This window comes from Xanthomarina spongicola, assembly GCF_003148645.1.
Lineage (GTDB): Bacteria > Bacteroidota > Bacteroidia > Flavobacteriales > Flavobacteriaceae > Xanthomarina > Xanthomarina spongicola.
Genome location: NZ_QGGP01000003.1, coordinates 1 through 115343, shown reverse-complemented (window position 1 = coordinate 115343; position 115343 = coordinate 1). Strand labels below are relative to the sequence as shown.

Sequence of the window (115343 nt, the reverse complement as noted above, 5' to 3'; positions counted from 1 at the left end):
TCCTAATATAGCTTGTTGTAACTTTTTAGTCATTTTCTTCCCTTTCTAATTGAATGGATTCAGAATTTACACAATATCTCAAACCACTTGGTTCTGGACCATCTGGAAATATATGTCCTAAATGTGCGTCACATGTACTACACATTATTTCAACTCTTACCATACCAAAAGCAGTATCTTTTTCGTACTTAATAACATTCGGTTTTACAGGTTGAGTAAAGCTTGGCCAGCCAGAACTAGAATCAAATTTTATGGTTGAATCAAATAATGGCGCATTGCAACAAATACAATTGTACTTGCCTGTATCATGAGTACTGCAAAGAGCACCACTATGTGGTCGTTCAGTTCCTTTCTGTCTTGTAATTCTATATTGCTCAGGAGTTAATAGAGCTCGCCATTCAGCTTCAGATTTCTCAACACGTTTATCAGGTGTTGGATTTCCATTAACTGAAAAATTAATAACATCTTTCCAAGTTAGCATAGTATATTCCTTCCATTAATTTATTCGTAAAAAGTCTTTCAATTTTAATAATAGTCGCTAAATATATTATTTAATTACAACACAAAAATATTGAATTAACAAGTATTATTGTAATTAGATTACACATTATTAGAATGATAATCGAACAAAAAAGTATCTTTATCGAATTAATTATTCTATCTTTTTATATCATTTTATAATTCTTTATCTTTTCAATTAGCTATTAATCTAATTTACTTATTTACATTGTCTTATGATATATTTTAAGAGTCTTAACATTAAGAATCTCTCCCTATTTTTATTCATGCTTCTATTCTTTTTTCCATTAGAAAATTCTTTATTCAGTCAAACGTGGACGCTTAAAGATGAAGATGAGAATTACACGGCAAGACACGAATGTGGATTTATTCAAGTTGGCGATAAATTCATACTAATAGGTGGTAGAGAAACTCAGGTAGTAGATATATATGACTATGCGAGTGATACTTGGACAGCAGGCACAGCTTCACCAATATTATTGCACCATTTTCAATCTATTGAATATGAAGGTCTAGTCTGGATAATTGGAGCTTTAATTGATAATAATGACCCAAATGAAGCACCTGCAGAACATGTGTTTATGTATAATCCTTTAAGTGACCAATGGACTGAAGGAATAGAAATTCCAGCATCTAGAAGACGAGGTGCAGGAGGATCTGCCATATATAACAATAAAATCTATTTGGTTGGAGGAAATACAGGTGGTCATAATGGAAATTATAAATCTTGGTTTGATGAATATGATCCTAAAACTGGTGTGTGGACTCAACTACCTGATGCACCTCACGAAAGAGACCATTTTAAAGTAGCCGTGTATGGTGACAATTTATATCTCTTAGGAGGAAGACAATCTGGTGGGCCTGGAGGAGCAAGATTTCCTTTGGTACCAGAGATTGATATTTATAATTTTACTACTCAAACATGGACAACATTAAATCCATCTAAAAACCTCCCAACCCCAAGATCTGGTGTTGCTGTAGCTGTCTATCAAGATGAAATTTATGTCATAGCTGGAGAGGTTGAAGGAACTTTTAACGATGTTGAAGCTTTGGATCCAATTACTAATACTTGGACAACAAAAAACTCAACAAGAAAATTCAGAGATGGTACAGAAGCTATAGTCTCAGGAAATGGTATTTTTGTTGTAGCTGGGAAAGGAGGTTTTCCGTTTAAAGAAATGGAATATTATAATGAAGATAATCCAGTAGGAACTCCAAATGTACTTTCAACATTTGAAGCCGATGAATATGTAAAGTCTTTTATTTATTCAGAAACTGATGGTAGTGTTGTTTTACAAATCACTCTTTCAAATGTTTTAGGAACAACTGGAACCTTTATAGATTCTATAGAATTGACAGGAGGTGATTATAGTCTATCTCAAACTTATAATGATATTTTTCTTGGCTCAAATTCAGATTTAATCATTGAAGTTACCCTTAATAATACCACTCTACCAGAAAATAATGGATTGGTTACAGTAACTTATAATAATAGTTCTTCATTTAACATTTCTTTAGAAGGCGACTTGGACAGCACCTTAGGAATTGAAAATATTAACAACAAAATTGAGAATATAATCTTATACCCTAATCCTACAAGCAATTCCTTTTCAATAAATAAAGATGTAAGTCAATTACAAATTTTTGATATTACTGGAAAACTCATTAAAGTGTTTAAAGGCAATTCGGAAAAAGGCACTTTATTTGATATTTCAAACTTACCTCAAAGCATGTATTTTGTAAAAGTAGAAAACTTAGATGGCGATACGCATACTTGCAAACTAATAAAGCAATAATAAACTTTTAACAAATTTATAAAAAAAGCTTCAACATAATGTTGAAGCTTTTTGCTTATTTCGTGCGGGTGGGGAGACTCGAACTCCCACACCTCGCGGCACCAGATCCTAAGTCTGGCGTGTCTACCAATTCCACCACACCCGCAATAAGGAGTGCAAATATAAAAATTAGTTTTAATATACATACCTATCTTTTGATAAAAAATTCTTTATGATTTTGTATTTTTGATAAAATTCAAAAAATTTATGAAAAACATATCCACTTATGTAAATCAACATAGAGATCGCTTTCTAAACGAACTTATCGATTTGCTTAAAATTCCATCCATAAGCGCTGATTCAGCATATAAAAAAGATGTTGAACAAACTGCCGAAGTTGTTAAAACTCGATTAGAAGAAGCTGGTTGCGACCATGTAGAAATATGCGAAACAGATGGCTACCCAATTGTCTATGGAGAAAAAATAATTGACAAAAAGTTACCTACGGTTTTAGTTTATGGTCATTATGATGTTCAGCCACCAGATCCATTAAATTTATGGAATTCACCTCCTTTTGAGCCTATTATAAAAAAAACAGAGTTACATCCTGAAGGAGCAATTTTTGCTCGTGGTGCTTGCGATGATAAAGGACAAATGTACATGCATGTGAAGGCCATGGAGTTTATGACCAAAACCAATCAGTTGCCTTGTAATGTGAAATTTATGATTGAAGGCGAAGAAGAGGTTGGCAGTTCTAATCTGGCCATTTTTGTTAAAAAGAATCAGGAGAAATTAAAGAACGATGTGATTTTAATTTCAGACACAGGCATGATTGCTAAAGATGTTCCTTCAATTACAACTGGTTTGCGTGGCTTGAGTTATGTAGAAGTTGAAGTTACTGGTCCAAATAGAGATCTGCACTCTGGCTTATATGGTGGCGCAGTTGCAAATCCTATAAATGTTTTAACAAAAATGATTGCATCATTGCATGATGAAAACAATCATATTACTATTCCTGGTTTTTATGATAAGGTTGAAAATCTTTCAAAAGAAGAACGAGCTGAAATGGCTAAAGCACCTTTTTCATTAGAAGCTTATAAAAAATCTTTAGATATAGACGCTGTTTATGGTGAAGCAGGTTATACAACCAACGAGAGAAATTCCATTCGTCCAACACTAGATGTCAACGGAATTTGGGGAGGTTATACTGGAGAAGGAGCTAAAACAGTTATTGCCAGTAAAGCTTTTGCTAAAATATCAATGAGATTAGTACCACATCAAGATTGGGAAGAAATTACACAATTATTTAAAACCCATTTTGAGAGTATTGCTCCAAAAGGTGTTACTGTAAAAGTAAAACCTCATCATGGAGGCCAAGGTTATGTGACTCCAATAGATAGTATAGGTTACCAAGCAGCAAGTAAAGCTTATTTTGATACTTTTGGCAAGACACCTATTCCACAACGTAGTGGAGGAAGTATTCCTATTGTAGCTTTATTTGAACAAGAATTGAAAAGCAAAACTATTCTTATGGGATTTGGTTTAGATAGTGATGCTATACACTCGCCTAATGAACATTATGGATTGTTTAATTACTATAAAGGCATTGAAACAATTCCTTTATTTTATAAGTATTTTACAGAACTTTCTAAATAATATTTTTAGATAAAAAAATCCGTTCAGTTTTAAATTGAACGGATTTTTATTTTTTCAATAAAATATTACTACTCTTTTATAATTTTAAATGTCTTAGAGGTATTATTCATTTTAATTTTTAAAAAATATGTACCAACTGAGAGTGAAGATACATCTATTGCCGTTTCAATATTATTTAAAGGCTTATCTAATGTTAATTTACCTGAAATATTAAATAATTGAACTGAAAAAGATTCTTTTAAATTCGTCTGAATTCTTAAAATATTAGTTACTGGATTAGGAGAAATATGAAAATCATCTGAAGCAAATTCTTCTGTATTTAATGTGTTAAATGAGATACAATCACTTTTTTCCATACATGATCCTACTGTAACTTCTACAGCATAAGTTCCATTTTCAGTTGGAACAAAAGATTGATTCGTTTCATCTGTCAACAATGTATTTGTGTCACAATCTATCCATTGATAACTTGCACCATTTTGATTTGCACTTATAAATGTTATAGACGTAGTAACTGTATTATCAATTGCTAGTAAACCTCCCTTAGTTGCCATATAAGCAGTAACTAATTTTGTTAATTCTTTAAAGTAAGGTAAATCTAAAGTACTTAATCTATCAGCTGAAGAATGATAATAAATTGATTCATCATTTGTTTCCCAAGATTCTCCTACTAAAACTGCAGGATAACCTTTACTCCAAAAAGAAGCATGATCGCTTGCTATAGTTCCTGGATCCACAACTATAGGGTTTAGGTTAAAAGTATAGGTGTTTAATAAAGCTAACAAATCGTCTTTAATTGATAATGAACCATGCAAATCTCTAACGTCAATGTCAAAATCGTTATCTCCAGGTTGTCCTGGCAAATCACCATCGTAACCAATCATATCCATATTTATAACACCAAGAATATTTAAATTATTTGTTTCAGCATAGTTTGCATAAAAATTAGATCCTCTCAATCCAATTTCTTCTTCGTCCCAAAGTGCATAAACTATCGTATTTTCTAGACATTGTGTTGAAAGAATTTTAGCTACTTCAAGAACAGCAGCAGTTCCAGTGGCATTATCATCTGCACAATAATTTGCTACAGAATCATAATGAGCACAAACTAAATAAATATCATTAGGGTTTGTTTTGCCTGTTTGTGTAGCAATTATGTTTTTTCCATTAAAATTAAATTCTTGTTCTGTAACTACTAAATTATCTAACAGCTGAAACTTTTCTTTAATATACTGTGCTGCTAAATCGTTATTAGCTTGCTGTCTATTTAAAATAGTAACCTCATTTCCATTAACAAGTGTTGGTTGTTCACCAGAAAATTCGCTAACAGTTAATTCCAATCTATTAATATCTACTTTATCTATTAAATTTTGTACTGTTTGCCCAAAAGAGCTTACAGAAAGTAATACCAACGCAACAATAACAAGTCTTTTCATCTAAATTTTAGAGCCTTTAATTTAGGGTCAAAGATACCTTTTTAAAAATAAATGCTGAAAATATTTTGATTATTAAATTATTGTTCTACATTTGTAGAGAACATTCTAATATTGTAGAGCTATGCAAGCCTTATCGAAAACCGAAGAAGATTTAATGAACCATTTATGGAAACTTGAGAAAGCTTTTATGAAAGACTTGCTAGAAGCATATCCAGAACCAAAACCTGCTACAACAACTGTAGCTACTTTATTAAAACGAATGGCTGATAAAGGTTTTATAGATTATAAATTATACGGGAAATCTAGAGAATATTTTCCATTGGTTAAAAAGAAAGATTATTTCTCAAAGCACGTAAATGGTTTAATAAAAAACTTTTTTAACGATAGTGCTTCTCAATTTGCTTCCTTTTTTACTAAAGAAACCAATCTGACCAAAGAAGAATTGGAAGACTTAAAAAAACTCATCGATAACGAAATTAAAAACAAGTAATCATGTTAGTATACATTATAAAATCCAGTGCTTGTCTAGCCGTTTTCTTACTTATCTACAAATTACTTTTAGAAAAAGAAAACATGCATGTATTTAAACGGTTTTACTTATTGGTTTGCCTTTTAATTTCTTTTGGAATTCCATTTATTACATTCACACATTATATTGAAGTTCCACTAAACTTAAACAATACAGTAATAAGTAATACAACATTAACACCTTTAAATCCACAAGAAGCATCTGTAAACTATTTACCATACATTCTTTGGAGCATTTACTTAATAGGCGTACTTATTTTTAGTTTGAAATTCATTTTTAATTTAAGTAGCATCATACTCAAAATAAACCAAAACCCGAAGTTGAAAACTAATAAATCAACCAATGTTTTATTAGAAGAGTTGATAGTCCCTCATACATTTTTAAGTTATATCTTTTTAAACAAAACTCGTTTTGAAACTCAGCAGATACCGGAAGAAGTATTGATTCACGAAGAAGTACATGCTGTTCAAAAACATTCGTTAGACATTTTATTTATTGAATTATTTCAAATCATACTTTGGTTTAACCCACTTATTTATATGCTTAAAAAAACGGTGAAATTAAACCATGAGTTTATTGCAGACCTTGAAGTAATAAAGCAAGGTGTTACACTATCAAAATATCAACAAATATTATTGGCATTCTCATCAAATGCTTTAGAACCACAATTGGCAACAGCCATTAATTATTCATTCATCAAAAAACGATTTACAGTTATGAAAACACACACATCAAAAACAACAATTTGGTTGAGAAGCTTTGTGCTTCTCCCAGTATTAGCCCTTTTAATTTACAGCTTTAGTACAAAAAAAGTTATTGAGAAAGAGATTGAAAGTAAGAATGAAATAGTTAAAGAAATACAACAAGAAACCATTGTAACCATAAATGGTATTCAATGTGAAGGTTGTAAAGTAAAACTATCTAAAGAAGCTACTGAAAAATTAATTTTAGGAACTAATACAGGTGAAGAAATAAGCAGTTTTTTAATTAAATTTATAGGTAAACCAACAGTTTCAATAACTGGTAACAAACTAAATAAAGAAGCCATAGGCTTTTTAAACGAGAATGAATCTGATAAAATCATTCAAATTTTTAATATAAAAACCACAAATTCAAACATAAAAATGCCTATATTAATTCAATTGGCAGATAGAAATGATGAAAACTATTCAAATTCCCCTGTTGTAAAAAAAGGTGAAAAAAGTGACATTCCACCTCCTCCACCTCCTCCACCTCCAGCAAACCCAGATTCTCCTTCAAATTTTGTAAGTGCCTATGAAAAAAAAGGTGCATCATTCTATTATGAAGACGAGCAAATCTCATCAACTAAAGCTTCTAACTTATTAAAAGAAAATAAGTCTTTGAATGTTTTAGTTAAAGGTTCATACACATCTAAACCAAAAGTTTACTTAAGCAAAGAACCAATATCAATAGATGAAAACATTAAGAACGTTGAAGAAATAATTCCTCCACCTCCACCAAAAGCTCCAGAGATGAAAATGGCTCACGACTTACCTCCACCTCCTCCAATTCCTGCTGATGCTACACCTGAGGAAAAAGCAAAATATCAGAAGACTATAGATAAATACAATCAGATGCGTTCAATGGTTAAAAAAGGAGAAGAATCTAACATTCCTCCACCACCACCTCCTCCTCCACCTCCAAAAGCGCCTTTAGATTTTGTTATTGAGATGGCTAAAAAAGATGCTACTTTTTATTTTGAAGGAAAGCAAATAACTTCAGATCAAGCAATAAACATGTTAAAGAAAAATAAGTCTTTGAATATCTCTGCTAAAGAATCATCTTCTAAAAACCCAAAAGTTTACATAAGTAAGGAACCAATAACAATAGATTAGTAATTCTAAAACATATATAAAATATTAAGCCTTGAAATTTCAAGGCTTTTTTTGTAACAAATAACCATAATTTGCGTTCTAATAGTCTATCAATCAAAATCAATCAAATCATGTTAAAAAAATTCTTCATCCTTTGTTCTGGATCAGATTCAGACATTTTAGACACTTGTTCCAATGGTGAACAAAATAAATATGCTGGTATTGGAGCAACTGTTTTCTTTACAGCAGTTATGGCTTTTATTGCTTCTAGCTATGCACTTTATACTGTTTTCGATAATCCTTTTATTGCCATAGGTTTCGGCCTAATTTGGGGTTTACTTATATTTAATTTAGATCGGTTTATTGTTTCAACTATTAAAAAACGAAATCAAGTTTTAGATGAATTCATCCAAGCTTTTCCAAGAATTATTTTAGCAATTATTATTGCAATAGTTATTTCTAAACCACTTGAATTAAAAATCTTTGAAAAAGAAATCAATCAAGTTTTACTTGAACAAAAAAACGAACTAACCTTAGCTAATAAGGAACAAATTGCTAAACAATATAATCCAAATATCAATAATCTAAGTAATGAGATTACTGCATTACAACAACAAATAACTACAAAAGAAGCTGAAGTAAATGCACTTTACAATATATATATAACTGAAGCAGAGGGAACTGCTGGAACTAAGTTATTAGGCAAAGGACCTGTTTATCAAGAAAAAAGAGATAAGCATGATGCTTCATTAACAGAGTTAGAACAATTAAAAATAGATAATAAGGCTAAAATTGCTACTCTTGAAGCTCAAATAGCTGAATTAGGAACCAATTTAAATTCTAAGATTGAAGCATCGCAACCTATAATTGATGGTTTTGATGGATTAATGGCTAGAGTAAATGCATTAAATAAACTGCCTTTGTTGCCTTCACTTTTTATCTTTTTATTGTTTTTAGCTATTGAAACTTCACCAATTTTTGCAAAAATACTTTCACCAAAAAGTGAATACGATTTTAAACTTGAAGACTCCGAAAGCGCTTTAAATACTTGGGTTGATAGAAATGTAAAAGAAAGAAATGCTTTATTACAAACAGACATTAACCTTAATAATAAGATTTATAACGATATTGCAGAAGAAGAAGAAGAATTGTACAACTATAAACGTAAAAAAGCAAGAGAACTGATGCAGTTACAAGCAGATGCTTTTTTCGAAAAACAACAAAAAATACTTAAATAATTTGCTGTCAATCGGGTACTTTCCCCTTGTATTTTAAACTTTATGTTTATTTTTACATAAACCTATTTCACTTATAGATTTATGAGTAGTCATCCCTTCCATAAAATTGCCATTTTACCTAAATTAATTAAAAAAGGTAGGATTAAATATGTTTGGAATGTATTTTTAAATAGGTTGTACTCCAAAGAAATAGCTTTCGGTTTTAAACGGGATTTAAGTGTCCCCTTTAAAAAGCCCAGAACGCTTAAACCCATAACTATTCGTGAGTTTATTGAAGAAGATGAGCCATATTTTATAGACAACCCAAACAACGGCTTGATTCTTAATTTTAAAACCTGTTATATTGGTGTTACCAAGGAAAATATTCCATGTGCTAGAGTTTGGTTAATTGATTCTACAGAGAACAAAAAACTAAAATCCATTTGGGGAAATAGGTTTCCTCAACTTAAGTCAGATGAGGTTTTACTTGAGAATGTGTTTACAATTCCAAAATTTAGAGGTATGGGAATCATTCCTTCTTTCTTATATGATGTATCTGAAAAGAGCAAAGTCTTAGGCGCTAAATCTGCCATAACCTTTGGCGAAGTAAAAAACATTAACACATCAAGATCTTATAATTATGCTGGTTTTAGCCCTTATGTGGTAAGAACTGTATCATGTTTTTTATTTATAAAATCTATAAAATTTGAAGAAGTTTCAAACGAATATTTAGTGCTTTATAATAAGTCCATAAATAAAATAGTGGTTTCTTAATATTATACTATTTAATTTTTTTTCCAGTAGCACTTACCTTTAATGCCTTTTCAAAAACAACTTTTTGTGGCATCTTATAAATTGCCAATTTTTTAGAACAAATATGCAGTATTTTCTCTTTTAATTGTTCTTCATCAAAAGAGCCATTTACTACTATGGTTGCTTGTATTGCTTCACCAAATAAATCGTCGTCGTAACCAGAAATTGTACAATCCATGACTTCTTCAACTGAAAGGATGACTTCTTCAATTTCTTTTGGACTTACTCTTTTTCCTGCTACTTTTAATATTTCTTTTTTTCTGGCCTTCAAATAATAATAGCCGTCTTCATCAACTATGGCGACATCTCCTGTATAAAGCCAACCATTTTTAATGGTATTTTGGGTTTCTTCTTCCTCTTTATAGTAACCCAGCATAATGTTTTTACCTTTGGCTAATAATTCGCCTTCTTGGTTAACTCCAGTGGTCTCACCCTTATCATCTACAATTTTAAACTTGACATTAGGGATAGGTTTTCCAATGGAATTCATTTTTTTATGAATCATTTTTGGATCTAAGTAAGACAATCTGGCTGTAGCCTCGGTTTGTCCATACATCACGTAAAATTCTATCTTTGGGAAAGCTTTTACAAATTCATCAATAAAAACCGAATGTAATTTTCCACCTGCTTGAGTTACATATCTTAAATCTGGAAATGATGTAGTTTTAAAAGTTTTTGATTTTTTCAACAAGATTTGAAAATGACTTGGAACACCAGCAAAACCAGTACATCTATAGTCTTTTAAATCGTTTAAAACAGCTCCTAAAAACATAAAACTATTGTTTAAAATAATAGAACCACCAACTCTTAAATGTGTGTGTAAAAGTGATAATCCATAGCAATAAAAGAAAGGTAATACCACACACATAATATCTTTAGACGTTAGGTTTAAATAAGATATAATTGAATTAGTGTTAGCAATAATATTTTCATGACTTATCATGACACCTTTTGGAATCCCTGTTGATCCTGAAGTGAAAATAATTTCTGCCAACTGATTTTTCTTAACCTCAACATAATAATCCTCAATAGATTGATTGTCGATAATTTGTTCTAAATCCTTTTCCTCAATAACATGAATGTATGACGGAATGGTATATTTTGATCTGACACTTTTTGCAATGAAAATGGTGTCACATTCTGTTGTATTGATTATAAAATCTAGATTTTCTTGTTCTATAGCGAAATTTAATGGAACGCAAACATTCCCAGATTTTAATATGCCCAAATAAGTAGTTATAAAGAATTTTGAGTTCGGGCTTATTAAAATAATGTTCTTTTCTGCTCCAATGTATCTATTTAAAAACGCAGCTATTTTTAAACTGTTGGAATAGAGTTTATTAAATGAAATTGTTTCCTTTGAACCCAATAAAAAGTCCTTTTCAAGGTTTTGTGTAGATTTAAAAAAGTAATCAAAAACATTCATGTATTCTAATTTAAAATATAGGTCGCATCCTTAAATACTCGGTTGTTTTTCTTTTTCTTTCAAAGCTTTTATAGATATTTTCAATCTCTTTGGTTGTTTTGCCCATTACTTTTCCAACCTCATCTGCTGGATAGTTATTTTCCCAACCATACCAGATTAAATCCATGGATGCAAAAGGCATTTGATAGAAGAAATCTTCTTGAGACTGCTCTGCTGTATAGGTATCTGTAGTTGGTGTTCTGTCTATAATTTCTTGTGGCACTCCTAAATGTTTTGCTATTTGATACACTTGCGTTTTGTAAAAATGCCCAATTGGCATAACATCTGCTCCTCCATCTCCATGTTTTACAAAAAACCCTTGCTCAACTTCGTGTTTATTAGGCGTTCCAATAACTGCATAATGCATACGTTCTGCATGATAATACAGCATAGACATCCTACTACGTTGTTTAAAATTTGTTGAAGCTACAATCTGCAAATATTCTCTTGCTGGTAAAAGTTTACTTACCACGTCTCCATTAGGTTTAATAACAGTTATAGAGAAAATTGCTGGAATATTTTCAGCTATATTTTGTTTGATTTCAATTTTAGCTTTATCTACTTTTTTGTCGAAATCTGGAATCACACGTAAAATGGCTTCGTCTCTTCTTTCGTAACAACCAAAACCATCTAATGCTTTTGTGATGTCTTCAACTAACGTGCTTACACCATAGGTAGCAGCTAATTTTTCGGCTAATTGTCGACTATCATCACTAGAATCCTTTTCTGGAAGCATGATACCCAACACGTTTTTTGAACCAAAAGCTTTTGCAGATAAAGCCAAACAAACCGACGAATCGATTCCTCCACTTATACCAACAATGGCTCCACGACGTTGTAAATTTTTGGTCACATCGATTTTAAGTTTGGCTATAATTTTATTACAAACTTGGTCAATATTTTCTATATGAATAATCTCCTTTGAAAATGGTCTACGTGCTTCTTTCATGGTTTTAATGGTTTTATTCAATAATTATTTTATCTAGTGTGATTAAATCAGATTCAGTTAGGTTTGGAATGGTTCTTTTTACAAATAAATCGTATAAAATCTGAATGGATAAAATAGCAGTTATAGCCATATTATCTATTTCTGATACGCCTTTATTTGTTGTTATCTTGGCGTGTAAGGTTTTCACATGCTCTACATTAAAAATACCAAATTCTGCAATGCAATCTTCTGAAAGCATGGTTTTTAAATATTCGGGCAATTCTTCAGAAACAAAAAGGCTTCTAATTGGAGCTCGATAGGCTTGTTTGGATCTGTTTAATATTTCTTCTGGCAATCTACCTGCCATCATTTTTTTAAGAAGATATTTTTCGTTTAATCCATGAAGTTTTAAATCTGGATGTAATGTCATACAAAATTCAATAACGCGATGGTCTAAAAACGGATAGCGACCTTCAATAGAATTTGCCATTCCCATTCTATCTCCTTGCGAAGACAATAAGTAACCAGACATAAATAAATGAATTTCCAACCATTGTGCTTTTGTAAGATAATCGTAGCCATTTAATTTAGATTCCAGTTGGTTTTCTAAATCTTCAATTGGAGTATAATCTTTAATATTTTCTTTAATTGTTTCAGAAAAATAGTTCTTAATTCTGCTGGTATTATGCCATCTTAACAAATGCGAATAAATTGGAGATTCGGTTTCATTTAGCTTATATCCAAAAAACATTTTTAGCATGTTACTGCTAGAATTGCTAATCTGTGGTAAATATGGATACAGTCTTTTTAACAATAAAGGTCTGTATTTAGATTGTGGATCTTTTGCCCAAAAGTGCTTGATTTTAGTTTCCTTAAAAATATTATAACCTCCTAAAAGTTCGTCGGCACCTTCGCCAGTAATAACCACTTTTATATTCTGGTCTCTAACACTTTTAGAAAGCAAGCACATTGGTGTTGGAGCTGTTCGTAAAAGTGGCGCTTCGGTAAACCAAACAACTTCTTTAAAGTGATTCGAAATATCTTTTTCGCTACAAGTAACACTAGAATGTTCTGTGCTAAAATAGGAAGCTGCTATGTTTTGATAAGCAGATTCATCGAAATCTTTTTCAGTAAAACCAATAGAAAAGGTTCTCAATTTTTCTGGAGAAACCTGCTTAATAAAAGATGTTGTAATACTCGAATCTATACCTCCACTTAAGTAAGCTGCTACTGGTACATCTGCTCGAAGTCTCAATTTAATAGAATCTAAAAAAATATCTTCAAAAGCTTTTGCAGCTTCTTCAATATTTGTATAACTGTATTCGCCTGGCTTTACAATAGGTAACTCCCAATAATTTTTGCTTGTAATTTTTTCAGAATTAATTAGCATATAAGTTCCTGGAGGCACTTCAAAAACATCTTCAAAAACTGTATTTGGTGAAAGAGCCGTCCAAAAAGTCACATATTCTGAAAGGGCTTTACCTGAAAACTGAAGATTGATTTCTGGATATTCTAAAAAGGATTTTATTTCTGAAGCAAATACGAACGTATCGTTAACATTTGTGTAAAACAAAGGTCTTATACCTACACGATCTCTAGCTAAAAACAATTCTTCTTTATTTTTATCCCAAATGGCAATGGCAAATTGTCCGTTTAATTTTTTGAGACATTCTGGACCATATTCTTCGAATAGATGAAGAATAACTTCGGTATCGCTATGGGTTTTAAAGACGTGTTTTTTTTGAATTAGGTCTTCCTTAAGTTCTATATAGTTAAATATTTCTCCATTAAACACAATCCATAAGCTATCGTCTTGATTGGAAATTGGCATAGTACCTGAACTAAGGTCAATAACGCTAAGCCTAACACTACCTATACCTACTTTGCTAGAAACATAAACACCACTTTGGTCTGGACCACGATGTTTGATTCTAGTAAGCATGCGTTGTAATGTAGGAAGAGATTGCTCTTTGTTTATATTACCATAAAAGCCAGCTATGCCACACATGTTAAATTAGTTGTTGTTTGCTGAAGAACTTAAACTTTTACAGATAGTTTGTTGGATACGAAAGAGACAATATTATTAATGGATTCGAAATTTTTTGGATTTAATTCTTCATCACTTACCTCAACCTGAAAGGATTCACCTAAAAATTCAATAAGAAACAATAATCCCATAGAATCCAATAAGCCATTTTCAAAAATCAAGGCATCGTCTTCCACATCTTTCACATCAGACAAAGATGCTTCTAAAATGTATTTTTTAATGTTGGCTTTTAATTCGTTTGTACTTTTCATTTGATATATAACATTTAATAACTTAATTCATTCCAATTTATATTAGAAATCAATCTGTTTTACTATTAAAATGTTTCGGGAGAAATTAAATAGTTTAAGATAACAGCAAGTTAATGAGACTAATTTATCCTTTTTTAGCAAACAAAAAAACAGCCGATTAAATTTTTCGTTAAAATCATAATAATATCAGATTAAAGTTGCTTTATAATCTATCTATTAATTATGTGAAATGTAATTTTTTGTTAGTATATTTAAACATGAAAAAATTGTTTTTATTCCTTTGCATTCTTGGCTCAATAGCTTGCAATGCACAAACTGGTGTTAATAATGATAAAGAAGCTATTTTAGCCGTTATGAATTTACAAGAAATAGCTTGGAACAATCATGACATGGAAGGATTCATGAAAGGTTACTGGAAAAATGATTCTCTTAAATTTTATGGTGGAGGCGGTTTAACAAAAGGCTGGGAAAATACCTTAAATAATTACAAAAAAGGTTATCCAACTAAAGCCGAAAGTGGTATTTTAGAATTTGTTATTAACGATGTTTCCAAAATTGAAGATAATACCTATTGGGTTATGGGCGAATATCATTTAACTAGAGATGTAGGCAATGCTAATGGCGTTTTTATAATTATCTTTAAAAAAATTAATGGTGAATGGAAAATAATAGCAGATATGTCTTGTTAATTATGCAGCATCATGAGATTTAAAATGATCGTATAAATCCTTACAACCAAAACCAATAATAGATAATTGTTTTTTTAATACAATAGATTCGTTGTGCAGTTTTGCTAAAGCATTTACACCATCCTTATCAATACTTTGTAAACCCTCAATACTTATAGTTATAGATTGATTTCTTTCAAAAACATCTTGAAATTCTTTTAGAAACACACCAACAGATTGTCTGTTTAAAATGCCTGTAACTTTAAAGAAATTGTTGTAGTGAGTAATTGTTAGATTCATAATAACATAAAATTAAATTAGTCAATCTGTTTATGCTATTAATCAGGTTTGATGATATAAATATATAATGAAAAGAGGATTGGGAATAATAAAATCGACAAAAAACATAAGTACTAGACAAACGAAAAAATCGTGCCTATTTATTCGATAAACTAACAAGATTTTTATTCATTTAATCTACAACAACTTGATAATAAAGGCATTACTTGTTATGTTTTCTTTACGTATTTGGTTATAATAACAATATTCTGACCATCGACTTTACCTTCTATATACTCTGCATTTTCATGATCTAAACGAATATTTCTTACTGCTGTTCCTTGTTTAGCGATCATACTTGATCCTTTTACTTTTAAATCTTTTATTAAAACAACCGAATCGCCATTTTCTAAAATAACGCCATTTAAATCTCTGTGTATTATTTTACTGGCTTCGTCTTCATGTTCTCCAGTAGCTCTAGCTAAAGCCATGGCTTCATCGTCTAAATACATCATGTCCAACAAATCTTTTGGCCAACCTTCTCCACGAAGTCTTTGAAGCATTCTCCAAGACAAAATTTGTACTGCTACATGTTCGTTCCACATGCAATCATTTAAACATCTCCAATGGTTTACATCCATATCTGAATTGCCCTCAATTTGGTCTAAACAGGTTTTGCAAACCAAGACACTATTATCTACATTTTCATTTAACGATGGCGGCAAGGTATATTGCATTAAACCTTCTGTAGATGCACATAATTCGCATGTATGATTGCTTCTTTCTTGTAATGTTTGTAATACGCTCATTGGAATATTGTTTGTTTGTTTTTGGAATAAAATTCTACTTTGCAAACATACTATTTTATTGAAGAGATTCTCGCATTTTTTTGGTCATGCCTTTTACAATCATTTCATAGGAATGATCAATAAGTTCCAAGATAAATTTAGTCTGTAATTCGCCACGATGAATATAAACACTATTCCATAATTGCTTGTTCATATGGTAGCCTGGTTTTATACTTTGATAAGTTTCTCTTAACTCAATGGCATATTCTGGATCGCATTTTAAGTTAATATATCCATCGCCACTTTCCCATTGTTTTAATGATGCTAGTGCAAACATTTTGTTCAACACTTTAAACACCAGCACATCATTGTCAAAAGGAAAATGCTCTGTTGTTGCCTTTTTGCTTAAACAGTAATTACGGAATTGTTCTATGTTCATAATCTCTTTTAAAACTTTTACTCTATTATTTCGTATAAAACAGGCTTACTAGGTGTAGCATCATTTTCAAAAGGTGCAATTTGTAAATTGAGAAAGTGTGTTCCATCTATAACTGTATTTGGCACAAAAATAAATTCTGTTATTGTAGCATCAAACCTTGTCCTGCCAGCAGTATTCCAAAATGCATTATGTGCCAATAATTCGCCATCGTCTTGTTCTTTATCAATACTTGGCAAATCAATTAATAAATGCTTTACTCCTTTTTCTCGCAAATAAATAGCTGCTTCAGATAATAAATAAGGTGGATTTGTATGAGAATATTGTTTAGATAATTTTTCTTTTGTGTTTGGAATGGTTCTAATTACAACTGCATCACGTTTTTTATTTCCTAATGCAAACTGGATCTGCTTTTTAGAAATCACAAAGTCTTCTCCTTTTTTTTCTGGTGCTACAGTTATGACTTCTGCTAAGAAGAAAAATTGTTTTAAATTCTGATTTATAGAATGCGATTTTTCAGTTATATGTCCAACACATTCTGTATGTGTTCCATGTGCATGTGGATTAAACCAAATATTATTAAAATTAACATCTGCTCCTTCTGCCACACTTGCAGTCCATTCGCCATCTTTTACAGGTTCGATTTTTGGCTCTTCTAAATACCATGCATTTACATTGTTTTTCGATGCTCTTAATGGTATAGAAATATCTAAAGGTTTCGATAAATCTATTTGAAGTTTTTTTGAATTATATTGAATGGTTGCAATCACAATTATAATATTTTAAATGATAAATAACTTATGAATTCTCGGTATAAACCAGTTATTACTACAAAAATTAGAAGTATAGCTATTGTTTTAAGAAACGCTATAATATATCTGCTTTTATAAACCTCTTTAATGGCAAAAAATAAATATATAAAATTAGTAAGTATAATAAAAGCCTGAACAGCTCGATTCCCAAATTTATGAACTGAAATAGCCAAGAGACAGCTTAAAAAAAAGAATGACAAGTAATGCATGGCAAAAATTAAATGCATACCAAATAAAAATCTTGTTTGATAAAACAAGACCCAAAAAGCTATTGCTAAAACTGGTACAATTAAAACAACAGCAGATTTTGAAATATTTGTTGAGACTCTATCATAAGATTGAACAAGTTCTGTTTCAGTAGAACCTGTTGCTACCATTTTTTTTTCAATGTTTAAATTCTTCCCACTATTAAAATAATACTTTGCTGGAATTCTTAAAATATCTGCTTGAGTTAAAAGTAAAAAAAACAATACGTTGGCAATTAAAAACACTTGAATAGGTTTCATAAAAGGTTTCCGGATTCCTTCTATATATCTTATTGTTAATATTCCTGGTTTAAATAATAAATGTATAAAAGTTTTATAGACCTTAGAATCTATATTAAACACACCATCCACGAACTGATGAAGTAAAGTTTTTAACGAAAAATCCGTTTTCTCAACTACTTTTTCTCCACAATTATGGCAAAACTTACCTACTAATTGTACGCTACAATTTTTACAAGATTCATTATTCATTTTAATTCAACTTAAACAAATCTGAAGCAATTCCATCGCTTAAAAATTTACCTTCTTTTGTGATTAGTAATTTGTCTTGATTAATATACAATAATTGCTGATTAATATGTTTTTGAGATTGTTCAATAAGGTACGCTTTGTATACTTCTCCGAAATCTTGTTGCACTTTTTCTAAAGAAACTCCCCAAATAGTTCTTAATCCTGTCATCACATATTCGTTATATTGTTCTTGAATGGTTAGAATTTCTTTAGTATTTGGCAAACTGTTTTCATTTATGCTTTTAATGTATTTGGTATTGTTAGACACATTCCAACTTCGCGTATTTCCATGAAATGAATGAGCCGAAGGTCCAATTCCAATATAGGGTTTTCCTTGCCAATAACTTGTATTGTGTTTCGAAAAGTAATTTGGTTTTCCAAAATTCGAAATCTCATAATGCACAAAGCCTTGTTTTGCTGTTTCTGAAATTAAATGATTAAAATGAAGCTGCGCCAACGCATCATCCATTGGTGGATATTGTCCTTTTTTAATAAAGGTATCCAAAGCTGTTTTCGGTTCGACTGTTAAAGCATAGCTAGAAATATGATTCACTCCAAAACCGAATGCTATTTGTAAATTTTCGTTCCATTTTTCCAAGCTCATATTTGGAATGCCGTAAATTAAATCGATGGTAATATTATTGAAGTGGCTAGTTGCCTCAGACAAACAATTATTTGCTTCTTTAGAAGAATGTGCGCGATTCATAGATTTTAAATCGTCTTCAAAAAAAGATTGAATACCAATACTTAATCGATTAATAGGACTTTTAGAAAGTTCGAATATTCGCCTATTAGTTAAGTCGTCTGGATTGGCTTCCAGAGTAATTTCTGGATTTGTAACTACTTGATAATTTTTATAAACTGAATCTATTAGAGACTGCAATTCTTGATTAGTCAATAAACTTGGTGTTCCTCCTCCAAAATAAATGGTTTCAACCGTTTGATTTTTAAATTCGTCTTTACGCAGTTCTAGTTCACTTACTAAAGCGCCAACTAATTCGTCTTTCTTTTTTAATGAGGTAGTGAAGTGAAAGTCGCAATAAAAACAAGCTTGCTTGCAAAATGGTATGTGAATGTAAATTCCTGCCATTACAAAGTTTTCAACCAGACAATAAGAAATGAAATTCCATATCCAAATATCATGTAAAAAAATATCGAGAATAAAAACACAAATACAGTTTTAAGAATCGTTAATACTTTATTCTTTTTAAACAAAGAAGTTAGAACGTAAATCATGTAGAAAAACAAGATTATAAATGGCACCATTCTATACTGTGCCCCAGCATATTGTAAACCAAACATTAAAATAGTTGTTATAATTATATAAAACCCAATAACGTAAAACGAAACAGCAAGATATTCAGCAAATGTGTACTTTTTATAAAAGAACAATTTGACGAAAATGGCAAAAGAAAAAACAAAAGTAAAAATAATATTATTTATATTTTTTGCCATAAATATTCCAGCATTATTAATCAAGCTTTGATCCATACTCTCATTTCCTACAACTACCATATTCTCCATTGGATCATAATCCAATAATACTCTTATAAGTACAAATACAATCGTTGTTAATATGAAAAAGGGAACTGGTCTATAGTAAGTTTTTCGTTTACCGTTTAAATATTCATTAAATAATTTCCCAGGGTTTATTACTAATAATTTTAGTGTTAGAAATAGAGGTGAATTTATCGAAAATACAACATCCATAAAATCTTGAAAAGTCTCTTTAAATGTTACTTTATGAATTGTTGTTCGTTGACCACAGCTAGAACAATAACTACCAGAAATTTCTGAGTTACAGTTTTTACAAATTGATTTATTTTCCATGATACTATTTCTTTACGCGATCTTCATTCTGCTTTACAAAAGCACTCCAACCAGAATAGCTTTTACCAATTTCAATTCTACCTTCATTATAAAAATGACATACTGCTGCACCTAAACCATCCATGGAATCTAGGTTCTTTGGAAGCTTTTTTATTCCCAACAAACTTTGAAGCATTTTAGCCACTTGCTCTTTACTAGCATTTCCGTTTCCAGTAATAGCCATTTTTATTTTTTTTGGCGAATATTCAGTAATAGGAATTTCTCTACTTAGGCCTGCTGCCATTGCTACACCTTGAGCTCTACCTAATTTAAGCATGCTTTGAACATTTTTTCCAAAAAAAGGAGCTTCAATAGCAATTTCGTCTGGATGATGTGTTTCAATTAGCTCTATGGTTCGTTCAAAAATGAGTTTTAACTTTAAATAATGGTCGTCGTACTTTTTTAAATCCAATTCATTTAACTGCATAAACTTCATGGTTTTTCCAACCACTTTTATAAGACCAAATCCCATAATGGTCGTTCCTGGATCTATACCTAATATAATTTTTTCTTTGCTCATTAATCACAATAATAACAACCACTTAAAGAGTACGACACACCAATAGTTGCAGTTAATAAATTTCCGTTAAAAGATCCATAGCCATCAAAAACAGGATCGAAATCGCTACTAAATCCATAAATATAAGAGGTGTCTAAATAAACGGTTAATAGTTGTGTAATACTATAATGCAATTCAATACCAGCCATCACGTTTAAAAAAGATGTTTTGTTCTCTGTATATATTCCTAAAGGCTTAATAATACTAAATCCTGGTCCAGCATGTGCAACAATTCCAAAACCTACTGGTAAAAATGTCATAACTGGAGTTGGGTCGTAAACAAATTGTGCATTGATTCTAGAATAATTCACTTTAAATTCTAATGAGTTAACTTCATTTGAAAACCTATTGTATCCAAAATCTAATTTGGCTCCAAATTGCCTTTTAAACATGTGTTGAAGCCCTAAATTTATGGTAGGAAAATTTATGCCTTTTGCATAATATCCATCAACAAATCCTTCTGAAAAAGGATGATTTACACCAATAGCAAACTGTGCTTTCCATTTACTTGTTTCTGCTTGACTAAAACCTGAAAGTGAAATAAAAATAACACTTATAAAAACGAATGTTTGTTTGAAATTTATAAAAAATGTGTTCATAAAACTATATTGTTTAATTTGCGGCAAATAAAATAGTTATTCTATAAATGTATAGAGCCTTACCATACAAAACTAAACAATTCTTTTTTGTGCTTCTTAAATTAAGCATCGTTGTTGGTGCATTTTATTTTATTTATAATAAACTAACTACAAACAACCAATTAGATTTTGAAGTTTTTAGCACTTTTTTGATTAAAACTGATTCTGTTTCAGTAAAAAATGTGCTTTTTTTAATGCTTTTTAGCATTTTTAACTGGTTTTTAGAAATTTTAAAATGGCGAGATTTAGTATCAATTTTTACAAAGATTTCATTTAAAAATGCGCTTCAACAAAGTTTAGGCTCTTTAACTGTATCTCTATTCACTCCAAACCGTATTGGAGAATATGGCGCAAAAGCTATTTTTTATACGTCAGAATTTAGAAAGAAAATTGTCTTGTTAAATTTTCTTGGTAATGTAATGCAAATGTTAGTTACTATTCTATTTGGTGTTTTTGGTTTATACTTTTTTATTACGAAATATCCAGTAGATATTAGCTATCATAGTTCTGCTAGATTTTTAGCTATTTTAATACTTATTTCAAGTATAACCTTTTTTGGGTTAAAGAAAAAGGAAGTAACTATTAAGGGTGTCTCCATTGAAAAAGTATTACTTTTTTTCAAAAACATCCCTTTTAAACATTATTTGTTTTGCATGATTTTTAGTGTGCTTCGTTATTTTATTTTTTCATTTCAATTTTATTTTTTACTTCACTTATTTGGTGTAGAAGTTTCATATATAAACGCTATGATTGTAATTACGTCTATGTATTTATTAGCATCTATTATTCCTTCAATTTTTATTTTCGATGTTATAATTAAAGGAAGTGTGGCAGTTTATTTATTTTCCATTGTTGGTGTTAACGAATTAACTACTTTAAGTATTGTTACTTGTATGTGGCTACTCAATTTTGTGTTTCCAAGCATTCTTGGGAGTGTATTTGTTTTAAAGTTTAAACTTCCAAAAAGTGTTAAGTCATGATGACAATTATTGTTTGCATCACGTTTTTATATGTGCTTTTAATAGGAAGTTTCATCTATGGGTTCGAAAGAGTTGAAGATTTTTATTTTGAAGATAGTAAAAATAAATCCACGTTTTCTGTAATTATTCCTTTTCGTAATGAAGCTGAAAATCTTTCCGAATTATTAAAATCCATTTTAAAACTTAAATATCCAACTTCAAACTTTGAAATTATTTTTGTTAATGATGCTTCTGAAGACACTTCAGTTAAAATAATACGAAAACACCTTGAAGGCACTAACATTAATTTCCAAATTATTCAGAATCAAAGAATCTCTAATTCTCCCAAAAAAGATGCCATTACAATGGCAATTGAACTTGCCAAAAACGAATGGATAGTAAGCACAGATGCAGATTGTTTAGCACCCGAATTTTGGCTTAATTGTTTTAGCAACTTTATAAATAAAACCCATTGCAGCATGATTGCTGCTCCAGTTACATATTACAATATGCAAACTTTTTTAGATAGATTTCAAACTCTTGATTTCTTAAGTTTAGTTGGAGCGACAATTGGAGGGTTTGGAATAAAAATGCCCTTTCTATGCAATGGCGCAAATTTAGCATACAAAAAAGATTTCTTCAAAATACTAAATGGTTTTGAAGGCAACAAGGAAATTGCAAGTGGAGACGATGTGTTTTTATTGCAAAAAGCCATAGAAAAACACCCTTATAAAGTTCGTTTTATAAAAGCAAAGCAAGCAATTGTACTAACCAAACCTCAACCTAATTTTAAGAGTTTAAAATCGCAACGAGTACGTTGGGCTTCTAAAACAACACATTATAAAAATAGTTTTGGGAAGCTAACTGGTTTACTAGTTTTACTTATGAATGCTACCATTATCTCTTCATTATTATTAACTGCTATTGGCTATTTAAATTTCAACTTTTTATTATTTATTTTTCTTGTAAAATTGTTAATTGACTTCATTCTACTAGCAAAAACAGCAACTTTTTTTAATCAAAAACAGCTTCTAAAAAGCTATCTATTTTGTGCTTTAATATATCCGTTTTTTTGTGTTTATATTGCTATTATATCTGTTTTTTCAAGCTATAAATGGAAAGATAGAAGGCATAGAAAATAGTGTATAAATCAATTATTTTTGTTAGATTTACAAGAATTGAAATCCTAAATCTAATGAAAAAGCTAGTCTTTATTTTGTGTTTATTATTGAGTTTTATGTCTCTAAAAGCTCAAGAAACTTATACTGTAGATGGTGAAACCCTTCAACTTAAAACAGAAGTGGATGGTAATTTAGATTTACTTTGGAATATTATAGATGGACAATACAGATATTTTGTTAGAACAGAAAATGGTTCGATTCAAGAATTAGTGAATACTAAAAACCCAGACACTAAAAAATATCAAGAGCAATATAAAACTACTTTAAATCAATTAACTAAAGATTATGGCCTTTCTGCTGAAAAAGTTAATTTAACACTAGCAAGCTTAAAAGATTATATCAATATGTATAATTCTACAAGCGATTTAAATTATAGCTATGAACCACGAGCCAAGTTAAAATCACGTTTAGGTGTTTTTGGTGGTGTTACAAACCAACCTTTTGTTAATAATCCAAATAATACATCTGTCCCGTTTTTTGGAGCAGAATTCGAAATTTATGGTGATTCTCGTTTTAAACGTCATGCTGGATATTTTAATTTAAGAACAGCATTAGAAGCTGATGATTTTAAATATGCATCTACAGAATTAGGTTTAGGTTACAGATTTCGTTTTATTAATAAAAGCAACTTTAGTATTTATGGCAATTTAACTTTTGTTACTTATACTTTTTACAATCAAACCACAACCTATGAAGATTCAACAAATCCTGGTTCTTATATTACCGAAGATCAATCTGGTTCTAATTTAGAAGCGCCTTTTATTTTTGGTTTAGGAAGTGATATAAAAATTACTAAAAACGGTTACTTAACACTTGCATATAATAACCTATTTGCCTTATTTATTGAAAATCAAGGGAATTTCCCAATTGATTTTGCTCTTGGTTTTAAGTTTAATTTATAATTGATGCGCTTAGACAAAACTTCTAACCCTGCATTTAACGATTATTTCTGGGAGAACGATAAGATTTCTTCTAAAAAAATGAGTGTTCGTGGAATTATTTTAAAATCACTTTTTTCAATTTTAATTATTGCCTCTATAACAGTTTATGTCTGGCAATTATATTCTAAAGGAACAAATATAAAGTGGTTTGTAACAGGAGGTATGGTTTCTGCTATTGTAATTAGTATTGTCATTTCAGTTAGAAAAGAATGGGCAAAATATCTAGTACCACTCTATGCAATAGCTAAAGGGTTTTTTCTTGGTGGCATAAGTAGTTATGCACATGCTAAATTTCCTAATCTTCCTTTTCAAGCTATTGGAGTTACAATCATTACTTTTTTTGTCATGTTAATGCTTTATCAGACTCGAATAATTGTAGTTACAAAAAAACTTAGAAGTGTAATTATTACAGCATGTGCTAGTATCTTTTTAGTTTATTTAATTTCATGGATTTTAAGTTTTTTTGGCATAAAAACCTTTATTTGGGGAACATCTTGGGTAGCTATTGTTATTAATGTACTAGCTGCTATTTTCGCATCATTAGCTTTACTTTTGGATTTCGATTATATTGAAAAACATAAAAATAGAGCTCCTAAAGATAGAGAATGGTTGGCAACTTGGGGACTTTTAGTTACTCTTATATGGTTGTATGTTGAAATATTAAGGTTGATGAAGAAAATGGCCATTAGGTTTTAATCAATTTATTCTGCACTAAACAAGACACTTCTTCAAGCTTCGTGTAACAACTTTAATTTACTTGAATAATTACAGGTAAAGTAAAAGCTGTTTTTACTTGTTGTCCTCGTTTAATGGCTGGATAAATTTCTGGCAACGAATCTAAACTACTTGCAATAAGTTGATCGATATTTGGAATTTCTTTTTGAGTTACAGAATCTACTTTGGCTTCCAACAAGGACAAGGTTCCAGTTTCGGAAATTTGAAATTTAATATAAATGGTATCCTTAACATCTTGTGAAACTACTATGGTGTCTCTTTGAATTTTATTGGCAATAATGGCTGTTAAGGAATTTTGAAAACAACGTTTTTTTTCCTCTTTGGAGACTTCGTCATTACAAGATGCAAAAGAAGGATATTCGTCTACTTCACTCCAATTAAATGTTTTTAATTCTTCATTTAAAATGGCGTCTGATGTTGTTTTCTTGACATCAAAATAATTGCAAGAAACCAACAACAATAAACCAAATAAAAGGTACAAATGTTTCATACACAGATTTGAAATGGAAAAGTACAATTTTTTTGATAATCCTACATAAATGAAACAATTTAAACATAAAAAAAACCGAAGTTAAGTCTTCGGTTTTTTTATGTTTTATAACACTTATTCTTTAATTTCAAATTTAATAGGCAAGTAATAAGGTACGTTTACTGCCTTTCCTCCATGCATTCCTGGTGTCATTTTTGGTAGCATATTGACAACGCGAACAGCTTCTACTTCCAGTTCTGGTTTTGGAGCTCTTGCTTTGGCTTCAATAATATTACCTTGGTTATCTATTTTAAAGAAAACAGATATTTTAATAGACCCTTTTAAATCTAATGTTTTAGCTAAATCTGCATTGAAGTTTTTAGCAACAAAATTACTTATTCCCTCATTAAAACAAACTTTTTTTCCAGCTTCATCTGCCTGTGAGTTGCAACCTGGAAAAACAGGGACTTGACTAATTACTGAAAACGGTACTTCGGATTTTCCTTCATACTCTGATGAATTTAATGAAGATCCTTGTGTTATTGTTATTAGTTTTTTTATTGCGAAAATCTCTTCATCTGTTATACTTCCTTCTGTTGGAAGTGACTTAAACAAGTATGTTATTTTTTTATGAATTTCATTCTTATTTTCTGCTTCATTATATTCATCTACTTTATCGAGGAAATCTTGGTTTATATTAAAAGTTGTTCTTCCTAATAATAAAAACAAGCCTTTTTCTCCTTCTTGTGTAACTTCTCCTTGTATTTCAATTTCCTTTTTAATTGCTTCAATCTGTTCTAATATTGAAAGTTCTTTTATTGAATTTTCTTCCATTAGATCTTCTCGTTTTTGATTTTCATCTGAACACGATGAATAAATTAACATTCCAATTACCATGGGAATTAATAAGGCATACCTTAATAATTGTACTTGTTTTGATTTTGATTTTTGTAACATAACGATTCGTTTTTTGATTAATGATTCTTTAAAAAATGGATTGATGAATGATACCTGCTTGGCATGAAACACTTGCGATAACAGGTTTTGATAATATTGTGTTTTATTGTGCTTTACAGCTTCGGCATCTGCAATAAATTCGTGTACTACAGAAATCCGGTTTTGATACATATAAATAAGTGGATTGAACCAAAAAAAAACCCGAAGAATTTCGAAAAACAACATATCGAACGTGTGTTTTTGCTTTACATGCACTAACTCATGTTTTATAATAGTTTCTCGTTCTTCACTTTCTAATTGCTTCCCTATAAAAATGTAATTGAAGAATGAAAAGGCATCACGACTGTTTTCTAAATTCACAATCTGTAAATTTTGTTCTTCTTGTTTTGGATTACTGTAAATCAGTCGGATAATATTAATCAGTTTGTAAGCAAAAATTGAAAAAGCGATAGCAGAACCAAAATAAAATAGATACATCCAAGACCACGAAAAGCTGGATGCTTGATTAGCGCCTTCAATGAAAACTTCGTCTAAAACTATTGGGTTTTGTTTCCCAATAACAACCTCAGGAAGCGTTATAATATATTGCTGTGGAACGATGTTTTTAAACATCTCAATCTTAATAAATGGCAAAACAAATGATAAAATTGCTGTTATTAAAAGATAGGCTCTATTCCAATTAAAGAAGGTTTCTTTTTTTAAAAACACATCGTAAACTATTAAAAAAAATAGTTGAAATGCAATTGCCTGAATGATATATTGTGCCATAATTAGTCTTCTTTATTAATATCTTTTAAAACGGATTCTAGTTCTTTTAAGCTGATGTCGTTTTTCTTAACAAAGAAAGAAACCATGCTTTTAAACGAGCCTTGAAAGTAGTTGTCTACCAAAGAATTTATACTTTGGTTGCTATAATCTTGCTTTTTCATAACTGGGAAATAGATATGTCCTTTCCCAAGTTTTTCGTAATCTACAAAGCCCTTACTTTCTAGAATTCTTACAATAGTAGATACTGTATTATAAGCTGGTTTAGGTTCAGGTAATACATCTATAATTTGTTTTACGTTACCTTTTTCAAGCTGCCATAACACTTGCATGATTTCTTCTTCGGCTTTGGTGAGTTGTTTCATATTTATTTCCCAACTCGATTGGGAATCTTATTAATTATACTTTTAAACAGTTATCTATTTGTTATTCTCTCATTAGAATCTAAAACAAGTTCAGAATGACTATTTTATTAAAACTAAAAACTTAGTTGAATACAAATATAACTAAATATTTAGTTTGAACTAATTATTTAGTTAAAAACTTTTGTAACAATCATTTTATATCTTCGTCTTATAAATAAAAATATATGGATATCTTATTAACTTTTATTGGTTTTTTATTTATGCTCGTTGGTATTTTAGGTAGCTTTTTACCTGTTTTACCTGGACCTCCTTTAAGTTGGATTGGTTTACTTCTGCTCTATTTAACTAATGCAGTTCCAAACAATTGGTTATTTTTAGGGATTACGTTAGCCATAGCTCTAATGGTTTTTACACTAGACTACATTATTCCTGCACTTGGCACTAAAAAATTTGGTGGTAGTAAATATGGTGTTATTGGTACAACTCTTGGATTATTGGTTGCTATTTTCTTTCCAATTCTTGGAATTTTTGGCATTATAATTTGGCCTTTTGTTGGTGCTATTGTTGGAGAATTATTAAATAAAACAGATTCAAAGACAGCAGTAAAAGCTGCTTTTGGTTCTTTTCTTGGATTTCTAACAGGTACTTTTATAAAGTTTATTGTAGCAATAATTTATTTTGGTTTTTTTATTATGAAAGCTTGGGAATATAAAAGCACCATCTTTACATTCTAAAAAGAAGAAACCTCATGACTTTTATTAAGAAATAAAAATCACGAGGTTAGTGTAAATGCTATTATCAACGAAATATCTTTTGAGGGATTAACTAATTGTTGTTGATACTTCAAATATAAATGGAACTTTTAACTTTTTGTTACGGTTTATCCACAAAATAATTACGGTAAAACCGTAATACTAAACAAATACAATGTATTTGGAAGGTTTTAAAAGTGTAAAAAATTAAGATTTTAACACTTTTTGTTTAAAAATATTATACAAATCCTTTTTTTCTAGCTTCATTTAATAGTGTTTCATCATTACTATCATTTACCATAAATAGTTCTTTTAAGTGCCTTTTTCTTTTTTCAATAGCACTCATAGATAAATCTATATGATCTGTTAGACTCTTTGTTTTGATTCCTTGAGATAATAAATGAAGAATTTTTCTATTTACTTCATCTATAACAATATCGTTAGAAATAGTTTTTCTAATAATACTATTAACTGTTCCACTATAAAATGGTGGGTTATTAATTACTGCCTGAAATGCACTTGCCAATTCTCTGGAAGTTAAATCGCTTTTAATTAAAAAGCCTTCAGGATTTATTGTTTTTACAATGTTATGTATTCTATACGATTCATTAAACATGGTAAGAATAACAATTTTTGCTTTTGGCATAATTTTTCTAGCATAAAGAGCTAGGTCTTCGCCTGATGTAAATTTTCCATCTGTGGATGGAGGCAAGCTGATGTCCATAAATAGAATATCGTATGGATTTTCTAACGATATGGCTTTATTCATATACTTAATAGACTCATCGCAACTATTTGCTATATCAATTTTTAAATCTTGAGATTCTTTTTTAGTAGCTATTAATGTATTTTGATATCCTTCAATAATCATCGGATGATCGTCTGTCATTAATATGCGAATGGTTTCTTGCATTAGGTTTAATTTTTAAATTGGGGCTTTAATAATTAGTTCTGTTCCAGAATTGATAGTTGATTTAATTTCTAGTTCTCCATTAATTTCTTTTACTCTTGAGTTGATGTTTTTTAACCCAATGCCTTTTCTAACTTTGTTGACATCGAAACCAGAACCATTGTCTGAAATAGATAAGCAAATTACATTATTTTTTTGTTTAAAACTAATATGAACTTCTGTAGCATTGGCATGCTTGTATATATTTTGAAGTGTTTCTTGGATTATTCTATAATAATGAATTTTGGTTTTGTTAGATATGCTATCCCAATCAATATTATCATCGTTTCTTAAAGTGTAACTAAGCTTATAAGCTTTAGTTTGTGTTTCTAAAAGTGATTTAATAATGCTAATATAATTAGACCCAGAAACAAAATCTGTGTTAAGTTCATGAGACACTTTTCTTATGTCTTGTTCAATCTCTTTAAGATCTCCTAAATATTTTTCTCGATTTTCTATAGCTTCTGGTTTTGAACTCATGTTCAAGCTATCCAAACTCAATCTAATTCCAAACAAACGACCTAAAATGCCATCATGTAATTCTTCAGAAATTCTCTTTTTTTCAATAACTCTAGCTTCATCAATTTTATCCTGTTGAGAAAGCATTAAGTTATAAATTTCTTCGTTGGTTTCCTGTTGTTGCTGATTAAATTTTAATTCCTTGTTCTTTGACCTTTGAGTTATTATAATATAAAGTAATAATAATGTAAAAATTAATCCAATGGATAAAATTAACAACCATAATCTTTCTTTAGCTATTTGTTTACTTCTCTCAACAATTTGATCTGTTTCAAATTCTATTCTGGCAAATTTGTTTCTTATGGCTCGTTCTTTATTTTGAAGGCTATCGCTTAAATGTATATATTCTGTTAAATAGGTTTTTGCCTTTGCCTCATCTTCTATTTTAGATTTAAGCATCAGTGATTTTAAAATCACATCGTTAGTTTTGGTTTCTTTACTAAGATTATAAGCTCTATTTGCAAAGAACAGCGCAGAGTCCTTATTTTCTATGTCCTTATAAAATTCAGAAGCATTTAAACTTACAGACATAATACTATAAGCATCTCTTATACTATCACTAATTTTATATGCTTCCGAGAGCATGTTTGCAATATCATCTTCCTTAAAATTTTTTGTGAGATGTTTAATATACGCATAGTCACCTAATATGAGAGTGTAATTATTTGGTTCTTCAAGGAGAATCTCTTTGTTTTGAAATAAGTCTTCATAGATTTTTAAAGCTTTATCATACTGTTTTAATTCTTTATAAATTAAAGCAATGTTGCTATTAGAATATAATGTGTAAATAAAATTATTGCTTATCTTATCACTAAAAGTTAATGCCTTTGCATGATATTCAATAGCTTTATCAAATAATTCCAATTCATCAGACGCAATAGCAATTAAATTGTGTAATGCCCATAAGTAATCTAATGTTTCTTCAGTTTCAGGAAGGCTTTGATATAATCTAATAGAAGCTACGGCATTTTGTTCACAACCAATATAATCCCGTTGATCAAATTGAATATTTGACATATTATACAATGTGAAAGCCTCATTTTCAACATCATGAATCTTTTTAAATGCTTTAGAAGCTTTATAATAGTAGTAATAAGAGCTATCAATTTGAGCTTTTTGCCCATGATACCAGCCTAAAACATTCGTTATGTTAGCAATAGCAATAGAATCTTGCAACTTGTTTGCAAGTTTTAAATTTTCATGATTTAAGTCAAATAAAGAATTGACATCTCTTTCTCTTAAGTAGAGTGTTGAAAGTAAACGTTTACTTTTTAAAATAGTAGAATCTTGTTTGGTTGCTTCAGATAATTTTATAGCATATTTGGCATATTGAATTCTATCTTTAGTATTTAAAGATTTTTCTGCTAAATCTCTGTAATAGTATATACTATCTAATTGCCTATTAAAAGCCGTGTTTTGGGCATTTAATGGTAAGAAAAAAAATAATGTGAGTATGAATATTATTTTTTGATACAATACATTTTTATTTCAAAGTCATTCAAATTTAAAATATTTTATGACATGAGTCTAATGTATTGAATATATTGATTAAATAATAATCAACATAAAGTAAAGATAAACACACCTTTTAATTTTGAAAAGGTGTGTTTATCTTAAAATACTTTTTTAAATTATCCGTTTGAAGGAACTGAAGATCCTCCTTTTCTTACATGTCTATTAACTCCAAAATCATATTCAAAGTTATCGACAGTTGAAATGCTGTTTTCTTTACTAATTTTTGTTGGTTCAGTATCTTTAAGGTTAACTCCAGATACGGTTACACAAAATAATGCTACTAATAGTGTAATTGTTAGGGATTTCATAGGTGCTCAATTTATAGTTATACAAATAATTAATGTTTAACAAGCCTTGCTTTTTGCAAAACTTTAATTGAGGGAATAAATGGATAATTAAATTTTAAAATATGCGCATAAATAAATTACTAACATATTTTAACAACATGAGGGAATAGACAAAAAATGTCTAGAATGGAATAATTAACCTTTTAAGCTGATTTCTCGATTTAGGGACTTAAGAAGGACTGCTAATATAAATCAATCTTGTGTCTGAATTAACATTTAATCGATGAAATGTAATTTATGTTCGATGAAATGCGTTTTTTGATAAATTTTTATAAAGAATAAAGTTATTTGAAATTAAATTAACATTTTGTTATCTATTGAAAAAGATGTGTTTACACAGAATTAAATACAGTTACAATCCCCTAAAACAAAAAAGCCTGTCTGCCGACAGGCAGGCATCCCAATCTTCTAAAGAGAAAAAAGGAAAGCTTCCATTGGTTTAACTACTTAAACCTATTGACAGACTACTACATCTGTCAAAACAACACGTGTATTACACTGTTATTCATAATTTTATGTTTTTAAGTTGCTAATTGATTTTTTAAAAGGTGCGCATTTTAGAGAAGTGAATTGACACCGAATTGGACACCTTTTAAGGTGTAGAAACTTGATAAATTGACTACTTAGAAATAGCCCTAAAACAAAAAAGCATCCCAATCTTCTATACAGAAAAAAGGAAAGCTTTCCATTGGTTTAACTACTTAAACCTATTGACAGACTACTACATCTGTCAAAACAACACAACTAAATTTTATTGCTAAAAAAAGCTCCAACTTCTTGGAGCTTTAGCAATTTTAGCGGTCTGGACGGGACTCGAACCCGCGACCTTCGCCGTGACAGGGCGACATTCTAACCAACTGAACTACCAGACCGTTGCTTTATTGCGAGGGCAAATATACATTGCAATTTTAACTTCACAAATATTTTTTGAGGTTTTTTTCGTTTTTTTCCTTTAACCAAACTTTTGTCTCTCTATCATATAGGTTGTCAAGATATTATCAAATTTTTTTGTTATATCTGCTTCTACATATTTTATCCTGTATTGAGCACATTTCAGTTTAATGATTTCAAAATAATCACTAACAGCTATTTTATAAGTGTCTTTTATGTTTTCTGCATACAAATTTATATGCTCACCAGTTTCAACATCTACATAACGTTTTGGCGTGTTATCAAAATCAAACAACAATTCTTTTTCTTTATCGAATACATGAAATAGAATAACTTCGTGTTTGTTATGTTTTAAATGCCTTAATGCATCAAATAATTTATCTTGATCAACAGACGTTTGTAACATATCTGTAAAGAAAAATATTAAAGAGCGTCTTTTTATTTTTTCTGCAATTTGATGTAAATACGTATAGGTTTTTGTTTGCTTATTTTCTGGTTTCGAAAGTACAAGATTATTTAATTGATGTAAAAGCATTTGATGATGTCTTTCACTTCCTTTCTCAGGTGAATAAAAATCGTAAGAATCGCTATAAACACTTAACCCAACAGCATCTCTCTGCTTTTTTAAAATATGCATTAATGAAGCTGATGCTAAGGCAGAAAAGGCTATTTTATTTAGACTATCTATTGAATAAGACTTTAATTCTGGATAGTGCATAGAGCTACTATTGTCAATAATTAAATGACACCTTAGATTGGTTTCTTCATCGTATCTTTTCGTATAGAGTCTATCTGTTTTAGCATATAGCTTCCAATCTATATGTTTAGTACTTTCTCCTTGATTATAGATTTTATGTTCTGCAAATTCTGCTGAAAACCCATGAAACGGACTTTTATGCATGCCAGCAATAAACCCTTCTACTACTTGCTTAGCAAGTAAGTCTAAGTTCTTAAATCCTCCAGCTTTATTAAGTTCTTGTAGTAAATCCATTATCCCAACTGTCGCAAGCGACATCTTCCCAAAGAGAAGAATTCAATATTTCTATAAATAAATTAATGTTCTAAACTAAAAAAGGTTTGCCGTTAAAGCAAACCTTTTATCTTTTCTTTTAGAAAGTATTTTACAAAAGCGAATCGATAGCTTCAGTATAAGCACTTTTCTGTGCTACACCAACTTGTCTACCAACAACTTCTCCGTTTTGGAATACTAAAACGGTTGGTATATTACGTACACCATATTTTGCAGCAAATTCTTGATTAGCATCTACATCTACTTTTCCTACAACAGCTTTCCCATCGTATTCTTTACTTATTTCATCTATGATTGGCCCTACCATTCTACATGGTCCACACCAAGCTGCCCAAAAATCTACCATTACTGGTTTATCACTTTTTAATACTGTTTCTTCAAACGTTGCATCTGTTATTTCTAATGCCATAATCTATAATTTAATATGTTCTACTTCTGTTTATTATGCAATATTAGTCAAAAATTTTGCCAAAGCTTACAAGCTGACAATTTGTTTTTCTTATAAAGTTATTGAGTCCGGTTATATCTACTTATTTTCAGATCTATCTAGTTCAAAATACCCATAAATTAAACTAGCTCCACAAACTAAAGTTATGATTTGATTTATAAATGCTTCGCCTTGAAATAAGTTATACACTATAGCCGCTATTGCTAAAAGCCCAATAACTAACAATACATATTTTGATGCTTTCATAATAATATATCTTACTTATCTGTATATGATAATAAAAAAAGTTACAACAAAATATTAATTCAATTTATAAAAAACATCATTCAATTCTAATTCATCCAACAGCTCTTGAGATATTTTTACTTTTTGTTTTCTGCTTGGCATGTTAATTTTAATCTGCTCTTCGTTATCGTAAATAACAAAATTAAGCATATGGCTCCCAGCATGCATGGTAAACAATTCTTTAAGCTTTGAAATACGAGTATCTTCTAAATCAGATATATTTAATTGAATTGATAATTTCTTAGCATAAGTATCCATGACATCATGCAATAATTGGAAATTATTAAATTGAATTCTTGGATCACTCTTTTTTCCAGTGTCTCTATTTAGCCAACCTTCTCGAACAAATAATTTTACATAGATAAAAGAATTCTTTAATAAGAAATGTCTAAATTTTAAATATTCTTCCCCAAAAATTCTAAATTCGAAACTATCTGTATAGTCTTCTACTGTAAATAATGCCCAACCTTTACCTTGCTTACTTACACGATGTTGCACATCTGTTACTACACCTCCAAAGGTCAATTCTCTATTAATAAAAGTCTCCAAATCTCTTAATAATGCCAAACTGGCATTGCAAAAGGTTTTCATTTCTATTTTAAAATCGTCTAGAGGATGACCAGAAATATAAATACCTACTACTTCTTTTTCTCGTGCTAATTTTTCCATAGTTCCCCATTCCTCGCATGGAGGCACTAATGGTTCTGCAATCTGTACATTACTAGCTTCACCAAACAAACTTACCTGAGCCGAATTTTCGTTTTCCTGATGTTTGGCTCCATATTTAATTGCCTTTTCCAAAAAGGTGATGCCATCTCCATCATCATGAAAATATTGCGCTCTATGTGTATCATCAAAACAATCAAAACCTCCAGCCAAAGCTAAATTCTCAAAAGCCTTTTTATTTGCAGCTCTTAAATCAATACGTTTTGCAAAATCGAAAATTGATTTATAATGTCCATCTTCTTTTCTATTCTTAACAATTGTTTTTACAGCTCCATGTCCAACACCTTTTATGGCTCCCATTCCAAAACGAACTGCATTATCTTGATTTACAGAAAATTTATAGTAAGATTCGTTAATATCTGGACCAAGCACATTTAATTTCATGCGTTTACATTCCTCCATAAAGAAAGTAACTTGCTTGATATCATTCATGTTATTGGATAATACAGCTGCCATATATTCAGCAGGATAATGTGCTTTTAAATAGGCTGTTTGATAAGCAATCCAAGCATAACAAGTTGAATGCGATTTGTTAAATGCATAACTTGCAAAGGCTTCCCAATCTTTCCAGATTTTTTCAAGCTTCTCTTTATCATGTCCTTTCTCTCCTGCTTGCTCAATAAATTGAGGTTTCATTTTATCTAGAACCGCAATCTGTTTTTTACCCATGGCTTTTCTAAGAACATCTGCCTCACCTTTGGTAAAGCCTGCTAATTTTTGAGATAAAAGCATTACTTGCTCTTGGTAAACAGTAATTCCGTAGGTCTCTTTAAGATATTCTTCCATAGCAGGAAGGTCGTAATCAATCTCTTCATCGCCATGTTTACGTCTCGTAAAACTTGGAATGTATTCCATTGGACCTGGACGATACAAGGCATTCATTGCAATTAAATCTTCAAAAACTGTTGGTTTTAGTTCTTTAAGATGCTTTTGCATACCTGGAGATTCATATTGAAAAACACCAACTGTTTCTCCCTTTTGAAAAAGCTCATAGGTTTTTTCATCATCTAAAGGGAAAGTATCTGGATCGAGATCGATGTTGTGTTTGGCTTTTACAATTTTTACCGTGTCTTTTATTAAAGTCAAGGTTTTCAAACCCAAGAAATCCATCTTTAACAAGCCTGCATCTTCCACAACTGAGTTATCAAATTGGGTAACGTATAAATCGGAATCTTTGGCAGTTGCAACTGGGACGAACTTGGTAATATCGTCTGGTGTAATAATAACACCACAAGCATGAATTCCAGTATTTCTAACAGAACCTTCAAGCATTCTTGCAAGGTTTACTGTTTCTGCTTCCAGATCTTCACCATCTGAAATATTTAAAAGCTGATTCACTTTTTCTAAATCCTCAGTTCTAAACATATTCTTTAATGCCTTCTCGTCTGCTCCAAATATTTTATGAAGCTTAGACATGGTAGGAATTAACTTTGCAATTCTATCTGCGTCAAAAAGTGGTAAATCGAGCACTCTAGCTGTATCACGAATGGAAGATTTTGCAGCCATTGTACCATAGGTAATAATCTGCGCTACCTGATTACTTCCATATTTTTCAATAACATAATCCATAACTCGACTTCTACCTTCATCATCGAAATCGATATCGATATCTGGCATGCTAATACGATCTGGATTTAAAAAACGCTCAAAAAGCAAATTATATTTAAGTGGATCTATATTCGTTATTTTTAAGCAATAGGCAACAACAGATCCAGCTGCCGAACCACGACCTGGACCAACCGAAACATCCATTTTTCTGGCTTCACGAATAAAATCTTCAACAATTAAAAAGTAACCTGGATAACCTGTGTTTTTAATAACATCTAACTCGAAATCTATACGTTCCTTTATTTCGTCTGTTAAGTCTTCATAACGATTTTTAGCACCTTCATAAGTTAAATGTCTTAAATAATCATCTTCATTTTTAAATTCTGAAGGTATATCGAATTTAGGCAGTAAAACTTCTCTTGCTAGTTGATAGTTTTCAATTTTATCAACAACTTCTTGAATGTTTGAAATGGCTTCAGGAATCTCTTTAAAAAGATTTTTCATCTCTTCAGAAGACTTAAAATAATATTCTTTATTTGGCATTCCGTAACGATAACCACGACCTCTACCTATAGGTGTCGCTTGTTTCTCTCCTTCTTTTACACATAATAAAATATCATGTGCATTGGCATCATCTTGTTTGCAGTAATAGGTGTTATTAGTTGCTACAAGTTTAATCTGATGTTTTTTAGAGAACTCTATAAGTACTGGATTTACTCGGTTCTCATCTTCTTGATTGTGACGCATTAACTCGATATACAAATCTGTGCCAAATTCCTGTTTCCACCAAAGTAAAGCTTCTTCTGCTTGGTTTTCACCAATATTTAATATTTTGCTTGGTACTTCACCATATAGATTACCTGTTAGTACTATTAGGTCTTCTTTGTATTGTTGGATGAGTTTTTTATCTATTCTTGGCACATAATAAAACCCGTCTGTATATGCATGAGATGATAGTTTTGCTAGATTATGATAGCCTTTTTTTGTTTTGGCAAGTAATACAATTTGATAGCCATTATCTTTTCTAGATTTGTCTAAATGATCTTCACAAACAAAAAATTCACAACCTAAAATGGGTTTTATTTCTTTTAACAATGGAGTTTCTCCTCTTGCTTCAGCTTCCTTATTTTTAGCCTGAATTCCTTTATTATGATTGGTTACTACTTTTACAAAATGAAAAGCTCCCATCATATTCGCATGATCTGTCAATGCAACGGCTGACATGTTTTGTTCTGCTGTTGATGCAACTAAGTCTGGAATACTAATAGTTGATTGTAAAACTGAAAATTGAGAATGATTATGAAGATGAACAAACTCAACTTCAGCTAATTCTGAGATATTTTCTTTTAATTCAGCTTCTGAAACGTCACTGGTTTGAGCTTGTTGTAAGCGTTGATTAATCTTAGCACTTTCCTTTTTCAGATTTATGTGCTTTAAACCAATTAACTGAATTTCTTTAGGATTGGCTTCAGAAAAATTCTTAAAGTAATCTGGCTGAACGTCTAACTCTTCTTTGGTGTATTCTTGACGACGAATTAATTCCAGAAAGCAACGTGTGGTTGCTTCCACATCGGCTGTGGCATTATGAGCTTCAGCAAAAGGTTTGTTAAATAGAAATTGGTGTAACTCGGTTAAAGTAGGAAGTTTGAATTTTCCATAACGTCCACCTGGAAGCTGGCAAAGTGTAGCTGTATGTTCTGTACAGGTATCTAAAACTGGTAGCTCTTGCAATTGGTTAGCTATATCTTCCCTAACAAATTCAGCTCCCATAATATTGAGGTCGAATTTGACATTTTGTCCAACTACAAATTTTGTTTTACTTAAGGCTTCATTAAATTTCTCTAATACTTCTGCTAAAGGAGCTCCTTGCTCATGCGCTAATTCGGTAGAAATACCATGAATTTTTTCTGCATCGTAAGGAATATTAAATCCTTCTGGCTGGATTAAATAATCTTGATGATCGATACAGTTTCCCATATCGTCATGCAATTGCCAGGCAATTTGAATACATCTTGGCCAATTATCAGTATCTGTAATTGGTGCATCCCAACGTTTTGGTAATCCAGTGGTTTCAGTATCGAAAATTAAATACATCTGTTCTTTAATTGTTTGCTGTTTAGTCGTTAAGTTGATTGTTCTTTACGAGTATGTATGATTAAAACCCTAAAAATATGGCTGATTTTCTTTATAAGAAAAGTTTTTAAAATTACAGATAATTATTGCTTTTTGGAAGTGAAGTTATAAACATTTATAAACAAAAAACGCAACTCTTTTAAGTTGCGTTTTTTGTTTATTTATTAAAAATGTTTAAGGCATGCAATCTCCTAAAGAATCTATAATTGCTTGTAAGCTACCAGAAGCATCTCCACAAGCATTAATTCTTCCCATTAGAGCATTTTTATAGGCATTACAAAGATCTGTATATTCAGGCATAGAAGGGTCTGTGGCTGCGAAGTTTTGACCAGCAGTGTTTGACGCCTGAGTCGCTTCTAAACATCCACTTCCACTTGAAACTAAACCTCCTACTAAGGACACCTTATAATATATACCTTTACTAAAATTTACTACTTTTAACCCATCTGCAGAATAGGCATTAAACCAGAAGGTTCCTGTAATTAATTTTGGATCCCCATCTTCTACATTATCTACCGTTATTTGTCCATCTGCAGGATATAAGGTAAGACTCGGGTCAGGATCAAAAGCTGTAGAATAAACAACCCCTTCATCATCTACATATATAGCTTCACTTCGACTTCCTTCACCTAAATCGAAAGTTCCTCTTACATCATTATTTGTAATTAATTGAACAGTGCCATTATTATCTTCACCTTCTATTAAGAAACCACCATTGTCTATATCTGCAGAATAAGATATTGCCTTCCAGAAGTTTCCATCCTTTTTACCTTGCATAGCAGGAGAGTTAAACTCTATTTCATCGCCACAACTAACAACTGTTAAAATGGTCAATATAAGTACCAAGAATTTTTTCATAATCAATTTGGATGTTAATAATTAAGAATTCAAAAATATGATAAAAAAAACAAAGATTTAGTTTTTAATTAAAAAGTTGAAATTTAAAAAATAATCGTATCTTTGCACACTTATTAATAATCGAGGTCGCGAACCTCACTAATTAATTTTTATGTCAGTTAAAATTAGATTACAAAGACACGGTAAAAAAGGAAAACCTTATTACTGGATTATTGCAGCAGATGCAAGATCGAAAAGAGATGGTAAATACTTAGAAAAAATAGGTGCTTACAATCCAAACACAAATCCAGCAACTATTGAATTAGATGTAGATAGTGCTGTAAAATGGTTACAGAATGGTGCACAACCAACTGATACTGCTAAAGCAATTTTATCTTACAAAGGCGCAATGCTTAAAAATCACCTTGCTGGTGGTGTAAGAAAAGGTGCTTTAACTGAAGAACAAGCTGAAGCAAAATTCACTGCTTGGTTAGAAGAAAAAGCTAGTAAAGTTGGTGCAAAAACAGATGGTTTAGCTAAAGCTGAAGCAGAGGCTAGAGCTAAAGCTTTAGAAGCTGAAAAAGCAGCTAACGAAGCTCGTATTGCAGCTAATGCTCCTGTTGAAGAAGAAGTTGTTGAAGAAACAACAGAAGAAGTTGTAGCTGAAGAAGCAGCAACTGAAGATGCTCCTGCAGTAGATACAGAAGCTTCTAACGAAGAAGAATAAAAAGAGTTATTTTTTATACTTTTGAACCCAGACTTAATAAGTCTGGGTTTTTTATATCTACAAATGTCACATCGAGCGCAATCGAGATGCAATTAACCTGACATTTAAAAGTTCTCAACTGCGCTCGAACAGAAAGAATCACCATGAAAAAAGAAGAATGTTTTTATTTAGGAAAAATCGTATCTAAGTATAGTTTTAAAGGAGAACTTCTTATAAAACTAGATACAGACGAACCTGGTTTATACGAGAATTTAGACGCTATGTTTATTGATTTACGAAATAATTTAGTGCCATTTTTTATAGAATCGTCTCAATTACATAAATCAGATTTATTACGTGTGCGTTTTGAGGATGTTGATAACGAACCAGATGCTGACGCTTTGATTAAATGTGATGTGTATCTGCCTTTAGAATTTTTACCTAAACTGGAAGGAAACAAGTTCTATTTCCATGAAGTTATTGGGTTTAAAGTAGAAGACATCAACTATGGAACTGTTGGAACCATAGTGTCTATTAACGACTCTACAGCTCAAGCGCTTTTTGAAATAGATAGAGATGGTATTGAAATTTTAATTCCTATGAACGACGAGTTTATAAATAAAATCGATAGAGTAAACAAAACAGTATTTGTTGAAACTCCTGATGGACTTATAGATTTGTACTTAGAAGAATAATTGTGTCTAAAAAACCTTTCAAATTCAAAGAATTCTCAATTAAACAAGACCGTTGTGCCATGAAAATTGGTACAGATGCTGTACTTCTTGGTGCTTGGACCTCTATTAAACATCAACCGTTTTCAATTTTAGATATTGGTTCTGGCACAGGCGTTTTATCTTTAATGTTGGCTCAAAGAAGTCATGCAGAAGTTATTGACGCTTTAGAAATTGATGAAAATGCTTACGAACAATGTGTTGAAAATTTTGAAAACTCATCTTGGAGCGACAGACTTTTTTGCTATCATGCTTCTCTTGAAGAATTTGTTGAAGAAATAGAAGACAAATACGACTTAATTATTTCAAACCCTCCATTCTATTCTGAAGATTACAAAACCGATAACAATCAACGTGATTTGGCACGTTTTGCAGATGCCATGCCGTTTAACCATTTAATTGAAAGTGCTTCAAAATTATTATCTGAGAACGGTTTGTTTTCTGTTATTATTCCATTCAAGGAAGAAGAAACATTTATAGCTTTAGCTTCAAAGGTCAACTTATTTCCTAATAGAATCTTGCAGGTTAAAGGCTCTCCAACTTCAGAAATTAAAAGAAGTCTTATTGAGTTTTCATTCAAAAAAAGCAACCCTATACAAGAAGAACTTATTATTGAAACTTCTCGACATCAATACACAACAAGCTATATAAATTTGACGAAAGATTTCTATCTTAAAATGTAGCATTTTGTTACATTTGCTTTATCAATATATTTTCTAATATTCTATTAATAAAAAAGTTTACAGAGGAATAAATGAAATGAGCTTTTTAGCGAATTACATCTGACCTCTAAAACAATAAAAACTAGCAGATGAAACCTGATTTATTTGAAGCTCCTGATTATTATAATCTAGACGAATTATTAACTGACGAACATAAATTAGTACGTGATGCAGCCAGAGAATGGGTAAAACGTGACGTATCTCCAATTATAGAGGATTATGCTCAAAAAGCAGAATTTCCAACACAAATCATCAATGGTTTAGCAGAAATAGGTGCTTTTGGACCATACATTCCTGCTGAGTATGGTGGAGCTGGATTAGACCAAATTTCTTATGGTTTAATCATGCAAGAAATTGAAAGAGGAGATTCTGGTGTAAGAAGTACAGCTTCTGTACAATCGTCTTTAGTCATGTATCCAATATGGAAATACGGAAACGAGGAACAGCGTAATAAATACTTACCAAAATTAGCTTCTGGCGAATGGATGGGTTGCTTTGGTTTAACAGAACCAGATCATGGATCTAATCCTGGAGGTATGGTAACCAACTTTAAAGATATGGGAGACCACTATCTTTTAAATGGTGCAAAAATGTGGATTTCGAATGCGCCTTTTGCTCAAGTAGCAGTTGTTTGGGCTAAAAATGAAGAAGGAAGAATTCACGGACTAATCGTGGAACGTGGTATGGAAGGTTTTACAACTCCAGAAACACATAATAAATGGTCTTTAAGAGCTTCAGCAACTGGAGAACTTATTTTCGATAATGTAAAAATCCCAAAAGAAAATTTATTACCAAACAAATCTGGTCTTGGTGCACCTCTTGGATGTTTAGATTCTGCTAGATATGGTATTGCTTGGGGAGCTATTGGAGCAGCCATGGATTGCTACGATACAGCTTTACGTTATAGTAAAGAACGCATCCAATTTGGAAAACCTATTGGTCAATTCCAATTACAACAAAAGAAACTAGCTGAAATGATTACCGAAATTACCAAAGCTCAATTATTAACTTGGAGACTTGGCGTATTACGTAATGAAGACAAAGCAACCTCAGCCCAAATATCCATGGCAAAACGCAATAATGTGGACATGGCTATTAATATTGCAAGAGAAGCTAGACAAATGTTAGGTGGCATGGGAATCACAGGAGAATACAGCATTATGCGTCATTCTATGAACTTAGAAAGCGTAATTACTTATGAAGGAACTCACGATATTCATTTATTAATTACTGGAATGGATGTAACTGGCTTAAACGCGTTTAAGTAGAATTTCCACTTTCGTGGGAATCTCATGGTAAAAATTCAACACCATGAAGTTTATAAAAAATTATCTAAATGCTTCTCTTTTACGGGAAGCATTTTTTATTGAAATTTGTTTACATTTACTTTATGTTTTCAAGTAAAAAACGATTAGATAAAGCTTATAAAGAAGCTAAAACCATCTACTTTGATGATTCTAGTAAGTTTATCCTTTTTAGTGATTGTCATCGAGGAGACAATAGTTTTGCTGACGATTTTGCCAACAATAGAAACATCTACTTCCATGCTCTAAAACATTATTATGCTGAAGGGTTTCAGTATTGTGAAATTGGAGATGGAGATGAGCTTTGGGAAAACACATCCTTTCAACCCATTTTTGAAGCTCATAAAAATGTTTATTTACTAATGAAATTATTCCATGATCAAAATAGATTGCATATGATTTGGGGTAATCATGATATGGTTTATAGAAATCCCAATTATGTCGAGAAACATCTATCAACTTATTTCGATCCAAAACTTGAAAAGGATGTAGATCTTTTTTGCAATTTAAAATATCATGAAGGGATAATTCTAAATCACAAAGACTCAAAACAAAAATTATTTTTAACTCATGGGCATCAAGCAGATTGGTGGAATTATACCTTTTGGAAATTTAGTCGTTTCATGGTACGTGTTCTCTGGAAACCTTTAAATGTAATGGGTATTGCCGACCCAACAAGTCCTGCAAAAAACTATAAAGAACTGATTAAAGTAGAACGAAGAACAAAAAAATGGATTATTGAAAACAATAATTTAATTACCATTGTTGGTCATACACATAGACCTCGATTTCCAAATCCTGGAGACATCGCTTTTTTTAACGATGGTAGTTGTGTGCATCCAAGAAGTATAACAGGTCTTGAAATTGAAAATGGTGAAATCTCTTTAATTAAATGGTATGTAGATACTACAGAAAATGGGACACTTCAAATTGTAAGATTATTGTTAGAAGGACCACGAAAACTAGTTGATTATAAAACGGAATAGCCATACTTAGTCATTAAAAGCAAAGCGAAAAATCTAATAAAACGGAAACTAAAAACAAACAGATTGCCACGTCCTTCGTTCTCGTAATGACCGTTTAAGATTCTGGAGCAAGCTCAACTTCCAAACCTTCCATTTCTGGGGTAATTTGAATTTGACATCCCAAACGAGAATTATCTTTAACATAGAATGCTTCAGACAACATAGCTTCTTCGTCATCCTGCATTTCAGGTAATTCTGTTTCACTAATCACATAACATTGACAAGAAGCACACATTGCCATACCACCACAAACACCTATAGTTCCTTCTGGAGCTAGTTCGTAACTACGTACTACTTCCATCAAATTCATAGCCATATCTGTTGGTGCTAAAACATCATGAGCAACTCCGTCTCTATCTATAATTTTAATATTTACATCTTGTTCCATCTTTAGTTTCCACGAAAGTGGGAATCTTATTTTTTAGTTTTACATTAAATCAAGACCTCTCGTATTGCTTTGCAATGTGATTTCAATGATAATATATTTTCATTTCAACCAATGTTCGAGGCAACAAATATTTACTATCTACTGAATACTCTTTACAACTGCTTTCGGAGCTTCTTTTCGTGTTCCATCAAAACCATCTATACCACTAACAGTTGTATATTTTAAAACATATTTTTTGCCTGGATTAATAATTTGGTAAGCAGCTTGACACATTAAAGTCGCTTCATGAAAACCACATAAAATAAGTTTTAATTTGCCTGGATATGTGTTAACATCTCCAATAGCAAAAATCCCAGGAATATTAGTTTGATAGTCTAAAGCATTATTCACTTTAATGGCATTTTTTTCTATCTCTAATCCCCAATTTGCAATAGGTCCAAGTTTAGGAGACAATCCGAAAAGAGGAATGAAATGATCGGTTTCTAAAACATATTCTTTGTCAATATGAATATTATCTGATTCTTTAATAACAACACCATCTACTTTATGGTCGCCAACAATTCCAGTAACCTCGGCTGGTGTTATTAAATTTATTTTTCCTTTGTTTTTTAATTCTTGAACTTTTTCAACAGAATCTAAATGCCCTCTAAATTCGTTTCTTCTATGAATTAAAGTGACTTCGCTAGCGACATCACTTAAAAAGATGCTCCAATCCAATGCAGAATCTCCTCCTCCAGCAATTACAACTCTTTTATTTCTATAAATTTCTGGATCTTTAATTATATACTCAACACCTTTATCTTCAAAGCTTGTGATGTTATGGATTAAAGGTTTTCTTGGTTCAAAAGATCCTAATCCACCAGCAATCGCAACTACAGGAGCTTGATGCTTTGTTCCTTTATTTGTAGTTACAATAAACGAACCATCTTCTTGTTTTTCAATAGTTTCTGCACGTTCACCTAATGTAAATCCAGGTTCGAATTGCTTACATTGTTCCAATAATTTATCAGTTAAATCGCCAGCTAGAATTTCTGGATATGCAGGAATATCGTAGATAGGTTTCTTTGGATATATTTCAGAACATTGTCCTCCTGGTTGTGGTAAAGCATCTATTAAATGGCATTTTAATTTTAAAAGTCCAGCTTCAAAAACGGTAAATAACCCAGTTGGACCAGCTCCTATGATAAGAATATCTGTTTTAATCATGAATTGTAAATTTCAAGAAACAAAGTTATTATTTACTTTATTAATTAAATGTGATAAATGTCACATTTAAGCTTCAATATTAATAACCTGTTCAATTTGAGGTGCATATTTTTTAATGGTCATCTCCACACCAGATTTTAATGTCATTTGGTTTACACTACAACCTACACAAGCACCTTGAAGTTGTACCTTTACAAGCTTATCGTCTTCAATTGACAATAATGAAATATCTCCACCATCGCTTTGTAAAAACGGACGAATTTCGTCTAGTGCTTTTTCAATGTTAATTTTTAATTCTTCTGTAGTCATAACCTATTTTTTAACTGCTGAACATCCAGCCATTGTAGTAATTTTTATTGCTTCGGTTGGTGGTAAATCTGTATTTCGTTTTACCACTTCTTGAACCACATTTTGTGTTAACTTTTCAAAAGCTGCTTCCAGAGAGGTTGCTGTTTGTAAAGCTGCTGGGCGACCAACATCTCCAGCCTCACGAATACTTTGCACCAATGGAATATCTCCTAAAAATGGAACGTTTAAATCTTGAGCTAAATTTTTGGCACCTTCTTTTCCGAAGATATAATATTTATTTTCAGGCAATTCTTCAGGTGTAAAATATGCCATGTTTTCAATGATTCCTAAAACTGGAACATTAATGCTTTCCTGTTGAAACATAGCAACACCTTTTTTTGCATCTGCTAAAGCTACATTTTGAGGTGTACTTACTACAACTGCTCCTGTAATTGGTAAAGATTGCATGATACTTAAATGGATATCTCCAGTTCCAGGAGGCAAATCGATTAGCATAAAATCTAATTCTCCCCAATGTGCATCGAAAATCATTTGATTTAGAGCTTTTGCTGCCATTGGACCTCTCCAAACCACTGCCTGATCTGGTTTTGTGAAAAATCCGATGGATAGTATCTTTACACCATAATTCTCTACAGGTTTCATTTTAGATTTCCCATCAATATTTACAGCTAATGGCTTTTCGTTTTCTACTTGAAACATGATTGGAATAGATGGACCATATATATCTGCATCTAAAACTCCAACTTTAAAACCCATTTTTGCTAAAGTAGCTGCTAAGTTAGAAGTAACTGTAGATTTCCCTACACCACCTTTTCCAGAAGCTACGGCAATTATATTTTTAATACCTGGAATAGCTTTCCCTTTTATAACATTAGGAGCAGATTTTTTAGGTGCATCTACTTTTACATTAACTGTTATTTTAGCTTTTTCATACACCAATTTGTGTATGGTTTGCATGATTTCTACTTCGGTTTTCTTTTTTGCTTGAAGGCTAGGATTATTTATAGTGATATCTACTATTACCTCATCGGCAAAGGTTACCACATTTTTTACAGCACCACTTTCTACCATATTCTTTCCTTCTCCAGGAGCCGAAATAGTTTCTAAAGCTTTTAATATGTCTTGTTTATTGAGTTTCATTATTTATTAAGACTATAAAATAGAATCTAGAGATTAGATTTTATTTTCGATTTTTATTAAGATTTATTCTAAACAGCAAATATAATGCGAAATGTTTAGAATTTGAAAAAGATTAATTGAAATGATTGATGGTAGAATTTAGTTTTGCTATTGGATTCTAGATTTGTAATTATTTGTAAATTTTCAAATAATTACAAATTATTAGCTGGATCCCAAAACACCTTATCGAAATCTTGAATTTGTAAGTCTTTAACTTTAATTCCTTCGCTTTCTAAAAGCTGTTGCATGAGGTTTGTGCCATCAAAATGATGCTTGCCTGTTAGCAAGCCTTTTCTATTTACCACGCGATGTGCTGGAACGTCTTTATTATGCGATCCATTCATGGCATAACCAACCATTCTGGCACTTTTTGCTGCACCAAGATATTTAGCTATGGCTCCATAACTTGTTACACGACCATACGGAATTTGCTTAGCTACCTGATAAACTTTATCGAAAAAATTGAGAGTTTCTGGTTGCATGTTTAATCTTTAATAATACTTTCTCAGTATACTAATTAAAGTAATAATGGAGATAATTCCTGTAATAATCCCAATGATGTAATTCATTCTTTTTTGGGATGTTTCTTTGGTCTTTTTTATTTTGTCGAAAAAGAATATATATACATATAAGTTTATAAACGATCCCATTGCTGCACCAGCTACATATGTGGAAATTCCAATAGTGTCGAACGTTAACCAGCCAAACGAAGCAAAAGTAATAGTAATATATGCTTGAAAAGGAATAGGAAACATATTGATACTAGACAAAAACATGCCTTGAAAAAATCGACTTCGTTTACTTTTAGATTCAATATCTGATTCTTCTGTTTTTTGTTTTTTTGCTATTAATAAGAAATATATAGTTATTAGAACAAATATAACAAAAGCTACCTGTTGTAAAATATCTATAACATCTGGATGTTTGCTTAAATATCTTGCAAATACCGTTGCCACAAGTGTTTGAATGGTAAAGACAAGAGCAGCTCCAACTGAAAACATGATACCTCTTGTGTAACCTTCTTTTAGGCTTATTTTAGCAGCAGTCATATTTAATAAACCAGGTGGCACTGCAGCTAAAAAAGCAACAAGCATGGCAATAAAAAATATGGCTGGTAAACTCAAAACTTATTTGATTTTAAACCGAATATACGTAATTGGTTTGTTTTGTTCTAAATATTGACTTTCATAATAGGTTTGGATACTAGTTACTTCTTCCGGACTTCCTTCTTGTTTATATACATTATGATTTGCATAAAGAACCTCATGTCCTGCACCATGGAGCAAGCCAAGTGTGTAACCATGCATGAATTCGCTATCAGTTTTTAAATTAACAACGCCTTCAGGTTTTAAAATGGTTTTGTAGCGTTTTAAAAATTCAGCATTTGTCATTCTATGTTTAGTGCGTTTATATTTTATTTGTGGGTCTGGAAAGGTTATCCAAATTTCATCTACTTCGCCTTGCCCAAAAGCAAAATCGATTAATTCTATTTGAGTTCTTAAAAAAGCAACATTAGGTAATTTTTCTTCAATAGCTGTTTTCGCTCCTCTCCAAAAACGTGCTCCTTTAATATCGATTCCAATAAAATTCTTGTTAGGATATTTTTTAGCTAGTGCTACAGAATACTCTCCTTTTCCACAACCTAGTTCTAAAACTAAGGGATTGTTATTTTTAAAAAAGGTTTTGTTCCAATTCCCTTTTAAATTATATTGATTATTTACTAATTCGTCTCTAGTTGGTTGAAACACATTTGCAAAAGTTTCGTTCTCTTTGAATCGTTTTAGTTTATTTTTACTTCCCACAGAATTAATTTTATTATTATAAATATAATTCGGTAAAATTAAGGAAATATATGTAAGTGGTATTATCCTTATCTTTGTTTTTATCAAAATTTGCGTGAAGGATTGAAGCGATATCCTTTTTTATTTTTTTAAAAAAGATTTAGCATAAAGCCTGACTTTTACTTGTAAAAGACACGCCATAATTTACCAAATGAAGAAACGAATTTTAATTGCTCCTTTAAATTGGGGATTAGGTCATGCTACAAGATGCATTCCAATTATTAATGCCTTAATTGATAATAATTTTACTCCAATTATAGCAAGTGATGGTATGGCTCTTAAGCTTTTAATAAAAGAGTTTCCAGAATTAGAACATATAGAACTTCCTGCTTATAATATTACTTACTCCAAAAACAGACATCTATTCAAATTAAAATTATTACAGCATTCTCCTAAATTGCTTAAAATAATTAAAGCTGAAAAAAACTTAGTTAAACAACTTATTGAAACGCATCAAATTGATGGAATAATTTCTGATAACAGGCTTGGTGTTTATTCAAAAAAAGTTCCTTGTGTTTTTATAACACATCAGCTTCAAGTGCTAAGTGGTAATACTACCTGGATTAGCACCAAATTGCATTTAAAAATTATAAAAAAATTTAACGAATGTTGGGTTCCAGATTGTAAAGGTATTCCTAATTTAAGTGGCGAATTAGGACATTTAAATACAAACAATATTTTAGTTAAATATTTTGGACCATTGAGTAGGTTTAATTTAAAAGAAAGTCTAATTAAAAATGACCTGATGGTATTGCTTTCTGGACCAGAACCTCAACGAACTTTACTTGAAAAAAAACTTTTTGAAGAGTTAAAGTCCTATTCTGGGACTATATTATTTGTAAGAGGTGTTGTTGAAGACAAGCAAACAGTTAAGACTAATAATAATATGACTATTTATAATTTTATGACAACTGAAAATTTAGAAACATCTTTAAATGAAAGTAAGTTGATTATTTCTAGATCTGGTTATACATCTGTAATGGATTTAGCAAAACTAAAGAAACAGGCATTTTTTATTCCAACTCCAGGACAGTTTGAACAAGAGTACTTAGCAGAAAGGTTAAACAGTCAAGGCTTAGTACCAAGTTGTAGTCAAGATGAATTTAATATATCTAAATTAGAAAATATAACTAATTATAAAGGATTAAGTGATTTTGATTATGAAATAAACTACAAAAAACTATTTAGCCTTTTCAAGACTAAATGAAAACTCACTACCTACACCAAGTTCGCTTTCTATATAAATTTTTTCGTCGTGAGCTTCGATAATATGCTTTACAATAGATAGCCCTAAGCCAGAACCTCCTTCTTTTCTGGAACCACTTTTATCAACTCTGTAAAAACGCTCAAAAATTCTTGACAAATTTGCTTTAGCTATACCTTCGCCATTATCTGTAACTCTAACTATTACCTTATTTTTTACCAAGTTTTCTATACTTATTTCTGTTGTACCTTTTTCTCTTCCGTATTTAATTGAATTTACTACAAGGTTGGTTAGCACTTGCTGAATACGTTCCATATCTGCATTAACCATTATGGGTTTAGAGTAATCTTTATCAAAAGTTAGTGTTATTTTTTTCTTGGCAGCTTTCATTTCAAGAAGATCAAAAACATTTTTAACTAATTCAACAATATCAAATGTTGTTATATTTAGTCTTAAATCGCCAGCTTCAAATCTAGTAATCATATCTAAATCTTTTACTATATAGATAAGTCTTTCAACTCCTTTATTAGCTCTATTTAAATATTTATCTCTAAATTTTTCATCATTTATGGCACCATCAATTAATGTTAGCAAATAGCCTTGAACAGTAAACAAAGGTGTTTTTAGTTCGTGAGACACATTGCCAATAAACTCTTTTCTGTATTCTTCTCTTATTTTAAGGGTTTCAATTTCTAACTTTTTGTCTTTAGCATATTTATCAATTTCTTTTGTAAGCGTTGCCATATCAGTAGTAATAGGCTGTTTTGTTAAAGATGCAGATTCAAGCAAAGTTAAATCGTCGTAGATTTTTTTTACTCGTCTATAAATAAATCGTTCAACACGATATTGAATAATAAAAAAACAAATAAGGTAACATAGAATTCCAAACAGAATAACATATGCATTAAGACTTGCCGAGAAATATAAAAAAACACTCAAGAGGAGTGTTAATGATATGGAAATATATAACGCTGTTTTAATAGCGAATTTATATGTTTTTTTAATTTTTTGCATTAATCTACAAACTTATAACCTACTCCTTTTACTGTTTTAAAAGTATCGTCTCCAATTTTTTCACGAAGTTTTCTAATATGAACATCAATGGTTCTGCCTCCAACAACAACCTCATTTCCCCATACTTTATCTAGTATTTCTTCACGTTTAAAAACCTTTCCGGGTTTAGAAGCTAGTAAAGATAATAACTCAAATTCCTTTCTTGGCAAAAGAATCTCTTCGTTCTTTAAGATAATTTTATACTCTTCTCTATTAATAATTAGGTTTCCAATTTTTACAACAGACTCTTCTAATCCGTCTTCTTTTAATCGTCTTAACAAAGCTTTTACTTTACTAACTAGCAATTTAGGTTTAATTGGTTTTGTTATATAATCGTCTGCTCCTGCTTCAAAACCTGCAACTTGAGAATAATCTTCTCCTCTAGCAGTTAAAAAAGTAATAATAGTATCTTTTAATTCTGGGATTTTTCTAATATTTTCACAAGCCTCTATACCATCCATTTCTGGCATCATTACATCAAGAATTATTAGTTGTGGCTTTTCTTTTTTGGCTTTTTTTATAGCTTTAATTCCATTCTCTGCAGTAATTATTTGATATCCTTCATTAGATAAATTGTAGCCAATAATTTCTAATATATCTGGCTCGTCATCAACTAGAAGTATTTTAATGTCCTTTTCGTTCATTTATTATATTGTTTACTTTCATTGCGTAAATATAATATTAATAACAAAGATAGAGGTTTAAACAAAAACAAATAACTTTTAGATAATCTGTTAATTACATTGATTTAACATTCAAAACTAATTAAAATATTTAACTGTTTTTTTGGTATCATTTTTGACAATACTAATTATATTTATATTAAATATTTTTAAAATGAAAAAGCAATACCTCATTATTATAGTTTTTTTACTTTTTTTAACAAGTTTTAACGGGTTTAGTCAGAATAATAGTGTTTTGATAAATGACACATCAGACATAGAGAATTTATCTATTTATCCAAATCCAGTTAGTCAAGGGAAAGTTTATATAAATACAGTCAATAATTCTCAGAAAAAAATTGAAATCTATAATGTATTAGGTAAAGTTATTTTGACTGTTTCCATTTCTCAAAATGAGTTAAATATTTCAAAACTTAAAGCAGGCATTTATATCATAAAAATAACAGAAAATAACATTACAGCAACTAGGAAACTAATTGTTAAGTAATTAGACTTTATGTTATATAAGCGTAAAATGACTTGAGTTAATTTATTTTTTTTAGATAAAACGCTAAAATCTCCTTATATTTGTTTTCTTAATTTTATATAAATACTCAATTATGAAAAAAATTTACTTTTTATTATTTGCTCTAATGATTACAAGCTTGTCTTTTGGACAAGTAATAGTAGCAGAAGACTTTTCTTATCCTGACGGTAGCCTTGTTCCAAATGGAGGATGGACTACAGGCAGCGGTACAGCAGGTGACTTACTAGTTTCTTCTGGTCAAGCTGTGGTACAACATGGTACTCCTAGTGAAGATGCTAGAAAAAGTTTTACTTCTGTTTCAGGAGACATATATTTTGCTTTAGATTTCTCTGTGGATGATTTAGGAGCAGCTTATGTTGGAACTGATAACGAATATTTTGCACATGTTAATTTCAATGCTCGACTTACAGTAGGTCCTGGAACCAGTGGTGGTGATTATACGGTTGGTATTAAATCATCTTCTGCAGGTCAACCAACTTGGTGGGCAACTGATTTGACTTATGGTCAAACCTATAGAGCTGTTGTTAGATATGACCAAGACCTTGGTTTAGCTCAACTTTGGATTGATCCTGCTAATGCAGGTAGCACGAGTGTTTCTGGTACTGAAGATGGTGCTAATAGCATTGATTCTTTTGACCTTCGTCAATCAGATTCATCTGAAAATGAAACTGTTCGTGTTGATGATTTAATGATTGGGCAAACTTTTGACGATGTTTTAGTTTATGCAACTCCAACTGAACCATCTCTTACTATAAATACACCTGCTGAAGGTGCTGTATTTACACCTGGAACTACTAGTGTTAACCTATCAATTAATGTTCAAAACTTTAATGTTGGTGCCACTACAGGTGGATTTGATGGGCATATACATTGGACAATTAATGGCACTGCACAATCAATGAAATATGATACTAATGATGAAACGATACCTGTAACAGATGGTCAATCTTACACTGTGTTTATGCAATTAGTTGACAATGTTCATGCACCTATTGTACCAGCTGTTGAAGCGACTGTTAACTTTTCTGTGGCTGCTGCAACACCAGTTGCTGACTTAGCTGCTTTAAGAGCAGATTATATTGCTAATGGTTCTGGTGCTTATTATCAATTAGCAAACACACCAACTGTTACTTACACTAGAACAAGTAGAAATCAAAAATACATTCAAGATGCTAGTGCAGGAATTTTAATAGATGATACTGCTGGAAATATTACTCCAACTTTTGCTATTGGCGATGGCATGTCTGGTTTAATGGGTCAAGCTTCAGAATTTAATGGTGTATTACAATTTATACCTGTTTCTGATGCTACAGTAACTACTGGAGCTACTATAACTCCTCAAGTTGTTACTATATCTGATTTACTTGCTGACTGGGAGCCTTATGAGTCTGAATTAATACAAATAAACAATACCTCTTTTACAGATGCAGGTGGTACATTTGCTACAAGTACAAACTACGATATTACAGATCCTACTTCTAGAGGAGGTGGTTCTGGTCCAATGACTTTTAGACCTTTTAACGAAGCTGATTATATTGGACAAACTATTCCAACTGGAATGATTCCATTAGTTGCTCTTGTTGCTGAATTTGGAGGAGCTCCTCAAGTAAGTGCTCGTTCATTAACAGATTTTACATTATCTACAACTTCTTATGAATTAGCAGATTTTAATGTATATCCAAACCCAACTTCAACAGGCTCAATAAATATTGTAAGTAAAACTAATGACGCTATTGAAGTAGCTGTTTACGACATTCTTGGGAAACAAGTTCTTGAGAATACAGTAAAAAACAACAGACTTGATGTTTCTACATTAAATGCTGGTGTTTATATTATGAAAATATCTCAAAATGGAAACTCTATTACTAAGAAATTAGTAGTTAGATAATTCCTTTTTAAATACTTTTTTAAAAGCGTTACCAAAATTGGTAACGCTTTTTTATTTTATATACTTTTGTTGTGACCAAATTTCTATGATAGATACATCGCAAATATTTCAAATAAAAAATGAGACAGATTTTAAAGACATGGCCTTAAAGATCTTTAAATTTCAATTTGAAAATAATATTGTCTATCGTTCCTTTTGCGATTTACTCTATAAAAACCCGAGTGACGTAAAAACCTTAGAAGAAATTCCTTTTCTTCCTATTCAGTTTTTTAAAACACATAATATTCTTAGTACTACAGAAGTTGTTCAGAAAACATTTTCAAGTTCTGGTACAACAGGTAGTATTACAAGTAAGCATCTAGTATCAGATATAGATATCTATGAGAAGAGTTTTAATAATGGTTTTAAGCAGTTTTATGGTGATGTTGAAGATTATACCATTTTAGCATTACTACCTAGCTATTTAGAACGTGATGGCTCTTCATTAATTTATATGGTTGACTCTTTAATTAAGCAATCCAAGAAACCTAAAAGTGGCTTTTATTTAGATAATTATTCTGAATTAAAAGACACATTAATTCAACTAGATGCTCAAAGTGAAAAAGTATTATTAATTGGAGTCTCTTTTGCATTATTAGATTTGGTAGAAGAGCATCAGTTTGAATTAAAAAATACGATAGTCATGGAAACTGGAGGCATGAAAGGTAGACGAAAAGAATTGGTAAGAGATGAGCTTCATGGCATTTTAAAGAAAGGATTTGGAGTTAATAATATACATAGTGAATATGGCATGACTGAATTATTAAGTCAGGCATATTCTAAAGGGAATGGTATTTTTGAATGCTCAAAAACCATGAAGGTTTTTACTCGAGAGACAGAAGATGCTTTAACTATATTAAACCAAAATAAAACAGGTGGTATTAATATTATTGATTTAGCAAATATAAATTCCTGTTCATTTATAGCAACTCAAGATTTAGGTCGTGTTTACAACAATGGTACGTTTGAAATTATTGGAAGGTTTGATAATTCAGATATTAGAGGCTGTAATTTAATGGCTTTGTAAGGTTATTTAAATTATAACGACTATTTAAATGCTCTGTAAAAGAGAAAATTGATTGGTTAGTTTTTAGTAAAATGTCCCGAGTCTTTCGGGACGTTTTTATTTTAAACCACTTTAATAATGTAGGTATTTTTTTTCCCTTTATTAAGGATGATGTATTTGTTGTTTATTAAATCTTCTGAAGTTAATTGGTAATCTTCTTTAACCTTCTCTTTATTTACTGATACAGCATTTTCTTTTAAAGCTCTTCTGGCCTCACTATTCGATGCTAAAAAATTTGTTTTAGCTGAAAGGGCAGCAATCATATCTAAACCTTCATTTAAATCTGCTTTAGAAATTTCAGCTTGAGGCACACCTTCAAAAACATCTAAAAAGGTGGCTTCGTCTAGCGTTTTAATATCTTCTTTAAACGATTTGCTAAAAAGAATATTCGATGCTTTCTCTGCATTTTCAAAATCTTCTTTAGAGTGGACAAACGTCGTTACTTCTTCAGCTAAACGCTTTTGCAACAAACGTAAATGTGGCATTTGTTTATGCTCTTCAATTAAAGCATCTATATTTTTTTTATCTAAAAAGGTGAAAATTTTAATATACTTCTCTGCATCTTCATCACTAGTATTCAACCAAAACTGATAAAATTTATATACTGATGTTTTATCGGCATCTAACCAGATGTTTCCTCCTTCACTTTTTCCAAATTTAGAACCATCTGCTTTAGTTATTAATGGACAGGTCATAGCAAATGCTTTCACATCTTCCCCAACATTCATTCGTCTTACCAATTCGGTTCCTGTTGTAATGTTTCCCCATTGATCACTTCCACCCATTTGCAAGACACAATTGTAGTTTTTATGTAAATGATAGAAATCGTAACCTTGAATTAATTGATATGTAAACTCTGTAAAAGACATGCCTACACTGCCTTCTTCACCAGATAAGCGCTTTTTAACCGAATCTTTAGCCATCATGTAATTAACTGTAATTCGTTTACCAACTTCTCTAGCAAAATTTATAAACGAAAAAGATTTCATCCAATCGTAGTTATTTACAAGTATTGGTGCATTTTTTTCATTAGAATTAAAATTTAGAAAACGAGAAAGTACATTTTTTATACCATCAACATTATGGTTTAATATGTCTTCTGTCAATAAATTTCTTTCATCACTTTTCCCTGAAGGATCACCAATCATTCCTGTGGCTCCACCAACTAAAGCAATTGGTTTATGACCAGCTTTTTGAAGATGAACCAATAAAATAATAGGAACCAAACTTCCAATATGTAATGAATCTGAAGTTGGATCAAAGCCTACATAACCCGTTGTCATTTCTTTATTTAACTGCTCTTCTGTTCCTGGCATGATATCGTGTACCATCCCTCTCCAACGTAGTTCTTCAACAAATGTATTGGTCATTGTATAATTTTTATCGATTAATTTGAGCAAAGATAAAAATCAATGAATAATTACTCTCTCTTTATTAATAATTCTTTACTTTAGTTTTATGATATTAGTTACTGGAGGAACTGGCTTAGTTGGATCGCATTTATTGTATCAACTTTCTAAAGAGAATAAATCTATAAAAGCTATTTATAGAAATGAAAAAAAATTGGCTATTGTAAAAAAAGTTTTTTCATATTATAGCCAAAATCCAGATGCCTTGTTTAATAACATAGAATGGGTTCGAGCAGATTTGTTAGATACTCCTTTACTAACTGAAGCTTTTAAAGATGTGTCATATGTTTATCATTGTGCAGCTTTTGTGTCTTTTGAGCCAAATAAATACCACCTTTTAAGAAAAACTAATATTGAAGGAACTGCCAATATTGTTAACCTATGCATTGCAAATAATGTAAAAAAACTGTGTTATGTTAGTTCTGTTGCTGCTATTGGACACACAAATAATAATGAAAAAATAGACGAAAACACACAATGGAATCCTGAAGCAGACAATAGTGTTTATGGGATAACTAAATATGGTGCAGAGATGGAAGTTTGGCGTGGAACTCAAGAAGGCTTAGATGCTGTAATTGTTAATCCTGGCGTAATTATTGGTCCTGGAATCTGGAAATATGGTAGTGGAAATATTTTTAAAAAAGTTGCTAATGGTCTAACTCATTACACAACTGGAGCAGTAGGCTATATAGATGTTTTTGATGTTGTAAATAGCATGACTCAGTTATTAGAAAGTAATATAAAAAATGAACGTTTTGTTTTAGTTACTGAAAATTGGACTTATAAGTATTTTATAGATTGTATTGCAAATGCACTAAAAGTAAAATCTCCTTCTAAAAAAGCTGGAAAAACTATTTTAGGTATTGGGTGGAGAGTTGATTGGATATATTGTAAATTAACTGGAAAACGAAGAACTTTAAGCAAACAATTAGCAAATACTTTAATGACAAAATCTCTTTATAACAATAGTAAAATTAAGCACTCCTTAGATTTTACTTTTAAACCTATTGAAGATGCTGTAAAAGAAGTTTCAATCATTTATTTAAATGAACACTAATAATTAGTTTTCACTTTTAACAGGTTCAATATCTTCTAATAAAAACCCTTTGTTTTTTCTTTTAGATCTTTTTATTGAATCCATTTTCTTTTTCTCTTGGTTTTCTTTTTCGGCAAGAGTACTATATTCTTCACGTAACTTTATTAAACTATCTGTTACCCTTTTAATTATATCTTGATACTCATTTAGATTATAGGTGTAATATTCATTGCTCTCAATAAATTGTAAACTATCAATCTGATGCTTAGTATATATATAACTTTCTGGAACTATTCCATTATTCTCAATTATAGATTTATTAATTCCTTTTGCAGAAGATAACAAAGACATATCTATTAAAATGTTAACCATTTCTTCCTTTGAAATTAAATTCTCAGGTTTTTTTGGTTTTTTTATTCCAGAGCAAGAGATTAAAAACCCAATTAACAATATATAGATTAAGATATTTTTCATCTATTAAATGTTAATCGTTTACTATGTTTTGTATTGCTAAATTTAGAGTTTTCATATACTACATGTCCATTTAAAATAGTATGTGTAACTCTAGACTTAAAAGCTGTTCCTTCAAATGGAGACCAACCACATTTATATAATATATTTTGTTTATTAACTGTCCAAGGCTTGTTTAAATTTACAATAACTAAATCTGCAAAATAGCCTTCTTTAATAAATCCTCTTTTTTCAATTTGAAATAGGATAGCTGGATTATGACACATTTTCTCAACAACTTTTTCTAAAGAAATTTTTCCTTTATGATGCGCTTCTAGAATTGCCACTAAAGCATGTTGAACTAAAGGACCTCCAGAAGGAGCTTTAGTATATACTTGTTTTTTTTCTTCAAGCGTATGTGGTGCATGGTCTGTGGCTAATACATCTATTCTACCATCTAAGAGAGCTTTCCAAAGTTCATCTCTATCATTTGCCGTTTTTACTGCTGGGTTCCATTTTATTAAAGTGCCTTTTGTGTCGTAATCCTCTTCACTAAACCACAAGTGGTGTACACAAACTTCGGCAGTAATTTTTTTATCTTTAAGAGGAATTTTATTAGTAAATAGCTTTGTTTCAATTCCGGTTGAGAGATGAAACACATGCAGTCTTGCTCCAGTTTTTTTAGCTAATTCTATGGCTTTTGAAGATGAAATATAACAGGCTTTCTCACTTCTTATTTGTGGATGAAGCTTTACAGGAATATCTTCTCCATACTTTTCTATATTAGCTTCTAAATTAGCCTGAATGGTTGCTTCATCTTCACAATGCACAGAAATAATCATGTCTGTACTTGAAAATATTTTTTCTAAAACCTCAGGATTATCAACAAGCATATTACCTGTTGATGAACCTAAGAACAATTTTAAACCAGCAACTTCTTTAGGATTTACTTTTAGTATTTCCTCTAGATTATCGTTTGTACCACCAAACATAAACGAATAGTTTGCATAAGATGTTTCAGATGCTATACTAAATTTATCGTTTAAGGCTTCTATAGTTGTGGTTTGTGGATTAGTATTCGGCATTTCAATATAAGAAGTAATCCCTCCAGCAATAGCAGCTTTAGATTCAGACTCAATATTTGCTTTATAAGTTAATCCTGGCTCTCTAAAATGCACCTGATCGTCTATAACACCTGGAATTACATAATTTCCTTCGGCATCAATTATCTGTACATTAGAAGATTTAGCACTTATAGAACTCGATATTTCTTTAATAATATTATTCTCTACAAGAATATCTCCTTCAAAAATCTTTCCTTCATTTACTATTCTTGCATTCTTAATTAGTAGTGTATTCATGTAAATTTTTAATTAAAAAAACTCTTTATTTTCATTTTAATAACTCCAAAAATAGCTTCAGAAATAATACTTCCACTCATTTTAGATTTTCCTTTTTTCCTATCTGTAAAAATAACAGGAACTTCAACAATATTAAACTTCTTTAAATAAGCTTTGAATTTCATTTCTATTTGAAATGCATAACCTATAAACTCTATTTTATCTAAATTAATTGCCTCTAAAACTTTTCGATTATAACAAACAAAACCAGCTGTTGTGTCTTCAATTTTCATCCTAGTAATAAATCTAACATACTTTGATGCAAAATATGAAAGTAGAATTCTACTCATAGGCCAATTAACTACATTTACTCCTTGTATATACCTAGAACCAATAGCTACATCTGCCTTTTCAAGATGGCAAGCATTATATAATTTAATTAAATCTTCAGGATTATGAGAGAAATCAGCATCCATTTCAAAAATATATTCATATTCCTTTTCTAAACACCACTTAAAAGCATCAATATAAGCAGAGCCTAGTCCTGTTTTTGTTTTACGCTGCAACAAAAACAATTTATCTTGAAAATCTTTCTGTAGTTCTTTTACTTTTAATGCTGTTAAGTCAGGTGAATTATCATCTACCACTAGAATGTGAAATTCCTTATTTTGAGAAAACACAGCTTTTATTATAGCTTCTATATTTTCTATCTCATTATAAGTTGGTATAATGACAATGGCGTCCTTCATTAAAAGATTTAAATTTTAACAAATGTAATCTATTTAAAAGATATAGTTTTTTAAATATTCCTTAAAAAATATGAAATAACTAATATTTTTTATGATAATTTTACACCATGCTACGTCCAGAATCTTCATACGATTTATTTATAGTACTAATAATAATTAGCTTAGTTTTTATTGCCCTAGCCAAATTATTATTTGAAAAAAGATTTAACCAATTTGTGTCAGTATTAATAAATTCTAGTTATTTAAAAATATATTCGAGAGAACAGAAATTTTTAGATTTATTTGATGGTTTATTGTTTGTAAATTTAATAATATCTCTTTCTATATTTAGCTATATTACTTATCAAATATTAATTGAACATATTGATAATACTATTAATTTTATTTTTAATTTAATAATTGGCATTGGTCTCTTTATTTTAATTAAAGTTCTTTTAGAAAGACTTATTGGAAGCCTTTTTAGTATCGATAATTTAATAGACAAATATCTTTTTCAAAAAACCAGTTATAAAAATTTTTTAGGCTTAGCATTAATTCCAATAAATATTATACTCCTTTTTAGTATAGAACCCAATAAATATATAATTGTTTGTGTTGTTTTATTATTGTTAATTATAAATATAATAGGGTTAATAACGTCTTTCAAATCAAATCTTAATTTAATAAAAAGAGAATTTTTCTATTTTATTTTGTATCTTTGCGCACTTGAAATAGGGCCTTACATCATTTTGTTTAAGGTCTTTATAGTAAATAAAGTTTAAAACATTCTTAGCCTATGAAAGTGAAAACAATTTTAGTGTCTCAACCAGAACCTAAAATAGAAAATTCGCCTTACTTTGATCTCCAAGAGAAGCAAAAAGTTAAAATAGACTTTAGACCATTTATTCATGTTGAGGGAGTTGATGCTAAAGAAATTAGACTACAAAAAGTAGATTTAAAAAATTACACAGCTATAGTTTTAACAAGTAGAAATGCTGTTGATCATTTTTTTAGAGTAGCCGAAGAAATGCGTTTTAAAGTACCAGATACAATGAAATATTTTTGTCAATCTGAAGCTGTTGCATATTACCTTCAAAAGTATGTTGTCTATAGAAAACGTAAAATATATGTAGGGAAACGTAATTTTGCCGAATTATGCCCATTAATTAAGAAATATAAAGACGAATCATTTTTACTTCCAACAACAGATAAGTTAAAACCTGAAGTTCCAGAAATTTTAAACGAATTAAATGTAAACTGGAAAAAAGCTGTTTTTTATAGAACTGTAATTAGCGACTTATCTGATCTTGCTGATGTTTATTATGACATTCTTGTGTTCTTTAGTCCTTCTGGAATTGATTCTTTATTTCATAATTTCCCTGATTTTAAACAAAATGAAACTTGTATAGCTGTTTTTGGAAATACAACAATAAAGGCTGCAGAAGCAAAAGGTTTAAGAGTTGATATTGCAGCTCCAACACCAGAAACTCCTTCTATGACAATGGCTCTAGAAAAACATATTAAAGAAGTAAATAAAAAGAAATAACATTCTCTACTTATTAAAAAAAAAGAGCGACTTAATTAAGTCGCTCTTTTTTTACTTAAGTATTTAAGTTTATTATTTAATTATCAATTTTTTAGTATCTAATTGATTGTCTGAACTAAATCTTGCTAAATAAATTCCTGAAGCTAATCGAGAAACATCTACCAGATTATTACCTTGTATTAATGTTTTTGTTAATACAATTTTTCCTGTAATATTATAGATATTAATTATTGAATTATTTGTTTTAGCATCCACATACAAAGTGTTCCTTGTTGGATTTGGATACATACTAAATGATAGTTCATTAGCATTATCTACTGATAGTGAATTACATTCGCCTACTGTTTCTACAAAATTACTGTTAGCATCTATTGTCCAAGATGAAAGATTAGGCTCTGAAGCATCATCAACGAAAATACACTCCAATCCTGGATTAAAATCACCAACAAAACTAGTAGCTGCATTATTTCCATTACGCATGTCTAAGAATGTTAAGCCATTATTTTTAACATCAATAATACTTATAGCAAGATTCTGACTTAAATCTAAAGTTGTTATATCACAATTTCTAACATCTAAATCTACCAAAGCTGTATTGGTAACAACACTTAATGAAGATAAGCTAGCAGACCCAAAATCCATTTCATTCACTAGAACCAAACCAGTAACATTTATATTTGTTAAATTTGAACAACTTCTGGCTCGAACACGAGTTAAATTTGGGCTATTAGTAACATCTATGGAAGTCATTAAATTACCATTTACATTTATTGCATCTATAGCAACAAATGCTTCTACACCAGTAAAATCTGAAATGTTTTTGTATGCCACATTTAACTCTCCTGTATGCCCAGCAGCATCAGCTGTCAATATTTGACCATCTGGTGTAGGGTCTGAATCAATTCCATCGGCAATTAATTCTAATTCAAAATTTGCATCTGGTATAGGTGTATATTGAGCATATGTAAATGAGTAAAAAGCAAAACATATTGCCATTAAATAAGTAGTTTTTTTCATAATGTTTAATTTTAATATTGTGAATGATAAAACTACTGTATAATAAACTCTTTTCCAAAAAAAAAATCAGCTATATAGCTGATTTTAATGTGTTTTAATCTAATTTTTACTTGATATTTGGAGCTCCTGCAAGAATTTCTTCGTTTGCATATTCTTCAAATTTCTTAAAATTTTCTCTAAATGATTCAGATAGTTTATAAGCAGCTTTATAATAACCTTCGTCATCATTCCATGTCGCTCTAGAACTTAAAACCTCATCTGGAACACCTGGACATGTTCTTGGTTGTTTTAAACCAAAAACAGAATGTGTTCTATAAGTTTCTGGTGTAACTTCATCTAAATCTCCATTAAGTGCAGCAGAAATCATTGCTCTTGTATATTTAAGTTTAATTCGGCTACCAACACCATAAGGACCTCCTGTCCAACCTGTATTAATTAACCATACATTAACTCCAGAAGCTTTCATTTTAGCACTTAACATTTCGGCGTACTTCGTTGGATGTAATGGCATAAAAGGTGCTCCAAAACAAGCCGAGAAACTTGGTAATGGCTCGTCTATCCCTGCTTCTGTACCAGCAACTTTAGCTGTATAACCAGAAATAAAATGATATGCAGCTTGTCCTGGACTTAATCTAGAAATTGGAGGTAACACACCAAAAGCATCTGCTGTTAAAAAGAAAATGTTCTTTGGATTTTTACCAATAGATGGTACTTGAATATTATTTATATGGTCAATAGGATAACTTACGCGAGTATTTTGAGTGATTGAAGTATCTTCAAACATTACTTCTCCTTTATCATTCAAGATAACATTCTCAAGAATAGCTCCCGGTTTTATAGCATTATAGATGTCTGGTTCATTTTCTTTTGAAAGGTTTATAACTTTTGCATAGCATCCTCCCTCAAAATTAAATACGGTGTTTTCGTTTGTCCAACCATGTTCATCATCTCCAATTAACTTACGTTCTGGATCTGCAGAAAGCGTAGTTTTTCCTGTACCAGATAAGCCAAAGAATATAGCAGTATCTCCATCTTCTCCAACATTAGCACTACAATGCATTGGTAAGGTGTTTTTGAAAACTGGTAAAATAAAGTTCAATGCAGAAAAAATACCTTTCTTAATTTCTCCTGTATATCCAGTTCCTCCTATTAAAGCAATTTTTCTTGTAAAATCTAAAATAGCAAAATTATGTTGTCTGGTACCATCAACTTCTGGATCTGCCATAAATCCTGGTGCGTTTACAATGGTCCATTCAGGCGTAAAGTTTTTTAATTCTTCTTCCGTTGGACGTAAAAACATATTGTAAGCAAACATGTTCATCCAAGGTTGTTCGTTAATTACACGAATGTTTAATTTATATTTTTCGTCTGCACAGGCATAACTATCCCTTACAAACACTTCTTTTTCAGATAAATAAGCAACTACTTTATTGTATAGTTTTTGAAACTTATCAGATTCAAAAGGGATGTTAACGTTTCCCCACCAAATTTTATCTTCTGTAATACTATCTTTTACTATAAATCTATCTTTAGGTGATCTTCCTGTAAATTCTCCAGTATTTACAGCTAAAGCTCCTGAAGAAGCTTCTACACCTTGTCCTTTTGCTATAGTTATTTCGTGAAGTTGTTTTGGGGATAATTGATATTGTACTTTGGCATTTTTTATTCCGTATTTCTCTAATGAAATTGAATTGGATGCTTGGGTATGATCTACCATAATTATTTTGTGTTGTTTAATGTGCAAAATTAAAATTTTATTTTAAAGTAAGCACTTATTTTATGAATTATCAGTCTTCATTTTTAAAAAGTTTATTAACAATATTATCCATGACATTATTAATAACAAACCTCCTATAGGTGTAATAAATCCTATGTTTTTGAAATCAAAAGTTGTTATACTATTAGTTGCTAAGCCATAAATAGAGCCAGAAAAAAATAATAATCCTGTTATTACTAAAAAAAAGATGGCTTTTTTAGACTTTACACTAACTAATAATGAGTTACCTACAAATAACAATAAAATAGCATGATACATTTGGTATTTTACACCAGTTTCGAAAGTTCTTATAGCTTCCTCTGAAATTAATTCTTTTAATCCATGAGATGCAAAAGCTCCTAATACTATACTTAAGACTCCCAAAATTGATGCAGTAATTAGAATTTTTTTGTTCATATTAAATTATCCTTTGTGTTTTTAATGCACTTAGTATTTATTACATTCGTATTTACAAAAATACTCAACAATTTTCATTATGCGAAAGATTTTAGTAATTGGTGCAGGAAAATCTGCATCATATCTTATAAAATATTTATTAGACAAATCAGAACAAGAAGATTTACTAGTAATAGTTGGCGATGTCAACTTTACAAATGCAAAAAAACTTATAGGAAATCATGATAATGCACAAGCTATTATGCTTGATGTATTTGATAAAAAATCCAGACAAAACGCCATTCAAAATTCAGATATCGTAATATCTATGCTTCCAGCTAGATTTCATGTAGAAGTTGCTAAAGATTGCATCAGTTTTAATAAAAACATGATTACAGCTTCATATATAAGTGAAGATATGCAAAAACTTGATAAAGCTGCTACAGAAAAAGGCCTTGTATTTATGAACGAAATTGGTGTTGATCCAGGGATTGACCACATGAGTGCCATGCAAGTAATAGATAGAATTAGAGAAAAAGGTGGTGAAATTATTTTATTCGAATCTTTTACTGGTGGATTGGTTGCTCCTGAAAGTGATAATAATTTATGGAATTACAAGTTTACGTGGAATCCAAGAAATGTAGTAGTTGCAGGTCAAGGTGGAGCTGCAAAATTCTTGCAAGAAGGCACTTATAAATACATTCCTTATAATAGACTTTTTAGAAGAACCGAATTTTTAGATGTAGAAGGTTATGGCAGATTTGAAGGATATGCCAATAGAGATTCTTTAAAATATCAATCTGCATATGGCTTAAACAGTGCTAAAACACTTTATCGTGGAACCATGCGTCGAGTTGGTTTTTCTAGAGCATGGAATATGTTTGTACAGCTAGGAATGACAGACGATGAGTACACAATAGATGATAGCGAGAATATGAGCTATCGCGATTTTGTAAATGCATTTTTACCTTATAGTCCAACCGATTCTGTAGAGCTTAAATTTAGACATGCACTAAAAATTGATCAAGATGATATTGTTTGGGACAAGCTGTTAGAACTAGATCTTTTTAGTAATAAAAAAATGGTAGAATTAAAAAAAGCGACTCCTGCTCAAATTCTTCAGAAGATTTTAGAAGAAAGCTGGACTCTTAATGAAGATGAAAAAGACATGATAGTTATGTATCATAAATTTGGATACGAACTTAATGGTGAAAAGTTTCAGATTGATGCCACTATGGTTACTCTAGGCGAAGATAGAGTTTATACTGCCATGGCTAAAACAGTAGGTTTACCAGTTGCTATAGCAACATTAGCTATTTTAAATGAAAAAATAACGACTCCTGGAGTACAAATGCCTATTACAAAAGAAGTTTACGATCCTATTTTAAAAGAATTGGAAGAATATGGCATTACGTTTAAGGAAACAGAAGTTCCTTATTTAGGTTATAATCCTTTAAACTTATAATTATTTTTTTTGAAAGTTGTCAATCAAAATATTGAAATAGATGGTATCGATAAAGCTATTCTTCGTGCTTTAATGAAAGATGCCAGAACACCTATACTAGAAATTGCCAGACAGGTTGGTATTTCTGGCGCAGCTATTCATCAACGATTGAGAAAACTTGAAAAATCAGGCATTATTTCTGGTTCTAAATTTGTTATCAATCCCAAAGTCTTAGGTTATACAACCATGGCATTTATTGGCATTTATCTTGATAAAGCTATGAGTAATCCAGAAGCTGTAAAACAGCTTCAAAAAATACCTGAAGTCTTGGAATGCCATTATACCACAGGAAACTGGAGTATTTTTATTAAAATACTTTGTAAAGACAACGAGCATTTAATGCACTTATTAAATAAGGATATCCAATCTATTGAAGGGGTTTCGAGAACAGAAACCTTTATTTCATTAAATCAGCAAATAGATAGACAGATTAAAATTTAAAAAAACCGAACACTTAATAAAGAAGTGTTCGGTTTTAAAATATGTGTTTTAATATTAGTCTCTACTTCCACCAAAAACTTGCAAAGCCCAATACATTAAAGACGCTAATGCTCCAATTGCTGCTACTAAGTAGGTTCTAGCTGCCCATTTTAGCGCATCTTCAGAACCTTTATATTCTTCAGGTGTCACCATATTTTTTGCTTTTAACCAAGCTAAGGCTCTATTACTTGCATCGTATTCTACAGGAAGTGTAATAAAGCTAAATATGGTTGCTAAGCCCATAAAAATAACACCAGCAACTGCTACATACCAACCTAAACCTATTCCTGCTGCTCCACCTAACACCAAGCCTCCAATTATTAACCATTGAGACATACCAGAAGTTACACTTACCATTGGCACTAAAGCAGAACGCATTTGTAACCATTGGTATGCTTGTGCGTGTTGTACAGCATGACCACACTCATGAGCTGCTACTGCTGCAGAAGCTGCATTTTTTTGATTATAAACAGATTCACTTAAGTTAACTGTTTTGTTTTTAGGATTATAATGGTCTGTAAGTTGTCCAGGTGTTGAAATAACTTCAACATCGTAAATGCCATTATCTGCCAACATTTTTTCGGCAATTTCTTTCCCACTCATGCCATTTCTTAATTGCACTTTAGAGTAAAAAGCAAATTTCTTTTTTAGCTTATTGCTTACTAACCAACTTACAAGCCCAATGGCTCCAATTAATATATAATATCCAATCATTTTTATTTAATTTATTAATGTAAAATTACATGATATATTGCAAATAATAAGCCAAATTTTCGTTAAGAAATTTTGTCATAACTTATCTGACATAACATCTTAAATCTTAAAGTCATTGACATAGATTGACACGTTGTTTCACTCCTTGCAATAACATAATTTATTGTTTTATTAAGCGCGCTTTCTGGACTGCAAAAATAGGATAAGAAATAACCTCGGTTGCATCTTCTCCTTTGGTTCCAGTAATTACTTTTTGTGTTCTATTGGTAACTGTAATTTCAAAATCCATGGCATCTTTATAGAAACGCTCTGTAGTTGTTAAGATGTTGTCTTGCACTTCAAACATGCTATAAATGGTATTGTCTATAAGTTTTGCATCTAATAAAATGCCATTGTTTTCGTCAACAATATAGTTGCCTTTTGAAGCATCTTTTTCAATAAGATTGTATTTACGTTCTTGACGTTCTCCATTCATAATATAAACCAACATGTATTGATATTTACCAATAGAATCTGTTTTATTTAAATGAAACTCCATTTGAATGGTTTGTCTGCCACGAGCATTTACAATTTGTAAATCGCCTTTATAGATACCATAAAAATCCTGTGGGAATTGCAAGGAATCGGTTTGGGCTTTTGTTGAAAAGCTTGCAACAAGAAACATGAATAACCAGAGAGATTTCATAATATCAGTTTAGCCTCTAAAATACGAAATATTATGTTTTGGATGTTCTCGATACTATTTTCAGTTTTTAAAACTGAAAATCACTCGAACTGACGTAAAGCTTTTTTTATATATCAGTCTACATCACTTCGAGTGATTTTGTAGAACATAGTGAAACAAAATTGTATCGAGAAGTTCATTATATTTAAATATGAAATTATCTTATGTTTACATCTTAAAGTGTTCTGATGGGTCATACTACACAGGAGTGACTTCTAATTTAGAAAAAAGACTTCTTGAGCATCAATCTGGAAAACACAAAGATAGTTACACAAACAATCGAAAACCAGTTGAGTTGGTTTTCTATGCCGATTTCACAGATATTAGATTAGCAATCCAAAGTGAAAAACAAATCAAAAAATGGTCTCGTGCAAAAAAGGAAGCTTTAATTAATGGTGAATTCGAAAAACTGCAAAATTTGGCTAAAAAGAAATTTAAGTAGATTTTAAATGTTCTCGATATAATTTTCAGTTAAAAAACTAAAAATCACTCGAACTGACACAGAACGATTTTGATATTAGGTTGGGTTCTTTATTTGCCTAAGTGTTCTCGATACATTTATTTTTTGCTATCGCTACAAAAATAAACACTCGAACTGACGTGTGATTTTAGCTTCGTCACTTCGAGTGATTTTGCAGAACATAGTGAAACAAAATAGTATCGAGAAGTTACCCTACAATATTCACAATCTTTCCAGGTACAACAATTACTTTTTTAGGTTCGCGACCTTGTAATTGTTCTTTAGTTTTTTCGTGAGCCATGACAGCTGCTTCTATATCTTCTTTGCTCATATCCATTGGTAATTCTAAAGTAAAACGCATTTTACCATTGAAAGAAATTGGATAATTTTTAGAACTTTCCACTAAATGACTCTCATCAAATTTTGGAAAAGGAGCTGTTGAAATAGATTTGTTATGACCTAACTGACTGTATAATTCTTCAGCAATATGTGGTGCATAAGGTGACAATAAAACCAATAGTGGCTCTAAAACTTGTTTGCTTGTACATTTTTGAGTTGTTAACTCATTAACGGCAATCATAAAGGTAGAGACTGATGTATTGAAAGAGAAATTCTCAATATCTTCTTCTACTTTTTTAATGGTTTTATGAAGGGTTTTCAGGTTGTCTTTTGTTGGTTCTGAGTCATCTACATTTAGTCCATTTTCCCCAACATACAGTTTCCATAATTTTTTAAGGAAACCATGAACACCTGTAATTCCTGCAGTATTCCAAGGTTTGTATTGTTCTAAAGGTCCAAGAAACATTTCATAAAGACGTAAACTGTCTGCACCATATTGCTCACAAATAGCATCTGGATTGACCACATTGTATTTGGATTTGGACATTTTTTCAACATCTCGACCTACTTTATAGACGCCATCTTCTAAGATGAATTCTGCATCTTTAAAATCTTCTCCAAATTCACCATCATTTTTTAAACCTTCAATATCTAACTCATCTGAAGCATTCACGTATTGTACTTTTACGTGAATTGGGTGAACATTTATATCAGCAATCAATCCTTTCGATAAATACTTATTTGTACCATCTTCTCTATAAACAAAAGCACTCGTCCCCAAAATCATCCCTTGGTTAATCAGCTTTTTGAAAGGTTCCTCCACACCAACAAAACCTCTATCTTTCATAAACTTCACCCAAAAACGTGAGTATAATAAATGTCCAGTGGCATGTTCGCTTCCTCCAATATATAAATCGACATTTTCCCAGTATTTAAGCGCATCTTCACTTGCAAATTCTTGGTCGTTATGTGCATCCATGTATCTAAAGAAATACCAAGAACTTCCAGCCCAACCAGGCATAGTGTTTAGTTCTAAAGGAAACACCGTTGTGTTATTTATCTTATTGTTTGCAACTACAGAATTGGTTTCTGTACACCAAGCCCAAACATCTGCTCGACCTAAAGGTGGCTCGCCAGTTTCGGTTGGTAAATATTTTTCTACTTCTGGCAAACGGATTGGTAAATGCGCTTTATCAATCATCTGTGGCATGCCATTTACGTAATAGACCGGAAATGGTTCTCCCCAATATCTTTGTCTAGAAAACACAGCATCACGTAATCTGTAATTGGTTTTTCCTTCGCCTTGACCTAATTGCTCTAATTCGAAAATAGCTCGTTTGGTCGCTTTTTTGTAGTTCATCCCGTTTAGGAAATCACTATTAGCAATTATGGTATTGTCTTTATCAGCATAAGCTTCTTCAGAAATATCAATGCCTTCAAAAATATTAGGAATTGGAATATTAAAATGTTTTGCAAAATCGTAATCACGTTGATCACCACAAGGAACAGACATGACAGCTCCTGTTCCATAACCAGCTAACACATAATCTCCAACCCAAATTGGAATAAGCCTTTTGCTAAACGGATGTTCTGCATAAGCACCTGTAAACACACCAGAAATGGTTTTTACATCTGCCATTCTATCGCGTTCACTACGTTTCGCAGTAGCTTGAATGTATGCTTCAACTTCTGCTTTTTGTTCTGGTGTTGTGATTTGTGAAACTAATTCATGTTCTGGAGCAAGCGTCATAAAACTCACTCCAAAAATGGTGTCAGGACGTGTTGTAAATACATCTATTTTATGAGACCCTTCGTCTGCGCTCAGTGTGACATTTGGAAGTACATTAAAAGTAACAGATGCTCCAACCGATTTCCCAATCCAGTTACGCTGACTTTCTTTTAATGAATCTGTCCAATCAATAGTGTCAAGTCCTTGCAACAATCTTTCTGCATAAGCAGAAATTCGCATAGACCATTGTGTCATTTTTTTTCGAACAACAGGATGACCACCACGTTCTGAAACGCCATTTACTATTTCATCATTCGCCAAAACAGTGCCTAGAGCAGGACACCAGTTGACCTCAGTTTCAGCTAAATACGTTAATCTATATTTTAATAAGACCACTAATTTCTTATCTGAAGAAAAACTGTTCCATTCTTTAGCAGTAAAATATTCAACATCATCATCACAAGCTGCATTTACTCCAGCATTTCCTTCTTCTGAAAATAACTTTTCTAATTCGGAAATTGAAAATGCACATTGATGCGTTTTACAGTACCAAGATTCAAATAATTGAATAAAAATCCACTGTGTCCATTTGTAATAACTTGGGTCACTTGTGCGTACTTCGCGAGACCAATCGAATGAAAAACCAATTTGGTCTAATTGACGTCTGTATGTTTTTATATTTTCTTCAGTAGTTAAAGCTGGATGCTGACCTGTTTGAATGGCATACTGTTCAGCAGGTAATCCAAAACTATCATAACCCTGAGGATGCAACACATTAAAGCCTTTATGGCGTTTGTAACGCGCATAAATATCACTTGCAATATAACCTAGAGGATGTCCAACATGCAATCCTGCACCACTTGGGTAAGGAAACATATCTAGTACATAATACTTTGGCTTATCGCTTTGGTTTGTGGCTTGAAACGTTTTGTTCTCAGCCCAATATTTTTGCCATTTGGCTTCTATCTCGTTAAAATGATATTGCATTTATTTAGTCTTTTTCCCTTTTTCACCTTTCGACTGTGCTCAAAGAGACAACAAATCAAAAACAAAAAAGTAACTTAAATTAATATTTAGAAAAACGCACTAATTACTTTTCGCTAATGCCTTTTCCCTTATTTAATGCGCAAATTTAAACTTATTATAAGAATATTGAAAGTTTAAACGTTGTAAACCACAACAGAACAGAATTCTTTTATATTTTTACATCATTAACATAACATTTATGAGTTCATCTTTTGATAAGTACCAAAAACGCAGATTAATATCTTCATATTTTTCGGTGGTTTTAAGTATTGCTTTAGTTTTATTCTTATTAGGCCTTTTGGGCTTATTGGTTTTGAATGCTAAGAAAGTTTCCGATCATTTTAAAGAACAGGTAGTAGTTACTATTTATTTAAAAGAAGCTGCCAAAGATGTGGAGATTAAGCAACTTGAAAAAAGTCTGGCTATGTCTGATTATGTGAAATCGACAGAATATGTTTCTAAAGAGCAAGCTGCAGAATCTATGAAAGCTGAAAATGGTGAAGATTTTATGGAGTTTTTAGGATATAATCCGTTACAGAATTCTATCGATGTACATTTGAAAGCAGATTTTGTAACCTCTGAACATCTTGAAACTATAAAGGATGAAGCACTTTCTAAAAACTTTGTAGATGAAGTACGTTATGACAATGACCTAGTAACTTTAATGAATAATAATGTAAAGAAAATAAGTTTTTGGGTTTTGGTAATTAGTGGCATTTTTACTGTAATTGCTGTATTATTAATTAACAGTTCGATTAGATTATCTGTTTACTCAAAACGATTTACTATAAAGACTATGCAAATGGTTGGTGCAACTAAACATTTTATTAGAAAGCCTTTTGTTTGGAAAAGTGTTCGTCTAGGAATTGTTGGTGCTTTTGTTGCTTTAATTGGAATGGCTGTTGTTTTGTATTATTTAAACCAAACATTCCCTGAACTTAATTTGTTACAAAGCCCTATATTAATTGCTGCATTATTCTCGACTATTTTTGTTTTAGGAATTGTTATTACTTGGATTAGTACGTTTATAGCGACACAACGATTCTTAAACCTGAAAACAGATCAGTTGTATTATTAGATAATTTATAACCTCTTTAACGTTCTTTTTTAAATAAATCCGTTAATTTGTATCATTATTTTAAAAAATTATGGGAGAACAAAAACGTAAGGAGCAATCTAAAGATATTTTTATCTTCGGGAAGAAAAACTATAAATTCATGCTTATTGGACTAGCATTTATAGCTGTTGGTTTTGCATTAATGTCTGGTGGTGGAAGCGATGATCCGAATGTTTTTAATCCAGAAATTTTTAGTTTCAGACGTATTAGATTGGCTCCAACATTAGTACTTATTGGTTTCGGAATTCAGGTATATGCCATTTTATTAAATCCTAATAAAAAATCAAAGTCAGAAAAATAAATTATTAATGACTATTTACATTTCCCTTTTGGTAATTCAATTTTGATATTTTTGCCCTATGGATATTTTTGATTCTATTATATTAGGTATTATTCAAGGTCTAACCGAATTCCTTCCAGTATCTTCCAGTGGGCATTTAGAAATAGGGAAAGCCATCTTAGGAGATAAATCAATTCCTAAAGAAAGTTTATTATTTACAGTTGTGCTTCATTTTGCTACAGCCTTAAGTACCATGGTCATTTTTAGAAAAGACATCTGGTTATTATTAAAAGGAATCTTAAAATTTGAATGGAATGAGGATTTGCAATTTGTTTCAAAAATTGCCTTTTCTATGATTCCAGCTATTATAGTTGGATTGTTCTTTGAAAAAGAATTAGAGCAATTATTTAATGGCAATATCATGTTAGTAGGTTTTATGCTTCTTGTGACTGCTATTTTATTATTCTTTGCAGATAAAGCCAAGAACACCTATAAAAAAGTAAGCTTTGGGAATGCACTTATCATTGGTATTTCTCAAGCTATTGCAATGCTTCCAGGCATTTCAAGATCTGGTGCAACCATTTCAACCTCTGTTTTATTAGGTAACGACAAAACTCGAGCAGCACGTTTTTCTTTTTTAATGGTAGTGCCATTAATTTTCGGGAAAATTGCTAAAGATATTTTAAGTGGCGATTTAACTTACGATAGTTCTAATTTCATGTCTTTAAGTATGGGATTTTTTGCTGCCTTTATAGCAGGACTATTTGCTTGTACCTGGATGATTAGTTTAGTTAAGAAAAGTAAACTTACCTATTTTGCAATTTACTGTGTTATTGTTGGATTGATAGCTATTATATACGCATCCTTAAACTAATATGAAAACTGCTGATTATTATCTTTCCGGACAGGTTTTATTAATAGACAAACCATTACATTGGACTTCGTTTCAAGTTGTAAATAAACTACGTTGGGAAATACGCCATGCTTATAACATTAAAAAAATAAAAGTAGGTCATGCTGGAACATTAGACCCTTTAGCTACTGGCTTATTAATTATTTGCACAGGAAAAATGACCAAGCAAATAGATACTTTTCAAGGTCAAATAAAAGAATATACTGGAACTCTTGTTTTAGGAAGCACAACACCTTCATTCGATTTAGAGACTGAAATAAACGAAACCTTTCCTACGGACCATATTACTGAAAAAGCAATCCACGAGGCTACCAAACAATTTATTGGTGAAATCAATCAATATCCTCCTGTTTTTTCAGCTATAAAAAAAGACGGAAAACGTTTGTACGAATTTGCAAGAGCTGGAGAAGATGTAGAAATAAAATCAAGGAAAATTACCATTTCAGAATTTGAAATTACAAGTATTGAAGCTAATAACATCCACTTTAGAGTCCTTTGCAGTAAAGGCACTTACATACGTTCTTTAGCTAACGATTTTGGAAAAGCGTTAAATACTGGCTCACATTTATCTGCTTTAAGACGAACTAAAATTGGCGATTTTCATGTTAAAAATGCATTGACTCCTGAAGCCTTTATAGAAAGCTTAACAACTAAATAGTGCTATTTTCCGTATATTAGACTAAAGCCTAAAAAGGATTTTACCCAACAACACACATTTGAATTTATCAAACAAACATAAATCGCTTTTAATTACGCTCCTGTTTTCAGGGACTATAGTACTTGCATTGTTCAATTTTCATATTAGAAAACAAAATGAATTGATTGCAGAAAGTTACTACGAATTAGAACCCGAAGAACCAAAAACACCTGAAGAACTTGAAGCTGAAAAAATAGCTGAAGCTGAAGAAAGACAAGCTTCCAAAACCAATAAAGCTTACAACGAAACTCAAGAATACAAACAGTTTGCACAAGCATATCAGCCAATTGCTCCTCCAAAAGATTATGTACCAAAACCTTCTGAAAACTCAGAGGAAAGTGACCATACAGAATCTGGTGATACAAATGCCTCTTCAGAAATAGACGAAGATGTACTTTCTTCTTACAGTAGCGTAAACAATGTTTTAAATAAACGCAAACCAAGTAATAATGCTCAGTCTGTCAATAAAAAAAGTAGTATGCACTATTCTTTAGTTAACAGAACGCATGAGTTTTTACCAACTCCCATTTATTTATGCGAAGAAGGTGGTAAAATAGTTATTAATATTACTGTAAATGCTGCTGGAATAGTTACAGATAGTTATGTAAATTCCTCTTCAACTTCAGATAATGATTGTTTAAAAGATCATGCTTTGGCTTATGCAAAAGATGCTCGATTTAATAAAGACATATCTAAGTCTAAACAACTAGGCACTATTACTTTTTATTTTGAAGGAAAAAACTAAACAGGAATAGAAAGCAGATTCATTAAATCGCTTATCACACTTTGCCCTTTGTCTTTGTTATACCATTGTTGTAACTGCTCCTTAATCTCAGGAGTTATTTCGCCATGTTTTGCCTTATAATCTACAACCAATTTAGTCGCTTCTGCTGGTCTTGGACCAAAAGTAGTAATTACATTATTTGTAGCTTCTTCTATAATAATTAATTTAGGAATAGCTTTTCCTCCATTGGTTAAAAACAAATTCATTAATGCTTCATTTTCATCACGAAGAACCACTTTAAAATTGATGTTTTTATTTAATTCAGCTAATTTATTAAACACAGGAACTACATGAGCTGCATCTCCACACCAGCTTTCTGTAATAACCAACCAAGTTTGTTTGGTATTTAAATTAGCCAACTCTTCCTTTATACTATCTGAAACTTTAACGGTCTTATCCCAACGTTTCATACGTTGATCGTTCAACTTGGTATAATTTACCATGTCTTCGCTTTTATCGTTTCCAGTTGTTGAATTATTTTCCACTAATTGAGACATTAATTCTCTATATGCTTGATAAGACATGCTCTTATCTATACTTTCTGTGATTATATGTTTCATACTTTTTATTTTAACCTTGGCAAAAATAAGGTGTTAATCTTTCTTGAATTATGATTTTTATCATATCTATGTCTATCTTTATTACGAAAACTTACAAAGACTATTTTCTATGGAAAAGCATAAATGTGGCTGGTGTGTTGGAGACCCTTTATATGAAGCTTATCATGATGAAGAATGGGGAGTTCCAGTTAAAGATGACAAAACTCTGTTTGAATTTTTAATTCTTGAAACTTTTCAAGCTGGTTTAAGTTGGATTACCATTTTACGAAAACGTGAAAATTTTAGAAAAGCTTTTGATAATTTCGATTACAAAAAAATTGCTAATTATAAACAAGACAAAATTGACAGTTTGTTGTTAGATGCTGGTATTATTAGAAACAAACTTAAAGTAAACTCTGCTGTTACAAATGCCAAATTATTTATGGAAATTCAAGAAGAATTTGGAAGTTTTAGCAATTACATTTGGAGGTTTGTAGATGGCAAACCCATAAAAAGCAAATATAAAAACTATAAAGATGCTCCACCAACTACTAAGGAATCGGACGCATTGAGCAAAGACTTAAAAAAACGAGGTTTTAAGTTTGTAGGCTCAACTGTTATGTATGCACACATGCAAGCCACAGGAATGGTAAACGACCATGAAATTGGATGTTTTAGGTACCATGAAGTTTAATCCATAATTTTTTCCTCTACCTCAACATGCTCTATTATCTTTTCGTTTTTAGGATTATAGGGAATAATATTCAAGATGTGCTCAATAGTTTCAACTCTTGCTTTTGTTTTTCTATTGGCTCTTATAACAATCCAAGGAGCTATTTCAGTGCTTGTTTCAGCAAACATTTTATCTTTATAAGACGTGTAATCGTCCCATAGTTCTAATGCTTTTTGATCTACAGCACTATACTTCCATTTTTTTATTGGACTTGATTTAATGTCTTCAAACCGTTTTTCTTGTTCGTCTTTAGAAATTGAAAAATAAAATTTAATAAGTCGAATACCTGATTCTATTAACATGCGTTCAAATTGATTGACTTGATTCATGAAGATGTTATATTCTTCTTGAGTACAAAAACCATTTACAGGTTCTACAACAGCTCGATTATACCAGCTTCTATCGAAAAATACTATTTTACCTTCTCTTGGCAATCTCTTTATATAACGCTGAAAATACCATTGTCCTTTTTCTTCAACAGAAGGCTTAGGTAAAGCAACTACTTTAAATTCTCGAGGATTTAGATGTTCTGTTGTTCTTCTAATAGCTCCACCTTTTCCTGCTGCATCTCTTCCTTCAAAAATAATGACTACTTTCTCGTTATTATCTGTTACCCAATGTTGCAACTTTATTAATTCTTCTTGTAAATCTTTTAAACGAGATTCATAATTCAACGTTTTTAAAACTTTAGAAATTGTTATTGGCTCTTCGGATAAAAATTGTTTGAGACCTTTTTTAGAATTTAACTTTTTTAAATCTTTTGGTGTTAATTTATGTGCCATAATTTATGAATCAATTTGCTTTACTAATCTATGATAACGTTGAACTACATTAGGGTCTGGGAATAAGGTAGTTCCAGAATTTCCTTTATTTTTATAATTGAACTTAGAAAGCACATAACGCATACTTTCTAGTCTTGCCTCTCTTTTTACATTTGTTTTTATAATAATCCAAGGACTAAATGTAGTATGTGTTTTACTAAACATTTGTTCTTTATAAAAAGTATAATTATCCCAACGTTTTTGACCCTCTTGATCTACTGGACTAAATTTCCACCTTTTTAGTGGGTTTGCTAATCTAGAATTGAATCTTGCTACTTGTTCATCTTTAGAGATTGAAAACCAAAATTTAATAAGGTCTACACCATCTTCGTATAACATGTGTTCAAATTCCGTTACTTGAGCCATAAATTTATTATACTCTTCTTCATTACAAAATCTCATAACTGGCTCTACAACAGCTCGATTATACCAACTTCTATCAAAAAAAACTATCTCACCTGGATTTGGCAATTCTTTGATATAACGTCTAAAATACCATTGTCCTTTTTCTACTTCTGTTGGTTTTGCTAAGGCTACAACTCTCATAGAACGTGGATTTAAATGTTCTATAAATCGTCTAATAGCACTTCCTTTTCCAGCAGCATCTCTACCTTCAAAAATAATGGCTACACGTTTCTTGTGTTTAGCAACCCATTGTTGCAAATCAACTAATTCTCCTTGAAGCTTTATAAGCTCTTTTTCATACTCTACACTATACAAAATATCATCAATACGTTCTTGTGGCTCTTTAGCTTTTAGAACTTCTAAAAACTCATCCTTGTTTTTGCATTTCCTAAAGTCTCTTAATGTTAACATGCTTTTTGTTTTAATATTCTAATATCCGATTTTTAAACCATTTAAAATATGATTTATGTTAGTCTAAAAAAAATAGAAATTCTTTTCTAGGAATATCTTCTGCTCCCAAACTTGCTAAATGGTTGGTGTAAATCTGGCAGTCAATTAATTTATAATTACTGTTTTGAATAAACGTAATAAAGCCAGCTTTGCTAGCATTGCTTACTTTAGTAAACATACTTTCTCCACAAAACACTCCATTGTTTAAATCGACACCATAGAATCCAGCGACAAGAATGTCTTTTTGCCAAACCTCAACAGATTTTGCTAAACCTTTTTCGTGCAATTTAACATAAGCATCAATCATATTATTGGTAATCCAAGTGCCACGTTGACCTTCTCTTTTAGTTTTGGCGCATTGGTTTATTACTGCCTTAAAATTTTGGTTTATAGTTACTGTAAAATCTTTGTTTCTCAGAATTTGTTTCATGCTTTTTGATACTTTTAATTTCTCCGGAAAAAGCACAAATCTTGGGTCTGGAGACCACCACAAAATGGGCTGCTCTTTTTCAAACCAAGGAAAAATACCACTTTTATAAGCTAATACTAATCGCTCTACAGAAAGGTCGCCACCTACAGCTAATAATCCTTCTGGATCTGCTTGATTGACATCTGGAAAGATAATTTTTGGTGTTAGATATGATATCATATTTGAGTGGTATAAAAAAACCTCAACGTTTTCACATTGAGGTTAAATATATAAGATTTTACATTCTTAGGAATGCTAACAACTACTTAAAACGGTAAATCGTCGTGATCTTCTTCGTTTAATCCATTTGCTGGCTCAAATGCCTCGGCTGGAGGCATTGGAGGCATATCTCCAGAAGCTTCTTGTTGTACTGCTTCAATTCTCCATCCTTGAATCGAGTTAAAATATTTAACTTCACCTTGTGGATTAGTCCACTCTCTTCCTCGTAAATTAATACTAATTTTTACTTGTTGACCTACTTGAAAATTGTTTAATAAATCTGTTTTATCTTGAACAAACTCAATCATTATATGTTGTGGGTATTGCTCTTCTGTTGTAACAACAACTTCTCTTTTTCTAAATCCATTAGTCCCAAAAGTTTGTGTTTCTCCAACCAATTTAATTCTTCCTTGTACTTCCATTTTTTAATCTAATTTAATTTTAAAATTTCCTGTTTAACAGGAATATAATTTATTTATGATAATAATATTTTCCAGGCGCTTTGTATATCGCCAAAACTTAAATAATTATGTGCTAATTTATGTTTCTCTCTATGTGAAGCCGTTGCTATATCAGGATAACGTTGACTAACAGTATTAATGAATTTTTTAACCTCTTCTTGATTAGGTAGCTCTTCAACATTTGCCAACATACCTAAATCGTTTCCTGTTAAAATCATACTATTTTTAACTTCATCAGGAAAACTATCTACTCCAATTCCCAAACTTGATAATGGCTTTGGAAGTTCAAAAAAACCACTTCGAGAGCGACTGTAATAATTTCCTCCAGCTCTTGCTACCAAGTCTAATTTTTCTTGATTTATTGAGCCTTCTTCATCTAAAATATCATCTTCCATATGGATTTTAACCACTTCGCAAATAACTAAATTTCCAGCTCCACCTTCTGTTCCTAACGCAACAATTTCGTTTACTTTACATTCCAATTGTATTGGAGATTCAGCAACTCTAAAAGGTTTTACAAGATCAGACTCTAACATGGTTAAACCTGCTTTATGAAACTCGTTAACACCTTCTGGATATTCTGTGCTGCTTAAAGAAGCTTGATGAACCATATCGTAATTAACAACATTAATAACCACTTCTTTTGTTGCTATTACGTTTTCTAGTGTATGTTTTGTTGTATTATTTCTAACACGACGTGCAGGCGAGAAAATAAGAATTGGTGGATTGGCACTAAACACGTTAAAAAAGCTAAAAGGAGATAAGTTTGGATTTCCGTCTTTATCTAAAGTACTAGCAAAAGCAATAGGTCTAGGCGCAACTGCACTTAACAAATAACCATGTAATTTTGCAACTGATAACTCTTTTGGTTCGTATGATGCCATTTATCTTTTTTAATTTTCACAAATGTAACTAATCTGTTATTGAACTAAAAATGATTTGTTTACTTGTAACACAATATTATTAACAGATTTACATTATATTTCAAAATAAAAAATATTTTATGCTTTTTTCTAAACACAGAAATCTAACCAGATGGATTATTGTTGTTGCATCGTTTGGTATTATTTCGCTTATTTTATGGAATACTTATGTGTTTTTTCAGAAATTTAAAATTGAAGAACAGTCTAAAATGGATATTTGGGCTGCTGCTCATCAAGAAATTAATTCTAATCCTCTAGACGAAAACGTAAACCCTCTTGTTGATAAAGTATTTACTTCTGAAATAACAAACCCTATGTTTGTTTATAACAATGGAAGCGTCTTGCTTTCCAATAATATAGATGAAAACAAAATTAATAATACATCTTATATAGATAAGTTAATCAATCTATACTCTCAAGAAAATAAACCCATTATTATTTCTTACGAGGATAATGAAACTAAGGAGACTGTAATATATGGAACACTATATTACGGGAATTCTGAAGTTTTAAACAAGCTTAAATATTACCCATTAGCATTACTTTTAATTATCATTTTATTTGGAGCTGTTGTTTATTTCTTTTACCGAAGTTCTAAAATTGCAACACAAAACAAACTATGGTCAGGAATGGCAAAGGAAACGGCTCACCAAATTGGAACACCATTATCTTCTTTAATTGGTTGGACTGAAATATTAAAATCTGAAAACATTAATCCAGAATACATTACAGAAATTGAAAAAGACATAACAAGATTACAAACTATTACAGAACGTTTCAGTAAAATTGGCTCGCTTCCTGCATTAGAAAAAGCAGATATAGTAAAAGAAACCATCGATTCCTACGACTATTTAAAAGCTAGAAGCTCGAAACTTATCGATTTTGAACTTATTACTCCAACTAATGAAATTTACGTTAATTTAAACAAACAATTATTTAGTTGGACTATTGAAAACTTAGTTAAAAATGCTATTGATGCCATGAAAGGAAAAGGGAAAATAATTATTGAAATTTCTCAACTTGAAAATAATGTAAATATAAATGTAAGCGATACTGGAAAAGGGCTTCCAAAGAAACAATTTCAAGCCATTTTTGAAACTGGTTATACCACTAAAAAAAGAGGTTGGGGATTAGGCCTTTCTTTAGCAAAAAGAATTATTGAAGAGTTTCATGGTGGTCAGATTAGGGTTTTACATTCAGAAATTGACAAAGGAACGACCATGCAAATTTCAATGAAAACAATTTAAATTATGGAAGAGAAATTTATTACCATTAAAGAAGTTGTTTTAAATAACAATTGTCCAGAATGCTATAATAACAGTGGTTTACATTTAACTTTTAAACAAAAATTTGTTGAAACTAAATTCTACAAATCTATTACAAAAGAAAACACACATCAATTAGAATGTCATAACTGTAATACAAGTATTTATCCTATAAGCTGGACAGAAGATATTGAACGTGTTTTTAATTATCACCAAAAAGCATTTACTCCTAAAAAACCTTCAACCAAGCTAAAAAAGTCTGCATGGTTTCTAATAATAGGTGTTTTAATTTTAATACTTGTATTGGTTGGCTTTATTGTTTTTCCTAACCTATAAATAAGATTTTATTGCCTTAACTGTGTTTTGAAATTCTTCTGGAGTCATGGACTCTTTATTAACAAAACGCGCATCTTCCATAGAATTTAAAGGAATTAAATGCACATGAACATGTGGCACCTCTAAACCAATAACCGAGATTCCAACACGTTTACAAGGAATTGCTTTTTCTATAGCAAGAGCCACTTTTCTTGAAAAAGACATTAAGTCTAAATAGGTTTTTTCGTCTAACTCAAAAATTTTATTGACCTCTTTTTTTGGGATACAAAGTGTATGCCCTTTAGCATTTGGATTAATATCTAAAAATGCTAAAAACTCATCTGTTTCAGCTATTTTGTAGGAAGGAATTTCACCTGAAATAATTTTAGAGAAAATTGAAGCCATAATTGTAAATTGATATACTTGTAAAGATAAAAAGATTCCTGTTTAGCAGGAATCTTTTTAGTAATATTTTAGGGATTACTGCTTTCGCAGTAATTTATTATCTAGAAATTTCTAATATATCGAATTTCATAACACCATTAGGCACCTGTATTTCGGCTACTTCTCCAACAGATTTTCCTAATAAACCTTTTCCAATTGGTGAGTTTACAGAGATTCTTCCTGAAGCTAAATCGGCCTCGCCATCTGCAACCAAAGTATAAACCATTTCCATACCATTGGTTTGGTTTTTTATTTTCACTTTAGATAGCACCAAAGCTTTAGAGGTATCTAATTGAGATTCATCAATAAGTCGAGCACCAGCAAGTTGACCCTCTAGTTTTGAAATGCGCATTTCTAGCATGCCTTGTGCTTCTTTTGCAGCATCGTATTCGGCATTTTCACTTAAATCGCCTTTATCTCTAGCTTCTGCTATGGCTTGAGATGCTTTTGGACGCTCAATATCTTTTAATTGTCTTAATTCTTCTCTTAATTTTTTTAAACCTTCTTCCGTGTAATAAGATACTTTACTCATAACTTCATCGTTTATATATTATAAATATCCCGAAACACATTCCAACATTCTAAGGAGAAATCGTTCGGGAATAACGCAAAAAATCTCGTATAAACGAGATAGCTATACAAATATACAAAATATTTAACTGTCTTTAGATTTTGTTGTAAATTGTAACCGAAAATTTAAAAGAAAAAATGAATCGCATTGTATCTATAATTTTATTAGTCATTTTAATTGTTTCCTGTAATAAGAACGACGATGATGGCAATACTAATAATCAATTTCTTCCAAACGTCACTTTCGATACTGGAACGTTAGTTAACACGAGCCTACCTCAATATAGCGATTTACAATTTGCTAATAATTTTGTTATTTTAAACAACAATTATGGGATTAATGGTGTTGTTTTATTTTATGCTGGAGGTGATAATTATAGTGCTTTTGAATTAAGCGATCCAAACCATGCTTTAAGTGGCTGTTCAACTTTATCTGTTGATGGTGTTATAGCTACTTGCGATTGTGAAGATGGAAATAGTTATGAGATTTTAAATGGAACTGGCCAAACTGGAACTACTGGAAATTATGCGTTAAAACGCTATTTTGTTGAGCCTGCTGGAAACATTATTCGAGTTTATAATAATTAAAATATACGTGATATAAAAGATATACAAAACCACTCTATTTAGAGTGGTTTTGTATTTAATGATATTTATATGATGGATACTACTTAAAACTTTAAGGTTATACCTAATAAAAAATTTGTAGTGGCTTGTGGATAATATCCTGTTCCTTCAATAGTTGTTATTTGGTTTGGATCTGTCCAAGTATCATCATAGGTATAATAATAGCCATTGGAACTATATTCTTCACCAAAAAGGTTATTTACCAATCCGGAAATAATAATGGCTTTAAAAATTGAATTGGTTTCAATTTCATACATCACATTAAAATCGTTTACAAAATAACTGTCTAATTTAGAAGCTTTCGTATCTGTGTTTCCCATATATTGTTCGCCAACAAACTTACTTAATAGAGACATTTGCAAACCTTGAAATGGTTTAAACACCAAAGCATTTCCAGCAACTAAGTTTGGTGAGAATGAAATATTTGTAGATCCAAGGTCCACTAGCTCACCATTTGATGAAACAACTGTTTCTTTATTTTTATTAGTACTTAAAGCCACATTTGGCTGAATACTAAATGTATTAGACACATTAAAAACAGCATCAACCTCTAAGCCTAACCTATAACTTTTCCCTGAATTATTTCTTACAGGATTCCCAACATCGTTTATGGCTCCAGTTAACACCAATTGCTCATTATACAACATGTAATACAAATTTGTATTGACACTAAAAGTTTCAGATTTGTGTCTCCAGCCTAATTCGAAATCGTTTAACTGTTCTGGTTTAATGTCTGGGTTGTTTTCAAAATCGTCTCTGTTTGGTTCTCTATTGGCTCTAGCATAAGAAAAATATAGATTGTTATTGTTGTTTATATTATAGGTAATTCCTGCTTTTGGATTGAAGAAATTATAATCCTTGTCAACTATAAATGGAGCCACATCAGAATTTGTTCCAGTAGTTGTATAATTCACATAACGTGATTGTAAGTCTAGATATAAACTAAAATGATTATTTAATCTATAAGACGCTTTTGCAAAAGAACTGAAATCTATTTTCTTCCCATTACCATTGTAATACCTATATCTAATATCACTATTACTTGCATATTCTGCCCAGATAATTTCACCATAATGATCTCCAGAATACGTGCTGAAAGAAGTTCCGAAAATAATATCTAATGCATCCTTTTTATAGTTGGCATTGGCATTAACAACATAAAAATCGTTATCCAACCATCTACGTCTTATTAAATCTGTTTCAGTAATAGTTTCATTCCCTATTTCAACATTATCTAAACCATAATCTGCAAATTCTTGGTCTTCTTTGTATTGCTCAAAATAGCCTTTACCTTTGGTGTAATTCAATGCTAAGTTAGTTGACCATCTATTGTTTATGCGCTCATTCCAATGTAACTGATAATGGTCTTGTTGGTAATTGTCAATTTCATTATCGTAAAACTGAATGTCTCCATTTTCGTCTGTGTACATTCCAGCAGAATTAAATGTTCTATCGTTTTCCAAAATATAAAGATCTTCAATACCATTCCAAGATTGATATGTTTTTTCTTTTCCACTAAAAGTTATGGCTTTAATCAAGGTGTTATCATCTACATAAGATCCTTGAAGAAAATACGATTTAAGGTTTGTTGTTGCTCTATCTATATAACCATCAGATTTTATTTGAGATAATCGACCAGCAATTTCTATATGGTTGTTTAGCAATCCTGTACTAAATTTAACTGTGTGTTTCCAGGTATTAAAACTCCCATAACTGTTGGCAATTTCTCCAAAGGCTTTTTCTGAAACAGCATCTGTAAGCACATTAATACTTGCTCCAAAAGCTCCAGAGCCATTGGTTGAAGTTCCAACACCACGTTGTAGTTGTAAACTTTCGACCGAAGAAGCGAAATCGCCTAAATTCACCCAATAAGTTCCTAGCGATTCGGCATCGTTATAAGGAATTCCGTTAATAGTGATGTTAGTGGATTGTGCATTAACCCCACGAACACGAATGCCTGTATAACCTATTCCTGCTCCAGCATCTGAAGTAGTTACAACAGACGGTAAGTAGTTTAAAAGAATTGGCACATCTTGACCTAAATTTCTTTTTTGCAACTGTTCTTTGGTTAAGTTAGAATGCGTAATTGGTGACTTTGCATTTACACGAACTGCTCTAACCAAAACTTCGTCTAGAGTTTCTAATTGTGTAGAATCTAATTGTTTTTCTTGAGAATAGACAGTAAAAGCAAAGAGTGAAAAAAGTAAAAAGACTTGTAAGTTCTGCCTACTTTTAAATGACAGATTGTTGAATAAAAATTTCATCCGATAAAATAAATTTATACGAATAAAAAGAGGTTATTATTCTGGTTTATAATTAATTATTTTGTGAGACGCTTCGACAAGCTTAGCATGACACATAACACAAAATTGTGTTTAAAATCCCTAAACAGCATTACCTGTTCTAGGTTCATTGGGTATGATCTCAGCCGATTATTGGCACCCCTTTTTGAGAACGATGCAAAGGTAAATAACAATAAAGAATTAACAGTACAAAATAGCTAATTATTTAACTTATTTCAGGTGGCTTTCTATTCGCTTTCTTATCAGCTTGTTGCTTCTTTTTTGATAAGCGCTTTAATTTAACAGCTCTTGGAACTTTAGTTGGCCTTCGTTTTTTTGGAACTTTAAGACCTTGTTTAATAAGCTCTATAAAGTGTTTTATAACTAACTCTTTATTTTTATGCTGACTTCTACTTTCATCAGAGTTAAGAATTAGAATACCTTCAGTAGTTAATCTGTTTGATAAATTTTTGAATAGTAAGATTTTTTGCTCTTCTGAAAACACTCCAGAATTTGTTAAATCAAAATTTAAAACCACTTTTGAAGATACCTTATTTACATGTTGCCCTCCAGCTCCAGAACTTCTAATAGCTTTGAAGGTTAATTCAGTAATTAATAAATCTTCATCAAACATTTTATTTTACTTGATGAGTAGGTTTTAATAAATCTGTAACTGTTTTAACAGGATTGAAGGTAATTAAAGGGACTTCAACAAAAATAGTATTCCAATTAGCCATACTACCATTCCAAAGTCCTGGCAATTCTAAAGCCTTTAAATCTTTCCCGGTTTTTGTTTTCATGGTAATGAAAGCTGTTTTATGGTCTACAAACTGTTCTAAATTAAACCTGTTACCTTTATAGTCTTTGATACCACAAACCAAATCTACTGGATTAAAATGAGTTGCGTTTTTTAATATTTCTTTTTGATGTTTATCCTTTTTATTTATTTGAGCAGATTCAACAATTTGCAGAGATACTTTCCCACTTTCGTCCTTTACCCAAAAAGGGCCTCCTCCAGGTTCTCCTTCATTTTTAACCATACCACAAACGCGAATAGGTCTGTTTAACTTGTCTACTAAATAATCGACTTGATATTCAGTTGCATATTTTTCAAATTCCGAAGAAATAACTACATTCATTTTATTAGATAAAAACATAGCAATTTCTAATATTTCAGCTTCAGAAATTAATTTATTTTCTAATTTTTCAAGATATTCAAATGCTTTAGTTTGAATATCCATTAAAATTCCAGCTAACATTTTTTTGTATTCACTTACCTCGTTTTCGTATTTAAAAACCACAACGTTATCTATATTTTTTATAAATATGATGTCTGCATTCAAATCGTTTAAATTCGATAATAAAGCTCCATGTCCTGATGGTCTAAACAATAAACTTCCATCTTCTAATCTAAAAGGTTTGTTTTCTATAGTTACTGCAATGGTATCTGAAGCGTCTTTTTGGTAAGAGAAAGAAATTTCAAATTGAGTATTTGTTTTACGTTCTACAATGGTTTGGATTTTTTTAAACTCGTCGTCAAAAATATCTTTATATTTCTCTGAAATAGTATAGTGTAAATTGGCTTTTTTATTACTCGAAGCATATAAAGCTGCTTCAAATAAATGCTCTTCGAAGGCAGTTGCAATATGTTCTTTATATTTATGAAAAGGTAACAAGCCTTTTGGAAAAAACCCGTAATTTAACTTATCTATATCTAACATTGTTTTTACAAATAAAAACCTTTGTTTGTCTGTAGAAACAGAATGGAAGTCTGGATATTTTTCTTCTATTTTACTTAATACAATTTTGTAAAATGGTAGTTTTTCTAAGCCTACAAAAAATACTGATAATGCAGATTCTTTTGTTCTATTTATATAAGCATTAACCGTTTCTTGATCTGGATTATATACTTCGATAAAGCTAAAAAACGATTTAAACATTCTGGTTGCAGCACCAGAAGCTGGAACAAATTTAATTATAGAATAATTATTTCTTCTCTTATCAAATAACTCTATAAAAGATTCTTTTTCTTCATCTGAAAGCTTTAATATTCCTTGCCCTATAGTAGCTGCAGATTGCAAGTTTACAAATGGCAATCCCGTTTTAAACAATTCTATTTGCTTTTGAATCTTTTCTAAAGTTAATCCCTTTAATTCTATTTGATTTATGTCTTTTTCTGAAAACATTCAATTCTTTTTTAATAATACATCTATATGTTTTATAGCGAGTTCTAATCTCTCATTTTCGCTGCCTTTTAGCAAAACATAAGGTCTTTTGTTAGTAAGTAATGCTTGCTGGAAAGCTTGGAACATGGTTTCTCTTTCATGAGGTTTATCTCGTAAATCGTCTGCTTCCCATTGTGTGTCAATATAAGTTAAAAAATACAAATCGTATATATTTTCAAGTGCATATTTGTTAAGTAGAGGATCGCAAAATCCATTATAATATACTTCGCTATAAACTTTTGTTTCTAATAAATCTGTATCGCAAATTAGAACTGAATCAACTTGTTTTGCTAATTGGTTTTCTAGTTTCATTTGTCCAATAGCAATAGGAATTAAATCTTCTGGCTGACATATTTTTTTTTCAGTATCCCATTTCTTTTGAAGATATTCTCTAGCAAACTCTGGAACCCAAAAGCTTTTATAATGCTTTGCTAATTTCATTGAAAGTGTTGTTTTTCCAGTAGATTCTGGTCCAAACAAAACTACTTTTATACAACTACTCTCTTTTTGTTTAAGTTTTTCTTCCATGCTAAATATCCAAATATTGCAATTACTGTAAACCCTAAATATTGCAAACTAGTAAATGTAAATCCTTTATAAAAATATAGTGGAATTGAAATTATATCTCCAATAATCCAAAAAATCCAGTTTTCAATTTTTCTTCTGGCCATAAGCCACATTCCAACAAAGAAGATGGCTGTTGTTATGGTATCTACATAAGCCACCCAACCTGTCCACATATTAAAAGTTTGATAAACTATAAAGACAAATAATAAGGTTGCCAAAAAGATCCAGACACTTATTTTCTTTTCCTTTTTAGTTGTTAAAGAAATTGGAGTTAAATGAGTTGCATCTACTTTTCTTGTCCAAATATACCATCCATAAATACTCATAATAAAATAATACCCATTTATCATCATATCTCCTAGAAGAGCCCATTTTAAAAGCAAATAAACAAAAATACTTGTGCTTATCATTCCTGTTGGAAATACTAAAATATTATTTTGTTTGGAAAACCAGACAGACAGAAATCCAAAAATTACAGCAATAATTTCTAAAACAATATCAATGGTTTGATAACCTTCATATTGTTCGAAAAAAAAATTAAAAATCTGGCTCATAATTGCTTCTATCTGTTTTTACAACTTTCATGGTTAAGACACATATTTTTTGTTTTTCGAAGGCTGTTTTTATTTGAGAATTTAAATAAGGCATCAGCTCATCATACTCACCAAAAATCTGGGTACTTAATGGGTTTTCTAAAACTGTAAATTTTGAATCTCTTAGAGATTTTATAAAATTAATTACATGTATTTCGTAATCGTCCTGTAATGGCGATAATGTTAAATCTACCGATATTTTCATGTTATTTCCTGCGAAGGCAGGAATCTATTTAATTAAAAGTTATATTATATAAAAGACCTCTCGACTATGCTCAAGGCCACATTAGTCTTAGTTTTTCAATTCTTCAAAAAACGATTCATCATCTTCAAACGCAGTTCCAATAACCACTAAATCTGCTCCAGAATTATAAGCTAAAAGCAATTGCTCTTTTGTTCTAATTCCTCCTCCAACAATTAAGGGAATTGATATTTCTTTTTTTACACTTTTTATAATTTCCGAAGAAATTGGATAAAAAGCACCACTACCAGCTTCAAGGTAAATTAATTTCATTCCTAATAATTCGCCAGCCTTGGCTGTGTCGACAATCTGTTGGATATTATTTCTAGACAATGGCTCTGTTTTGGTTACTCTTTGAACAGCTGTTTTATGGCCGCTTTCTATAAGAATATAGCCTGTTGGAATAACCTCAAGGTGCATTTTGCGTAATTTTGAAACAGAAGCAATATGTTTCTCTATTAAGTATTCTGGATTTCTTCCAGAAATTAAAGATAAAAATAACAATGCATCTGCTTGATTTGTTATCTGAGAAACATCGCCAGGAAATAATACGATTGGTATTCTAGTTTGTTTTTTTATCTCTGAAACCAATTTTTCTGTAGCAGAATCTTCAACTGTACTTCCTCCAACAAAAATATGTGTAGCCTTTGAATTATTAACCTTACTAATAAAATTTGATGCCATTTCAATGGACATTTTATCAGGATCTATTAAGACAGCCAAAAGTTTTTCTCCTTTTAAAATGGAGTTATTGATACTTTGATATATTTTTTCTTTTTTTGCCACAAATGCACGAATATCTTTTTGTCTGTTTTCTCTTTTCTACTTCTTTAGTCTGAATAATTAAGATGGTAAAGCATAAGCACAAGTAAAGCCTTCAAATTCAAAAAAAGATGTGTTAAATCTGTGTTTTTTATCTTCATAATCTATCCAAGCAACTGTTGAAGCCTCTTCAATAGTGAACGGAATAACTAAAGTATGCTGTAAAAAACTCAATCCTGGAGTTGCAAACAATTTGTAAAGCGATTCTTTTACACACCAAATAACTGTTAATTTATTAATATAATCTGGCGCATCTTTTTTAAGATACTGAAATTCATATTCCATAAACTTATGAGCAATAATGCCAATCTTATCTCGTTGCTTTTCAATATCGATGCCTACTTCAAAATCGCTAACTATTACACCAGAAAATGTAAATGAATGTGTAATGGAAATGTGTTTTCCGTCTTTTAAATGTGGTTTACCATTTTCATCGTAAAATAAATCGGCATCAGTATAACCAAACTCTGCCAATAAATGTCTAACACTTAAAAATCCTCTTTGGTGCAATTCGCTTTTCATCCTTAAAACACGTTCCATGTTTTCTGGTTTTAGTGTAACTGCCTGAAATAAATTACTATATGATTCTGTAATCTGCCAGATTTTAACAATAGTTTGTGGGTTTGGACTAAAGGATTTATAAAGAGGCATTTAATTTTTTAAAAGTTATTGGTTATCTTTGCATCGCCTAAGGCGAATTCAACATTTTTAATATAGCGAATTTAGTTATTTTAAGTGCTAAACCAAAGATGTTGACTTTAATAAAACAAAAGAAATTTAGAAAGAATGAATACAAAAACTGTTGCTTACGTACCTAACAAGGTAAAAGATATCTCACTAGCAGATTGGGGAAGAAAAGAAATTGAATTAGCTGAAGCAGAAATGCCAGGTTTAATGAGTCTTCGTGAAGAATACAAAAATTCACAACCTCTTAAAGGAGCTAGAATTGCAGGTTGTTTACACATGACCATACAAACTGCTGTTTTAATAGAAACCTTACAAGCTTTAGGTGCCGAAGTTACTTGGAGTTCTTGTAATATTTTCTCAACCCAAGATCAAGCTGCTGCTGCAATTGCTGCTGCTGGAACTGCAGTTTATGCATGGAAAGACATGACAGAAGAAGAGTTTGATTGGTGTATTGAGCAAACATTATTTTTTGGTGAAGACAGAAAACCTTTAAATATGATTCTTGATGATGGAGGTGATTTAACTAATATGGTTTTAGACAAATACCCAGAACTTGCTGCTGGAATTAATGGTCTTTCTGAAGAAACCACAACTGGTGTTCACAGATTATATGAAAGAATGAAGGCTGGAACTTTACCTATGCCAGCAATTAACGTGAACGATTCGGTTACAAAATCTAAATTCGATAATAAATATGGTTGTAGAGAAAGTGCTGTAGACGCTGTACGTCGTGCAACAGATATTATGATGGCTGGTAAACGTGTGGTTGTTTGTGGTTATGGTGATGTTGGAAAAGGTACTGCTGCTTCTTTTAAAGGAGCTGGAAGTATTGTAACCGTTACTGAAATTGACCCAATTTGTGCACTACAAGCTGCTATGGATGGTTTTGAAGTGAAAAAATTAGAAACTGTTGTTGGTAATGCTGATATTGTTATTACTACTACAGGAAATAAAGATATTGTTCAAGGGCGTCATTTTGAAGCTATGAAAGACAAAACCATTGTTTGTAACATTGGACATTTCGATAACGAAATTGACATGGCTTGGTTAAACAAAAATCATGGTCATACAAAAAACACTATAAAGCCTCAAGTTGACAAGTATACTGTTGATGGAAAAGATGTTATTATCTTAGCTCAAGGTCGTTTGGTTAATTTAGGTTGCGCAACTGGACATCCTAGTTTTGTAATGAGTAACTCTTTTACAAACCAAACCTTAGCCCAAATAGAACTTTGGACAAACAAAGACGCTTACAAAAATGAAGTATACATGTTACCTAAACACCTAGATGAGAAAGTAGCAAAACTTCACTTGGCAAAAATTGGGGTAGAACTAACAGAACTTCGTGACGACCAAGCTAAATATATTGGTGTAGAAGTAGAAGGCCCTTTTAAACCTGAATATTATAGATATTAATAAATTCCTGGGAAGACAGGAATCTTATAATCAATAATAATTTAAAAACCCTTACAGTAATGTGAGGTTTTTTTATTAGTTTAAAGAATGCAAAAACAAAACCCAGAAAATCTTATTCCTCTAGTTAAAGAATTAGAACGCTATATTGCTTTAAAAGATAAAAGAAACGATGCTGTTTCAAAATCTGATGTAGCTTGGCAAATAGACCACTCTTTAAAAGTCTTAAACCTAGTTACCAATAGTATTATCCATTCTAATCCCGAAGACTACAAATGGCGCTTTAACAAATGGCGATTGTTATTATTTACTTTAGGGTATATACCAAGAGGAAAGGCAAAGGCACCCAAAATTGTAAAACCACCTGAAGTCATTACTTTAGACGATTTAAAAGCACAAGTCCAGTTAGCATACAATAATGTAGAACGTTTAAAGCCTTTAAACAAAAATGCGAGTTTCACACATTTCGTGTTTGGACAACTTAATAGAGATAAAACCATTCAATTTTTGAAATTACACACCAATCATCATCTAAAAATTATTAAAGATATGTTGTAATAAAAAACCCTTTCAGTTTCCTGAAAGGGTTTTAATATAGATTGAAATTGTTTCTTAAGCTTCGAAAGGCTCAATTGAAACATAAGACTTATTGTCTTTTTTCTTTGTAAATTTTACAAGCCCATCTACTCTAGCGTGTAATGTATGATCTTTTGAAGAATATACATTCTCACCTGGATGATGTGTATTTCCTCTTTGTCTAACGATAATGTTTCCTGCAATTGCAGCTTGACCACCAAAAATCTTTACACCTAAGCGTTTCGATTCTGATTCTCTACCGTTTTTCGAACTTCCGACTCCTTTTTTATGTGCCATTTTATTTCGATTTTAGTTTATTAAAATTAACTTAAAGCAGCAATTAATTCGGCTTTCTTCATTGAAGAATATCCTGTTATTTCTTTTGCTTTTGCCATTTCTCTTAATTCTGCAACAGTCAAACTGCTTAAATCTTGAGATGCTTTTTCCTTTTTAGCAGCTGGTTTTGCTTCTGCCTTTGGAGCATCAGCTTTTTTTGGTTCTGCTTTTTTCACTTCTTTTACTGGAGTTGCCTTTTCAGCTTTTGCTGCTGGCTTAGCTCCTGAAGCTACTATGTTTTCAATTAAGATTTCTGTTAAAGATTGTCTGTGTCCGTTTTTTACACGGTAACCTTTACGTCTTTTCTTTTTGAAAACGATTACTTTATCACCTTTAAGGTGCTTTAAAACTTTTGCTCCTACTTGAGCTCCAGTTATAGCTGGGGCGCCTACAGTAACTTTGTCTCCATCAGCTAAAAGAAGTACATTGTCAAAAGACACTGTCTTACCTTCTTCTGTTGCTAAACGGTTGACAAAGACTTTTTGGTCTTTTTCAACTTTAAATTGATGCCCTGCTATCTCTACAATTGCGTACATAGCGTAACTTTTTATTATTAATTTGTTCAAAAAATGAGTGCAAATATACTGCTAATTAATTAAACTACAAACGTTTTATTTGTTTTGAGTGAAATTTTTGCTGTTTTTAAATATTTAATTTAAAAGTTAGGTCAAGAATAATAAGTTGCTTAAAGTTAGAACCTCTACTCTATAACTTTATTTTGAACACAGTTTTTAATTGAATTTTAACAAAAATATCTTCTATTGAAACATAAAATAACGCTTCAGTCATTTATTTTTTTCTGTAACATTAATACTATCTTGTAGACATATACTTTAAACTTTAAACATTATCTCACTTAAAACATTATCTCATGAAAATTAAATTAGCATTTCTTGTCGTTTTACTCTTTAATATAAGTGCCAAAGCTCAAGATACTGCCGAGCATAAACAAGCAACTAATTCAATTACTGTTGAAAAAGTTTATGAAAACTATTTAAATGCCATTGGTAAAAAAGAAACTCTTAAAGAAGTAAAAACCATTAACTTTAAGGCTAATGTTACAGTTGAAGGCCTTCCAATGTCGTTAACTGCTGAAATTAAATTAAAGAGTCCTAACAAAGAATCAGTAGAAATGTCTGATGAAGGAATGGGAATTATTTCTAAACAAAAATTTAATGGAGAAGATGGTTATGTTGAACAACAAGGTGTGAAAACTGATCTTACCGAAGAGCAAATTAAATCTAAAAAAGGAAAACATTCTATTTTTCCTGAATTATATCCAGGTGACATAGAAAGCACTCTAGAAGAAACTACCTTTTTAAATGGTAGAGACACATATAAGATTAAAATAGTAAAAGGCGATAACATTTCGTATAAATTTTACGATACTGAAAATCACTTACTTGTTCGTGCAGAAATGGAGTCAAAATCACAAGGAAAATCTTCTATGGAAATTTCAGATTATAAAGAAGTGAATGGTATTTTATTTCCACACAAACAAAAAATTACAGCTGGTATGCAAATTATTACCATGAATTACACAGATGTGATTATAAATGAAAATGTTACTGAAGAAGATTTTAATTAATAAAAAATAAAATGTCAAAAAAGCTCGAAAGATTTCTTCTTTCGGGCTTTTTTATTGTTGTCTTTTATGAGATAAATAAACTCCTAATAGAATAATAATAGTTGCAAACCCTTGGAGAACAGTAAAAGATTCACCATCTAAAACACCCCAAGTCAATGCTACAATTGGCATCAAATAGGTAACAGACGAAGCGAATACAGGTGTTGAAATTTGTATTAATTTATTAAATAAAACTTTTGCTAAAGCTGTTCCAAAAAAAGACAAAATAGTAACGTAAATCATTGACATTTTAAAATTCGGATTTTCAAAAGTTTCAGCATTGAAAAAATCTGAAAACAATAACACCAAAATAGCTGGAATAACTATAACTACATAATTCCCAGCAGCAATCCCTAAAGGCTTTACAAATTGTAAATGACTCTTTATTATATTTACATTTAATGCATACAAAATGGTTGAAATAATAACATAACCTGCATATAAATAATTTTGTTCTGGGTTTAATTCGGCTCCTTTTAAAATAAGAATAGCTGTTCCTATAAAACCTATAATAACACCTAAAACTTGTCGTTTGGTTGATGCTATTTTAAACACAGCAAAGCCTAATAAAATGGTATTTAATGGCACTAATGAATTTAGTATGGATGCAACAGCACTATCTATTTCTGTTTCGGCTATGGCAAATAAAAAGGCAGGAATAAAAGAGCCTAACATTCCAGTAAGTGCAATCCATTTCCATTGTTTTATTTCTATAAGCTTGACACTTTTAAATCCAGCAATCAATAAAAATACAGCAGTAATTATAGTTCTTAATGCACCTAATTGATAAGGGTTTAACCCAAGAAGTGATTTTTTTATTAGTATAAAAGAGCTTCCCCATATTAAGGACAAGACAAATAAATACAACCATTTAACCTGAATATTTTTCATACACTTACTTCAATTCACAAAGTTGCTATTTTTTGATACAATAAAGCGTAATAATTAGTAGTTTTGTAACTAAATTAATATTTAAAACAAATGAAATCATTAAAAAATATTATCGGTTTATTGCTGTTAACTGTTTTTATAACAGCTTGTAAAAATGAAACAACTCCAGAAGTTGTGACAGTTGAAGTTGAAACTGCTTCTGAAGAAGTAACTTTAGACCCTAACGTAACTTATGCAAAAGCAGAGTTTACTATTGAAGGAATGACTTGTGCTATGGGTTGTGCAAAAACCATTGAAAAGAAAATGGCTAAAATGGAAGGTGTAAAATCTGTAACTGTAGATTTTGACAAAAAGTTAGCTATGGTTGAATACGACGAAGCTAAAGTAACTCCAACCTCTTTAGAAGAGGTGGTTAAAAAAGCTGGAGACATGTATTCTGTAACAGACATGCATACTGTTGGTTCTTCTAATCAAGACAAATTATGTAAAATGGCTTGTTGTGAAGGAAAAACAGATGAAGAAAAAGCAAATTGCGAAATGGCTTGTTGTACAGACAAAGCTGATGCTGAGAAAAAAGCTTGCGATAAAGATTGCAAAAAAGCATGTTGTGCAGACAAAGCAGAAAAGTCTGAAGCTTCAACTGACAAGAAAATGGCATGTAAAGCAGATTGCAAAATGGCTTGTTGTGCAGATAAAGGTAAAGCGTAATTTTACTTATTATATTATTTTAAAAAGCATCTCAATTGAGATGCTTTTTTGGTTTTTAATTGTTTAGACTTAATTTTAATTTCTCAATTCTGGATAAGGAGACCTAGTTTTAGCCCTATACAAAACTTCGTTAAATATAAAATATTCCGTTTTAGAAAATTTTGAATCTAATTCTTGTTTTACCCATGTTTTATCTAACATAAATAAATAATGAGGTTCTTTGAGTAGCTCTTTTAACTCATTATATTTTTTTGTTGAACCATCAAAATAAAATACGTTTTTATTCTTTAGAGTTTCTTTAGAAAGCAATAAATTAGATATTGGAGGATTATATCTGTAATTAACTAATAAATACACACCTCTGTCAAACTCTAAAGAATCCTTTAAAGTAACATATTCTTTTTCTAGAAACTGTTTTTTGAACGATTTTAATTGAATATCATTTTCGATATCATTAATTGATCGATTATAATTTACATTAGATTTATGTACAAAGTATAAACCATAACACCAATCACAAGTAGAACTTGCACCAATAGAACCAAAATTACTCTTAGAATGTTCTTCCTGCTTTTTATAGTATTTATTTCTTTTAACAATATGTGTGCTATCTAATAAAAAATAAATAGTATTTAAACCGTTAGGACTTCTCTTTTCATCTAAATTGATATTAGAATATTCCTTAACTACATGCTTTCTTGAGCAAGTTGTATCAAAAACAATAAAAATAGTGTCCTTCTCTTTTAGGTATAAATTGTTTTGTGAAAATATGCTTGAAGCATAAAGGGTCAAAAACAATATTAATAAATTTTTCATATTAATTGGAGTTAACTTGAACATTATAATTTTGAATCCAATAACCAATAACTCCATTATCAAAAAAATCACGATTACTTGTATATGTCGAACCTACAGGAATAAAAGACCCTTGGGTTTCTATCCAAGTATCAAATTCTGGTGTGTCTTCTAATCCAGACCAACTCATATATTCTGCTACTTTTTGTTTCCAATGAACATGTTTCGCTTTCAAAACAGACTTATAACGTACCCTGAATATGTTTCCATATCACCTCTTTAAAGAGAAGTACTTCTTCATTTTCGCTATTAATTACACTTTTATCATAAATATAAATATACATAGGGGTTTTAATTATTTCTTGTAATTCTTTATACTTATTTTCTGTTCCATCAAAATAGAATCTCTTTTTATTTTGTAGCTCATTAAAAGATATAATATAATTTCTTGTTGCACTTTCATTTGTTCTGTATATGTAATATAATTTCTTGTCAATATCAAAACTAACATCAGATTTTAAATGCTTTAAGAAAATATTTTTATAATAAATTAGCCTGCTATTCTGATCTCTTAAATAAGAAGTGTCTACTCTTTGTGTATGCACAAAATATAATCCAACTATTTTACCCATAGAATTACTTGATAAAATACCATTTATTCTGTTATATTCTTTTCTCAACAAATATTCTTTTCTCAATTTTAGATTTGCGCTATCTAATAGGTTATATGTAGTTTTCAAACCAACTGTTTTTTCTATGGTATTTAGATTATTTTTTATTTTTACACTATCATAAGTGATCTTAACTAAACTATCCTTTAATTGTTTTGGATACGAAATGAATAGGGTGTCTTTTTTATTGCTATAGAGCATCTCTTCATTTTGTGCATTACCTGAGTATATTATTACTAGAGTAAAAAAAATTATATGTACTATATTACTCATTCTCATATTTAATTACAATTTCCTAAGGTTAATCCATCTGTAACATTATTATTGTTAGTCCACCATTTTATAACATCTGTCACAAATTGTTTTTCAATATGAGGTGGGCTATATAATCCAGAAGGTACTATTGAGGTTTGCGTTAAGGCAAAAGTGTTAAACTCTGGTGTTTTTTCTAATCCAGACCAACTCATATATTCTGCTACTTTTTGTTAGTATTAATCAACCAAATTATTGAAATCACATTGTTTTAATCTGGAACAAGTTTATATGAGTTCCGATATCTTACCTCATTAAAAATGTAATACTTTCCTTTGGGTAAGTTATTGAATCCTGGATTGTACCAAGTTTTATCTAACATAAATAAATGATGTGGCTCTTTGAGTAACTCTTTTAACTCATTATATTTTTTTGTAGAACCATCGAAATAGAACACTTGCCTTTCATTTAACTCCTCTTTTGCTATTTGAGAACTTGAAACTGGAGGATAATAACGATAGTAAATCATTTTATAAACAAGTTTATCAAATTCCATTGAGTCCTTTAAAGATACATTTTCTTTTTCCAAATGACTTTTTTTAAAATTTATGTAAATTGGATCTAATTTTGGTGATTGATTAATTTCACTTGTGCTAATTGAATTATGAACAAAATATAAACCAAAACACCAATCACATGTTGATGAAGCACCAATCGTGCCTCCACCTTGTTCTGAACGCTCTTTGCGAATTTTGTAATATTTATTTCTTTTTTCAGCCAGAATACTATCCATCAAGAAAAAGATTGTATTTACACCCGTTTTCTTTGGTGTATTTTTATAATGCTTAACTATATTTTTATTTGATTCTGGATTATCAAATATTATATAAAGCGTATCTTTTTCTTTTAAAAAAATTGACTGTTGAGAATAAACTATTGACATTAATAATGTAAAAGATAATGTTAAATAATATTTCATTTTAATTACAATTATTTGTTACATAATCAATGTTTGCAGATTTAGTCCACCATTCAGTTACGCCTTCTTTCCATAAGTCTAAAGGATTTGGATACAATGTACTTGTATATTCTGATTGTGTAGATAACCAATTAGTAAATTCTGGAGTTCCTTCCAACCCAGACCAACTCATATATTCTGCAACTTTTTGTTTCCAATTAAATTCACCAAAATGTTGAATCATTAAATTTTTTATGTCTGTTGGCTCACTATTCCAATCATGATTGTTAAAAAGTTCTTGTTCCAGTTTTTCTCGGTATGTTTCAAGAAAAAATACTGGAGAATTAAATAATGAATGTGTCCATTGTTGGTTATTATTAGGGTCATCACTATTTTCCAAAACTTCACAAATTAAAAACACCCATCTTTCTTTCATGGTTAAGAAATTAATATTTATTTCTTCATCCAGATTATCGTCTTGGCACATATCATCATAAGTTTCAATAAGATATGGTTTTCCATCATTGTTAAAAGAAATAATTTCCCAATCTTCTAAAGACTTAAACATAAAAGCATGCATTAACTCATGAGATAAGGTAACCATTTTATCTAGATTGGATGCTGATTCAGCATCTTCTGACGAAATAATCTCGTAAGTTGCATGCGTTTGTCCAAAAACAGTAGTTGTTTCTCCTTTAGTAAAAGCTGTCGCATTAGGGTCAGGCGTTGGACCAATTGAAAATTTTAAAGGTGTTAATTGGTCGAATTCAAAGATCATATCTTTAAAAAAATTATTTCCTTCCATCATTTTTTCATAAATACAATCTAAGTCTGTATCAACAAAAGTATCATCTTTTGTTACTCCCCAAGTATAAAAATCTTCATCAAATTCTTCTATATCACCATTTATTATAGCTTCTATAGAGGCTATTACATATTCTTGAGCTTTGTCGCTACAGTTTTTATTATTTAAAAACGCACTCATGCTTCTTACTTGTAAGAAATTATCTGGGTCATATATCCAATTGCTCAGTATAAAATTAGCATTTTCTACTTGATCAAGTTGCAAACACTGTATTAAATTTTGTGTGTATGGAATGTTAACTGGTGCTGTGTTTATTGGATCTGGATTATTATGATTACCGCTATCAGGATTTCCACCACCATTATTAGTAGAGCCTCCACCTCCACTACATGTTCGAGCTGGGAACATAAATCCTATAGTACAATTTTGTCCAGCTGGATGTACTGCTCCACCCCAATTACAATACCAAGTTACGTAACAGCCCATATCCATATCTCTATTTCCAATAAAGGATGAATCTATATCAATTTCTTCTGCTATACTTGTACCATTAAAAGTATAAGAGTTATGGTCTTCTATATATTCCATTGGAGACTCTGGAAAATAGGTTATTAATAAAGCGCGCTCATTTTCTAAACTATCTATCTGAATAACTATATTGCTAAAACTATTAGGCTCTGGGTTGTCTAATATAGCAACAAAAGTATATGAGGTTATACTACCTATTGATATTTCTTTAATAATGGCAGAATCAATTTCAAAGTCATTATTCTCACCTCTACTTTCTTGTGAAAATCCATTCTTTTTTATTCCATTTATTACTTTACTAAAAGATGTGTTAAACTTTTTATTACTATTTATTTCTTCAAATGTATATTCTTTGATGCTTATATCTTTGTTATAAGTCTCTGTTTGTACATCGTCTTCTTTCTGACAACTAAATATACTGAGCAATAAAACTAAGATTGAAATGTTAGATAAAAAACGCCTTAGTTTTACGTTTTTGGAATTTGGAATTTGGAATTTGGAATTTTGTTCATTATAAGTAGGTTTAATTTAATATTCCATAAATCTATGTGTTAAATTTCAAATATCATGTACGTAACACTACGTATAATTCCTGCTTTTCGATGAAATACATACATGTCGTTACGGATTTTCCGTAATGGGAGCCTTTATTGATGTTTTTGCTTATTTGATTTGAAAAAAGTTGGGACTCTTTCTTTTATTTTAATAATCTAGAGATTGAGATTCTTCGCTTTGCTCTGAATGACAAATCATTTTTATTTCCAAGTAACAGTTTCCATAATATGTTTAATATCTTTTTCTAGATATTTAGCTGCTGGATAAATAGAATCGTAATTAGGTTTGGCGTAAAAATAAAGTGAGCCTGTTAAAAAGTGATTGATGCTATCTGTTACATAAAACTGAGACTGTGAAGCTGCATTGCCACCAACTTCGTAAATCATGCCATAAACGCGTCGTTCATTATTTTCATAAAGTTGCTCTACAATTTCATCGGCTTTTTTTGTGTGTTCTTGTGTGAATTTTTGAGCATCGCGTAAAAAAGCAATTAAATTTTCTTCCTTATTATCAATGCTTTTATAAGTAAGATAAATGGAACCTTTTAAGCTTGGGTATTGTAACGTTACTCCGTAGCTTTCTGTTGGACCCTGTATTTGTTTAGTGTCAACGTTGGTAGCTATTTGATTTCGCTCTAAAGTAAATGGAAGTTGTAAATCTAAATCTTGATAAGTTGCTTCTGGAAATTCTAACCTTAAATGTGCATTAGGTTTTGGGACAGGATCTTGACCACAAGACAAACAAATAACAAGTATAAATAAAATTAAAAAACTATTTTTCATTGATTATGGCAAAGTTATTTTTACACGTTTAATGCGTTTTTTATCTAAAGACTCTATAGTAAAAACGTAATTTTCGAAATTTATTTTACTTCCTGTTTTTGGGAAACCTCCTGAGATCTCTAAAACAAAACCTGCAATAGTTTCAGCTTCTCCTTTTTTTTCTTCAAAAAGAGTATCGCTTTCAAGTTTTATAATTTTATAAAAATCTTTTAATGCTGTTTTTCCTTCAAACACAAAATTATTGTCGTCTAGTTTTGAATACACTAAACCTTCATCATCATATTCATCGCTAATATCCCCAACAATTTCTTCAATAATATCTTCTAAAGAAATCAGACCAGAAGTGCCACCATATTCATCTACAACTACAGCAAGATGAACTTTCTTTTCTTGAAATTCGGCCATTAAATCGTCCAACTTTTTGTTTTCTGGAACAAAAAATGGTTCTCTTAACAGAGTTGTCCAATCGAATTGCTTTCTATCTATATAAGGCAATAAATCTTTAACATAAAGAATTCCTTTTATGGTATCGATATTATCTTCAAATACTGGAATTCTGGAATAACCATGACTAATAATATCTGGTATAATATCTAGGTATTTCTGATTGATATTCAAAGCAAAAATATCTATTCTAGGACGCATAACCTGTTTAGTGTCTGTATTTCCAAAAGACACGATGCCTTGAAGTATTTTTTGCTCTTCTTTAGTAGTATCATGCTCACTTGTTAGCTCTAATGCTTGCGAAAGCTGATCGACACTTAAATTAGATTTTTTCTTACCTAACTTACTATGAATACCTAAAGTAATACTTCGCATTGGTAAACTTATAGGAGAAAAAAATACATCTAAAACTTTTAGTGGATATGCCATAAAGTTTGAGAATTTTACTTTATTTCTACTGGCATAAATTTTAGGGAGTATCTCTCCAAAAAGTAGGATTAAAAAAGTAATAACAACAACTTCTACTACAAACCTTAAAATGTGATGTGTAATTCCAGTAAAAATATATTCTCCTAAATAAGCAAACAGAATAACAATAGCTATGTTTATAAAATTGTTTGCTACTAATATGGTTGCTAATAGTTTTTTAGGTCTTTCTAAAAGTTTTATAATTATTTTAAACGTATTTGGGTTCTCTTCTAAACCTTCTTCTAAATCTGTTCTGTTTAATGAAAAAAGTGCTACTTCTGCTCCAGAAATAAGTGCTGAGCATAATAGCAAAAAGATTAGCAATACAAAACCAAAAACAATTGAAAAATCAAATGTTAGCATTAATGAATAAAATCTCGTGGGTTCTGGATCCAATGAATGTATCTTAAATTAAACTATATTTAACTAAAATGGAAGGTCGTCATTACCTTCTTCAATTTGATTACTTGATTGATTTTGTTCTGTAGGTTTTTGAGAGCCTGGATTTGCTGGTTGACTACTTCCACTTTCGTTTTTGGTAGAAAGAAAAGTAAAATCTGTACAATGTATTTCGGTAGAATATCTATCGTTACCACTTTCGTCTTGCCATTTTCTGGTTTTAATTCTACCTTCTATATAAACTTTATCGCCTTTAGATAAATACTTTTCGCAAATTTCTGCTGCTTTATTTCTTACAACTACGTTATGCCATTCGGTATTAGTAATACGCTCGTTGGTTTGTTTATTTGTGTAAGTTTCGTTAGTTGCTAAAGGAAAACGACCAATACAGTTCCCACCATCAAAATAGTGCATTTTTACTTCATCTCCTAAATGACCTATAAGCATGACTTTATTTAAAGTTCCAGACATAATATGTTTATATGTTAATAATCAGCAAAATTACGTAATTGCTTTTCATTTCTTTAAAATTAATAAAAAATAATGAGTGAATTTGTTAAAGCATTAAAAATTAAAGTCCTCAATAAATTTTTCAATTAATACTGGAACAGCAAAATCTCTAATTCTATTTAATGGTATCCCAGAATTAGGTAGTTTTTTTATGCTTATAATCCAGAATTTAGTATGAAGGTGTTGATGAGACAGCTTATGAACTATATTTTTATCATTAAATAATGTTAGCTCGTAATCTAAATCTTTTAACAATGTAAATGCTTTCAATTTAGATTTCAGCATATTCAAATCTGTATCTTTCTCAGTTTCTATTAAAGGAAATTGATACAGATTTTTCCAAATACCTTTCTCCTTACGTTTTTCTAATATAGTTTCACCAGAATCTGAAACAAAAACTAAAAAATTAAAATATTTTTTAACTGGTTTTTTAGCTTTTAGTTTTATTGGTAAAGTTGATACTAATCCTTCTCTAAAAGCTACACATGTTTTATTAAAAGGGCATATTGAACAATCTGGGCTTGAAGGCGAACACTGTCTGGAACCAAAATCCATAATAGCTTGATTGTGCTCTGCTGGATTATCTTTATCAAGAATGTCTTGGGCTAAAGTTTTAAACGTTTTAAATCCTGTTGTTGTATTAATAGGTGTGTCTATTCCATAATATCTAGATAAAAATCGATACACATTTCCATCTAGAACAGCTGTTTGCTCGTTAAAACATATAGAAGCAATAGCACTTGCCGTATAATCTCCAATACCTTTTAGTTTAATAAGCTCTTTATAAGTGTTTGGAAAATGGCCATTAAAATTTTCAACAACATATTTTGCTGTAGCATGTAAATTTCTGGCTCTAGAGTAATAACCTAACCCTTGCCATAGTTTTAAAACATCGCTTTCTTTAGCTTTTGCAAGATCGAAAATAGTAGGGAAATGACTTATAAAAGCCTCATAATAAGGCAGCCCTTGCTTAATTTGTGTTTGTTGCAATATAATTTCTGAAAGCCATATTTTATATGAATCTGAAGTGTTTCTCCATGGGAAATCGCGTTTATTAATTGAGTACCAGTATGTTAAAGTTTTAGCTACAGACATTAAAAATATATATAAGCGACAAAAATAAACGTTTATAATCTTAAATTTTAATGAATTAGGTTTGAAATATTGAATTTTAAATTCCTATATTTGCATCCCTTTAATAATTAATAGTAACTTAAATAAAATTAAAATGACTAAAGCTGATTTAGTAGCAAAAATTTCTGAAAAATTAGGAATTGAAAAAGGTGATGTTCAGGCAACTGTTGAAACATTTATGGAAGAAGTAAAAACTTCTTTAGAGAGTGGAGATAATGTATATTTAAGAGGTTTTGGTAGCTTTATAGTTAAGACTAGAGCAGAAAAAACTGGAAGAAATATATCAAAAAACACAACAATAAAAATTCCTGCTCACAACATTCCAGCATTTAAACCTGCAAAAGTATTTGTAGAAGGAGTTAAAACAAACGTAGAGGTTAAATAAGACCCATAATATTAATTTTTAAAAAGCATTACTTATGCCAAGTGGTAAAAAAAGAAAAAGACACAAGGTGGCAACGCACAAGCGTAAAAAAAGAAGACGCGCTAATCGTCACAAAAAGAAGAAATAAGTCGGAAAAGTAGTTATCTAACTACTTTTTTGGTTTTACAACAAAAACGTTCTTTGACATGAGTTTATAAAACACGATTTAGACCTTTCGTAGTTTTTTAACTCCACGGATTTAAAAAATCCTGTGAAATATCTTATTTAATGTTTTGGCATCAAGTCAACTCATTATTTATGGTATTGTATCTGGCTATAAAAATTATAGTTAGATAAAAAATATTGTATCATCCATCTGTACTTAATTGTATGGATAAAAATTAACAAAATGGATAAAGAATTGATTATTCGATCTAGTTCAGAACATGTTGATTTTGCCTTATTAAAAGATGGAAAATTAATTGAATTACAAAAGGATGAAGGAAGTAACAACTTTTCTGTTGGCGATGTGTTTATTGCTAAAATAAGAAAAGCTGTTCCGGGTTTAAATGCTGCTTTTGTAAATGTAGGCTACGAAAAAGATGCCTTTTTACATTATCATGATTTAGGACCTAAACTCCCATCATTTTTAAAATTCACAAAAAGTGTAAGCACAGGTAAACTAAGAGATTTTACTCTTAACAAATTCCCATTTGAAAAAGATATTGATAAACATGGCAAAATAAACGATGTCATAAAATCAAATCAGTCTATTTTAGTACAAATTGCTAAAGAACCTATATCTACTAAAGGCCCTAGAATAAGCTCAGAGCTTTCTATTGCTGGAAGGTATATTGTTTTAGTACCTTTTTCTGACAGAATTTCTATTTCTCAAAAAATAGAAAGCAAAGAAGAGAAAGACAGATTAAAACGCCTTGTAAAAAGTATTACACCTCAAGGGTTTGGTATTATTGTACGTACTGTAGCTGAAGGCAAAAAAGTAGCCGAACTAGATAAAGATTTACAAAATTTGTTAGGTCGTTGGACCGCAATGTGTAAAAAGCTACACAAAGCCCATCATCCAAGTAAAGTATTAGGAGAACTAAATAAAGCATCGTCCATATTACGCGATATTTTTAACGACTCCTTTACCAGTATTCATGTTGATGATGAAGAGCTTTACATTCAAATAAAAGATTATGTGCAGGAAATTGCACCAAAAAAAGAATCAATAGTTAAGTTATATCAATCTAATGTTCCAATTTTTGAAAAGTTTGGAATTGAAAGACAAATAAAAACGTCTTTTGGAAAAACTGTTTCAATGGCAAAAGGAGCTTATGTTATTATTGAACATACAGAAGCTTTACATGTTATTGACGTAAATAGTGGAAATAGATCAAACAAAGAAAACAACCAAGAAGATACTGCCTTAGAAGTAAATTTAATTGCAGCATCAGAAATTGCTAGACAATTAAGCCTACGAGACATGGGTGGAATTATTGTGGTTGATTTTATTGATATGAATAAAGCTGAAAACAGAAAAAAGCTCTTCAATCATTTAAGAGATGAAATGAAACACGATAGAGCTAAACACAAAATATTGCCTCCAAGTAAATTTGGATTAATACAAATAACAAGACAACGTGTTCGACCAGAAATGAACATTAAAACCAGAGAGGATAATCCGAATGGTTCTAATGGCGAAGAAGTTGAAGCACCAATTAGTTTAGTTCAAAAGATAAATTACGATCTGGAGCAATTATTTAAAAAAGACTATACAAAGGTAACTTTAAACACACATCCTTTTATAGCAGCCTTTTTAACAAAAGGTTTTCCATCTATTCGTTCAAAATGGTTTTTTGAACACAAAAAATGGGTTAAAGTTTTACCAAGAGATGCTTACACATACTTAGAATATCATTTTTTTGATAAAAATGGTAAACAAATTAAATAATAAAAAAGCCTTGCTAAAATTTAGCAAGGCTTTTTTTATGCTTGATATTATATTTTATTTATCAGACAGTCCTCCACTTACAATAATAAATTCTGAACGTCTGTTTGTTTGATATTCTTCTTCAGTACATTTAGAACCACAATCAATCTTTGGTTCGCTTTCTCCTTTTCCTATACCTGAAATTCTACTAGCGTCAATGCCTTTAGAAATAACATATTGTACAGTAGATTTTGCACGTCTATCTGAAAGTCTTTCGTTATAACTTGCAGGTCCTCTACTATCTGTATGTGATTCTGCTAAAATAACCATCTCTGGGTATTTAGTCATAACTGCAACTAATTTATCTAATTCAAAAGCTCCTTGCTCAGTAATGTTTGATTTATCAAATTCAAAGTAAATAGGGTTTAAAACAACCTTGTCTTCAACAATAATTACTTCAATAGGATCTAAATTAAGTTGTAATGATGCTTCTTTATCTTTACTACCTGAGAAAGTAATAGAGTTGCTTAGATAATCTTTTAATACACCTGAAATTTCTAATGTTTTATCGCAAGAAACCGTATATTTTACTTGTCCGTTATTATTAGATGTTTCATTAGCTACAACACGACCACTAGCGTCTTTTATAGTTACTGCAACTCCTGCTAGAGGATTATTTGTAACGTTATCTACAACTGTTGTTGTTAAGTCCACTAAACAAGGCATTAAACGTTTTACAGCATAGATATCATCGTTGCCTTTACCTCCTTCACGATTAGAAGACACAAAACCTTCTCCTGTTTCTTCATTAATAGTAAAAGCTAAATCGTCTGCATTACTGTTTACTGGCACACCAGCGTTTACAACATCTCCAGATTTGGTTGTATGGAATACATCTAGTCCACCTAAACCTAAATGACCATTAGATGAGAAATAAAGGATGTCCTTATCACTTATATAAGGAAACATTTCTTGTCCTTCTGTATTTACTTTTTCACCTAAATTTTCAACAGTTCCAAAAGAACCATCACTATTAATTGCTACTTTATATATATCGAATAAACCTTTTCCTCCAGGCATATCTGATGCGAAATAAAGTGTTTTACCATCTTTACTAACAGATGGGCTTTTAACTGAATATTCTTTGTTGTTAAGAGTTAGTGGCTGCACATTTCCCCATTTATCTCCTTCTTTGCTAGCTGAAAATAAATATAAGAGACTTTTCTTAGTTTTTGCTTCTTTATTTTTTTCATAATCTCCTTCAAAGAAACTTTCTCTAGAGAAATACATAGTGTTTCCATCTGGACTAAAAGATGTTAAACCTTCATGATATCTTGTATTAACATCACCACTTAACAATTCTGCTTCTTGAGCATCAAGTAAAGCTACTTGATAAATATCTAAGTAAGGTTCTTCATTCCATCCGTAATTACGTCTAGATTTATTTCTTGCAGATGAAAAGTAAAGATTACCATCTCTAACAGTACCTCCATAATCTGAAAATTCAGAATTAAATTCTAACGTTGAAAGTTCATAAAGTTTTTCGCCTTCTAAAATACCTGGAATGTAATCTGGGTTAGATTTAAAAGCTTTAGCTCTATCGTCTTTTGGTTTTGCATCGGCAAATTTTTTCATCCATTTATTAGATTCATCATACTTACCATTTGCTTTTAGCATTTGAGAGTATTTATAAATCATTTCTGGGTCTTGATTAGATTCAAGTGCTTTTGCATACCATTGTTCAGCTTCAGTAGTGCTAAAGATATTATAATTTGCTTCTGCTAATTGTGCATAAACATATTCGTTACCTTTTCCTTTTTCTACTAATTTGGAATAGGCTTCAATAGCCTCAACAAATTCATATTTTGCAAAATACTTATCTGCAATTTGTGTGTCTTTATTTTGAGCAGTTAAACTTAAACTACTCATTAATATAAGTGTAAAAAATATTTTTAAATTCTTCATAATGTTTAGCTTAAGTAATTAGAAATAACGAGGTGAACGTGATACTTTCTTTAATAGTGGAATATCGAAATTAATAAAAATTTCATGCGATGCAGATGTAGCAACATCTAAATCAGAAACAACACTATCATAAGCATATCCAACTCTTAAATTAGGCGTAATTAAAAAATTAACCATAGCACTGAAAGAGTCTTCTAATCGATATCCAACTCCAACCTCAACTAAATCATACATAAATAAATTGGCATTGATATCGAAACTCAAAGGAGCATCTATAGCCATTTTAAACATGGTATTTGGTTTTAGTTTAAAATTGTCTGAAAGGCTAAACACGTAACCTGCAGCTGCAAATAAATGTTGTGTTTCAGAACCTATCTTATAACCATTAGAATCTAAATGAACAGAGTTTAACATATTTGGCATAGATACAGATAAATAATATTTATTTGTTTGATATAAATAAACACCTATACCTAAATTGGGTGTTACTTCATTTACATCTGTCTGTAAAAATGGATCGTTAGGATCAATAGCATCTAATCCAGTTAAACCAATATCGTGAAATGTGGCTCCAGCTTTAAGACCAAAAGCTAACTTATTCTCTCCTCCTATAGGTAGAGTATAAGAAAAATCTGCATAGACATTATTTTCAATAACTGGACCAATTTGGTCATTTATAAAAGAAAGTCCAACACCAACTCTTTTGCCAACTGGTGCACTAACATTAAATGTACCAGTATTTGGTGAACCGTCTAACCCAACCCACTGACTTCTGTAAAGCAAGCCAATAGCTACGCCATCGTAAGACCCAGCATAAGCAGGGTTTACAATATTCATATTATACATATACTGTGTGTATTGAGGGTCTTGTTGTGCTTGCATTTGTATTGCAAACAAGAATACGAGAATTATATATAGTTTTTTCATTATAATAATTTGGTTGTGTTAGTTTACTTCTCTCTATTTATATATACCCAATCCGATCTTACTTCGTCTCCTCGATATTTCATTACATAGAAATAAGTACCTGTTGGCAATTCATCTCCTTTATCCGAAATACCTAAAAACTCATTTTGATATCCATTGGTTCTACTGTAAACTTTAATACCATTTCTGTTAAATATTTCTAAGCTATTTACATCAAATCCAGATAAATCGAAACTGTCGTTAGAGCCATCTCCATTAGGTGTAATTACCTGAGGAATGACACATGTTTCTGTTAAAAATGTTTCATCACTTGTAACTGGACAAGGCCCTGAAGTTGTATACTCAATTGTATAATATGTGTTTGGTGCACCACCTGTTACTTCTCCTGTAACTGGATTTATTACTGCACCACCTTGTGGTGGTGGATTTAGTATAAATGTTCCTCCAGCATCACCAGTTATAGTTACTATAGCTCCATCACAAGTAGGCGTAGCACTAAACGATGCATCTTCAGTACTAGCTAATAAAGTAATTGTTCCTGAACCAGTTTCTGGACAAGGTCCTGAAGTTGTATATTCAACAGTATACGTTTCTTCTGGGACTCCATTTGTAATTTCACCAGTTGAAGCGTCAATTGTTGCTCCATCTGTTGGTAAAGGATTAAATGCAAATGTACCACCTGTATCTCCTATTATAGTTGCAGTAGCTCCAGAGCAAGAAGGTGTCATTGCAAATGAAGCATCTTCAACTCCAAGCACAGTTACCATTTGAGTGCTTGATGAAGGACAAGGACCTGAAGTTGTATATTCAACAGTATAAGTGGTTCCAGGAGTTCCATTAGTAACTTCTCCAGTTCCAGTATTTATAGTTGCTCCATCTCCAGGTAAAGGATTAAACGCAAATGTTCCACCAGTATCTCCTGTAATTGTTGCAGTACCACCATCGCATGTTGCAGACATAGTAAATGAAGCATCTTCAGCAATAGGAATTGTTATTGATTGAGAGTTAGTTGTTGGGCAAGTTCCAACTGTTGTATATTCAACTGTATAAGTTGTTCCAACTACTCCATTAGTAATTTCTCCCGTTACAGGATTTATAGTTGCTCCATCTGTTGGTATTGGATTAAAAGCAAATGTCCCACCTGTATCTCCTGTAATAGTTGCAGTAGCTCCAGAGCAATTAGCTGTTAAAGTAAATGATGCATCTCCACCTGGCAGTAATGTTACCATTTGGGTGCTTACTGTAGAGCAAGAACCTGAAGTTGTATATTCAACTGTATAGGTTGTTCCTGGAACACCATTAGTAATTTCACCAGTTGTATTATTAATCATTGCTCCATCTCCAGGTTCTGGGTTGAAAGCAAATGTTCCACCTGTATCTCCTGTTATAGTAGCTGTAGCTTCAGTACAATCTGCTGTCATAGTAAATGATGCATCTTCAGCATCTAATACTGTAACCGTTTCGAAACTTGAAGCTGGACATGTTCCTGTTGTTAAAACAACATATTTAATGGTATATGTTTCTCCTGGAGTACCTCCAGTAACTGTTCCTGTATCAGGATCAATAACTGCTCCATCTGTAGGCACAGGATCAAACTCAAAAGTTCCACCTGGAGTACCAGTAATAGTAGCTGTTCCACCATCACAAGTTGGTGTCATTGTAAATGAAGGATCATCTGTCCCATCAGTAATAACAGTTACAGTTACATCATCTGATATTGTTGCAGTGCCTCCTGTACATAATTCATAAGTAACGGATGCTGTATAAGTTGTAGTTACAGTTGGTGAAACAGTAACAGTATCTGTATTTCCTATAGATGTAGTTCCATCAAACCACTCTAATGAGTAATTTGGTGTTCCTTCAGAAGGTGCAAATCTCCAGAATTCATCAGTTGCTGTCCATACTCCAGTATTTCTTCCTGGAGGAGTAAAAGCTGTTGTTCCATTTATGTTTTGAACACCTACAACTGCTCTACCTCCATTCCATGAACTACAAGTTGGTTTATCAAAAATATTTACATCTATATTATTAGAAGATTCATATAATATTATTTGACTACTTGATTCTATAGAGTTACAACTAAAATGACAAACACTTGTAAAGTTAACAACAAACTGTCTGTATGGAGCAGAACCTATTACTAAGTAATTTATGTTTCCACAAACACCGGGATCAATATCATGACCAACTCCAAAAATATTTGCTTCTGCTAAAGTTGGATTTGTATTGTTAGGTAATAAGTCACCTGCTGCCATAGCCCAGCCGTTGCCTCCATTAGCATTTTCTAATTCAAAAGATAATACACCATTTGAACCTATAAGGATTTGGCTATAAGTGTCTCCGAAGAAACAGAATTCAAAACCTATTTCTAATACTTCTGACCATACATCATCAGTATTTATACTTGTTCCTGTTCCTCCTACTGTAGAAGGTTGTGGACACGCATCTAAACCATTAATAATATAAGTACTTGTATCTTGACCAAATAAATGGTAATTAGCTGTTAAATCTGTTGATTCTTCACAACCAATAGTAACATCTTCTCCTGCATAAATAATTGAACAAGGATTAGGTGGTGGTGGACAAATAAATGTTATAGGACTACTTATTACATCGCACGTATCATCATCAGATTTTATTGTCGTTATGGTAACCACTGTATTTGCAGCATAAGGTCCCATGGTAATAATTCCAGGAGCTGTAGCTGTTTGATTTGGGCTACCTTGATCGTCTGAAACTATTATAGATGCCGAACCACTTAAATCTGCTATATTAACTTCTAACATAAAATCTGGATTTTCCGGATCGGTAATACAATCACCTATTGCATTAAAAGTCACTACATGTGGAATACAAACTGTTTTGAAACTTTGCTCGATACAATCTATTGCTAATCCATTATCATTATATGGTGTAACGGTAACATAATAAAACGTTGCATTAGTTAAAATTCCTGGATTGTAAGTTAATACATTCCCTACATCAACGTTATCAGCAATGTCTGTTCCTCCTGGTGTAGTACCAATAGAAATGGTATAACCAGTTACTATTATAGATGCTGGAGACCAAGTTATGGTTGTATTAATAGCTACATCTGTGGCACCATCAGCAGGTGCAACTAAATCAGCATTACAATTTGGTGGTGCAGTTGGGTCAAAACAAGATACATCAAAATCCCATTCTACTCGAGATCCACTACTGCAACTTATAGAACCATCTGCTTCGTAAAACATGACCATTCTATCTGTTGTTGAGAAAAATGATAGACCAGCTAAATCTCCACCAACTCCAGTTCCTTGATAAATAAGTGTTCCATCTCCTTCTTCAATTCTTATCGTATCACAACAAGTCTCAATTGTTCCTGAATTAAAGGTCATATTTAATGGGCTGCCATCTGAACTTTGGAAACTGAAAATTTCTGTCCACATTGGAATTCCATTTTCATAACAGAAAACCGTGTTTAAGATTTGACCTGCTGCACAATCTATTATTTGATTTGGATCTGGTCTAGTTGTAAAACTTTCTTCGGTACAATTGGTAGCATCTCCATTATCATTATAAGGAATAATGGTTACATAATATGTAGTTGAATAGTCTAAAGTTCCTGGGTTATAAGTTAATACGTTTCCTACGTCTACGCCATTTAAAACATCTGTTCCTCCAGGAGTAGTTCCCATATAAAGCGTATAACCTGTAACAAATACTGATGCTGGACTCCAAGTTAAATCGTTATTTTCACTTACATCAACAGCTCCATTTAAAGGGCTTGTTAAAGAGGCATTACAGTTTGGTAAAGCTGTTGTATCTACACAACCAACATCAAAATCCCAAGGTGTATATCCTTGACTTTGACAACTAATAATTCCATCTGATTCTACAAAAACTGTTAATGAATTTCCTGTAGATGTATATGTTAAACCTGTTAAATCTCCTGCTGCGCCATATGGCGTTGCTGCATTAAGATTAGTTGTCCCGTCTGAATCTAAAATAAATAATTCATCCCATCCATTCTCTACTTGTCCTGAATTGAAAACTATATATAATGGCGAACCATCATTACTAGCAAAGTTAAATGCCATAACACCTTCATTCTCATTACTATCATAACAATGAACTGTATTAACAACTTGATTGGCGCTACAATCGATTATTTGATTGGGATCATTTCTAGTTGTAAAACTTTCTTCCGTACAATTAATGGCGTTACCATTATCATTGTAAGGTATAATAGTTACATAATATGTAGTTGAAAAATCTAAGGTAGTTGGAATATTGTAAGTCAACACATCTCCTACATCTACACCATTTAAAACATCTGTTCCTCCTGGAGTTGTACCCATATATAAGGTATAACCTGTAACAAATATACTAGCTGCCGACCAGGTTAAATTCGTGTTTTCATTTACACCTGCTGCTCCATTTAATGGATCTGTTAAGGACGCATTACAGTTTGGTAAGGCTGTGGTATCTAAACAAAATACATCAAAATTCCAAGGATCTGATGTACAACTAATACCTGAACCATCTGATGTTACTCCAACTGTAATTGTATCTCCTGATGAAGTAAATTGTAAACCTGTTAAATCTCCTGCTGCGCCATAAGGTGTTGCTGCATTTAAGTTGGTAACACCATCTGAATCTAATACAATTAACTCATCCCAGTTATTTTCTGTACTTCCTG

Annotated in this window: 120 protein-coding genes and 2 tRNA genes (1 of these 122 running past the window's edge); 42 read left to right on the top strand and 80 right to left on the bottom strand. The window is 31.0% G+C overall.

The window, feature by feature from the left end:
• Together msrA and msrB are read right to left on the bottom strand one after the other, a co-directional pair.
• Positions 1–33 carry the 5' portion of a peptide-methionine (S)-S-oxide reductase MsrA gene (gene msrA / locus LX78_RS07445; protein ID WP_109682039.1) on the bottom strand. It extends 519 nt beyond the left edge of the window, so the window shows 33 of its 552 coding nt (coding positions 1–33); its start codon is at positions 31–33; its stop codon lies off the left edge, out of view.
• A complete protein-coding gene (gene msrB / locus LX78_RS07440) occupies positions 26–481 on the bottom strand; it encodes a peptide-methionine (R)-S-oxide reductase MsrB (protein WP_109682038.1) in 456 nt (151 codons plus the stop codon). The genes msrA and msrB overlap by 8 nt, the downstream gene beginning before the upstream one ends.
• Positions 482–785: 304 nt before the next feature.
• On the opposite strand from msrB, the gene LX78_RS07435 reads away from it, so the two are divergent.
• On the top strand, positions 786–2315 hold the full coding sequence (locus LX78_RS07435) for a T9SS C-terminal target domain-containing protein (RefSeq protein ID WP_170109819.1): 1530 nt from the start codon (positions 786–788) through the stop codon (positions 2313–2315).
• A 63-nt stretch (positions 2316–2378) separates the two neighbouring features.
• On the opposite strand, the gene LX78_RS07430 is transcribed toward LX78_RS07435, so the two are convergent.
• Positions 2379–2460 (bottom strand) — tRNA-Leu (locus LX78_RS07430).
• 101 nt (positions 2461–2561) lie between these two features.
• Between LX78_RS07430 and LX78_RS07425 the strand changes: the two genes are divergently transcribed.
• Positions 2562–3950, top strand: a complete 1389-nt coding sequence (locus tag LX78_RS07425; protein WP_109682036.1) for a dipeptidase — start codon at positions 2562–2564, stop codon at positions 3948–3950.
• Between the two features lie 68 nt (positions 3951–4018).
• Here the strand turns inward: LX78_RS07425 and LX78_RS07420 are convergent, their stop codons facing one another.
• A complete protein-coding gene (locus LX78_RS07420; protein ID WP_109682035.1) occupies positions 4019–5386 on the bottom strand; it encodes a M28 family peptidase in 1368 nt (455 codons plus the stop codon).
• A 121-nt stretch (positions 5387–5507) separates the two neighbouring features.
• Between LX78_RS07420 and LX78_RS07415 the strand changes: the two genes are divergently transcribed.
• The 4 genes from LX78_RS07415 (at position 5508) to LX78_RS07400 (ending at position 9741) form a co-directional block, all read left to right on the top strand.
• On the top strand, positions 5508–5876 hold the full coding sequence (locus tag LX78_RS07415) for a BlaI/MecI/CopY family transcriptional regulator (RefSeq protein ID WP_109682034.1): 369 nt from the start codon (positions 5508–5510) through the stop codon (positions 5874–5876).
• Between the two features lie 2 nt (positions 5877–5878).
• Positions 5879–7771 (top strand): M56 family metallopeptidase, encoded by a 1893-nt coding sequence (locus LX78_RS07410; RefSeq protein ID WP_109682033.1) that lies wholly within the window; start codon positions 5879–5881, stop codon positions 7769–7771.
• A 110-nt stretch (positions 7772–7881) separates the two neighbouring features.
• Entirely contained in the window at positions 7882–8988 is a 1107-nt protein-coding gene (locus LX78_RS07405; protein ID WP_109682032.1) for a DUF4407 domain-containing protein, read from the top strand.
• Between the two features lie 81 nt (positions 8989–9069).
• Positions 9070–9741 carry a hypothetical protein gene (locus LX78_RS07400; RefSeq protein ID WP_109682031.1) on the top strand — a complete coding sequence of 224 codons (672 nt, stop codon included), beginning with the start codon at positions 9070–9072 and terminating at the stop codon, positions 9739–9741.
• 7 nt (positions 9742–9748) lie between these two features.
• Here the strand turns inward: LX78_RS07400 and LX78_RS07395 are convergent, their stop codons facing one another.
• From LX78_RS07395 to LX78_RS07380, 4 genes are read right to left on the bottom strand one after another with little or no spacing between them, the layout of a single operon-like run.
• Positions 9749–11206: an AMP-binding protein gene (locus LX78_RS07395; RefSeq protein WP_109682030.1), complete on the bottom strand. Its 1458-nt coding sequence runs from the start codon at positions 11204–11206 to the stop codon at positions 9749–9751.
• 10 nt (positions 11207–11216) lie between these two features.
• Entirely contained in the window at positions 11217–12215 is a 999-nt protein-coding gene (gene nadE / locus LX78_RS07390) for an NAD(+) synthase (protein WP_245881499.1), read from the bottom strand.
• Complete coding sequence (gene asnB / locus LX78_RS07385; RefSeq protein WP_109682029.1) at positions 12208–14181, bottom strand: asparagine synthase (glutamine-hydrolyzing); 1974 nt, start codon at positions 14179–14181, stop codon at positions 12208–12210. The genes nadE and asnB overlap by 8 nt, the downstream gene beginning before the upstream one ends.
• 29 nt (positions 14182–14210) lie before the next feature.
• Entirely contained in the window at positions 14211–14471 is a 261-nt protein-coding gene (locus tag LX78_RS07380; protein ID WP_109682028.1) for an acyl carrier protein, read from the bottom strand.
• A gap of 257 nt (positions 14472–14728) precedes the next feature.
• On the opposite strand from LX78_RS07380, the gene LX78_RS07375 reads away from it, so the two are divergent.
• Positions 14729–15160 carry a YybH family protein gene (locus tag LX78_RS07375; protein ID WP_109682027.1) on the top strand — a complete coding sequence of 144 codons (432 nt, stop codon included), beginning with the start codon at positions 14729–14731 and terminating at the stop codon, positions 15158–15160.
• On the opposite strand, the gene LX78_RS07370 is transcribed toward LX78_RS07375, so the two are convergent.
• The 9 genes from LX78_RS07370 to LX78_RS07330 all read right to left on the bottom strand — a co-directional run bounded on the left by LX78_RS07370 (position 15161) and on the right by LX78_RS07330 (position 21257).
• Positions 15161–15439, bottom strand: a complete 279-nt coding sequence (locus LX78_RS07370) for a hypothetical protein (RefSeq protein ID WP_109682026.1) — start codon at positions 15437–15439, stop codon at positions 15161–15163. It lies immediately after the preceding gene.
• Positions 15440–15648: 209 nt separating this feature from the next.
• Complete coding sequence (locus tag LX78_RS07365) at positions 15649–16227, bottom strand: PhnA domain-containing protein (RefSeq protein WP_109682025.1); 579 nt, start codon at positions 16225–16227, stop codon at positions 15649–15651.
• A gap of 55 nt (positions 16228–16282) precedes the next feature.
• Complete coding sequence (locus LX78_RS07360; protein ID WP_109682024.1) at positions 16283–16645, bottom strand: MmcQ/YjbR family DNA-binding protein; 363 nt, start codon at positions 16643–16645, stop codon at positions 16283–16285.
• A gap of 17 nt (positions 16646–16662) precedes the next feature.
• Positions 16663–17412, bottom strand: coding sequence for a cyclase family protein (locus tag LX78_RS07355; protein ID WP_109682023.1), 750 nt, complete (start codon positions 17410–17412; stop codon positions 16663–16665).
• Between the two features lie 2 nt (positions 17413–17414).
• A complete protein-coding gene (locus LX78_RS07350; RefSeq protein ID WP_109682022.1) occupies positions 17415–18191 on the bottom strand; it encodes a DUF3667 domain-containing protein in 777 nt (258 codons plus the stop codon).
• A gap of 1 nt (position 18192) precedes the next feature.
• Positions 18193–19320, bottom strand: a complete 1128-nt coding sequence (gene hemW, locus LX78_RS07345) for a radical SAM family heme chaperone HemW (RefSeq protein WP_109682021.1) — start codon at positions 19318–19320, stop codon at positions 18193–18195.
• A complete protein-coding gene (locus LX78_RS07340; RefSeq protein ID WP_109682020.1) occupies positions 19320–20060 on the bottom strand; it encodes a DUF3667 domain-containing protein in 741 nt (246 codons plus the stop codon). Before LX78_RS07340 ends, hemW begins: the two co-directional genes overlap by 1 nt.
• 4 nt (positions 20061–20064) lie before the next feature.
• Positions 20065–20619, bottom strand: coding sequence for a crossover junction endodeoxyribonuclease RuvC (gene ruvC / locus LX78_RS07335; RefSeq protein ID WP_109682019.1), 555 nt, complete (start codon positions 20617–20619; stop codon positions 20065–20067).
• The gene (locus LX78_RS07330; protein ID WP_109682018.1) at positions 20619–21257 is read right to left on the bottom strand and encodes a cell envelope biogenesis protein OmpA; all 639 of its coding nucleotides are present in this window, start codon (positions 21255–21257) and stop codon (positions 20619–20621) included. Before LX78_RS07330 ends, ruvC begins: the two co-directional genes overlap by 1 nt.
• 47 nt (positions 21258–21304) lie before the next feature.
• Between LX78_RS07330 and LX78_RS07325 the strand changes: the two genes are divergently transcribed.
• The 4 genes from LX78_RS07325 to LX78_RS07310 are packed head-to-tail and all read left to right on the top strand — an operon-like array spanning position 21305 to position 25073.
• On the top strand, positions 21305–22276 hold the full coding sequence (locus LX78_RS07325) for a lysylphosphatidylglycerol synthase domain-containing protein (RefSeq protein ID WP_170109818.1): 972 nt from the start codon (positions 21305–21307) through the stop codon (positions 22274–22276).
• Entirely contained in the window at positions 22273–23397 is a 1125-nt protein-coding gene (locus tag LX78_RS07320; RefSeq protein WP_109682017.1) for a glycosyltransferase family 2 protein, read from the top strand. Before LX78_RS07325 ends, LX78_RS07320 begins: the two co-directional genes overlap by 4 nt.
• A 53-nt stretch (positions 23398–23450) precedes the next feature.
• Positions 23451–24338 (top strand): hypothetical protein, encoded by an 888-nt coding sequence (locus LX78_RS07315; RefSeq protein WP_109682016.1) that lies wholly within the window; start codon positions 23451–23453, stop codon positions 24336–24338.
• Between the two features lie 3 nt (positions 24339–24341).
• Positions 24342–25073 (top strand): Bax inhibitor-1/YccA family protein, encoded by a 732-nt coding sequence (locus tag LX78_RS07310; RefSeq protein ID WP_109682015.1) that lies wholly within the window; start codon positions 24342–24344, stop codon positions 25071–25073.
• Between the two features lie 52 nt (positions 25074–25125).
• On the opposite strand, the gene LX78_RS07305 is transcribed toward LX78_RS07310, so the two are convergent.
• The 3 genes from LX78_RS07305 to LX78_RS07295 all read right to left on the bottom strand — a co-directional run bounded on the left by LX78_RS07305 (position 25126) and on the right by LX78_RS07295 (position 27668).
• Positions 25126–25602 (bottom strand): hypothetical protein, encoded by a 477-nt coding sequence (locus LX78_RS07305; protein ID WP_109682014.1) that lies wholly within the window; start codon positions 25600–25602, stop codon positions 25126–25128.
• A 114-nt stretch (positions 25603–25716) separates the two neighbouring features.
• Complete coding sequence (locus LX78_RS07300; protein ID WP_109682013.1) at positions 25717–27306, bottom strand: M56 family metallopeptidase; 1590 nt, start codon at positions 27304–27306, stop codon at positions 25717–25719.
• 2 nt (positions 27307–27308) lie between these two features.
• Positions 27309–27668 (bottom strand): BlaI/MecI/CopY family transcriptional regulator, encoded by a 360-nt coding sequence (locus LX78_RS07295; RefSeq protein WP_109682012.1) that lies wholly within the window; start codon positions 27666–27668, stop codon positions 27309–27311.
• Between the two features lie 224 nt (positions 27669–27892).
• Between LX78_RS07295 and LX78_RS07290 the strand changes: the two genes are divergently transcribed.
• Positions 27893–28402, top strand: coding sequence for a DUF456 domain-containing protein (locus LX78_RS07290; RefSeq protein WP_109682011.1), 510 nt, complete (start codon positions 27893–27895; stop codon positions 28400–28402).
• Positions 28403–28658: 256 nt separating this feature from the next.
• On the opposite strand, the gene LX78_RS07285 is transcribed toward LX78_RS07290, so the two are convergent.
• From LX78_RS07285 to LX78_RS07250, 9 genes are all read right to left on the bottom strand, one after another.
• Positions 28659–29333 carry a response regulator gene (locus LX78_RS07285; RefSeq protein ID WP_109682010.1) on the bottom strand — a complete coding sequence of 225 codons (675 nt, stop codon included), beginning with the start codon at positions 29331–29333 and terminating at the stop codon, positions 28659–28661.
• Between the two features lie 12 nt (positions 29334–29345).
• Positions 29346–31364, bottom strand: coding sequence for a tetratricopeptide repeat-containing sensor histidine kinase (locus tag LX78_RS07280; RefSeq protein WP_245881497.1), 2019 nt, complete (start codon positions 31362–31364; stop codon positions 29346–29348).
• A 155-nt stretch (positions 31365–31519) separates the two neighbouring features.
• Positions 31520–31711, bottom strand: coding sequence for a hypothetical protein (locus tag LX78_RS07275; RefSeq protein WP_109682009.1), 192 nt, complete (start codon positions 31709–31711; stop codon positions 31520–31522).
• A gap of 837 nt (positions 31712–32548) precedes the next feature.
• A tRNA-Asp gene (locus LX78_RS07270) sits at positions 32549–32622 on the bottom strand.
• 80 nt (positions 32623–32702) lie between these two features.
• Complete coding sequence (locus tag LX78_RS07265) at positions 32703–33632, bottom strand: DUF58 domain-containing protein (RefSeq protein ID WP_109682008.1); 930 nt, start codon at positions 33630–33632, stop codon at positions 32703–32705.
• 130 nt (positions 33633–33762) lie between these two features.
• Positions 33763–34080, bottom strand: coding sequence for a thioredoxin (gene trxA / locus LX78_RS07260; protein ID WP_109682007.1), 318 nt, complete (start codon positions 34078–34080; stop codon positions 33763–33765).
• Positions 34081–34197: 117 nt separating this feature from the next.
• Positions 34198–34365: a hypothetical protein gene (locus LX78_RS14815; protein ID WP_170109817.1), complete on the bottom strand. Its 168-nt coding sequence runs from the start codon at positions 34363–34365 to the stop codon at positions 34198–34200.
• A 54-nt stretch (positions 34366–34419) separates the two neighbouring features.
• Positions 34420–38772 carry a DNA polymerase III subunit alpha gene (dnaE, locus tag LX78_RS07255; RefSeq protein WP_109682006.1) on the bottom strand — a complete coding sequence of 1451 codons (4353 nt, stop codon included), beginning with the start codon at positions 38770–38772 and terminating at the stop codon, positions 34420–34422.
• A gap of 213 nt (positions 38773–38985) precedes the next feature.
• On the bottom strand, positions 38986–39669 hold the full coding sequence (locus tag LX78_RS07250; RefSeq protein ID WP_109682005.1) for a DUF6252 family protein: 684 nt from the start codon (positions 39667–39669) through the stop codon (positions 38986–38988).
• 151 nt (positions 39670–39820) lie between these two features.
• On the opposite strand from LX78_RS07250, the gene LX78_RS07245 reads away from it, so the two are divergent.
• From LX78_RS07245 to LX78_RS07225, 5 genes are all read left to right on the top strand, one after another.
• The gene (locus LX78_RS07245; RefSeq protein WP_109682004.1) at positions 39821–40375 is read left to right on the top strand and encodes a 30S ribosomal protein S16; all 555 of its coding nucleotides are present in this window, start codon (positions 39821–39823) and stop codon (positions 40373–40375) included.
• Positions 40376–40518: 143 nt separating this feature from the next.
• Positions 40519–41049 (top strand): ribosome maturation factor RimM, encoded by a 531-nt coding sequence (gene rimM, locus LX78_RS07240; protein WP_109682003.1) that lies wholly within the window; start codon positions 40519–40521, stop codon positions 41047–41049.
• 59 nt (positions 41050–41108) lie between these two features.
• Complete coding sequence (locus tag LX78_RS07235) at positions 41109–41768, top strand: tRNA1(Val) (adenine(37)-N6)-methyltransferase (RefSeq protein ID WP_109682284.1); 660 nt, start codon at positions 41109–41111, stop codon at positions 41766–41768.
• Between the two features lie 128 nt (positions 41769–41896).
• Positions 41897–43075 (top strand): acyl-CoA dehydrogenase family protein, encoded by a 1179-nt coding sequence (locus LX78_RS07230; RefSeq protein WP_109682002.1) that lies wholly within the window; start codon positions 41897–41899, stop codon positions 43073–43075.
• Positions 43076–43197: 122 nt separating this feature from the next.
• Positions 43198–44097 (top strand): metallophosphoesterase family protein, encoded by a 900-nt coding sequence (locus tag LX78_RS07225; RefSeq protein ID WP_109682001.1) that lies wholly within the window; start codon positions 43198–43200, stop codon positions 44095–44097.
• A 94-nt stretch (positions 44098–44191) separates the two neighbouring features.
• On the opposite strand, the gene LX78_RS07220 is transcribed toward LX78_RS07225, so the two are convergent.
• The 7 genes from LX78_RS07220 to trmB all read right to left on the bottom strand — a co-directional run bounded on the left by LX78_RS07220 (position 44192) and on the right by trmB (position 49020).
• On the bottom strand, positions 44192–44524 hold the full coding sequence (locus tag LX78_RS07220; protein ID WP_109682000.1) for a 2Fe-2S iron-sulfur cluster-binding family protein: 333 nt from the start codon (positions 44522–44524) through the stop codon (positions 44192–44194).
• A gap of 138 nt (positions 44525–44662) precedes the next feature.
• Complete coding sequence (locus LX78_RS07215; protein WP_109681999.1) at positions 44663–45730, bottom strand: NAD(P)/FAD-dependent oxidoreductase; 1068 nt, start codon at positions 45728–45730, stop codon at positions 44663–44665.
• 66 nt (positions 45731–45796) lie between these two features.
• Positions 45797–46039 (bottom strand): NifU family protein, encoded by a 243-nt coding sequence (locus LX78_RS07210; RefSeq protein WP_109681998.1) that lies wholly within the window; start codon positions 46037–46039, stop codon positions 45797–45799.
• Positions 46040–46042: 3 nt separating this feature from the next.
• On the bottom strand, positions 46043–47179 hold the full coding sequence (locus LX78_RS07205) for an Mrp/NBP35 family ATP-binding protein (RefSeq protein ID WP_109681997.1): 1137 nt from the start codon (positions 47177–47179) through the stop codon (positions 46043–46045).
• Between the two features lie 191 nt (positions 47180–47370).
• Positions 47371–47700, bottom strand: a complete 330-nt coding sequence (locus LX78_RS07200; protein WP_109681996.1) for an MGMT family protein — start codon at positions 47698–47700, stop codon at positions 47371–47373.
• A gap of 9 nt (positions 47701–47709) precedes the next feature.
• Positions 47710–48342 carry a LysE family transporter gene (locus LX78_RS07195; RefSeq protein WP_109681995.1) on the bottom strand — a complete coding sequence of 211 codons (633 nt, stop codon included), beginning with the start codon at positions 48340–48342 and terminating at the stop codon, positions 47710–47712.
• A gap of 3 nt (positions 48343–48345) precedes the next feature.
• Positions 48346–49020: a tRNA (guanosine(46)-N7)-methyltransferase TrmB gene (gene trmB, locus LX78_RS07190; protein WP_109681994.1), complete on the bottom strand. Its 675-nt coding sequence runs from the start codon at positions 49018–49020 to the stop codon at positions 48346–48348.
• Positions 49021–49210: 190 nt separating this feature from the next.
• On the opposite strand from trmB, the gene LX78_RS07185 reads away from it, so the two are divergent.
• Positions 49211–50266 (top strand): glycosyltransferase, encoded by a 1056-nt coding sequence (locus LX78_RS07185; protein WP_109681993.1) that lies wholly within the window; start codon positions 49211–49213, stop codon positions 50264–50266.
• Here the strand turns inward: LX78_RS07185 and LX78_RS07180 are convergent.
• Together LX78_RS07180 and LX78_RS07175 are read right to left on the bottom strand one after the other, a co-directional pair.
• Positions 50240–51277: a sensor histidine kinase gene (locus tag LX78_RS07180; protein ID WP_109681992.1), complete on the bottom strand. Its 1038-nt coding sequence runs from the start codon at positions 51275–51277 to the stop codon at positions 50240–50242. The two genes, LX78_RS07185 and LX78_RS07180, sit on opposite strands and share 27 nt — an antisense overlap.
• On the bottom strand, positions 51277–51960 hold the full coding sequence (locus tag LX78_RS07175) for a response regulator (protein ID WP_109681991.1): 684 nt from the start codon (positions 51958–51960) through the stop codon (positions 51277–51279). The genes LX78_RS07180 and LX78_RS07175 overlap by 1 nt, the downstream gene beginning before the upstream one ends.
• Before the next feature lie 193 nt (positions 51961–52153).
• Here LX78_RS07175 and LX78_RS07170 point away from each other — a divergent pair, with 193 nt between their 5' ends.
• From LX78_RS07170 to LX78_RS07160, 3 genes are all read left to right on the top strand, one after another.
• A complete protein-coding gene (locus tag LX78_RS07170; protein ID WP_109681990.1) occupies positions 52154–52486 on the top strand; it encodes a T9SS type A sorting domain-containing protein in 333 nt (110 codons plus the stop codon).
• A 112-nt stretch (positions 52487–52598) separates the two neighbouring features.
• Complete coding sequence (locus LX78_RS07165; RefSeq protein ID WP_109681989.1) at positions 52599–54413, top strand: T9SS type A sorting domain-containing protein; 1815 nt, start codon at positions 52599–52601, stop codon at positions 54411–54413.
• A gap of 85 nt (positions 54414–54498) precedes the next feature.
• Positions 54499–55479 (top strand): LuxE/PaaK family acyltransferase, encoded by a 981-nt coding sequence (locus tag LX78_RS07160; RefSeq protein WP_109681988.1) that lies wholly within the window; start codon positions 54499–54501, stop codon positions 55477–55479.
• Between the two features lie 101 nt (positions 55480–55580).
• Here the strand turns inward: LX78_RS07160 and tyrS are convergent, their stop codons facing one another.
• A complete protein-coding gene (gene tyrS / locus LX78_RS07155) occupies positions 55581–56888 on the bottom strand; it encodes a tyrosine--tRNA ligase (RefSeq protein ID WP_109681987.1) in 1308 nt (435 codons plus the stop codon).
• Between the two features lie 88 nt (positions 56889–56976).
• On the opposite strand from tyrS, the gene LX78_RS07150 reads away from it, so the two are divergent.
• Positions 56977–57984: an NAD-dependent epimerase/dehydratase family protein gene (locus tag LX78_RS07150; RefSeq protein ID WP_109681986.1), complete on the top strand. Its 1008-nt coding sequence runs from the start codon at positions 56977–56979 to the stop codon at positions 57982–57984.
• A gap of 3 nt (positions 57985–57987) precedes the next feature.
• Here the strand turns inward: LX78_RS07150 and LX78_RS07145 are convergent, their stop codons facing one another.
• Genes LX78_RS07145 through LX78_RS07135 form a run of 3 tightly spaced genes read right to left on the bottom strand, consistent with a single transcriptional unit; the run spans position 57988 to position 60502 of the window.
• Positions 57988–58437, bottom strand: a complete 450-nt coding sequence (locus tag LX78_RS07145; protein ID WP_109681985.1) for a DUF4296 domain-containing protein — start codon at positions 58435–58437, stop codon at positions 57988–57990.
• The gene (locus LX78_RS07140) at positions 58434–59774 is read right to left on the bottom strand and encodes a dihydroorotase (RefSeq protein WP_109681984.1); all 1341 of its coding nucleotides are present in this window, start codon (positions 59772–59774) and stop codon (positions 58434–58436) included. The genes LX78_RS07145 and LX78_RS07140 overlap by 4 nt, the downstream gene beginning before the upstream one ends.
• Positions 59775–59782: 8 nt before the next feature.
• Positions 59783–60502, bottom strand: a complete 720-nt coding sequence (locus LX78_RS07135; protein ID WP_109681983.1) for a polyprenol monophosphomannose synthase — start codon at positions 60500–60502, stop codon at positions 59783–59785.
• A 107-nt stretch (positions 60503–60609) separates the two neighbouring features.
• On the opposite strand from LX78_RS07135, the gene LX78_RS07130 reads away from it, so the two are divergent.
• Positions 60610–61263: a DUF4271 domain-containing protein gene (locus LX78_RS07130; protein WP_109681982.1), complete on the top strand. Its 654-nt coding sequence runs from the start codon at positions 60610–60612 to the stop codon at positions 61261–61263.
• A gap of 14 nt (positions 61264–61277) precedes the next feature.
• Positions 61278–62027, top strand: coding sequence for a uroporphyrinogen-III synthase (locus tag LX78_RS07125; protein ID WP_109681981.1), 750 nt, complete (start codon positions 61278–61280; stop codon positions 62025–62027).
• A 72-nt stretch (positions 62028–62099) separates the two neighbouring features.
• Here LX78_RS07125 and LX78_RS07120 read toward each other — a convergent pair whose 3' ends face one another.
• From LX78_RS07120 to LX78_RS07110, 3 genes are all read right to left on the bottom strand, one after another.
• Positions 62100–63044, bottom strand: a complete 945-nt coding sequence (locus tag LX78_RS07120; protein ID WP_109681980.1) for a T9SS type A sorting domain-containing protein — start codon at positions 63042–63044, stop codon at positions 62100–62102.
• Positions 63045–63150: 106 nt separating this feature from the next.
• The gene (pckA, locus tag LX78_RS07115) at positions 63151–64761 is read right to left on the bottom strand and encodes a phosphoenolpyruvate carboxykinase (ATP) (RefSeq protein ID WP_109681979.1); all 1611 of its coding nucleotides are present in this window, start codon (positions 64759–64761) and stop codon (positions 63151–63153) included.
• A 60-nt stretch (positions 64762–64821) separates the two neighbouring features.
• Positions 64822–65217, bottom strand: coding sequence for a DUF423 domain-containing protein (locus LX78_RS07110; RefSeq protein ID WP_109681978.1), 396 nt, complete (start codon positions 65215–65217; stop codon positions 64822–64824).
• Between the two features lie 79 nt (positions 65218–65296).
• Between LX78_RS07110 and LX78_RS07105 the strand changes: the two genes are divergently transcribed.
• Together LX78_RS07105 and LX78_RS07100 are read left to right on the top strand one after the other, a co-directional pair.
• A complete protein-coding gene (locus tag LX78_RS07105; protein ID WP_109681977.1) occupies positions 65297–66661 on the top strand; it encodes a saccharopine dehydrogenase family protein in 1365 nt (454 codons plus the stop codon).
• Positions 66662–66670: 9 nt separating this feature from the next.
• A complete protein-coding gene (locus tag LX78_RS07100) occupies positions 66671–67141 on the top strand; it encodes an Lrp/AsnC ligand binding domain-containing protein (RefSeq protein WP_109681976.1) in 471 nt (156 codons plus the stop codon).
• A gap of 54 nt (positions 67142–67195) precedes the next feature.
• Here the strand turns inward: LX78_RS07100 and LX78_RS07095 are convergent, their stop codons facing one another.
• Positions 67196–67894 (bottom strand): zinc metallopeptidase, encoded by a 699-nt coding sequence (locus LX78_RS07095; protein WP_109681975.1) that lies wholly within the window; start codon positions 67892–67894, stop codon positions 67196–67198.
• A 160-nt stretch (positions 67895–68054) separates the two neighbouring features.
• Entirely contained in the window at positions 68055–68579 is a 525-nt protein-coding gene (locus LX78_RS07090; RefSeq protein WP_109681974.1) for a hypothetical protein, read from the bottom strand.
• 190 nt (positions 68580–68769) lie between these two features.
• Between LX78_RS07090 and LX78_RS07085 the strand changes: the two genes are divergently transcribed.
• Positions 68770–69060: a GIY-YIG nuclease family protein gene (locus tag LX78_RS07085; protein ID WP_109681973.1), complete on the top strand. Its 291-nt coding sequence runs from the start codon at positions 68770–68772 to the stop codon at positions 69058–69060.
• A 226-nt stretch (positions 69061–69286) separates the two neighbouring features.
• On the opposite strand, the gene leuS is transcribed toward LX78_RS07085, so the two are convergent.
• Positions 69287–72133 (bottom strand): leucine--tRNA ligase, encoded by a 2847-nt coding sequence (gene leuS, locus LX78_RS07080; RefSeq protein WP_109681972.1) that lies wholly within the window; start codon positions 72131–72133, stop codon positions 69287–69289.
• A gap of 238 nt (positions 72134–72371) precedes the next feature.
• On the opposite strand from leuS, the gene LX78_RS07075 reads away from it, so the two are divergent.
• The 5 genes from LX78_RS07075 (at position 72372) to LX78_RS07055 (ending at position 75924) form a co-directional block, all read left to right on the top strand.
• Positions 72372–73250: a cell division protein FtsX gene (locus tag LX78_RS07075; RefSeq protein WP_109681971.1), complete on the top strand. Its 879-nt coding sequence runs from the start codon at positions 72372–72374 to the stop codon at positions 73248–73250.
• Positions 73251–73320: 70 nt separating this feature from the next.
• Positions 73321–73590 carry a DUF3098 domain-containing protein gene (locus LX78_RS07070; protein WP_109681970.1) on the top strand — a complete coding sequence of 90 codons (270 nt, stop codon included), beginning with the start codon at positions 73321–73323 and terminating at the stop codon, positions 73588–73590.
• Between the two features lie 58 nt (positions 73591–73648).
• The gene (locus tag LX78_RS07065) at positions 73649–74443 is read left to right on the top strand and encodes an undecaprenyl-diphosphate phosphatase (RefSeq protein ID WP_109681969.1); all 795 of its coding nucleotides are present in this window, start codon (positions 73649–73651) and stop codon (positions 74441–74443) included.
• Between the two features lies 1 nt (position 74444).
• Entirely contained in the window at positions 74445–75140 is a 696-nt protein-coding gene (truB, locus tag LX78_RS07060; protein WP_109681968.1) for a tRNA pseudouridine(55) synthase TruB, read from the top strand.
• Positions 75141–75198: 58 nt separating this feature from the next.
• Positions 75199–75924, top strand: coding sequence for a hypothetical protein (locus LX78_RS07055; protein ID WP_245881496.1), 726 nt, complete (start codon positions 75199–75201; stop codon positions 75922–75924).
• Here the strand turns inward: LX78_RS07055 and LX78_RS07050 are convergent.
• Positions 75921–76523 (bottom strand): thioredoxin family protein, encoded by a 603-nt coding sequence (locus LX78_RS07050; protein WP_109681967.1) that lies wholly within the window; start codon positions 76521–76523, stop codon positions 75921–75923. The genes LX78_RS07055 and LX78_RS07050 overlap by 4 nt on opposite strands.
• A gap of 109 nt (positions 76524–76632) precedes the next feature.
• Between LX78_RS07050 and LX78_RS07045 the strand changes: the two genes are divergently transcribed.
• Positions 76633–77196, top strand: a complete 564-nt coding sequence (locus LX78_RS07045) for a DNA-3-methyladenine glycosylase I (RefSeq protein ID WP_109681966.1) — start codon at positions 76633–76635, stop codon at positions 77194–77196.
• On the opposite strand, the gene ppk2 (LX78_RS07040) is transcribed toward LX78_RS07045, so the two are convergent.
• The 5 genes from ppk2 (LX78_RS07040) to LX78_RS07020 form a co-directional block, all read right to left on the bottom strand.
• Entirely contained in the window at positions 77193–78017 is an 825-nt protein-coding gene (gene ppk2, locus LX78_RS07040) for a polyphosphate kinase 2 (RefSeq protein WP_109681965.1), read from the bottom strand. The genes LX78_RS07045 and ppk2 (LX78_RS07040) overlap by 4 nt on opposite strands.
• Before the next feature lie 3 nt (positions 78018–78020).
• Complete coding sequence (gene ppk2, locus LX78_RS07035) at positions 78021–78872, bottom strand: polyphosphate kinase 2 (RefSeq protein ID WP_109681964.1); 852 nt, start codon at positions 78870–78872, stop codon at positions 78021–78023.
• 58 nt (positions 78873–78930) lie between these two features.
• Positions 78931–79560, bottom strand: coding sequence for a leucyl/phenylalanyl-tRNA--protein transferase (gene aat / locus LX78_RS07030; protein ID WP_109681963.1), 630 nt, complete (start codon positions 79558–79560; stop codon positions 78931–78933).
• Positions 79561–79646: 86 nt separating this feature from the next.
• Positions 79647–80021, bottom strand: coding sequence for a DUF3127 domain-containing protein (locus LX78_RS07025; RefSeq protein ID WP_109681962.1), 375 nt, complete (start codon positions 80019–80021; stop codon positions 79647–79649).
• Between the two features lie 53 nt (positions 80022–80074).
• Positions 80075–80944: a flavin reductase family protein gene (locus LX78_RS07020; RefSeq protein ID WP_109681961.1), complete on the bottom strand. Its 870-nt coding sequence runs from the start codon at positions 80942–80944 to the stop codon at positions 80075–80077.
• Between the two features lie 119 nt (positions 80945–81063).
• Between LX78_RS07020 and LX78_RS07015 the strand changes: the two genes are divergently transcribed.
• Both LX78_RS07015 and LX78_RS07010 read left to right on the top strand, forming a co-directional pair.
• Positions 81064–82230: a sensor histidine kinase gene (locus tag LX78_RS07015; protein ID WP_109681960.1), complete on the top strand. Its 1167-nt coding sequence runs from the start codon at positions 81064–81066 to the stop codon at positions 82228–82230.
• 3 nt (positions 82231–82233) lie between these two features.
• Positions 82234–82584 carry a hypothetical protein gene (locus LX78_RS07010; RefSeq protein ID WP_109681959.1) on the top strand — a complete coding sequence of 117 codons (351 nt, stop codon included), beginning with the start codon at positions 82234–82236 and terminating at the stop codon, positions 82582–82584.
• On the opposite strand, the gene LX78_RS07005 is transcribed toward LX78_RS07010, so the two are convergent.
• Positions 82579–82968 carry an HIT family protein gene (locus tag LX78_RS07005; protein WP_109681958.1) on the bottom strand — a complete coding sequence of 130 codons (390 nt, stop codon included), beginning with the start codon at positions 82966–82968 and terminating at the stop codon, positions 82579–82581. The two genes, LX78_RS07010 and LX78_RS07005, sit on opposite strands and share 6 nt — an antisense overlap.
• Before the next feature lie 97 nt (positions 82969–83065).
• Positions 83066–83539 (bottom strand): transcription elongation factor GreA, encoded by a 474-nt coding sequence (gene greA, locus LX78_RS07000; RefSeq protein WP_109681957.1) that lies wholly within the window; start codon positions 83537–83539, stop codon positions 83066–83068.
• A 176-nt stretch (positions 83540–83715) separates the two neighbouring features.
• Between greA and LX78_RS06995 the strand changes: the two genes are divergently transcribed.
• Positions 83716–84165 (top strand): hypothetical protein, encoded by a 450-nt coding sequence (locus LX78_RS06995; protein WP_109681956.1) that lies wholly within the window; start codon positions 83716–83718, stop codon positions 84163–84165.
• An 83-nt stretch (positions 84166–84248) separates the two neighbouring features.
• On the opposite strand, the gene LX78_RS06990 is transcribed toward LX78_RS06995, so the two are convergent.
• The 8 genes from LX78_RS06990 to LX78_RS06955 all read right to left on the bottom strand — a co-directional run bounded on the left by LX78_RS06990 (position 84249) and on the right by LX78_RS06955 (position 91585).
• Positions 84249–86468 carry a TonB-dependent receptor gene (locus LX78_RS06990; RefSeq protein WP_109681955.1) on the bottom strand — a complete coding sequence of 740 codons (2220 nt, stop codon included), beginning with the start codon at positions 86466–86468 and terminating at the stop codon, positions 84249–84251.
• Between the two features lie 244 nt (positions 86469–86712).
• Positions 86713–87120: an alternative ribosome rescue aminoacyl-tRNA hydrolase ArfB gene (arfB, locus tag LX78_RS06985; RefSeq protein WP_109681954.1), complete on the bottom strand. Its 408-nt coding sequence runs from the start codon at positions 87118–87120 to the stop codon at positions 86713–86715.
• 1 nt (position 87121) lies between these two features.
• Entirely contained in the window at positions 87122–88672 is a 1551-nt protein-coding gene (locus tag LX78_RS06980; protein WP_109681953.1) for a DUF4301 family protein, read from the bottom strand.
• On the bottom strand, positions 88673–89239 hold the full coding sequence (locus LX78_RS06975; RefSeq protein ID WP_109681952.1) for an AAA family ATPase: 567 nt from the start codon (positions 89237–89239) through the stop codon (positions 88673–88675).
• Positions 89200–89832 carry a nicotinamide riboside transporter PnuC gene (pnuC, locus tag LX78_RS06970; RefSeq protein WP_109681951.1) on the bottom strand — a complete coding sequence of 211 codons (633 nt, stop codon included), beginning with the start codon at positions 89830–89832 and terminating at the stop codon, positions 89200–89202. Before pnuC ends, LX78_RS06975 begins: the two co-directional genes overlap by 40 nt.
• A complete protein-coding gene (locus LX78_RS06965; protein ID WP_109681950.1) occupies positions 89816–90076 on the bottom strand; it encodes a hypothetical protein in 261 nt (86 codons plus the stop codon). The genes pnuC and LX78_RS06965 overlap by 17 nt, the downstream gene beginning before the upstream one ends.
• 87 nt (positions 90077–90163) lie before the next feature.
• Positions 90164–90898 (bottom strand): phosphoglycerol geranylgeranyltransferase, encoded by a 735-nt coding sequence (locus LX78_RS06960; protein ID WP_109681949.1) that lies wholly within the window; start codon positions 90896–90898, stop codon positions 90164–90166.
• Between the two features lie 57 nt (positions 90899–90955).
• Positions 90956–91585, bottom strand: a complete 630-nt coding sequence (locus tag LX78_RS06955) for a 4'-phosphopantetheinyl transferase family protein (RefSeq protein ID WP_109681948.1) — start codon at positions 91583–91585, stop codon at positions 90956–90958.
• A 135-nt stretch (positions 91586–91720) separates the two neighbouring features.
• Between LX78_RS06955 and ahcY the strand changes: the two genes are divergently transcribed.
• Positions 91721–93037: an adenosylhomocysteinase gene (gene ahcY / locus LX78_RS06950; protein WP_109681947.1), complete on the top strand. Its 1317-nt coding sequence runs from the start codon at positions 91721–91723 to the stop codon at positions 93035–93037.
• Between the two features lie 87 nt (positions 93038–93124).
• The gene (locus LX78_RS06945) at positions 93125–93592 is read left to right on the top strand and encodes a DUF1569 domain-containing protein (RefSeq protein ID WP_109681946.1); all 468 of its coding nucleotides are present in this window, start codon (positions 93125–93127) and stop codon (positions 93590–93592) included.
• 54 nt (positions 93593–93646) lie between these two features.
• On the opposite strand, the gene rpmA is transcribed toward LX78_RS06945, so the two are convergent.
• Together rpmA and rplU are read right to left on the bottom strand one after the other, a co-directional pair.
• Positions 93647–93907 (bottom strand): 50S ribosomal protein L27, encoded by a 261-nt coding sequence (gene rpmA, locus LX78_RS06940; protein ID WP_109681945.1) that lies wholly within the window; start codon positions 93905–93907, stop codon positions 93647–93649.
• A gap of 26 nt (positions 93908–93933) precedes the next feature.
• Positions 93934–94482 carry a 50S ribosomal protein L21 gene (gene rplU / locus LX78_RS06935; protein ID WP_109681944.1) on the bottom strand — a complete coding sequence of 183 codons (549 nt, stop codon included), beginning with the start codon at positions 94480–94482 and terminating at the stop codon, positions 93934–93936.
• A gap of 335 nt (positions 94483–94817) precedes the next feature.
• On the opposite strand from rplU, the gene LX78_RS06930 reads away from it, so the two are divergent.
• Positions 94818–95534 carry a LolA-like protein gene (locus LX78_RS06930; RefSeq protein WP_109681943.1) on the top strand — a complete coding sequence of 239 codons (717 nt, stop codon included), beginning with the start codon at positions 94818–94820 and terminating at the stop codon, positions 95532–95534.
• Between the two features lie 51 nt (positions 95535–95585).
• On the opposite strand, the gene LX78_RS06925 is transcribed toward LX78_RS06930, so the two are convergent.
• Positions 95586–96464, bottom strand: coding sequence for a DMT family transporter (locus tag LX78_RS06925; RefSeq protein WP_109681942.1), 879 nt, complete (start codon positions 96462–96464; stop codon positions 95586–95588).
• A 90-nt stretch (positions 96465–96554) separates the two neighbouring features.
• Between LX78_RS06925 and LX78_RS06920 the strand changes: the two genes are divergently transcribed.
• The gene (locus tag LX78_RS06920; protein WP_109681941.1) at positions 96555–97172 is read left to right on the top strand and encodes a heavy-metal-associated domain-containing protein; all 618 of its coding nucleotides are present in this window, start codon (positions 96555–96557) and stop codon (positions 97170–97172) included.
• Between the two features lie 75 nt (positions 97173–97247).
• Here LX78_RS06920 and LX78_RS06915 read toward each other — a convergent pair whose 3' ends face one another.
• The 10 genes from LX78_RS06915 to mutY form a co-directional block, all read right to left on the bottom strand.
• A complete protein-coding gene (locus LX78_RS06915) occupies positions 97248–97988 on the bottom strand; it encodes a hypothetical protein (RefSeq protein ID WP_146192550.1) in 741 nt (246 codons plus the stop codon).
• 1 nt (position 97989) lies between these two features.
• The gene (locus tag LX78_RS06910; RefSeq protein WP_109681939.1) at positions 97990–98202 is read right to left on the bottom strand and encodes a hypothetical protein; all 213 of its coding nucleotides are present in this window, start codon (positions 98200–98202) and stop codon (positions 97990–97992) included.
• A gap of 7 nt (positions 98203–98209) precedes the next feature.
• Positions 98210–98911, bottom strand: a complete 702-nt coding sequence (locus tag LX78_RS06905; RefSeq protein ID WP_146192549.1) for a hypothetical protein — start codon at positions 98909–98911, stop codon at positions 98210–98212.
• An 8-nt stretch (positions 98912–98919) separates the two neighbouring features.
• Positions 98920–99105, bottom strand: a complete 186-nt coding sequence (locus LX78_RS06900) for a hypothetical protein (protein ID WP_109681937.1) — start codon at positions 99103–99105, stop codon at positions 98920–98922.
• 56 nt (positions 99106–99161) lie between these two features.
• The gene (locus LX78_RS06895) at positions 99162–99869 is read right to left on the bottom strand and encodes a hypothetical protein (RefSeq protein WP_109681936.1); all 708 of its coding nucleotides are present in this window, start codon (positions 99867–99869) and stop codon (positions 99162–99164) included.
• Between the two features lies 1 nt (position 99870).
• Positions 99871–101607 (bottom strand): hypothetical protein, encoded by a 1737-nt coding sequence (locus LX78_RS06890; protein WP_109681935.1) that lies wholly within the window; start codon positions 101605–101607, stop codon positions 99871–99873.
• Between the two features lie 329 nt (positions 101608–101936).
• On the bottom strand, positions 101937–102518 hold the full coding sequence (gene gldD, locus LX78_RS06885; protein ID WP_109681934.1) for a gliding motility lipoprotein GldD: 582 nt from the start codon (positions 102516–102518) through the stop codon (positions 101937–101939).
• Positions 102519–102521: 3 nt separating this feature from the next.
• Complete coding sequence (locus LX78_RS06880; protein WP_170109816.1) at positions 102522–103826, bottom strand: gliding motility-associated protein GldE; 1305 nt, start codon at positions 103824–103826, stop codon at positions 102522–102524.
• A gap of 30 nt (positions 103827–103856) precedes the next feature.
• Complete coding sequence (locus LX78_RS06875; protein WP_109681932.1) at positions 103857–104300, bottom strand: single-stranded DNA-binding protein; 444 nt, start codon at positions 104298–104300, stop codon at positions 103857–103859.
• 93 nt (positions 104301–104393) lie between these two features.
• Positions 104394–105434 carry an A/G-specific adenine glycosylase gene (mutY, locus tag LX78_RS06870; RefSeq protein WP_109681931.1) on the bottom strand — a complete coding sequence of 347 codons (1041 nt, stop codon included), beginning with the start codon at positions 105432–105434 and terminating at the stop codon, positions 104394–104396.
• A 133-nt stretch (positions 105435–105567) separates the two neighbouring features.
• On the opposite strand from mutY, the gene LX78_RS06865 reads away from it, so the two are divergent.
• Positions 105568–105858 carry an HU family DNA-binding protein gene (locus tag LX78_RS06865; RefSeq protein WP_109681930.1) on the top strand — a complete coding sequence of 97 codons (291 nt, stop codon included), beginning with the start codon at positions 105568–105570 and terminating at the stop codon, positions 105856–105858.
• A gap of 388 nt (positions 105859–106246) precedes the next feature.
• Positions 106247–107791 carry an Rne/Rng family ribonuclease gene (locus tag LX78_RS06860; protein ID WP_109681929.1) on the top strand — a complete coding sequence of 515 codons (1545 nt, stop codon included), beginning with the start codon at positions 106247–106249 and terminating at the stop codon, positions 107789–107791.
• 54 nt (positions 107792–107845) lie between these two features.
• Here the strand turns inward: LX78_RS06860 and LX78_RS06855 are convergent, their stop codons facing one another.
• From LX78_RS06855 to LX78_RS06845, 3 genes are all read right to left on the bottom strand, one after another.
• Complete coding sequence (locus LX78_RS06855) at positions 107846–109735, bottom strand: OmpA family protein (RefSeq protein ID WP_109681928.1); 1890 nt, start codon at positions 109733–109735, stop codon at positions 107846–107848.
• Positions 109736–109753: 18 nt separating this feature from the next.
• The gene (locus LX78_RS06850) at positions 109754–110662 is read right to left on the bottom strand and encodes a PorP/SprF family type IX secretion system membrane protein (protein ID WP_109681927.1); all 909 of its coding nucleotides are present in this window, start codon (positions 110660–110662) and stop codon (positions 109754–109756) included.
• 23 nt (positions 110663–110685) lie between these two features.
• The coding region (locus LX78_RS06845) for a T9SS type B sorting domain-containing protein (protein WP_185117705.1) at positions 110686–115343 on the bottom strand (4658 nt) is incomplete at its 5' end.

Excerpts from the sequence above, each read along its gene's own strand:
- LX78_RS06990 (WP_109681955.1), bottom strand. The coding sequence starts at position 86,468 with ATGAAATTTTTATTCAACAATCTGTCATTTAAAAGTAGGCAGAACTTA.
- LX78_RS07205 (WP_109681997.1), bottom strand. The coding sequence starts at position 47,179 with ATGAAACTCAATAAACAAGACATATTAAAAGCTTTAGAAACTATTTCG.
- greA (WP_109681957.1), bottom strand. The coding sequence starts at position 83,539 with ATGAGTAAAGTATCTTATTACACGGAAGAAGGTTTAAAAAAATTAAGA.
- LX78_RS06930 (WP_109681943.1), top strand. The coding sequence starts at position 94,818 with ATGAAAATTAAATTAGCATTTCTTGTCGTTTTACTCTTTAATATAAGT.
- LX78_RS06860 (WP_109681929.1), top strand. The coding sequence starts at position 106,247 with ATGGATAAAGAATTGATTATTCGATCTAGTTCAGAACATGTTGATTTT.
- LX78_RS07020 (WP_109681961.1), bottom strand. The coding sequence starts at position 80,944 with ATGGCATCATACGAACCAAAAGAGTTATCAGTTGCAAAATTACATGGT.
- arfB (WP_109681954.1), bottom strand. The coding sequence starts at position 87,120 with ATGTTTGATGAAGATTTATTAATTACTGAATTAACCTTCAAAGCTATT.
- LX78_RS07200 (WP_109681996.1), bottom strand. The coding sequence starts at position 47,700 with ATGCAACCAGAAACTCTCAATTTTTTCGATAAAGTTTATCAGGTAGCT.
- LX78_RS07415 (WP_109682034.1), top strand. The coding sequence starts at position 5,508 with ATGCAAGCCTTATCGAAAACCGAAGAAGATTTAATGAACCATTTATGG.
- LX78_RS07395 (WP_109682030.1), bottom strand. The coding sequence starts at position 11,206 with ATGAATGTTTTTGATTACTTTTTTAAATCTACACAAAACCTTGAAAAG.
- LX78_RS07340 (WP_109682020.1), bottom strand. The coding sequence starts at position 20,060 with ATGGAAAATAAATCAATTTGTAAAAACTGTAACTCAGAAATTTCTGGT.
- pnuC (WP_109681951.1), bottom strand. The coding sequence starts at position 89,832 with ATGAGCCAGATTTTTAATTTTTTTTTCGAACAATATGAAGGTTATCAA.
- LX78_RS07305 (WP_109682014.1), bottom strand. The coding sequence starts at position 25,602 with ATGAAACATTTGTACCTTTTATTTGGTTTATTGTTGTTGGTTTCTTGC.
- LX78_RS07070 (WP_109681970.1), top strand. The coding sequence starts at position 73,321 with ATGGGAGAACAAAAACGTAAGGAGCAATCTAAAGATATTTTTATCTTC.
- LX78_RS07285 (WP_109682010.1), bottom strand. The coding sequence starts at position 29,333 with ATGCAAGAAACCATTCGCATATTAATGACAGACGATCATCCGATGATT.
- LX78_RS07380 (WP_109682028.1), bottom strand. The coding sequence starts at position 14,471 with ATGAAAAGTACAAACGAATTAAAAGCCAACATTAAAAAATACATTTTA.
- ahcY (WP_109681947.1), top strand. The coding sequence starts at position 91,721 with ATGAATACAAAAACTGTTGCTTACGTACCTAACAAGGTAAAAGATATC.
- LX78_RS07425 (WP_109682036.1), top strand. The coding sequence starts at position 2,562 with ATGAAAAACATATCCACTTATGTAAATCAACATAGAGATCGCTTTCTA.
- LX78_RS07140 (WP_109681984.1), bottom strand. The coding sequence starts at position 59,774 with ATGAATACACTACTAATTAAGAATGCAAGAATAGTAAATGAAGGAAAG.
- LX78_RS07235 (WP_109682284.1), top strand. The coding sequence starts at position 41,109 with ATGAAAATTGGTACAGATGCTGTACTTCTTGGTGCTTGGACCTCTATT.
- LX78_RS07025 (WP_109681962.1), bottom strand. The coding sequence starts at position 80,021 with ATGGAAGTACAAGGAAGAATTAAATTGGTTGGAGAAACACAAACTTTT.
- LX78_RS07275 (WP_109682009.1), bottom strand. The coding sequence starts at position 31,711 with ATGAAATCCCTAACAATTACACTATTAGTAGCATTATTTTGTGTAACC.
- LX78_RS07435 (WP_170109819.1), top strand. The coding sequence starts at position 786 with ATGCTTCTATTCTTTTTTCCATTAGAAAATTCTTTATTCAGTCAAACG.
- LX78_RS07175 (WP_109681991.1), bottom strand. The coding sequence starts at position 51,960 with ATGAACGAAAAGGACATTAAAATACTTCTAGTTGATGACGAGCCAGAT.
- LX78_RS07330 (WP_109682018.1), bottom strand. The coding sequence starts at position 21,257 with ATGAACACATTTTTTATAAATTTCAAACAAACATTCGTTTTTATAAGT.
- LX78_RS07230 (WP_109682002.1), top strand. The coding sequence starts at position 41,897 with ATGAAACCTGATTTATTTGAAGCTCCTGATTATTATAATCTAGACGAA.
- LX78_RS07010 (WP_109681959.1), top strand. The coding sequence starts at position 82,234 with ATGGAAGAGAAATTTATTACCATTAAAGAAGTTGTTTTAAATAACAAT.
- hemW (WP_109682021.1), bottom strand. The coding sequence starts at position 19,320 with ATGGCAGGAATTTACATTCACATACCATTTTGCAAGCAAGCTTGTTTT.
- LX78_RS07165 (WP_109681989.1), top strand. The coding sequence starts at position 52,599 with ATGAAAAAAATTTACTTTTTATTATTTGCTCTAATGATTACAAGCTTG.
- LX78_RS07130 (WP_109681982.1), top strand. The coding sequence starts at position 60,610 with ATGCTACGTCCAGAATCTTCATACGATTTATTTATAGTACTAATAATA.
- LX78_RS14815 (WP_170109817.1), bottom strand. The coding sequence starts at position 34,365 with ATGAAAGCATCAAAATATGTATTGTTAGTTATTGGGCTTTTAGCAATA.
- LX78_RS07360 (WP_109682024.1), bottom strand. The coding sequence starts at position 16,645 with ATGAACATAGAACAATTCCGTAATTACTGTTTAAGCAAAAAGGCAACA.
- LX78_RS07095 (WP_109681975.1), bottom strand. The coding sequence starts at position 67,894 with ATGATTGGATATTATATATTAATTGGAGCCATTGGGCTTGTAAGTTGG.
- LX78_RS07410 (WP_109682033.1), top strand. The coding sequence starts at position 5,879 with ATGTTAGTATACATTATAAAATCCAGTGCTTGTCTAGCCGTTTTCTTA.
- asnB (WP_109682029.1), bottom strand. The coding sequence starts at position 14,181 with ATGTGTGGCATAGCTGGCTTTTATGGTAATATAAACAAAGAGCAATCT.
- LX78_RS06900 (WP_109681937.1), bottom strand. The coding sequence starts at position 99,105 with ATGAGTTGGTCTGGATTAGAAAAAACACCAGAGTTTAACACTTTTGCC.
- LX78_RS06915 (WP_146192550.1), bottom strand. The coding sequence starts at position 97,988 with ATGAAAAATTTATTAATATTGTTTTTGACCCTTTATGCTTCAAGCATA.
- msrB (WP_109682038.1), bottom strand. The coding sequence starts at position 481 with ATGCTAACTTGGAAAGATGTTATTAATTTTTCAGTTAATGGAAATCCA.
- LX78_RS06975 (WP_109681952.1), bottom strand. The coding sequence starts at position 89,239 with ATGGAAGAAAAACTTAAACAAAAAGAGAGTAGTTGTATAAAAGTAGTT.
- rplU (WP_109681944.1), bottom strand. The coding sequence starts at position 94,482 with ATGTACGCAATTGTAGAGATAGCAGGGCATCAATTTAAAGTTGAAAAA.
- leuS (WP_109681972.1), bottom strand. The coding sequence starts at position 72,133 with ATGCAATATCATTTTAACGAGATAGAAGCCAAATGGCAAAAATATTGG.
- LX78_RS07215 (WP_109681999.1), bottom strand. The coding sequence starts at position 45,730 with ATGATTAAAACAGATATTCTTATCATAGGAGCTGGTCCAACTGGGTTA.
- ruvC (WP_109682019.1), bottom strand. The coding sequence starts at position 20,619 with ATGAGCAAAGAAAAAATTATATTAGGTATAGATCCAGGAACGACCATT.
- LX78_RS07110 (WP_109681978.1), bottom strand. The coding sequence starts at position 65,217 with ATGAACAAAAAAATTCTAATTACTGCATCAATTTTGGGAGTCTTAAGT.
- LX78_RS07075 (WP_109681971.1), top strand. The coding sequence starts at position 72,372 with ATGAGTTCATCTTTTGATAAGTACCAAAAACGCAGATTAATATCTTCA.
- LX78_RS07250 (WP_109682005.1), bottom strand. The coding sequence starts at position 39,669 with ATGAAAAAATTCTTGGTACTTATATTGACCATTTTAACAGTTGTTAGT.
- LX78_RS07400 (WP_109682031.1), top strand. The coding sequence starts at position 9,070 with ATGAGTAGTCATCCCTTCCATAAAATTGCCATTTTACCTAAATTAATT.
- LX78_RS07325 (WP_170109818.1), top strand. The coding sequence starts at position 21,305 with ATGTATAGAGCCTTACCATACAAAACTAAACAATTCTTTTTTGTGCTT.
- LX78_RS07160 (WP_109681988.1), top strand. The coding sequence starts at position 54,499 with ATGATAGATACATCGCAAATATTTCAAATAAAAAATGAGACAGATTTT.
- LX78_RS07310 (WP_109682015.1), top strand. The coding sequence starts at position 24,342 with ATGCGCTTAGACAAAACTTCTAACCCTGCATTTAACGATTATTTCTGG.
- LX78_RS06865 (WP_109681930.1), top strand. The coding sequence starts at position 105,568 with ATGACTAAAGCTGATTTAGTAGCAAAAATTTCTGAAAAATTAGGAATT.
- dnaE (WP_109682006.1), bottom strand. The coding sequence starts at position 38,772 with ATGTATTTAATTTTCGATACTGAAACCACTGGATTACCAAAACGTTGG.
- LX78_RS07265 (WP_109682008.1), bottom strand. The coding sequence starts at position 33,632 with ATGGATTTACTACAAGAACTTAATAAAGCTGGAGGATTTAAGAACTTA.
- gldD (WP_109681934.1), bottom strand. The coding sequence starts at position 102,518 with ATGAAAAATAGTTTTTTAATTTTATTTATACTTGTTATTTGTTTGTCT.
- LX78_RS06925 (WP_109681942.1), bottom strand. The coding sequence starts at position 96,464 with ATGAAAAATATTCAGGTTAAATGGTTGTATTTATTTGTCTTGTCCTTA.
- LX78_RS06980 (WP_109681953.1), bottom strand. The coding sequence starts at position 88,672 with ATGTTTTCAGAAAAAGACATAAATCAAATAGAATTAAAGGGATTAACT.
- LX78_RS07375 (WP_109682027.1), top strand. The coding sequence starts at position 14,729 with ATGAAAAAATTGTTTTTATTCCTTTGCATTCTTGGCTCAATAGCTTGC.
- LX78_RS06995 (WP_109681956.1), top strand. The coding sequence starts at position 83,716 with ATGAATCGCATTGTATCTATAATTTTATTAGTCATTTTAATTGTTTCC.
- LX78_RS07170 (WP_109681990.1), top strand. The coding sequence starts at position 52,154 with ATGAAAAAGCAATACCTCATTATTATAGTTTTTTTACTTTTTTTAACA.
- LX78_RS07290 (WP_109682011.1), top strand. The coding sequence starts at position 27,893 with ATGGATATCTTATTAACTTTTATTGGTTTTTTATTTATGCTCGTTGGT.
- LX78_RS07050 (WP_109681967.1), bottom strand. The coding sequence starts at position 76,523 with ATGAAACATATAATCACAGAAAGTATAGATAAGAGCATGTCTTATCAA.
- LX78_RS07085 (WP_109681973.1), top strand. The coding sequence starts at position 68,770 with ATGAAATTATCTTATGTTTACATCTTAAAGTGTTCTGATGGGTCATAC.
- ppk2 (WP_109681965.1), bottom strand. The coding sequence starts at position 78,017 with ATGGCACATAAATTAACACCAAAAGATTTAAAAAAGTTAAATTCTAAA.
- LX78_RS07135 (WP_109681983.1), bottom strand. The coding sequence starts at position 60,502 with ATGAAGGACGCCATTGTCATTATACCAACTTATAATGAGATAGAAAAT.
- LX78_RS07245 (WP_109682004.1), top strand. The coding sequence starts at position 39,821 with ATGTCAGTTAAAATTAGATTACAAAGACACGGTAAAAAAGGAAAACCT.
- LX78_RS07365 (WP_109682025.1), bottom strand. The coding sequence starts at position 16,227 with ATGAGCGTATTACAAACATTACAAGAAAGAAGCAATCATACATGCGAA.
- pckA (WP_109681979.1), bottom strand. The coding sequence starts at position 64,761 with ATGGTAGATCATACCCAAGCATCCAATTCAATTTCATTAGAGAAATAC.
- LX78_RS06965 (WP_109681950.1), bottom strand. The coding sequence starts at position 90,076 with ATGAAAATATCGGTAGATTTAACATTATCGCCATTACAGGACGATTAC.
- LX78_RS07300 (WP_109682013.1), bottom strand. The coding sequence starts at position 27,306 with ATGGCACAATATATCATTCAGGCAATTGCATTTCAACTATTTTTTTTA.
- LX78_RS06905 (WP_146192549.1), bottom strand. The coding sequence starts at position 98,911 with ATGAGTAATATAGTACATATAATTTTTTTTACTCTAGTAATAATATAC.
- LX78_RS06945 (WP_109681946.1), top strand. The coding sequence starts at position 93,125 with ATGCAAAAACAAAACCCAGAAAATCTTATTCCTCTAGTTAAAGAATTA.
- LX78_RS07320 (WP_109682017.1), top strand. The coding sequence starts at position 22,273 with ATGATGACAATTATTGTTTGCATCACGTTTTTATATGTGCTTTTAATA.
- LX78_RS07370 (WP_109682026.1), bottom strand. The coding sequence starts at position 15,439 with ATGAATCTAACAATTACTCACTACAACAATTTCTTTAAAGTTACAGGC.
- LX78_RS07420 (WP_109682035.1), bottom strand. The coding sequence starts at position 5,386 with ATGAAAAGACTTGTTATTGTTGCGTTGGTATTACTTTCTGTAAGCTCT.
- rimM (WP_109682003.1), top strand. The coding sequence starts at position 40,519 with ATGAAAAAAGAAGAATGTTTTTATTTAGGAAAAATCGTATCTAAGTAT.
- LX78_RS07120 (WP_109681980.1), bottom strand. The coding sequence starts at position 63,044 with ATGAAAAAAACTACTTATTTAATGGCAATATGTTTTGCTTTTTACTCA.
- LX78_RS06955 (WP_109681948.1), bottom strand. The coding sequence starts at position 91,585 with ATGCCTCTTTATAAATCCTTTAGTCCAAACCCACAAACTATTGTTAAA.
- LX78_RS07065 (WP_109681969.1), top strand. The coding sequence starts at position 73,649 with ATGGATATTTTTGATTCTATTATATTAGGTATTATTCAAGGTCTAACC.
- LX78_RS07180 (WP_109681992.1), bottom strand. The coding sequence starts at position 51,277 with ATGCAAAAAATTAAAAAAACATATAAATTCGCTATTAAAACAGCGTTA.
- truB (WP_109681968.1), top strand. The coding sequence starts at position 74,445 with ATGAAAACTGCTGATTATTATCTTTCCGGACAGGTTTTATTAATAGAC.
- LX78_RS07225 (WP_109682001.1), top strand. The coding sequence starts at position 43,198 with ATGTTTTCAAGTAAAAAACGATTAGATAAAGCTTATAAAGAAGCTAAA.
- LX78_RS06855 (WP_109681928.1), bottom strand. The coding sequence starts at position 109,735 with ATGAAGAATTTAAAAATATTTTTTACACTTATATTAATGAGTAGTTTA.
- LX78_RS06875 (WP_109681932.1), bottom strand. The coding sequence starts at position 104,300 with ATGTCTGGAACTTTAAATAAAGTCATGCTTATAGGTCATTTAGGAGAT.
- LX78_RS06850 (WP_109681927.1), bottom strand. The coding sequence starts at position 110,662 with ATGAAAAAACTATATATAATTCTCGTATTCTTGTTTGCAATACAAATG.
- LX78_RS07045 (WP_109681966.1), top strand. The coding sequence starts at position 76,633 with ATGGAAAAGCATAAATGTGGCTGGTGTGTTGGAGACCCTTTATATGAA.
- ppk2 (WP_109681964.1), bottom strand. The coding sequence starts at position 78,872 with ATGTTAACATTAAGAGACTTTAGGAAATGCAAAAACAAGGATGAGTTT.
- LX78_RS07150 (WP_109681986.1), top strand. The coding sequence starts at position 56,977 with ATGATATTAGTTACTGGAGGAACTGGCTTAGTTGGATCGCATTTATTG.
- LX78_RS07220 (WP_109682000.1), bottom strand. The coding sequence starts at position 44,524 with ATGGAACAAGATGTAAATATTAAAATTATAGATAGAGACGGAGTTGCT.
- rpmA (WP_109681945.1), bottom strand. The coding sequence starts at position 93,907 with ATGGCACATAAAAAAGGAGTCGGAAGTTCGAAAAACGGTAGAGAATCA.
- LX78_RS06895 (WP_109681936.1), bottom strand. The coding sequence starts at position 99,869 with ATGAAATATTATTTAACATTATCTTTTACATTATTAATGTCAATAGTT.
- mutY (WP_109681931.1), bottom strand. The coding sequence starts at position 105,434 with ATGTCTGTAGCTAAAACTTTAACATACTGGTACTCAATTAATAAACGC.
- LX78_RS07210 (WP_109681998.1), bottom strand. The coding sequence starts at position 46,039 with ATGACTACAGAAGAATTAAAAATTAACATTGAAAAAGCACTAGACGAA.
- LX78_RS07015 (WP_109681960.1), top strand. The coding sequence starts at position 81,064 with ATGCTTTTTTCTAAACACAGAAATCTAACCAGATGGATTATTGTTGTT.
- LX78_RS07005 (WP_109681958.1), bottom strand. The coding sequence starts at position 82,968 with ATGGCTTCAATTTTCTCTAAAATTATTTCAGGTGAAATTCCTTCCTAC.
- LX78_RS07405 (WP_109682032.1), top strand. The coding sequence starts at position 7,882 with ATGTTAAAAAAATTCTTCATCCTTTGTTCTGGATCAGATTCAGACATT.
- LX78_RS07185 (WP_109681993.1), top strand. The coding sequence starts at position 49,211 with ATGAAGAAACGAATTTTAATTGCTCCTTTAAATTGGGGATTAGGTCAT.
- LX78_RS07350 (WP_109682022.1), bottom strand. The coding sequence starts at position 18,191 with ATGAATAATGAATCTTGTAAAAATTGTAGCGTACAATTAGTAGGTAAG.
- LX78_RS07090 (WP_109681974.1), bottom strand. The coding sequence starts at position 68,579 with ATGAAATCTCTCTGGTTATTCATGTTTCTTGTTGCAAGCTTTTCAACA.
- LX78_RS07105 (WP_109681977.1), top strand. The coding sequence starts at position 65,297 with ATGCGAAAGATTTTAGTAATTGGTGCAGGAAAATCTGCATCATATCTT.
- LX78_RS07315 (WP_109682016.1), top strand. The coding sequence starts at position 23,451 with ATGAAAAAGCTAGTCTTTATTTTGTGTTTATTATTGAGTTTTATGTCT.
- LX78_RS07145 (WP_109681985.1), bottom strand. The coding sequence starts at position 58,437 with ATGAAAAATATCTTAATCTATATATTGTTAATTGGGTTTTTAATCTCT.
- LX78_RS07125 (WP_109681981.1), top strand. The coding sequence starts at position 61,278 with ATGAAAGTGAAAACAATTTTAGTGTCTCAACCAGAACCTAAAATAGAA.
- LX78_RS06920 (WP_109681941.1), top strand. The coding sequence starts at position 96,555 with ATGAAATCATTAAAAAATATTATCGGTTTATTGCTGTTAACTGTTTTT.
- aat (WP_109681963.1), bottom strand. The coding sequence starts at position 79,560 with ATGATATCATATCTAACACCAAAAATTATCTTTCCAGATGTCAATCAA.
- trxA (WP_109682007.1), bottom strand. The coding sequence starts at position 34,080 with ATGGCATTAGAAATAACAGATGCAACGTTTGAAGAAACAGTATTAAAA.
- tyrS (WP_109681987.1), bottom strand. The coding sequence starts at position 56,888 with ATGACCAATACATTTGTTGAAGAACTACGTTGGAGAGGGATGGTACAC.
- LX78_RS07295 (WP_109682012.1), bottom strand. The coding sequence starts at position 27,668 with ATGAAACAACTCACCAAAGCCGAAGAAGAAATCATGCAAGTGTTATGG.